At 43.1% G+C, this 115,343-nt stretch carries 112 protein-coding genes, 1 tRNA gene, 1 other RNA gene and 1 pseudogene (2 of these 115 running past the window's edge); 58 read left to right on the forward strand and 57 right to left on the reverse strand.

What is annotated here, in order from left to right; translation table 11 throughout:
* Window positions 1-1,220, reverse strand: the 5' portion of a protein-coding gene (locus CO230_RS04540) for an aminoacyl-histidine dipeptidase (RefSeq protein ID WP_122028890.1). It extends 223 nt beyond the left edge of the window; the window shows 1,220 of its 1,443 coding nt (coding positions 1-1,220); it begins with the start codon at window positions 1,218-1,220; its stop codon lies beyond the left edge, outside the window.
* A 20-nt stretch (window positions 1,221-1,240) separates the two neighbouring features.
* The gene (locus CO230_RS04545; protein WP_122027506.1) at window positions 1,241-1,741 is read right to left on the reverse strand and encodes a hypothetical protein; all 501 of its coding nucleotides are present in this window, start codon (window positions 1,739-1,741) and stop codon (window positions 1,241-1,243) included.
* 162 nt (window positions 1,742-1,903) lie between these two features.
* On the opposite strand from CO230_RS04545, the gene recR reads away from it, so the two are divergent.
* From recR to CO230_RS04560, 3 genes are read left to right on the forward strand one after another with little or no spacing between them, the layout of a single operon-like run.
* Window positions 1,904-2,515 (forward strand): recombination mediator RecR, encoded by a 612-nt coding sequence (recR, locus tag CO230_RS04550; protein ID WP_122027507.1) that lies wholly within the window; start codon window positions 1,904-1,906, stop codon window positions 2,513-2,515.
* A gap of 54 nt (window positions 2,516-2,569) precedes the next feature.
* Window positions 2,570-3,376 carry a glycosyltransferase family 2 protein gene (locus CO230_RS04555; protein WP_122027508.1) on the forward strand — a complete coding sequence of 269 codons (807 nt, stop codon included), beginning with the start codon at window positions 2,570-2,572 and terminating at the stop codon, window positions 3,374-3,376.
* Window positions 3,373-4,218, forward strand: coding sequence for a glycosyltransferase family 2 protein (locus tag CO230_RS04560; protein WP_122027509.1), 846 nt, complete (start codon window positions 3,373-3,375; stop codon window positions 4,216-4,218). Before CO230_RS04555 ends, CO230_RS04560 begins: the two co-directional genes overlap by 4 nt.
* 41 nt (window positions 4,219-4,259) lie before the next feature.
* Here CO230_RS04560 and secG read toward each other — a convergent pair whose 3' ends face one another.
* Window positions 4,260-4,601 (reverse strand): preprotein translocase subunit SecG, encoded by a 342-nt coding sequence (gene secG, locus CO230_RS04565; protein WP_122027510.1) that lies wholly within the window; start codon window positions 4,599-4,601, stop codon window positions 4,260-4,262.
* Window positions 4,602-4,769: 168 nt separating this feature from the next.
* Between secG and CO230_RS04570 the strand changes: the two genes are divergently transcribed.
* Entirely contained in the window at window positions 4,770-6,617 is a 1,848-nt protein-coding gene (locus CO230_RS04570; RefSeq protein ID WP_122027511.1) for a PAS domain-containing sensor histidine kinase, read from the forward strand.
* 14 nt (window positions 6,618-6,631) lie between these two features.
* A complete protein-coding gene (locus tag CO230_RS04575) occupies window positions 6,632-6,997 on the forward strand; it encodes a PleD family two-component system response regulator (RefSeq protein WP_122027512.1) in 366 nt (121 codons plus the stop codon).
* A 10-nt stretch (window positions 6,998-7,007) separates the two neighbouring features.
* Here CO230_RS04575 and CO230_RS04580 read toward each other — a convergent pair whose 3' ends face one another.
* The 3 genes from CO230_RS04580 to CO230_RS04590 form a co-directional block, all read right to left on the reverse strand.
* Window positions 7,008-7,262 (reverse strand): hypothetical protein, encoded by a 255-nt coding sequence (locus tag CO230_RS04580; protein ID WP_122027513.1) that lies wholly within the window; start codon window positions 7,260-7,262, stop codon window positions 7,008-7,010.
* Window positions 7,263-7,429: 167 nt separating this feature from the next.
* Window positions 7,430-9,475, reverse strand: coding sequence for a M16 family metallopeptidase (locus CO230_RS04585; RefSeq protein WP_122027514.1), 2,046 nt, complete (start codon window positions 9,473-9,475; stop codon window positions 7,430-7,432).
* Window positions 9,476-9,478: 3 nt separating this feature from the next.
* The gene (locus CO230_RS04590; RefSeq protein WP_122027515.1) at window positions 9,479-10,792 is read right to left on the reverse strand and encodes a M16 family metallopeptidase; all 1,314 of its coding nucleotides are present in this window, start codon (window positions 10,790-10,792) and stop codon (window positions 9,479-9,481) included.
* 358 nt (window positions 10,793-11,150) lie between these two features.
* On the opposite strand from CO230_RS04590, the gene CO230_RS04595 reads away from it, so the two are divergent.
* Both CO230_RS04595 and CO230_RS04600 read left to right on the forward strand, forming a co-directional pair.
* The gene (locus CO230_RS04595; protein WP_122027516.1) at window positions 11,151-11,585 is read left to right on the forward strand and encodes a cold shock domain-containing protein; all 435 of its coding nucleotides are present in this window, start codon (window positions 11,151-11,153) and stop codon (window positions 11,583-11,585) included.
* Window positions 11,586-11,719: 134 nt separating this feature from the next.
* Window positions 11,720-14,047: an ATP-dependent helicase gene (locus CO230_RS04600; protein WP_122027517.1), complete on the forward strand. Its 2,328-nt coding sequence runs from the start codon at window positions 11,720-11,722 to the stop codon at window positions 14,045-14,047.
* 33 nt (window positions 14,048-14,080) lie between these two features.
* On the opposite strand, the gene CO230_RS04605 is transcribed toward CO230_RS04600, so the two are convergent.
* The 3 genes from CO230_RS04605 to CO230_RS04615 are packed head-to-tail and all read right to left on the reverse strand — an operon-like array spanning window position 14,081 to window position 15,730.
* Window positions 14,081-14,464 (reverse strand): DUF3037 domain-containing protein, encoded by a 384-nt coding sequence (locus tag CO230_RS04605; protein ID WP_122027518.1) that lies wholly within the window; start codon window positions 14,462-14,464, stop codon window positions 14,081-14,083.
* Window positions 14,451-15,233 carry a HipA family kinase gene (locus tag CO230_RS04610; RefSeq protein WP_122027519.1) on the reverse strand — a complete coding sequence of 261 codons (783 nt, stop codon included), beginning with the start codon at window positions 15,231-15,233 and terminating at the stop codon, window positions 14,451-14,453. The genes CO230_RS04605 and CO230_RS04610 overlap by 14 nt, the downstream gene beginning before the upstream one ends.
* Before the next feature lie 23 nt (window positions 15,234-15,256).
* Entirely contained in the window at window positions 15,257-15,730 is a 474-nt protein-coding gene (locus tag CO230_RS04615) for a 23S rRNA (pseudouridine(1915)-N(3))-methyltransferase RlmH (RefSeq protein WP_122027520.1), read from the reverse strand.
* 31 nt (window positions 15,731-15,761) lie between these two features.
* On the opposite strand from CO230_RS04615, the gene CO230_RS04620 reads away from it, so the two are divergent.
* Window positions 15,762-16,754: a YihY/virulence factor BrkB family protein gene (locus tag CO230_RS04620; RefSeq protein ID WP_122027521.1), complete on the forward strand. Its 993-nt coding sequence runs from the start codon at window positions 15,762-15,764 to the stop codon at window positions 16,752-16,754.
* Here CO230_RS04620 and nhaA read toward each other — a convergent pair.
* Both nhaA and CO230_RS04630 read right to left on the reverse strand, forming a co-directional pair.
* Entirely contained in the window at window positions 16,751-17,923 is a 1,173-nt protein-coding gene (nhaA, locus tag CO230_RS04625; RefSeq protein WP_122027522.1) for a Na+/H+ antiporter NhaA, read from the reverse strand. The two genes, CO230_RS04620 and nhaA, sit on opposite strands and share 4 nt — an antisense overlap.
* An 8-nt stretch (window positions 17,924-17,931) precedes the next feature.
* The gene (locus CO230_RS04630; protein WP_122027523.1) at window positions 17,932-20,136 is read right to left on the reverse strand and encodes a RelA/SpoT family protein; all 2,205 of its coding nucleotides are present in this window, start codon (window positions 20,134-20,136) and stop codon (window positions 17,932-17,934) included.
* A 187-nt stretch (window positions 20,137-20,323) separates the two neighbouring features.
* On the opposite strand from CO230_RS04630, the gene dacB reads away from it, so the two are divergent.
* Window positions 20,324-21,694, forward strand: coding sequence for a D-alanyl-D-alanine carboxypeptidase/D-alanyl-D-alanine-endopeptidase (gene dacB / locus CO230_RS04635; RefSeq protein ID WP_122027524.1), 1,371 nt, complete (start codon window positions 20,324-20,326; stop codon window positions 21,692-21,694).
* Window positions 21,694-22,860, forward strand: a complete 1,167-nt coding sequence (locus CO230_RS04640) for a sensor histidine kinase (protein ID WP_122027525.1) — start codon at window positions 21,694-21,696, stop codon at window positions 22,858-22,860. Before dacB ends, CO230_RS04640 begins: the two co-directional genes overlap by 1 nt.
* A gap of 4 nt (window positions 22,861-22,864) precedes the next feature.
* Here the strand turns inward: CO230_RS04640 and CO230_RS04645 are convergent, their stop codons facing one another.
* A complete protein-coding gene (locus tag CO230_RS04645; RefSeq protein ID WP_122027526.1) occupies window positions 22,865-24,475 on the reverse strand; it encodes a M1 family metallopeptidase in 1,611 nt (536 codons plus the stop codon).
* 99 nt (window positions 24,476-24,574) lie between these two features.
* On the opposite strand from CO230_RS04645, the gene CO230_RS04650 reads away from it, so the two are divergent.
* From CO230_RS04650 to CO230_RS04665, 4 genes and pseudogenes are all read left to right on the forward strand, one after another.
* Complete coding sequence (locus CO230_RS04650; protein WP_122027527.1) at window positions 24,575-25,597, forward strand: glutaminyl-peptide cyclotransferase; 1,023 nt, start codon at window positions 24,575-24,577, stop codon at window positions 25,595-25,597.
* A gap of 4 nt (window positions 25,598-25,601) precedes the next feature.
* Window positions 25,602-26,363, forward strand: a complete 762-nt coding sequence (locus CO230_RS04655; RefSeq protein WP_122027528.1) for a hypothetical protein — start codon at window positions 25,602-25,604, stop codon at window positions 26,361-26,363.
* A gap of 59 nt (window positions 26,364-26,422) precedes the next feature.
* Window positions 26,423-27,036: pseudogene (locus CO230_RS04660) on the forward strand (deoxynucleoside kinase).
* 14 nt (window positions 27,037-27,050) lie between these two features.
* Entirely contained in the window at window positions 27,051-27,398 is a 348-nt protein-coding gene (locus tag CO230_RS04665) for an arsenate reductase family protein (RefSeq protein WP_122027529.1), read from the forward strand.
* Between the two features lies 1 nt (window position 27,399).
* On the opposite strand, the gene CO230_RS04670 is transcribed toward CO230_RS04665, so the two are convergent.
* The 3 genes from CO230_RS04670 to CO230_RS04680 form a co-directional block, all read right to left on the reverse strand.
* Window positions 27,400-28,296, reverse strand: coding sequence for a TIGR01777 family oxidoreductase (locus tag CO230_RS04670; protein ID WP_122027530.1), 897 nt, complete (start codon window positions 28,294-28,296; stop codon window positions 27,400-27,402).
* Between the two features lie 3 nt (window positions 28,297-28,299).
* Entirely contained in the window at window positions 28,300-28,608 is a 309-nt protein-coding gene (locus tag CO230_RS04675) for a DUF493 domain-containing protein (protein ID WP_185140503.1), read from the reverse strand.
* A 65-nt stretch (window positions 28,609-28,673) separates the two neighbouring features.
* Window positions 28,674-29,357 carry a DUF4197 family protein gene (locus tag CO230_RS04680; RefSeq protein ID WP_122027531.1) on the reverse strand — a complete coding sequence of 228 codons (684 nt, stop codon included), beginning with the start codon at window positions 29,355-29,357 and terminating at the stop codon, window positions 28,674-28,676.
* 185 nt (window positions 29,358-29,542) lie between these two features.
* Between CO230_RS04680 and CO230_RS04685 the strand changes: the two genes are divergently transcribed.
* The 8 genes from CO230_RS04685 (at window position 29,543) to CO230_RS04720 (ending at window position 42,163) form a co-directional block, all read left to right on the forward strand.
* Window positions 29,543-32,365: a SusC/RagA family TonB-linked outer membrane protein gene (locus CO230_RS04685; protein WP_122028892.1), complete on the forward strand. Its 2,823-nt coding sequence runs from the start codon at window positions 29,543-29,545 to the stop codon at window positions 32,363-32,365.
* A 10-nt stretch (window positions 32,366-32,375) separates the two neighbouring features.
* Window positions 32,376-33,854 carry a RagB/SusD family nutrient uptake outer membrane protein gene (locus CO230_RS04690; protein WP_122027532.1) on the forward strand — a complete coding sequence of 493 codons (1,479 nt, stop codon included), beginning with the start codon at window positions 32,376-32,378 and terminating at the stop codon, window positions 33,852-33,854.
* A gap of 11 nt (window positions 33,855-33,865) precedes the next feature.
* The gene (locus CO230_RS04695) at window positions 33,866-34,708 is read left to right on the forward strand and encodes a LamG domain-containing protein (RefSeq protein ID WP_122027533.1); all 843 of its coding nucleotides are present in this window, start codon (window positions 33,866-33,868) and stop codon (window positions 34,706-34,708) included.
* Window positions 34,709-36,100, forward strand: a complete 1,392-nt coding sequence (locus tag CO230_RS04700) for a glucoamylase family protein (protein ID WP_122027534.1) — start codon at window positions 34,709-34,711, stop codon at window positions 36,098-36,100. It begins immediately after the preceding gene.
* Between the two features lie 17 nt (window positions 36,101-36,117).
* The gene (locus tag CO230_RS04705; protein WP_122027535.1) at window positions 36,118-37,491 is read left to right on the forward strand and encodes a glucoamylase family protein; all 1,374 of its coding nucleotides are present in this window, start codon (window positions 36,118-36,120) and stop codon (window positions 37,489-37,491) included.
* Between the two features lies 1 nt (window position 37,492).
* Window positions 37,493-38,200 carry a prolyl oligopeptidase family serine peptidase gene (locus CO230_RS04710; RefSeq protein ID WP_122027536.1) on the forward strand — a complete coding sequence of 236 codons (708 nt, stop codon included), beginning with the start codon at window positions 37,493-37,495 and terminating at the stop codon, window positions 38,198-38,200.
* 12 nt (window positions 38,201-38,212) lie between these two features.
* A complete protein-coding gene (bglX, locus tag CO230_RS04715; protein ID WP_122027537.1) occupies window positions 38,213-40,540 on the forward strand; it encodes a beta-glucosidase BglX in 2,328 nt (775 codons plus the stop codon).
* 102 nt (window positions 40,541-40,642) lie between these two features.
* Window positions 40,643-42,163, forward strand: coding sequence for an FMN-binding glutamate synthase family protein (locus CO230_RS04720; RefSeq protein WP_122028893.1), 1,521 nt, complete (start codon window positions 40,643-40,645; stop codon window positions 42,161-42,163).
* Window positions 42,164-42,281: 118 nt separating this feature from the next.
* On the opposite strand, the gene rplI is transcribed toward CO230_RS04720, so the two are convergent.
* From rplI to CO230_RS04775, 11 genes are all read right to left on the reverse strand, one after another.
* Window positions 42,282-42,803 (reverse strand): 50S ribosomal protein L9, encoded by a 522-nt coding sequence (gene rplI / locus CO230_RS04725; protein WP_122027538.1) that lies wholly within the window; start codon window positions 42,801-42,803, stop codon window positions 42,282-42,284.
* Window positions 42,804-42,983: 180 nt separating this feature from the next.
* On the reverse strand, window positions 42,984-43,286 hold the full coding sequence (gene rpsR / locus CO230_RS04730) for a 30S ribosomal protein S18 (protein ID WP_122027539.1): 303 nt from the start codon (window positions 43,284-43,286) through the stop codon (window positions 42,984-42,986).
* A 29-nt stretch (window positions 43,287-43,315) separates the two neighbouring features.
* Window positions 43,316-43,657, reverse strand: a complete 342-nt coding sequence (gene rpsF / locus CO230_RS04735) for a 30S ribosomal protein S6 (protein ID WP_122027540.1) — start codon at window positions 43,655-43,657, stop codon at window positions 43,316-43,318.
* Window positions 43,658-43,878: 221 nt separating this feature from the next.
* On the reverse strand, window positions 43,879-44,841 hold the full coding sequence (locus CO230_RS04740; RefSeq protein ID WP_122027541.1) for an NAD-dependent epimerase/dehydratase family protein: 963 nt from the start codon (window positions 44,839-44,841) through the stop codon (window positions 43,879-43,881).
* Between the two features lie 110 nt (window positions 44,842-44,951).
* A complete protein-coding gene (locus CO230_RS04745; RefSeq protein WP_122027542.1) occupies window positions 44,952-46,379 on the reverse strand; it encodes an SDR family oxidoreductase in 1,428 nt (475 codons plus the stop codon).
* Window positions 46,376-46,885 carry an SRPBCC family protein gene (locus tag CO230_RS04750; RefSeq protein WP_122027543.1) on the reverse strand — a complete coding sequence of 170 codons (510 nt, stop codon included), beginning with the start codon at window positions 46,883-46,885 and terminating at the stop codon, window positions 46,376-46,378. Before CO230_RS04750 ends, CO230_RS04745 begins: the two co-directional genes overlap by 4 nt.
* Window positions 46,875-47,588: a lycopene cyclase domain-containing protein gene (locus CO230_RS04755; protein WP_122027544.1), complete on the reverse strand. Its 714-nt coding sequence runs from the start codon at window positions 47,586-47,588 to the stop codon at window positions 46,875-46,877. Before CO230_RS04755 ends, CO230_RS04750 begins: the two co-directional genes overlap by 11 nt.
* Window positions 47,589-47,591: 3 nt before the next feature.
* Window positions 47,592-48,065, reverse strand: a complete 474-nt coding sequence (locus CO230_RS04760) for a sterol desaturase family protein (RefSeq protein ID WP_122027545.1) — start codon at window positions 48,063-48,065, stop codon at window positions 47,592-47,594.
* A 3-nt stretch (window positions 48,066-48,068) separates the two neighbouring features.
* Window positions 48,069-48,530, reverse strand: coding sequence for a hypothetical protein (locus CO230_RS04765; RefSeq protein ID WP_162989979.1), 462 nt, complete (start codon window positions 48,528-48,530; stop codon window positions 48,069-48,071).
* Window positions 48,530-49,375, reverse strand: a complete 846-nt coding sequence (locus CO230_RS04770) for a phytoene/squalene synthase family protein (RefSeq protein ID WP_122027547.1) — start codon at window positions 49,373-49,375, stop codon at window positions 48,530-48,532. Before CO230_RS04770 ends, CO230_RS04765 begins: the two co-directional genes overlap by 1 nt.
* 13 nt (window positions 49,376-49,388) lie before the next feature.
* Complete coding sequence (locus CO230_RS04775) at window positions 49,389-50,855, reverse strand: phytoene desaturase family protein (RefSeq protein ID WP_122027548.1); 1,467 nt, start codon at window positions 50,853-50,855, stop codon at window positions 49,389-49,391.
* 227 nt (window positions 50,856-51,082) lie between these two features.
* Here CO230_RS04775 and CO230_RS04780 point away from each other — a divergent pair, with 227 nt between their 5' ends.
* Window positions 51,083-51,724, forward strand: coding sequence for a MarR family winged helix-turn-helix transcriptional regulator (locus CO230_RS04780; protein WP_122027549.1), 642 nt, complete (start codon window positions 51,083-51,085; stop codon window positions 51,722-51,724).
* Here CO230_RS04780 and CO230_RS04785 read toward each other — a convergent pair whose 3' ends face one another.
* The 5 genes from CO230_RS04785 to CO230_RS04805 all read right to left on the reverse strand — a co-directional run bounded on the left by CO230_RS04785 (window position 51,725) and on the right by CO230_RS04805 (window position 57,687).
* Complete coding sequence (locus tag CO230_RS04785) at window positions 51,725-52,576, reverse strand: diacylglycerol/lipid kinase family protein (protein WP_122027550.1); 852 nt, start codon at window positions 52,574-52,576, stop codon at window positions 51,725-51,727.
* 13 nt (window positions 52,577-52,589) lie between these two features.
* A complete protein-coding gene (locus CO230_RS04790; RefSeq protein ID WP_122027551.1) occupies window positions 52,590-53,396 on the reverse strand; it encodes a DUF3298 and DUF4163 domain-containing protein in 807 nt (268 codons plus the stop codon).
* A 77-nt stretch (window positions 53,397-53,473) separates the two neighbouring features.
* Window positions 53,474-55,408, reverse strand: coding sequence for a DNA topoisomerase (ATP-hydrolyzing) subunit B (gyrB, locus tag CO230_RS04795; protein ID WP_122027552.1), 1,935 nt, complete (start codon window positions 55,406-55,408; stop codon window positions 53,474-53,476).
* Between the two features lie 258 nt (window positions 55,409-55,666).
* Window positions 55,667-57,364, reverse strand: coding sequence for a lysine--tRNA ligase (lysS, locus tag CO230_RS04800; RefSeq protein WP_122027553.1), 1,698 nt, complete (start codon window positions 57,362-57,364; stop codon window positions 55,667-55,669).
* Between the two features lie 107 nt (window positions 57,365-57,471).
* Window positions 57,472-57,687: a hypothetical protein gene (locus CO230_RS04805; protein ID WP_122027554.1), complete on the reverse strand. Its 216-nt coding sequence runs from the start codon at window positions 57,685-57,687 to the stop codon at window positions 57,472-57,474.
* 247 nt (window positions 57,688-57,934) lie between these two features.
* Between CO230_RS04805 and CO230_RS04810 the strand changes: the two genes are divergently transcribed.
* The 8 genes from CO230_RS04810 to lipB are packed head-to-tail and all read left to right on the forward strand — an operon-like array spanning window position 57,935 to window position 65,104.
* Window positions 57,935-59,353 carry an anthranilate synthase component I family protein gene (locus CO230_RS04810; RefSeq protein ID WP_122027555.1) on the forward strand — a complete coding sequence of 473 codons (1,419 nt, stop codon included), beginning with the start codon at window positions 57,935-57,937 and terminating at the stop codon, window positions 59,351-59,353.
* A 31-nt stretch (window positions 59,354-59,384) separates the two neighbouring features.
* On the forward strand, window positions 59,385-59,951 hold the full coding sequence (locus tag CO230_RS04815; RefSeq protein ID WP_122027556.1) for an anthranilate synthase component II: 567 nt from the start codon (window positions 59,385-59,387) through the stop codon (window positions 59,949-59,951).
* Between the two features lie 13 nt (window positions 59,952-59,964).
* Complete coding sequence (gene trpD, locus CO230_RS04820) at window positions 59,965-60,951, forward strand: anthranilate phosphoribosyltransferase (protein WP_122027557.1); 987 nt, start codon at window positions 59,965-59,967, stop codon at window positions 60,949-60,951.
* Between the two features lie 8 nt (window positions 60,952-60,959).
* Complete coding sequence (trpC, locus tag CO230_RS04825; protein ID WP_122027558.1) at window positions 60,960-61,745, forward strand: indole-3-glycerol phosphate synthase TrpC; 786 nt, start codon at window positions 60,960-60,962, stop codon at window positions 61,743-61,745.
* Window positions 61,735-62,370: a phosphoribosylanthranilate isomerase gene (locus tag CO230_RS04830; RefSeq protein WP_122027559.1), complete on the forward strand. Its 636-nt coding sequence runs from the start codon at window positions 61,735-61,737 to the stop codon at window positions 62,368-62,370. Before trpC ends, CO230_RS04830 begins: the two co-directional genes overlap by 11 nt.
* Window positions 62,371-62,372: 2 nt before the next feature.
* Window positions 62,373-63,554 carry a tryptophan synthase subunit beta gene (gene trpB / locus CO230_RS04835; protein ID WP_122027560.1) on the forward strand — a complete coding sequence of 394 codons (1,182 nt, stop codon included), beginning with the start codon at window positions 62,373-62,375 and terminating at the stop codon, window positions 63,552-63,554.
* A gap of 10 nt (window positions 63,555-63,564) precedes the next feature.
* Complete coding sequence (gene trpA, locus CO230_RS04840) at window positions 63,565-64,311, forward strand: tryptophan synthase subunit alpha (RefSeq protein ID WP_122027561.1); 747 nt, start codon at window positions 63,565-63,567, stop codon at window positions 64,309-64,311.
* 49 nt (window positions 64,312-64,360) lie between these two features.
* A complete protein-coding gene (gene lipB / locus CO230_RS04845; RefSeq protein ID WP_122027562.1) occupies window positions 64,361-65,104 on the forward strand; it encodes a lipoyl(octanoyl) transferase LipB in 744 nt (247 codons plus the stop codon).
* Here lipB and CO230_RS04850 read toward each other — a convergent pair.
* On the reverse strand, window positions 65,080-65,373 hold the full coding sequence (locus tag CO230_RS04850) for a putative quinol monooxygenase (protein WP_122027563.1): 294 nt from the start codon (window positions 65,371-65,373) through the stop codon (window positions 65,080-65,082). The two genes, lipB and CO230_RS04850, sit on opposite strands and share 25 nt — an antisense overlap.
* 177 nt (window positions 65,374-65,550) lie before the next feature.
* On the opposite strand from CO230_RS04850, the gene CO230_RS04855 reads away from it, so the two are divergent.
* Both CO230_RS04855 and CO230_RS04860 read left to right on the forward strand, forming a co-directional pair.
* On the forward strand, window positions 65,551-66,879 hold the full coding sequence (locus CO230_RS04855) for a dihydrolipoamide acetyltransferase family protein (RefSeq protein ID WP_122027564.1): 1,329 nt from the start codon (window positions 65,551-65,553) through the stop codon (window positions 66,877-66,879).
* 82 nt (window positions 66,880-66,961) lie between these two features.
* Window positions 66,962-67,465, forward strand: a complete 504-nt coding sequence (locus tag CO230_RS04860; protein WP_122027565.1) for a GNAT family N-acetyltransferase — start codon at window positions 66,962-66,964, stop codon at window positions 67,463-67,465.
* A gap of 25 nt (window positions 67,466-67,490) precedes the next feature.
* Here CO230_RS04860 and CO230_RS04865 read toward each other — a convergent pair whose 3' ends face one another.
* Both CO230_RS04865 and CO230_RS04870 read right to left on the reverse strand, forming a co-directional pair.
* Window positions 67,491-67,940: a GAF domain-containing protein gene (locus tag CO230_RS04865; RefSeq protein WP_122027566.1), complete on the reverse strand. Its 450-nt coding sequence runs from the start codon at window positions 67,938-67,940 to the stop codon at window positions 67,491-67,493.
* 14 nt (window positions 67,941-67,954) lie between these two features.
* Window positions 67,955-69,382: a TonB-dependent receptor gene (locus CO230_RS04870; RefSeq protein ID WP_122028894.1), complete on the reverse strand. Its 1,428-nt coding sequence runs from the start codon at window positions 69,380-69,382 to the stop codon at window positions 67,955-67,957.
* Window positions 69,383-69,437: 55 nt separating this feature from the next.
* Between CO230_RS04870 and CO230_RS04875 the strand changes: the two genes are divergently transcribed.
* The 5 genes from CO230_RS04875 (at window position 69,438) to CO230_RS04895 (ending at window position 73,323) form a co-directional block, all read left to right on the forward strand.
* Window positions 69,438-70,202, forward strand: coding sequence for an MBL fold metallo-hydrolase (locus CO230_RS04875; protein ID WP_122027567.1), 765 nt, complete (start codon window positions 69,438-69,440; stop codon window positions 70,200-70,202).
* Window positions 70,203-70,291: 89 nt separating this feature from the next.
* Window positions 70,292-70,373, forward strand: a tRNA-Leu gene (locus tag CO230_RS04880).
* Between the two features lie 440 nt (window positions 70,374-70,813).
* Complete coding sequence (locus tag CO230_RS04885; RefSeq protein WP_122027568.1) at window positions 70,814-71,347, forward strand: YceI family protein; 534 nt, start codon at window positions 70,814-70,816, stop codon at window positions 71,345-71,347.
* A gap of 37 nt (window positions 71,348-71,384) precedes the next feature.
* Window positions 71,385-72,758 carry a hypothetical protein gene (locus CO230_RS04890; RefSeq protein WP_185140505.1) on the forward strand — a complete coding sequence of 458 codons (1,374 nt, stop codon included), beginning with the start codon at window positions 71,385-71,387 and terminating at the stop codon, window positions 72,756-72,758.
* Window positions 72,759-72,816: 58 nt separating this feature from the next.
* The gene (locus CO230_RS04895) at window positions 72,817-73,323 is read left to right on the forward strand and encodes a YceI family protein (RefSeq protein ID WP_122027570.1); all 507 of its coding nucleotides are present in this window, start codon (window positions 72,817-72,819) and stop codon (window positions 73,321-73,323) included.
* 96 nt (window positions 73,324-73,419) lie between these two features.
* Here CO230_RS04895 and queG read toward each other — a convergent pair whose 3' ends face one another.
* A complete protein-coding gene (gene queG, locus CO230_RS04900) occupies window positions 73,420-74,349 on the reverse strand; it encodes a tRNA epoxyqueuosine(34) reductase QueG (RefSeq protein WP_122027571.1) in 930 nt (309 codons plus the stop codon).
* Window positions 74,350-74,452: 103 nt separating this feature from the next.
* On the opposite strand from queG, the gene CO230_RS04905 reads away from it, so the two are divergent.
* From CO230_RS04905 to CO230_RS04925, 5 genes are all read left to right on the forward strand, one after another.
* The gene (locus CO230_RS04905) at window positions 74,453-74,743 is read left to right on the forward strand and encodes a rhodanese-like domain-containing protein (RefSeq protein WP_122027572.1); all 291 of its coding nucleotides are present in this window, start codon (window positions 74,453-74,455) and stop codon (window positions 74,741-74,743) included.
* Between the two features lie 215 nt (window positions 74,744-74,958).
* Window positions 74,959-75,522: a hypothetical protein gene (locus CO230_RS04910; RefSeq protein ID WP_122027573.1), complete on the forward strand. Its 564-nt coding sequence runs from the start codon at window positions 74,959-74,961 to the stop codon at window positions 75,520-75,522.
* A gap of 109 nt (window positions 75,523-75,631) precedes the next feature.
* On the forward strand, window positions 75,632-76,681 hold the full coding sequence (locus CO230_RS04915) for a glucokinase (protein WP_122027574.1): 1,050 nt from the start codon (window positions 75,632-75,634) through the stop codon (window positions 76,679-76,681).
* 117 nt (window positions 76,682-76,798) lie between these two features.
* Window positions 76,799-77,365 (forward strand): YceI family protein, encoded by a 567-nt coding sequence (locus CO230_RS04920; RefSeq protein WP_122027575.1) that lies wholly within the window; start codon window positions 76,799-76,801, stop codon window positions 77,363-77,365.
* A gap of 81 nt (window positions 77,366-77,446) precedes the next feature.
* Window positions 77,447-78,091, forward strand: a complete 645-nt coding sequence (locus CO230_RS04925; RefSeq protein WP_122028895.1) for an alpha/beta hydrolase — start codon at window positions 77,447-77,449, stop codon at window positions 78,089-78,091.
* Here the strand turns inward: CO230_RS04925 and CO230_RS12345 are convergent, their stop codons facing one another.
* Both CO230_RS12345 and CO230_RS12350 read right to left on the reverse strand, forming a co-directional pair.
* Window positions 78,092-78,802, reverse strand: a complete 711-nt coding sequence (locus CO230_RS12345; RefSeq protein ID WP_228438188.1) for a hypothetical protein — start codon at window positions 78,800-78,802, stop codon at window positions 78,092-78,094. It abuts the gene before it with no gap.
* A gap of 5 nt (window positions 78,803-78,807) precedes the next feature.
* A complete protein-coding gene (locus CO230_RS12350) occupies window positions 78,808-79,761 on the reverse strand; it encodes an ABC1 kinase family protein (RefSeq protein ID WP_228438189.1) in 954 nt (317 codons plus the stop codon).
* Between the two features lie 105 nt (window positions 79,762-79,866).
* Between CO230_RS12350 and CO230_RS04935 the strand changes: the two genes are divergently transcribed.
* Window positions 79,867-81,285: an L-serine ammonia-lyase gene (locus CO230_RS04935; protein ID WP_122027576.1), complete on the forward strand. Its 1,419-nt coding sequence runs from the start codon at window positions 79,867-79,869 to the stop codon at window positions 81,283-81,285.
* 3 nt (window positions 81,286-81,288) lie between these two features.
* Here CO230_RS04935 and CO230_RS04940 read toward each other — a convergent pair whose 3' ends face one another.
* Genes CO230_RS04940 through tsaE form a run of 4 tightly spaced genes read right to left on the reverse strand, consistent with a single transcriptional unit; the run spans window position 81,289 to window position 84,182 of the window.
* On the reverse strand, window positions 81,289-82,134 hold the full coding sequence (locus CO230_RS04940) for a prephenate dehydrogenase (protein WP_122027577.1): 846 nt from the start codon (window positions 82,132-82,134) through the stop codon (window positions 81,289-81,291).
* 17 nt (window positions 82,135-82,151) lie between these two features.
* On the reverse strand, window positions 82,152-82,520 hold the full coding sequence (locus CO230_RS04945; RefSeq protein ID WP_122027578.1) for a hypothetical protein: 369 nt from the start codon (window positions 82,518-82,520) through the stop codon (window positions 82,152-82,154).
* On the reverse strand, window positions 82,521-83,714 hold the full coding sequence (locus CO230_RS04950; protein WP_122027579.1) for an alanine dehydrogenase: 1,194 nt from the start codon (window positions 83,712-83,714) through the stop codon (window positions 82,521-82,523).
* Window positions 83,715-83,774: 60 nt separating this feature from the next.
* On the reverse strand, window positions 83,775-84,182 hold the full coding sequence (gene tsaE / locus CO230_RS04955) for a tRNA (adenosine(37)-N6)-threonylcarbamoyltransferase complex ATPase subunit type 1 TsaE (protein WP_122027580.1): 408 nt from the start codon (window positions 84,180-84,182) through the stop codon (window positions 83,775-83,777).
* 104 nt (window positions 84,183-84,286) lie between these two features.
* On the opposite strand from tsaE, the gene dnaG reads away from it, so the two are divergent.
* On the forward strand, window positions 84,287-86,209 hold the full coding sequence (dnaG, locus tag CO230_RS04960) for a DNA primase (RefSeq protein WP_122028896.1): 1,923 nt from the start codon (window positions 84,287-84,289) through the stop codon (window positions 86,207-86,209).
* Between the two features lie 70 nt (window positions 86,210-86,279).
* Entirely contained in the window at window positions 86,280-86,963 is a 684-nt protein-coding gene (gene clpP, locus CO230_RS04965) for an ATP-dependent Clp endopeptidase proteolytic subunit ClpP (RefSeq protein ID WP_122027581.1), read from the forward strand.
* A gap of 68 nt (window positions 86,964-87,031) precedes the next feature.
* Here the strand turns inward: clpP and tpiA are convergent, their stop codons facing one another.
* From tpiA to CO230_RS04985, 4 genes are read right to left on the reverse strand one after another with little or no spacing between them, the layout of a single operon-like run.
* Complete coding sequence (gene tpiA, locus CO230_RS04970) at window positions 87,032-87,793, reverse strand: triose-phosphate isomerase (protein WP_122027582.1); 762 nt, start codon at window positions 87,791-87,793, stop codon at window positions 87,032-87,034.
* 13 nt (window positions 87,794-87,806) lie between these two features.
* Window positions 87,807-88,157, reverse strand: coding sequence for a TerB family tellurite resistance protein (locus CO230_RS04975; RefSeq protein WP_122027583.1), 351 nt, complete (start codon window positions 88,155-88,157; stop codon window positions 87,807-87,809).
* A gap of 32 nt (window positions 88,158-88,189) precedes the next feature.
* The gene (locus CO230_RS04980; RefSeq protein ID WP_122027584.1) at window positions 88,190-89,275 is read right to left on the reverse strand and encodes a BT_3928 family protein; all 1,086 of its coding nucleotides are present in this window, start codon (window positions 89,273-89,275) and stop codon (window positions 88,190-88,192) included.
* Window positions 89,276-89,284: 9 nt separating this feature from the next.
* A complete protein-coding gene (locus tag CO230_RS04985; RefSeq protein ID WP_122027585.1) occupies window positions 89,285-89,851 on the reverse strand; it encodes a DUF1599 domain-containing protein in 567 nt (188 codons plus the stop codon).
* 91 nt (window positions 89,852-89,942) lie between these two features.
* Here CO230_RS04985 and folP point away from each other — a divergent pair, with 91 nt between their 5' ends.
* A complete protein-coding gene (gene folP, locus CO230_RS04990; protein WP_228438191.1) occupies window positions 89,943-90,797 on the forward strand; it encodes a dihydropteroate synthase in 855 nt (284 codons plus the stop codon).
* On the opposite strand, the gene CO230_RS04995 is transcribed toward folP, so the two are convergent.
* The 8 genes from CO230_RS04995 to CO230_RS05030 all read right to left on the reverse strand — a co-directional run bounded on the left by CO230_RS04995 (window position 90,794) and on the right by CO230_RS05030 (window position 103,487).
* Complete coding sequence (locus CO230_RS04995) at window positions 90,794-91,030, reverse strand: hypothetical protein (protein ID WP_122027586.1); 237 nt, start codon at window positions 91,028-91,030, stop codon at window positions 90,794-90,796. The genes folP and CO230_RS04995 overlap by 4 nt on opposite strands.
* Complete coding sequence (locus CO230_RS05000; protein WP_122028898.1) at window positions 91,030-93,456, reverse strand: DUF5686 family protein; 2,427 nt, start codon at window positions 93,454-93,456, stop codon at window positions 91,030-91,032. Before CO230_RS05000 ends, CO230_RS04995 begins: the two co-directional genes overlap by 1 nt.
* A 250-nt stretch (window positions 93,457-93,706) precedes the next feature.
* Window positions 93,707-95,797, reverse strand: a complete 2,091-nt coding sequence (recG, locus tag CO230_RS05005) for an ATP-dependent DNA helicase RecG (protein WP_122027587.1) — start codon at window positions 95,795-95,797, stop codon at window positions 93,707-93,709.
* A gap of 85 nt (window positions 95,798-95,882) precedes the next feature.
* Window positions 95,883-96,416 carry a thioredoxin family protein gene (locus CO230_RS05010; RefSeq protein ID WP_122027588.1) on the reverse strand — a complete coding sequence of 178 codons (534 nt, stop codon included), beginning with the start codon at window positions 96,414-96,416 and terminating at the stop codon, window positions 95,883-95,885.
* A gap of 37 nt (window positions 96,417-96,453) precedes the next feature.
* Window positions 96,454-97,965, reverse strand: coding sequence for a peptide MFS transporter (locus tag CO230_RS05015; RefSeq protein ID WP_122027589.1), 1,512 nt, complete (start codon window positions 97,963-97,965; stop codon window positions 96,454-96,456).
* A 78-nt stretch (window positions 97,966-98,043) separates the two neighbouring features.
* A complete protein-coding gene (locus CO230_RS05020) occupies window positions 98,044-99,549 on the reverse strand; it encodes a peptide MFS transporter (RefSeq protein ID WP_122027590.1) in 1,506 nt (501 codons plus the stop codon).
* A 126-nt stretch (window positions 99,550-99,675) separates the two neighbouring features.
* Window positions 99,676-101,340, reverse strand: coding sequence for a peptide MFS transporter (locus CO230_RS05025; protein ID WP_122027591.1), 1,665 nt, complete (start codon window positions 101,338-101,340; stop codon window positions 99,676-99,678).
* Window positions 101,341-101,360: 20 nt separating this feature from the next.
* Window positions 101,361-103,487, reverse strand: a complete 2,127-nt coding sequence (locus CO230_RS05030; protein ID WP_122028899.1) for a S9 family peptidase — start codon at window positions 103,485-103,487, stop codon at window positions 101,361-101,363.
* 146 nt (window positions 103,488-103,633) lie between these two features.
* Between CO230_RS05030 and CO230_RS05035 the strand changes: the two genes are divergently transcribed.
* Window positions 103,634-103,813, forward strand: coding sequence for a DUF6496 domain-containing protein (locus CO230_RS05035; RefSeq protein ID WP_122027592.1), 180 nt, complete (start codon window positions 103,634-103,636; stop codon window positions 103,811-103,813).
* 124 nt (window positions 103,814-103,937) lie between these two features.
* On the opposite strand, the gene CO230_RS05040 is transcribed toward CO230_RS05035, so the two are convergent.
* Window positions 103,938-104,447 (reverse strand): helix-turn-helix transcriptional regulator, encoded by a 510-nt coding sequence (locus CO230_RS05040; protein WP_122027593.1) that lies wholly within the window; start codon window positions 104,445-104,447, stop codon window positions 103,938-103,940.
* Between the two features lie 117 nt (window positions 104,448-104,564).
* Window positions 104,565-105,659: a TerC family protein gene (locus CO230_RS05045; protein WP_122027594.1), complete on the reverse strand. Its 1,095-nt coding sequence runs from the start codon at window positions 105,657-105,659 to the stop codon at window positions 104,565-104,567.
* A gap of 353 nt (window positions 105,660-106,012) precedes the next feature.
* Here CO230_RS05045 and CO230_RS05050 point away from each other — a divergent pair, with 353 nt between their 5' ends.
* The gene (locus CO230_RS05050) at window positions 106,013-107,119 is read left to right on the forward strand and encodes a M14 family zinc carboxypeptidase (protein WP_122027595.1); all 1,107 of its coding nucleotides are present in this window, start codon (window positions 106,013-106,015) and stop codon (window positions 107,117-107,119) included.
* Between the two features lie 44 nt (window positions 107,120-107,163).
* On the opposite strand, the gene CO230_RS05055 is transcribed toward CO230_RS05050, so the two are convergent.
* Complete coding sequence (locus CO230_RS05055; protein ID WP_122027596.1) at window positions 107,164-107,664, reverse strand: DUF4920 domain-containing protein; 501 nt, start codon at window positions 107,662-107,664, stop codon at window positions 107,164-107,166.
* A 162-nt stretch (window positions 107,665-107,826) separates the two neighbouring features.
* Between CO230_RS05055 and CO230_RS05060 the strand changes: the two genes are divergently transcribed.
* The 5 genes from CO230_RS05060 (at window position 107,827) to CO230_RS05080 (ending at window position 112,295) form a co-directional block, all read left to right on the forward strand.
* Window positions 107,827-109,242 (forward strand): APC family permease, encoded by a 1,416-nt coding sequence (locus CO230_RS05060; RefSeq protein ID WP_122027597.1) that lies wholly within the window; start codon window positions 107,827-107,829, stop codon window positions 109,240-109,242.
* Between the two features lie 72 nt (window positions 109,243-109,314).
* Window positions 109,315-109,545, forward strand: a complete 231-nt coding sequence (locus tag CO230_RS05065; RefSeq protein WP_122027598.1) for a DUF2007 domain-containing protein — start codon at window positions 109,315-109,317, stop codon at window positions 109,543-109,545.
* A gap of 216 nt (window positions 109,546-109,761) precedes the next feature.
* Entirely contained in the window at window positions 109,762-110,598 is an 837-nt protein-coding gene (locus tag CO230_RS05070) for a 1,4-dihydroxy-2-naphthoyl-CoA synthase (RefSeq protein ID WP_122027599.1), read from the forward strand.
* Window positions 110,599-110,671: 73 nt separating this feature from the next.
* A complete protein-coding gene (menA, locus tag CO230_RS05075; protein ID WP_122027600.1) occupies window positions 110,672-111,601 on the forward strand; it encodes a 1,4-dihydroxy-2-naphthoate octaprenyltransferase in 930 nt (309 codons plus the stop codon).
* Window positions 111,602-111,614: 13 nt separating this feature from the next.
* Window positions 111,615-112,295 (forward strand): metal-dependent hydrolase, encoded by a 681-nt coding sequence (locus CO230_RS05080; RefSeq protein WP_122027601.1) that lies wholly within the window; start codon window positions 111,615-111,617, stop codon window positions 112,293-112,295.
* Window positions 112,296-112,303: 8 nt separating this feature from the next.
* Here the strand turns inward: CO230_RS05080 and ffs are convergent.
* Window positions 112,304-112,401, reverse strand: an RNA gene (gene ffs, locus CO230_RS05085) — signal recognition particle sRNA small type.
* Window positions 112,402-112,474: 73 nt separating this feature from the next.
* Between ffs and CO230_RS05090 the strand changes: the two genes are divergently transcribed.
* The 4 genes in view from CO230_RS05090 to CO230_RS05105 are tightly spaced (at most 34 nt apart) and all read left to right on the forward strand, a layout consistent with a single transcriptional unit that may run on beyond the window.
* Window positions 112,475-113,053: a DUF4199 domain-containing protein gene (locus tag CO230_RS05090; RefSeq protein WP_122027602.1), complete on the forward strand. Its 579-nt coding sequence runs from the start codon at window positions 112,475-112,477 to the stop codon at window positions 113,051-113,053.
* Between the two features lie 30 nt (window positions 113,054-113,083).
* Entirely contained in the window at window positions 113,084-114,034 is a 951-nt protein-coding gene (locus CO230_RS05095) for a glycosyltransferase family 2 protein (RefSeq protein ID WP_122027603.1), read from the forward strand.
* 2 nt (window positions 114,035-114,036) lie between these two features.
* Window positions 114,037-114,738 carry a GIN domain-containing protein gene (locus tag CO230_RS05100; RefSeq protein WP_122027604.1) on the forward strand — a complete coding sequence of 234 codons (702 nt, stop codon included), beginning with the start codon at window positions 114,037-114,039 and terminating at the stop codon, window positions 114,736-114,738.
* 34 nt (window positions 114,739-114,772) lie between these two features.
* Window positions 114,773-115,343, forward strand: partial view of a phospho-sugar mutase gene (locus tag CO230_RS05105; protein ID WP_122027605.1) — the beginning only. Its footprint extends 1,148 nt past the window's final position; 571 of the gene's 1,719 nt are visible here — the first part of the coding sequence; its start codon is at window positions 114,773-114,775; the stop codon falls past the right edge of the window.

The raw sequence follows: 115,343 nt of genomic DNA on the forward strand, positions 1-115,343 counted from the left end.
TCCATCAGTTTTACAATTGCCGAGCCCGGTTTTGGTTTCCACCCAGGATAGGATCCACTGAACTTCACATTCATCCCAGCCAGTTCAAACACCGATTTCAGTTGCTCAGCAACCGCATATTTGGTAGATTCTACCGAGGAGCGTGACAGGTTAAGGATCTTAAGTTCGCCGTTTTTAAGTTCTACACGAGCGATGTTGTTAGAGGTTTCTACAAGGTCTGCCACATCAGGGCTCATTCGGTACACACCATTATGTGCGGCTTTCAGTGCAAGAATAATATTTCGGGAATCTTTTTCTGATAGGGCTTTCTCAACCGAAGTGCTGTGTTCGATATTGATGGAAATATTGGGTTCGACAGCGGAAAATTCTTCTAAAGTAGCGGCTTTCAACGCGACAGCCTGGTTGATGAACTCTTCTGCGTTACGAACGGAAACCACTGCGTTCGCTTCGCGCGGAATCGCATTCCGGAGGCCGCCGGCATCGATGGTAACAAGTTGAATGTTTTCATTTTCAATACCCGTGTACAGCAGTCGCCCGAGCAGCACGTTGGCGTTGCCAAGTCCTTTGTGGATATCCATGCCAGAGTGGCCGCCCTGTAATCCTTTTATTTCAATCTTTACGATTTGGCCATTTGCCTCTTGCAAAGGGTAAGATTGTGTAGCCGTAACATCTATGCCGCCTGCACAGCCGATATCGATTTCGTCATCTTCCTCCGTATCCAGATTCAATAGGATTTCGCCTTGCAGCAGACCTGGTTTCAGACCAAAGGCGCCAGTCATCCCTGTTTCTTCATCGATGGTGAAAAGTGCTTCAATACTGGGATGCGCGATGTCTGTACTTTCCAAAACTGCCATCATGGCTGCCACGCCCAGACCGTTATCCGCGCCCAGTGTGGTGCCTTTGGCTTTCACCCAGTCGCCGTCTACCTCCATTTCAATTCCTTGTGTGGCAAAGTCGAACTGTACATCAGCGTTTTTTTGGTGTACCATGTCGAGGTGCGATTGCAGTACGACGGTTTTTCGGTCCTCCATACCCGCAGTCGCAGGTTTTTTTATAAGCACGTTTCCGGTGTCATCTACGGAAGTTTCCAGCCCGAGGTTCTCACCAAAATTCTTAATGAAAGCAATCACCTGTTCCTCTTTTTTTGAAGGTCTTGGTACGGCATTCAGCGCTGCAAAATTTCTCCAGATGGGTTGTGGTTCTAGTCCTGAAATATTCATATCATTATATTGTTTTAATGTTAGCAGCCGCATTCGCCAAAGATCGGCGTAGTTACTTTTTCACCGCTGCTTTTGTTTTCTACGGTTAATTGGCCTTCAAATATCATCAATTCTTCTTGGGCACTCAGTTGTTTCCCACTCATAGTCACGCGATATTGGGCGTTTTCAATGGTCTTCTTGAAATTTGAGGGGTCGAAATCGCCTTCGTTCATGGGGATCTTCACCAGTTTCCCGTCCAGTTTAAGGTAAGCGCTGCTGCCGTAATCATCTGCGTAAATGAATTGCTGTCTTTCAAATTCCTGTTCGTCTTTCGCGAAGTAGCAAGAGCAACCTTCCACCTCGGGCGGAATGGCAAAGGTTTCTAAAAGTAGCGTGTCTTTGGTAAAATCGCTGGTTTGGATACTGTCCTGAAGCATTACCGATAAAGTGTCGGCAGGTATGCCGGAGATTTCATTAGATTCTTTGCTACAAGCCACAGATGCTGTCAATGATGCGATTATGAGGAATTTTAAGACTTTCATTGATGAAAATTTTAATAAAGATCCAAAGATAATAAATATTGGCGCTATGACGGTGGAGATGCAGGTTCACCTTTAGAAATCAATTGTTATTTAGCAGTTTCTTAACAGTTGTCGCTGCCTGATTGTTTGTACTTTGTATAATTAAAAAACTATTTTTGTGCGATGGATTATCCAAGTAAAGTATTAGCCAAAGCAGTTGAAGAAATTTCCGGACTTCCCGGTATTGGTAAAAAATCGGCACTGAGGTTGGCACTCCACCTGTTGAAGCAACCCGACAGCCAGGCCATTTCATTGGGAGACTCGCTCAAGAAACTGGTGATAGATATTAAATACTGCCGTAATTGCCATAACTTTTCAGATGCTGAGATCTGTGAAATCTGCGCAGATGAACGACGAAGCGACGATGTATTGTGCATCGTAGAAGACGTACGCGATGTGATGGCGATAGAAAATACGGGTAAATACCGGGGTAAATATTTGGTTTTGGGAGGTAAAATTTCGCCGATGGAAGGGGTAGGACCCAGCCAGCTAAATATTTCATCCATTGGGAAGAAACTTGAGAACGCCACGGTCAAAGAGCTTATATTCGCGCTCAGCGCTACGATGGAAGGTGATACCACGGCTTATTACATCTATAAAAAGTTTAAAAATTCGGGCGTGTCATTTTCCACCATTGCCCGCGGTATTTCAGTTGGGGATGAACTGGAGTATGCTGATGAGATCTCCCTCGGCCGCTCTATACAGAACCGCCTGCCGTACACAGAAAAAGACTAAGGATTATTCCCCGGAAATCGTTATTTTAGCCTTGCCAAAAATGGTTTTCTTACCGTGATTTCTGTTATCATCCCTGTTTACAACGCCGAAAAAACCCTTGAAAAAGCACTGCTGTCTGTAAAGAAACAGACGTGGGACGGTGTTTTTGAAGTCATTGTAGTTAATGATGGCTCTACAGACCAAAGCGCTGAGGTGATCGCGCGTTTCAGAGCACAGCATCCGAAGATGAACATTCGTGTAATCCATCAGGAAAATGGTGGTGCCTCCAAGGCTCGCAATGCAGGTTTACAAATGGCCAGTCACGATTTTATCGCGCTTTTGGACGCGGATGATGAATGGCTCCCAGAGAAAACGGAAAAACAGTTGAACTTGCTCCTTGATGCTCATTTGAATATTGATTTTCTGTCGTGTCTGCGCGTAGGAGACCGCATCCGTTTCCCCTATCGGGTGGGCAAACATCATCTGGCTGCTATGACGTTCCGGAAACTGATGTTGCGTAATGGCGCGCCTACGCCAACCGTGATCTTCCGGAAAGAGATCTTGCGGCATACCGGTTTTTTTGATCCCAACCAGCGTTACGCGGAAGACCTGAATTACTGGCTGCGGATATCACTTAATCACAAAATGTATATTCTTGATGACTCCTTGGTCATCACGGGGGCAGGTAAACGTTCATTTGGCGTATCGGGACTTTCAGCGAATCTGCGGGAAATGGAGCGTGGTTTCCAGAAAAATCTGCGGGGTATGCGGGATCTAGAAGCCATCAGCAACGTAGCGTTTTTATCGTACAGGCTGTTTTATAAATTAAAGTATCTGGTGAGATTGGCTCGTCACAATTTTTATAATCTGTTAGGGAAATGAAACTATCAGTCATCATGGTACATTATAATGTGGCGGATCTGCTGCGAAAATGTCTTATTTCAGCTGAAAAATATCTGAAAGGCATCACCCACGAAATCATCGTGATTGATAATGCTTCGCCGGATCATTCGTGGCAGATGCTTAGGGATGAATTCCCACAGGTGAAATTTATCGCCGCAGATGAAAATCGCGGTTTTGCGGTAGCCAATAATTCGGCCGCCAAAATTGCGGAGGGCGACTATCTGTTGCTGCTGAACCCTGATACAGAATTTGAAGGAGATGATATGCCCGAAATTTTAAATTTCGCGGATGCCCAGAAAGATTTGGGCTGCCTTGGCGTTAGGATGCACGATGCTTCAGGGCAGTTTCTGCCAGAAAGTAAACGGTCGGTGCCGGATATGTTCAATTCTTTCGAGAAGCTATTTACAGGCTTTCGCCGACAGCAAGCAAAATCCTATTACCGAAATGATGTCCCGGAACATGAAATTGCTGAAGTAGAGGTAATTACCGGTGCTTTTCTACTGATAAAACGCGAACTTTATCTTGAAGTTGATGGTTTGGATGAAAGTTACTTCATGTACGGTGAAGACATCGACCTTTGTTATACGCTGCTGAGGAAAAATTATAGCAACTGGTATTACGGTAAAGCCTCTATCCTTCATCATAAAGGCGAAAGTACCGTGAAAGACGCGGTGTATCTGCAGCGTTTTTATGGCGCGATGCAGATTTTCGTGGATAAATACTACAAGGAGACCAAACCGTTGCAGCACTGGCTTCTGTCGGTAGGTCTTCAGTTTCGCCATTATCTTGAGAAAAGGAAACTGCACAAAAAAGAGGCATAAACTTTATACCTCTTCAATTATTATATCTTTTAAATAATCTCTTATTTTGCGGCTGCTGCAGGCAGCGTAGCCGGATTATTGGTCCCCGGTGCGGTTTGCGGTGCAGATGTCTCCTTCTGTACAGGTGCTTTCGGTATCGCGATGGAAGGCTTTGCAGTAAGGATGACACTCAGTAGGATTAAGCCAACGATGCTTCCACCCAAGATCCATGTTGCTTTTTCCATAAAATCATTGGTACGCTGTACCCCGAACTGTGCGGAGGATGTACCGCCGAAAGTACCGGAAAGTCCGCCACCCTTAGGATTCTGTGCCATAATAATGATTATTAGCAGAACGCTAAGAATGATGATGAGGATCATGAATAATGTAAATATTGTGCCCATTCCGTTTTTTAGATTTTCGAACTGCAAATATAATTATTATTTTTAAAATTGCAGTTTATTTATGCAAAACTGCGGTCATTAATATAAATGACTGTAATCCGATGTTATACTTAGGCCGATGGGTATTAATTTTTGTTATTAAAGATAAAAAATGTTTTAATTTGCCTTATGAAAAATTTTCTCCTTAATCATGTGAGTTTTGATTCATTAACCACACTTTTCAGTCAGGCACCCGTAGCATTGGCCATGTTGATGGGAGAAGAACAAATCGTAGAAGTTGCCAACGAGCAGATCCTCGAACTTTGGGGCAAAGACCGTAGTGTAATTGGGCTGCCGATTATAGAAGCGCTCCCCGAAATTCGCGATCAGGGTTTTCCTAAAATCTTGAAAGATGTTTATCGAACCGGTATCCCTTTTAAGGGGAATGAAGTATTGGCCGTACTTATCAAAAATGGCATCCCTACGGACTGTTATTTCGATTTTGTGTATTCACCTATTTATAATGAAGGGGTAGTTACCGGAATCAGCGTGGTCGCAACAGAGGTGACGGATAAAGTACTCTCGGATAAAAAACTTCACGAAAGTGAACTCCGCTTCAAAGAATTGCTGCTGATTTCAGATTATTCTACCGCAATTTACCGTGGTCGCGATTTAATTATTGAATTCGCCAATGATAAAATGATTAAAACCTGGGGTAAAGATGCCTCCGTAATCGGTAAAAAACTTGAAGACGCCATCCCCGAACTTGCAGGGCAACCATTTGTGCAGATTCTACAGAGTATTTACGAAACCGGCGAAACCTATATCGCACAGGAGGACAGGGTAGATCTGGTGGTAGATGGCGTTCTACAGACCTTCTATTACAATTTTTCATACAAACCTCTTCACGATGCTAATGGTGAGATCTATGCCATCATGAATGTCGCTGTTAACGTAACAGAATTGGTAAATGCACGCCAGAAAGCCCAGTCTAATGAATATGAATACCGCACGCTCGCCGAAGCGATGTCACAAATGGTTTGGACAGCCAAGCCAGATGGCAAAATAGACTTCTGCAGCCGCAACATGAGCGACTTGTTTGGGTGCAAAGAAATGGAGATAGAGGATTTCGATTTTGGAAAATTCATACATCCTGATGATCGGGCAAAGCACCGCCTCCTCTGGCGCAATGCAGTCGCCACAAAAAAGAATTTTGAACTCGAATACAGGCTTTTCAGTAAAGCCGCCGGGCAATATATTTGGTACTTAAGCCGTGCTACGCCTGTTATTGATGATGAAGGTAACATCATAAAATGGATTGGCACCGCTACAGATATTAATGAATTTAAAAACCTCGTTTCACAGAAAGATACTTTTCTTGGTATTGCCAGCCATGAACTTAAAACACCGCTTACTTCCCTGAAACTTTATGCACAAGTCCTGGAAAGAATGCTGAAGAAAAGCGGTGATGAAAAAAATGCAGAATTCGCACATAAGATGGATATGCAGGTCGTAAAACTCACTTCCTTAATCGCTGACCTTTTGGATGTTACAAAAATAAATGCCGGTAAGATTCATCTGAATGAACACCTGTTCAATTTCGCAAAACTGGTGGAAGAAACGGTTGAAGAACAACAAATGTCCACTTCTCATAAAATTGAAGTCTACATGGAAAGCGAGGGTATGGTTTTTGCTGACAAAGAACGGATTGCCCAGGTCATGAGTAATTTAATCTCCAACGCAATCAAATATTCACCCGAGGCACAACGCATTGTGGTACAAACCAAAGCAGACGGCAATAACATCATATTCTGTGTGCAGGATTTTGGTATCGGTATGCCCGCAGAGAAGATCCATAAAGTCTTCGAGCAGTATTATCGTGTGAGTGGTGATGAGGAAAATACGTATCCGGGATTGGGCTTAGGACTGTACATTGCAGCACAGATTATAGAACGATCCAATGGTAAAATCTGGGTGGAAAGCGAGCTTGACAAAGGATCAGTTTTCTATTTTTCGCTGCCGCTGGCCCAACCTTAACTTATGATGCAAAGATGAATTCAAAGAAAATTGTAATTGTAGATGACGACACGGCGATCCTAGACTCGCTATCGGTAATGTTGGATTTTGAAGGGTTTGATGTAAACGCTTTCGAGCGTGGATCAGAGATATTTCAGTTCGTAGAATCTGTTTCCAAACCAGATCTCATTATGCTTGATATTTGGCTCTCCGGCGAAGATGGCCGTGATATCTGTAAGAAATTAAAAGAAAATGAGACCACTAAGAACATCCCAGTCGTGATGATGTCAGCCGCGCGTGGACTCGAAAATACGGCTTACCATTCTGGCGCAAGCGCGTTTATTGCAAAACCTTTTGAGATTGAGGAAGTAGTGGATAAACTGCACCAACTGACTTCCTGATTTCTGTCTATCAAACCCGAACTACATCGAAATTGAAAGATGTAGTAAAATTCATCTGGAAATTCGAGTTTAAACGGTATTTAAGTTTCTTGGAGATCTCAGTAAGTAGATTAAAATAATCTGTTTTTGCCAAATCATCTTCAAAAAGTTTCTGATTGTTCAGTTTAATCCCCGAATCATCGAACCTGATATATTCCAGACCATAATGCGCGTGAAGTTTCTCAAGAAATTTCAGATCCTCTAAAGAAAGTATATTTTCAGACATGGCTAATTGTTTTTAAGTTAGAATCTTAGCTTCAATTTTTATGCCTTTTTTAAGAAATGATAACACCTTTTTAAGATTTAAGCTATTCGTTCTCATGCACCATATAATCCATAAAAAAAAACGGCAGCCGATAAAAGCTGCCGTAATCATCTAATTCTTATCAATCATTATTTAAAATCTGTATCTTTTGCCTGATTTACCTGATAAGATGTTACGCTGAACTCTACCGGCATACCAGCCATGTTCTGCGCGATTTTATAAGGCATCAACACTCCCGATACTGTTTTGAAGTCAGAGAAGGTGGTAGGTACAGTCATTTCTCCCTGTGGGCCTTTCTGTACTCTGGTTTCTCCGATTTTCAACCCAGATTTTACGCTGTAGTAATAGGTAGTTGTACCATGCTTTACGGCGTAAGCATCCTCGTTATTCACTTTTTCGATACCGTTAAGCTTATAATCGGCGAATTTTGTAAACATCAGTTCAGGGAAGAGTTCGCCTGAGGCAGCAAACTCCTTCTTCATGTCGTCTGTTAAAGGCATTTTTTGTCCTTGTGCTTCCATATATCCGTCTTTGCCATCAAACGTAATCTTCTGAAGGGTATTTCCCATCATTTTAACCTCCATTTTCGTTTTCCCACCTTTTGCGCGCAACATATTCATTTGGATATCCATGCCCTGTACTTTAGCGGAAGCATCTGTAGTGATGGAGTTTACCTTTTGTACCGCAGCCAGGCCACCAATTGCGTTGATGTACTTATCAGCTACCGTTTGTAGCGTGATGCTGGGATCAAGTGTCTTTGTGGAGGGTTTGGCTGTTGGGTTGGCTTCAGCATCGTAATAATTCACGGGGTAGCCCAGTTTTTCCAGACTTTCGGTGATATCGGCGCCTTTACCGGCCACGAAGATGCGGCTTTGGTTTTGCAGGATGTTCTTTTTCGCTGCTTCAGATACGTCTGCGGCAGTTACTTTATCAATAGATTTCAGATAATTGGTGTAGAAATCCGCAGGTAAATTCTGCACTTTTTCATTTACTGCAAATCTTGCAATGGTGGCAGGGCTTTCAAGCGAGCGAATGAAGTCCCCTTTCAGTTTCGCTTTTGCGTTGGCTAACTCGTCAGGCTTTACGGTAGAAATCTCCCGCAGTTCGTTCATGAATTCTTTAACAGCTTTATCGGTGACTTCATTCCTTACGCTGGCATTTGCAGTAAATCCTGGGGTATATTTGCTGGCAGTGAGGGATGAATAGGCGCCATACGTGAAACCGTTTTTCTCGCGAAGGTTCATGAACAGTCTGGATTCGCCACCGCCACCAAGGATGTAATTAGCGATAATGGATGGAAAGTACTGCGGATCATTCATCTTTAAAGTATGGATGTTCCCTACCGAAACTACCGATTGTACCGCGTTGGGCACATCTACGACATTAATTTCTGTTCTTGCCAGATTGGTAGCCGGCTCCAAGGCTGCGAATTGTGTCCCGGATTTTTTCCAGTTTGCGAATGCCTTTTCAATCAGTCTTTTGGCATCATTGTACTTTACATCACCAACTACTACCAGATAGGCATTATCTGGCGCGTAGTATTTTCTGTACATGTCTTGTACATCAGTAAGTTGCACGTTTTGGATCGTGGCCTCGGTTTCAAATTCCCCACGCGAGGTGTTTTTACCATAAGTGAGCGCGTTAGACACCCGCATGGCGATAGCACTTGCATTCTTTTCATCTGCTTTAAGGCCTTCAATCATTCTTTCTTTAGAATTCTGGACTTCTGTTGCTGAGAATTTAGGGTTCACGATGGCATCAGCCATTAAACCAAGCACTTGCGGGAAATATTTTGAAAGTGTGTTGGCGTTGGCACCTGCTGAAGAAAAGGAGAGGTTTGCGCCCAGAAAATCAATTTTTTTATTGAACTGTTCTTTGCTCAGCGTGGTGGTTCCGTTTCCTAATTGGTCGGCCATAATTTGGCTTACTCCTGCAATTTTTCCTTCAAAGATGGGCGGGCGGTCCATCGAAAGGCTCATGTTCACGCGGGGTAATTTATTGTTTTCGACTACCATTACGGTAAGTCCGTTTTTCAGCGTGAAGGTTTTAGGCTTAGTGATGTTGATGGTAGGGGTAGGGCCGGGTTTGGGCATCTGGTCCTTATCGATGGTCTGTGCAGACAGCGTGCCTGAAATTAAAAATGCTGCCGCGATATATTTAAAGTGGTATTTCATGGATTATTTTTTTTCAGGTAGATAGTTAATGACTACTCTTTGGTTAGGGTTTAGGTATTTTTTAGCGGCGTTCATAAGGTCCTGACGAGAAACTGAACGGTAAATGTCAAGCTCTTTGTTGATTAGATTGGTGTCACCCAATAAAACGTGGCTGGTCGCCAGTGATGCTGCAATACCCTGTATGGAAGAGTTGGCGTTCACGAATTGATTTTCGTATTGATTCAGAAGTTTTTGATAATCTTCTTCTGAGATTAAAGTTGTTTGAAGTTTCTTAATTTCCGCATCTATGTCTTTCTGAAGCGTATCTTTTGTGGTGGCGCCCATCGGAATAGCGAAGAATGCAAAGATGCCGGCATCTTCGAGGCCCATGTTAAAGGCCTGTACCTGGAGTGCTTTTTTATCCTGATCTACTAATTTTTTATAAAGCACCGATGATTTTCCTTCACTTAGGTAAGAGGAAAGCATGTTAAGGGTATAAGCGTCTTTCTCTTTGTTTGATGGCGTTCTGTACGCGAAAACATATGCAGGAAGTTGGATGTTCTTATCCGTGGCGGTAACTTCTTTTTCTTTGGTAATCGGTTCGTCTTTCGGGAAGTTTTTCGGGTAAACGGTTCCTTTTGGGATGTCGCCATAGTACTCGTTGATCCATTTCTTCGTCTGTTCTGGGTTGATGTCGCCGGCTACCACCAATGTGGCGTTATTTGGTACGTAATATTTCTTGTAGAAATCCTGGAACTCTGAAAGTTGTGCAGCATTCAGATCTTCCATGGAGCCAATGGTCGACCAATGGTAAGGGTGTTTGGTAAAGAGATTGTTCTGTACTACTGTAAATAGGTTTCCGTACGGTTGATTGTCCATCCGAAGACGTTTCTCTTCTTTCACCACCTCGCGCTGGGTATCTACACCAATTTGGTTAATGGTGCCGCTTTTCAGTCTTTCGCTTTCCATCCACAGGCCAAGTTGCTCGTTGTTGGAGGGGAAGGTTTCATAATAATAGGTACGGTCGTTTGTGGTATTGGCGTTGTTTGTTCCGCCGTTGGCAGATACAATTTTAAACCAATCGCCACGCTTGATGTTCTTGGTTCCTTCAAACAGCAGGTGCTCAAAGAAATGTGCCATTCCCGTTCTGCCCACGGCCTCATCTTTTGCGCCTACATGGTACATCACACCGGTAGTCACCACGGGAGCAGAATTATCCTGATGCAGGATTACGTGCAACCCATTGGGGAGATCATATTCCTCAAATTTAATTTGCTGTGCGTACGCCGTAATCCCAAGGAATGCGGCTGCGGCAGCAGAAAGAAGTCTTTTTTTCATAAACTGTAAAATTTAGTTAATTGGTACCTGTTAACCCTCTAAAGTTACATTATTTTTTCACTTCTGCGTATAAATTAGTGTTTGATGTAAATTGATCTCAAATATCCAAGATTCTTCGTTTATAGCTAAAGATTTTACAATGGCTGCATCGTCATGCTTATTTCATTTAAAATGCGTATCTTTGCACTTGAACAAGGCAGTTCTGCGATTTTCATCCGTTATAGTACCGTATTCCTATCAGTTTTTTATCCGCAGCGCCTTTATGTTATTCCGAAATATCCACCGCGATACCTTCTGAAATCACCGCTTCACGGAAGCTGAATTTATAATCAAAAAATTTTTAATACTACAATATTATATGGCAGATTCTTTCTCGAAAAAAGAAAATTTAAAGAAAAAACAACAAAAACAAAAGGAGAAATCCCAAAAACGCGAAGAGCGTAAAAGCAACAACAATAAAGGCAAAGATCTTACGGAGATGTTCCTGTACGTAGATGCCAACGGTCAGTTGACTTCTACACCGCCAGACCAGCAAGAGCGCGAAGGGGTAAACCTGGATGATATACAGCTGGGCGCAGCGCCTATTGAGGCAGAGGAAACTGTAAAAACAGGTATCGTTACCTTCCTGAGTGATAAGGGATATGGTTTCATCACCGAAAACAATACCAAGGAAAATATCTTCTTCCACGAAAATAACTGTGCGCAGGAAGTGAAGAAAGGTAACAAAGTATCCTTTGAAAAAGAAAAATCACCAAAAGGATTTTCTGCAATTAACATCCAGCTTGTTAAATAAACTGCGGATCATCCTCAGCACGAAAAAAAGCTCCGCACGGAGCTTTCTGTATTTCAGCAAGTCAGCACATGATTTTATAGCTTTGACTTCGCTGGATATTTCACTAAATTTGTTGCCCAAAAATTTTTGCACAGATGGATTATTTGAAAGGATTAAATGAAGCACAATATCAGGCCGTTACCACACTTGAAGGGCCGCTGATGGTGCTTGCTGGCGCCGGATCCGGGAAAACCCGGGTGCTTACGATGCGTATTGCCCACCTGATTACCAACCTGGTAGATCCTTTCAACATTCTTGCCCTTACCTTCACCAATAAAGCGGCGAAGGAAATGAAGGAACGTATCGCTAAAGTAGTAGGGCAAAGTGAAGCCCGATCACTTTGGATGGGCACATTCCACTCGGTATTTGCCAGGATTCTCCGTAGTGAAGCTCATTATTTGGGGTTTCCCTCCAATTTCACGATTTACGATTCCCAGGACTCACTTAATGTGCTTAAAAAAGTCTTGAAAGACCAGAATATTGATGCCGACCTTTATAAACCCAAAAAAGTATTGGCTCGCATCTCTAATTATAAAAACAACCTCATTACGGTAAAAGCCTATTTCAACAATCCGGAGCTTATCGAAGGCGATGAGCGCGCGAACATGAAGCACATGGGCACCATTTACCAAAAATATGTAGAAACCTGCTTCCGAAACGGCGCGATGGATTTTGATGATCTGCTGCTGCGGACCAACGAATTGCTCACGCGTTTCCCGGAGGTCCTGGCAAAATACCAAGACCGTTTCCGGTACATATTGGTTGATGAGTATCAGGATACCAACCATTCGCAGTACCTTATTGTAAAAGCGCTTGCTTCAAAATTCGAGAATATCTGTGTGGTAGGCGACGACGCGCAATCTATCTATTCCTTCCGTGGCGCTAATATCTACAACATCCTTAACTTCAAAAAAGACTACCCGGATGCCGTAACGGTTTCGCTGGAGCAAAACTACCGTTCCACCCAAAACATTGTAAATGCAGCGAATGTTGTTATAGCCAAGAACGTTCAGCAGTTTAAGAAAAACGTTTTCAGTGATAATGAAGAAGGCGAAAAGATAAAAGTTTACCGTTCACTTTCTGATGCTGATGAGGCTAATTTCGTAGCGTCCAACATCTGGGAGCTTCACAATTCACAACAGCGCAGGTTTACAGATTTTGCCATACTGTACCGAACCAACTCACAAACGCGTGCGTTTGAGGATGCTTTAAGAAGAAAAAACATCCCATACCGTGTATATGGCGGCCTGTCCTTCTATCAAAGGAAAGAGGTAAAAGACCTACTGGCTTACCTGCGGCTTCTGATTAATGAAAACGACAGCGAGGCACTAACCAGGATTATTAACTATCCGGCACGCGGCATTGGCGAAACCACGCAGAATAAACTCATTGTTTTTGCGGACCGAAAAAATGTTCCGGTGACCGAAGTGCTTAATAATTTAGGGCATTATGCACCAGAACTTGGCCTGAATAATGGGATACTGACCAAACTTTCAGATTTTTGGGCGATGATTAAAGCTTTTCAGGTCATGCTGAAAACCGAAAACGCCTATCATGTAGCCATGGAAGTGGCCAAACGCAGCGGACTTATTAAATTTCTGAAAGATGACCAAACACCTGAAGGAATTTCGCGCGTAGAAAACGTGCAGGAATTGATGAACTCCATGCAGGGATACATCGAGGAGCAGCAGCAGTTGGAAGACGGCGATCCATCATTATCAGGGTTTTTGGAGAATATCGCGCTCTCGGCCGATACCCAGAACGATAAAAAAGAGGAAGGCGACCAGGTGTCGCTGATGACCATCCACCTTTCAAAAGGACTTGAATTTCCTGTGGTACATTTGGTTGGTTTAGAGGAAAATCTTTTTCCAAGTTTTATGAGTACTTCCACCCGCGAGGAAATAGAGGAAGAGCGGCGGCTGTTTTACGTTGCCCTTACCCGCGCCGAAAAGCAGGCGTACTTCACTTATGCGGTACAGCGTTTCCAATGGGGGAAAATTACCGATGCCGAACCTTCGCGCTTTCTGAGTGAAGTGGACCAGGAATATCTGGAGTTTATAAATCCGGCCGTGGAAAGCCGTTTTGTCAATCATTCGGGGCTAAAGTCAAATATTTTTGATGATGGACCGGCTGAACCTAGATCTTTCCGCAAGAAAGATGATAAAAAGACCATCCAGCGCAGTGAACCACAACCCATCGCGCAAAACCTGAAACCCGTGGCTACCGCAAGGATCATCAACCCAAGTGGCGCTTCCTCAGAAAATATTGAAGTAGGCGACCAGGTCCGTCACGACCGTTTTGGGGTAGGTGAAGTGTTGTTTTTAGACGGTACCGATCCGCAGAACATTAAGGCAAAAGTGAAATTCCAGCATGAAGGGGAAAAGAATTTAATTTTAAAGTTTGCGAAGCTGACGAAGATTTAATAGTGGCAATGCGAAGCTGCACGACCAAAGCTTTTACCTCACCAATTCATCAAACAACCGCTCGAATGTTTGATCCAAATCCGTTGTTTTCCCCGGGTGTGGGCGCGAGGTCTGGATCACCGAGCTGCGCACTGCGGTAAGCCACCGGAATCTCTCGGGAATATCGAAACCAGCGATTTCGCCGCCTGTCTTATCACCGTTCGCCACCTGACGGAAATGATCAAGGTTTTTCTGTACCTCCTCATAATCGAGTTTTGAATGCATGAGTTGAAATTTCTTTGGGCACAGATGAAATTCAGCACGGATGTATTTTGCTTTTTTTGAAAACATTACCAGCCCGATGTTAAAAAACTCTTCACGCTCTACCTTCGGTACAAGGCGGATCACAGCGTATTCGTAAATTTTAGGCTCTTGCATTTTTTGCTTCGTTTACAAAGTTAGAGGAGTTTGCCAGGCGTGTCATCAGGAAGTTGAAATAAATATCCTTTATTTCTTCGGGGGAATCTTCAGTATCGTCCCATTCGAGCCATTCTGACGGGATGAGGTCTACAATCTCGCGCAGATTGTGTTCATTCAGAACCGATTTTGCGAACGTATCGGCCTCATCAAGCGCAGCAGCCTGCGACAGCAATACATGGTCTTTAATGTAACTGAAGGGGCTTAACGCGTGTCTTTCGAAATTCATCCACGAATGATGGAAGTAGAAGGATGCGCCATTATCAATCACCCAAAGCTCCTTGTGCCACATTAGCAGGTTCGTGTTTTTATGTGTACGGTCGATGTTCGTGATAAACGCATCAAGCCATACGATTTTTGAAGCCAGTAAGGGATCAATTTTTACCGAAGAATCGTAAGCGATTGCGCCTGAGAGAAAATGCAGCGCCAAATTCAGTCCTTCGGAGAATTTCAGCAGATCCTGAATTTCTTCGTCTGCTTCGGTCCTGCCGAAATCCACATCAAGATGGGCAAATACCAGCTCCGGAATTTGAAGTCCGAGAAGTTCTGCGATTTTGCCGCCTAAAAGTTCAGAGATCAACATTTTTACGCCATGGCCGGCACCGCGGAATTTCAGGACGTATTTAAAATCGTCATCCGCCTCAGCAAGCGCAGGCAGCGAGCCGCCCTCGCGAAGTGGCAGTATGTAGCGCATCACAGTTACGGTACGCAAAGATAAATCGTGGCTCATGAAACAAATCTACTCATTAAAAATTAATCGTTGTGGTAAGGTTTTCCCTGCAAGATTTGGTCGGCACGGTAAAGTTGCTCTACAATGAAAAGGCGGATCATCTGATGCGTGAAAGTCATTTTCGACAGCGAGATTTTCTCGTTCGCACGCTGATGGATTTCTTCAGAAAAACCGTATGCGCCACCGATGAATAGAGAGACTTTCTTGATAGAAGAATTCATCCATCCATCAATCTTTGCGGCAAATTCGCGGCTGGTAAACTGCTTGCCTTTTTCATCGAGCAGGATAACAAGATCCGTACTTTCGGTATGTTGAAGAAAGAGTTTTGCCTCTTCTTTTTTCAGCAGTTCGGGTGACAGGCTTCTGGCGTTTTTGACATCAGGTATCTGGATGAAGTCGAAGTTCCAGTGCTTGGGCAAGCGGTTTTGGTAGTAGTGCACAAGTGCGGTGATTTCTTTGTCATCGGTTTTGCCGATACACACTAAATTGATTCTCATTTCTTACCTTTGGGCCTGCAAATATAGATTAATGGGCATTAAAACTCCTAAATTCCTGCTGAAAATCCATGCGTATCTGGATGACTTACACATCCCTTTTTTGGGCATTTCGTTGTGGAAAATGTTTGAAATTTATGGGCAGGGAGTTTTCAAGATGCAGATCGGGCGCAGCGCGGCGAGTATTTCGTGGAGTTTTTTTCTGAGTCTTTTCCCCTTCATTCTGTTTCTTCTTTCTTTACTGCCGTATTTGCCACATTACGATAAGCTGCAGTTTTATATTTTTGAGGTGCTGATGTACAATATCTTTCCGGCACATATTCAGCAGGATATTACTTCATATATTCAGGGATACATCATCCCGAACATGAAGAACATTAGCAACCTGACGATTATTTTCGCGATGGTTTTCGCGGTGAACGGTACGCATTCGCTCATCAATGGTTTTAACCTAAACACCAATCTGCAAAGAGGTGTAGTGAAGGAATATCTGGTGGCGTTTGCGATTACCATTGCTTTTGTGATACTTATTATTGCCTCGCTGCTGGGCGTGTATTACAGTGAGGTGGTGCTGAAGCTCTTCACCCCAGAAATCAACATCTCGTGGTTTGTGAAGAACATGAGCAGGATTATCGGTTTTATTTCGTTTCCGGTATTTTATCTTATTTTGCTGGCGCTATTCTATTGGGTGGGCTGTCTTAAGATTACCTCTTTCAAACAGGCATTGCCAGGTGCCATACTCACCACGGTACTTTTTGTGGTTCTTACTTATATCTTCGCCATCTATGTGCGCGATTTTGCCCGCTATAACGTACTGTATGGCTCTATCGGGACCATCATTCTGGTAATGGTATGGGTGAATATTAACATCATTCTTATCCTTTTGGGTAATGAACTGAATATTGCCATTAAAAAGGTTCGTGTTGAGAAAATGATCGCGGATGAAATGATCGGTGCCACTCAGAATTTCGCTACCGAATTACCCGGCTTGGATGATCCCGATGAGGCGCATACCATCAAAGCCTAAATATCTTCTTTGTTTTTCTTCCCAAGGATTCTGAGGATTATATATCCGCTGAAACCTGCGATCAGGGAGGCGACGAGGATGGCAAATTTTGCCTCATCCTGTATTTCCGCATGACCTTTGAACGAAAGTAACGCGATGAAGATGGACATCGTGAAGCCAATACCCGCCAGCAACGCTGTACCGATCATCTGTGGCCAAGTGCTTCGGATAGGTAAACTGCTTATTTTTAATTTTATGGAAAGCCATGAAAAGAAGCTGATCCCAACCATCTTTCCTACCACAAGCCCAAAGATGATGCCGTAACCCAAACTGCTGAAAAGTCCTTCTAACATACCGGCTTTGAAGGTGATATTCGTGTTGGCTAGCGCAAACAAAGGCATAATAAGGAAGTTAACAGGCAGGTGTAATTTTTGTTCGAGTTTTTCAAGTGGGGAAATCTCGGTTACTGAAACATTTGTAGGAATGGTAAAGGCCAGCAGCACCCCCGCAATCGTCGCATGAATGCCCGAATGATGCATGAAATACCAAAGCAACAAGCCCGGAATGATATACAAAATGTGTCGCGTAACTTTTAGATAATTCAGAAGGATAAGCACCAGTACCATTACAGCACTCAGCCCCAAATATTCATAATGCAGTTGATCCGTATAGAAAAGGGCGATGACCACAATTGCCCCCAGATCATCTACAATAGCCAATGCTGCCAGGAATATCTTAAGTGAAACCGGCACTCTTTTGCCAAGCAGCGAGAGGATCGCAAGCGAGAAGGCAATATCGGTGGCCATTGGGATGGCCCAGCCTTTTGCATAAGGTGTGCCTTGATTGAATAAAGAATAAATCACCGCAGGAACTACCATCCCGCCTAACGCCGCCACAATGGGCAAGGAGGCATTCTTAAAACTCGAAAGTTCCCCTTCCACAATTTCGCGCTTGATCTCGAGGCCGACCAGTAAAAAGAAAATCGCCATCAAACCATCGTTAATCCAAATGCTGAGCGCATAATTCAGTCCGAAAGTGTTGGTGCCGACAGAAGTATCCAGAAGGTGTTGGAAAGATGTAGCCCACGGCGAATTTGCAATGAGCAATGATGTGATCACGCAAATGATCAGTAAAATACCGGAGGACTGCGAGCTGTGCAGGAATTTCTTGAAATAATTGGTAATCAGCATATTGTATATTAAAGTCGTTTTACGCGCGAAACGCCGTTGATGTTTTTCAGTTGTTTGAAGGTTTCCTCAAGCTGGCTCTTGTTGCGCACTTCCATATTGATGTTGCCGATAAAGATCCCGTTGTTAGATTCTATCGACATGCTCTTCATATCCATGTTCATGGAGTTGCTGATGACCGCCGTGATGTCATTAATCATGCCCATACGGTCAAGTCCTTCGATTTCGATCTTTATCCTGTTTTTGAAGCTTTCTTCATTCACCCATTTAGCAGGCAGCACCCTGTAATCGTACTGCGCGCGAAGGTTGATGGCGTTCGGGCAATTATCGTTATGCACTTTTATACCATCAGAAATAGTAATGAAACCAAAGATTCGGTCGCCAGGGATCACGGTGCAGCATTTCGAGAAGGTATAGTTCATCTTTTCTTCATCCTTCCCAAAAACGATCAAATCAAGATTGGTGTCCGGCAGGCCGTGGAGGACCTCGTTCTTGGAAGGTGACTTGCGAAAGCGCTGAATGAAGTTGCTGAGTAAGCCTTTCCCTTCGGTATATTTCTTAATATCGCTGATGTCTAAACTGCCGTTCTGGAAACTCAGGAAAAGGTCCTGCGAGGTTTTCAGGTTGAAGAATTTCTGCATTTTATTAATCTCCTCATCGTTGAAATTAAGTTTTGCATGGCGCATTTTCCTCTGAAGAATTTCTTTACCCTCTTCAGCGAGCGTGTTTTTTTCAGAATTTAAGATAGCTTTAATCTTCGATTTGGCCTTGGAGGTAACTACAAACTCCAGCCAGTCGGCTTTTGGCTTTTGGTTTTGCGAAGAAAGGATGTCCACCTGGTCCCCATTCTGCAAAACGTAAGAAATAGGCACCAGTTTACCGTTCACCTTTGCGCCGAGACATTTCGTCCCAAGATCTGAGTGTACGGAAAAGGCAAAATCCAGCGCGGTAGAACCAATGGGTAAGATCTTGATCTCACCTTTTGGCGTAAACACAAATACTTCTTTGGAGTATAGGTTCAGCTTGATGTTATCCAGCAGTTCGGTGGTGGTCAGTGATTGTTGATTTTCTAGGACTTCACGTATTTCTGTTACCCATTTCTCGAAGTTTTTTTCGTCAGAATTCTGCCGGAAACCTTCTTTGTATTTATAATGCGCAGCGACGCCCTTTTCAGCAATATCATCCATCCTTTCTGAACGAATCTGTACTTCAATCCATTTCTTATCAGGGCCCAAAACGGTCAGGTGAAGACTTTCGTAACCTGTAGATCGCGGCCTCGAGATCCAGTCGCGCATCCGCTGCGGATTGCTGTGATAGAGGTCTGTAACGATAGAATAGATTTTCCAGGCCAGGAATTTTTCGTTCTTGGCATCAGAACGGTAAATGATCCGGATCGCGTAATTGTCGTAAACCTCATCGAAGGTAACACCCTGTTTGAGCATTTTCCGATAAATCGACGAGATCGCCTTCGCCCGCCCTTTGATGGAGAAGTTAAGTCCTTCCGCACTCAGTTGTTCAGATACTTCTTTTTTAAACTCTTCGATGTAACGTTCGCGGCTTTCCTTAGCAAGCTCTAGTTTTCTCGAAATGTCGTAATAAACTTCCGCATTATTGAACTTCAGCGAAAGGTCTTCCAACTCAGATTTAATGTTATACAGTCCCAAACGGTGCGCGAGTGGTGCGTAAATATATACCGTTTCTGAGGCAATTTTTTTCTGTTTATCCGGCGACATGCTTTCCAGTGTGCGCATGTTGTGCAAACGGTCGGCGATCTTAATCAAAATCACCCGGAAATCTTCGGATAATGTCAGCAGCAGTTTACGGTAATTTTCAGACTGTATCGAGATGTTCTGGTGGTTCATCACCGATATTTTCGTGAGCCCGTTTACGATGTTGGCAATCTTCTCGCCGAACCGTTTCCGCAAGTCCTCATAAGTATAATCTGAGTCTTCTACCACGTCGTGTAACAGCGCGCACGCGATGGATGTGGCACCAAGACCGATTTCGTTGGCGACTATTTTTGCCACTTCAATCGGGTGATAAATATAAGGCTCACCTGTCTTTCGCCGTTGGTCTTTGTGGGCATCAAGGGCGATATCGAACGCCTTGCGGATCAGTTTGTTCTGTTCTTCATCAAGTGTTCGGTAGGTGTTGGAAATGAGGTCTTTATAGCGAGCGAGTATTTCCTTATTTTCCTGTTCTAGATCGTAAACCATGTAAGAAATTGCTTTGATGTAACGAAAATATGTAAAAATAGAGATTTTTTCAGGGATTTGACTTAAAAATCAATGCCAAACCCAAATTAAACAATAGGTATGATGGATTTTTGTTGACGCAAGTATATTGGCGCTTTACTGCTGAACCCAAAATTTTTAAATCATTATATTTGAAAATAAAAAATACATGAACCGACTGATTTTTATTTTCCTACTGCTGACGCAGGTTTTATCTGCACAACAGATCACCGAGAAATTAGCGCAGGCAACCCAAAATCTTCTAAAGACATCCGCCGCTTATTCCGCGAACATTTCTGTTTATGTAGCAGATGCAGAAGGGAGGCTCGTGTACGAATATAATGGCAATCAAGGACTTTCATCGGCATCTACACAGAAGATCTTTACGGCTGGGGCAGCATTGGAAACCCTGGGCGCAGATTATAGATATACCACAACGGTATCTTATGACGGTAAGATCTCGGGTGGAAGTTTAAACGGCAATCTTCTTATCACCTCGAATGGTGACTCTACACTGGGCAGCTGGCGCTACGATGGCTACAAGCCCGAAGATTTCAAAAAGAAACTTTTGGCGGCATTGCAACAGCACGGAATTAAAAAAATTACCGGTAATTTAATCATTGATGATACGTATTTCGATTTCCAGACGGTGCCCGGCGGCTGGCCCTGGAACGACCTCGGCAACTATTATGGCGCTGGCGTCTGGGGCGTAAACTGGCGCGAAAACCAATTTGATCTTCAGATGAACGGTAGAGATATGAAGTCGGTAAACATTGATCTACCACATGTAAATTGGGTGTCTGACCTTAAAACCGGCGGGACTTCCGACCAAAGCTTGGTCTTTACGGCGCCTTTTTCTAATGTAGCCTATATCAACGGCACGCTGCCAAATAAAAACATGACCGTTTCGGGTGCGACACCCAATCCGCCACTTTCGCTGGGAACGGAAATCCAGAAATGGCTTCAACAGTCGGATATTGAATTTAATGGAGAAATTACCACCGGCAACCTTCAACGCATTGCTGGACAAACGGTTCACACATCAGGCGGTCCTAAAATCCTCGAATATCAATCGCCCACTTTAGATAAGATCATCTACTGGTTTATGCGTAAAAGCGTGAATCTATACGGCGAAACTTTAATTAAAACTTTAGGGAAAGAAAAGATGAACGACGGTAGTTTTGCCGCGGGGATTACCTATCTTAAAGACTTCTGGAAAGGTAAAGGCATACATCCCGCGATGATAAACTTCGCGGATGGGAGCGGACTGTCACCCCAAAACTATGTATCGGCAAAGGCTGAAGTGCAGGCGTTATTGTGGAGCAGCAAACAGCGTTGGTTTACAATTTTTCATGATGGCTTCCCCACCCAAGGCAACGGCATGAAAATGAAAAGCGGGACCATGAAAAATACGAAATCCTTTGCAGGTTACCATACCACCAAGGACGGTAATAAATACGTGTATGCGGTGATTCTGAATAATTATCAGGGCGCGGACATCACCGAGGCCTTATATCGAATCCTAAATATTCTGAAGTAATGAAGCGCCGGAGTTTTCTGTCAAAGATCAATAACTGGGTGATTTATATTCTGCTTACCTTGGCCATAACAGCAGTCGTAGTCGCCTCAGTGGTGTTGATCGACTATTTGCGGCGCGAGGAAATTAAGCGTATCGAACTTTTTGCGACCGCGATGAAATATCAGCAGGAAGAGATCATTGAAGATCCTATGACGCTTGACCTGCTGCTTCAGATCAGTAAAACTAACAACACGATCCCGGTAATCGTCACCGATAAGAACAAAAACCCCATAGGGACAGATTTTCAGAAAAATATCCCCGAACACGTACAAAAAGATCCCCAAAAAATGCGCGATCTGCTGGTGAAAATGGAGAGATCCTACCAACCGATTGAACTGCAGATGCCCAACGGGAACAACCAGTATGTTTTCTATATGAACTCTACTTTGCTGAACAACCTGCGGTATTCACCTTACATCTTGGGGCTTTTGGTTTTTGCTTACATTTGGTTCTCCTTCTGGTTTTTGCGCACGATAAAGAAGACTGATGAAGGCTATGTTTGGGCTGGCTTGGCAAAAGAAACCGCACACCAGATCGGCACGCCGCTTTCCTCGATGATTGGGTGGATTGAGATTCTTCGCATGGAAAACGAAAACAGCGAAGGCGTGCGCGAAATTGAAAAAGACATCAACCGCCTGAAAACCATCTCCGAAAGGTTCTCCAAAATTGGCTCGGTACCCGAACTGAACGATCTGAATATCAATGAAACCTTACAGCAGAATTATGATTATCTGAAATCCCGGATCTCCACCAAAGTACGCTTTACCCTGGTGTTGCCGCACGAAGAAATCCTGATTCCGCATAACCGTATCTTGCTGAGCTGGGTGATTGAAAATATCGTAAAGAATGCCGTAGATGCCATGCGCGGCGAAGGCCGCCTCGAAATCTGCATGTACGAAAAAAACCGCTCTATCTTTATTGATTTTAAAGACAGCGGAGCAGGAATGACGGGCTACCAGGCCAGCAACGCTTTCAAGGCGGGTTATTCTACAAAAAAACGTGGCTGGGGCTTAGGCCTCTCACTGGCCAAAAGGGTGATTAAGGAATATCACCGCGGCGATATCCGCATCGCACACACCGAAGTAGGGAAGGGCACTACTTTTAGAATCAGCATCAAGAATACCTGAGAAACTATTTGACGGACTGATATTTCACATAATAATTATCATCAAATTGTACAGGTTGCAAATTCATTAGTCTTACTGTTTGCCATTTGTCTGTCGGGGTAATCATTTGAAAGTCATTGATTTTCAATGGAATATGCAGGTTCTCTACTGCGTTAGTGTAGCGGAAGTTCAGTTCATTCCCGCGTTGCGAGTATTCTAAAACAGGGACTTTTGTCGTTCTTAAATATTGATTGAATATACTGGACAGATCAATCCCCGAGTGTCTGGAGAAGTAATTTTCAATCTGCTGCGTGGTAACCGTTTGATGGTAAAACTCTTTGCCCAAACCTCTTAGTATCTGCCGGAATTTGTCATCATTCCCAATAATCTGGCGGATCGTATGCAACATATTGGCGCCTTTATAGTACATATCGCCACTGCCCTCGTTTCTTACGCCGTATGTGCCGATAATCGGGATGTCGTTGGCAATATTACGGCGGATGCCCTGTACATACTTCTCTGCGGAAGCTTTATCCATATATTTTTCGGTGAAAAGCGTTTCGGAATAGCTGGTGAATCCTTCATGGATCCACATATCAGCTTGGTCTTTGGCGGTGATGCTGTTGGCAAACCATTCGTGCCCGGTTTCGTGGATGATGATGAAATCCCAGTTCAGGCCCACGCCGGTGCCGGAAAGATCGCGGCCTAGATAGCCGTTTTCATAGCCGTTGCCGTAAGCGACATTGCTCTGATGCTCCATACCCAGATAAGGCGTTTCGACCAGTTTATAAGAATCTTCATAAAAAGGATATGGGCCAAACCAGTACTCGAATGCCTGCATCATCGGTTTTACTTGCTTAAACTGTTTTCTTGCCTTGTCTAGATTGTAGTCCAGTACCCAATAATCAAGGTCGAGTTTGCCTTTTTCACCGTCATAAATATCTTTAAAATTGACATATTTACCAACGCTCGGCACGATGGAATAAGCATTAATCGGGTTTTTAACTTCCCAGACAAAGATGTTCTTATCGTTCTCAGTGGTTTTTGAGATCAGACGGCCATTTCCGACGCCAGTAAGGTCTTTGGGTGTGATGATCTTCATCACGATGCCCTCATCAGGTTCATCACTCCAGAGGTCTTTAATAGGAAGCCACACCGAGGCGCCAATGCCTTCCTGGGCCACACTTACAAAGGGATTTCCGTTCGCGTCCTTGGCAAAAACCCAGCCGCCATCCCACGGGGCGTTTTTTGCGATCACCGGCTGTCCCCAATAATCTATCGTAAAAGTGTGTGTTTCGCCTTTTTTATAGCTTTTCTTGGTTTCAATAAAGATGAAATCCCCTTCGCGGCGTGCGCTGAGTTTGCTATCATCAGAAATGAGTCGGTACGCCATAGGTTGCTGCAGATCTATCTGAAATACGGGGTTCTGTACCTCTTGGGTAATTTCAAAAGTGATTTTATTGCTGCCCGAAACAGATTTTTCATTAAAATTAGGCTCAACAGAAAGCTCGTACTTCTTAACATCCCAAAAGTTGCGGAAATGCGTATCCGAGCCTTTCAGCGTGTCCTGTTTAGTGAAGTTCTGGGCCGGTAAAAGTCCGGACAATAAGATAATAAGCAGCGTGGTTTTTCTCATCTGAAATGATTTAAGTCAAAGATAATCAATTTTTGTTGCCATAACATAACCGTTCTTAATCATAAAAAAAATCAGTATTTTTGAAGAAATTTATCATCAATGAATATCAGAATACTGCTTGTCTGTTTGGTTTTTACGCTTTTTATATCATGTAACAAAGACAAGGAAATCCTCAACAGTCTCAACGATTATAACCTTTCCATGGAAAGTAGCGGGTACCGTTTCGGTGACAGACTGAATTTGCCTAAGGAAGTGACAGATCAAGCGGAGAGCATTTCGATAAGTTTCGGTGATAAAGAAACCAGCAATTTGGTTGTTGATCCGCAGTTTTTTACCCTTGGTGATAACGCTGTGACATTCATCATCAAACTGAAAAATGGCGAAATCCTGAATCAGGATGCCACGATAAATGTTTTTGCAAAGAATCCTGAGGCCAATATCGCATATGAGATCATCAATGAATATCCGCATGACCCGGAAAATTTCGTGCAGGGATTTCTGACCGAAGGAAATACAATTTATGAATCCGACGGGCAGCAAGGCTCATCCAGAATCCTGAAATATACTCTCGGAAGTACCGAGCCGATAGCACAAACACCACAACCGGCCGAAATATTCTCTGAAGGCGCAACGATTATTGGTGATAAAATTTACCAACTCACCTGGCATCATAAAAAAGGCTATATCTATAACAAAAGCGACCTAAGCTTAATTGGCGAATTTGCGTACCCAAATGTAGTGGGTGAAGGCTGGGGCCTAACATACGACGGCAAGAATCTGATACTGTCTGACGGTACCAAGAATATCTACTTCCTTGATCCGGCCAATCCTTCAAATGTGGTGCGATACATATCCGTGGCCGGCCACGCCGAAGCTTATGACCGACTGAACGAACTGGAGTATCACAAGGGTTTTATCTACGCCAACGTGTGGCAGAAACCTATGATCCTGAAGATCAATCCGGCTAACGGCGAAGTGGTAGGAAAGTTTGACTTTACGGAGATCGCGAGAAAACATACCACCAACGAAGACGATGTACTGAATGGCATTGCCTTTAAAGGCGACAATATGCTGATTACCGGGAAGTACTGGGACAAAATCTATGAAGTGGTGATTAAATAATCCCATGAGACCACTGTTTTATATTCTGTTGTTGTGTAGTGCTCTGCTCGGTGCGCAGCAAAAAACGCCGCCGCCTTTACCACTGGTGGGCATGCAGGATTTCTTTGCTGATGACTATGGCAATTTCTATATTTACAAACCGCAGGATTTCAGTTTTACCAAATACGACGCTGCGGGACGTGTGCTTGCCAAGCAGATGTTCGCGCTTCCGTTTCGCATACAATCGGTACAAAATCCACTGAGTATTCCGGCTTTTTCGGAAAACGCTCAGGAACTCCGCTTTTACGACCATCATCTCAATCTCGTTCAAACCATTAGTTTCCGGCAGAAGTTTGGTTTTATAAAGATGGCGTATGCCGAAGATCTGCAACAAATCTGGCTGATGGATGAAGGCTCGAAACAACTGCTGCAGTATAATTATCGCGATGATAAAGTGGTTTCTTCACTACCGTTTTTTGCTGTTGCCAGCCCAGTGCTGGACCTGGTTGTGCATGATGGCCTGGCTTATATTTTAACGCAATCGGGACTTACGGTCCTCAACATGAAAACCAGCTATGTGACGGCTTACCCTTTGGCGCAGCCACGAAAACTCATGCGGGAAAACTCCAGCATCCTCATTTTTGAGAAAAACGCGGTCTGGCAAGTGGGAGCCGCAGGTTTAGCGCTTCTCTACCAAGGTGCTGAAGACGCGATTGTGGATAAAAATTCAGATTCTTATTTTGAAATCAGGGGGAACAAACTATATCTTTACCCCATCAAATCATAACACTGTGGCAGGCATTACTGCAGCGGCGTCTTATGAGTCAATCCTTAATTTTTTTCAACATGCATATTGCAGTAACAGGAAATATTGGTGCCGGAAAAACCACCCTTACCACCATGCTGGCTAAACATTACAAATGGCACGCACAATTCGAAGATGTAGACCATAACCCATATCTGGAAGATTTTTATGCGGATATGAATAAATGGAGTTTTGCGTTGCAGATCTATTTTTGGGCAGCCGTTTCCGTCAGGTAAAAGAAATTCGCGACAGCGGCCAGAACATTGTACAAGACCGTACCATCTATGAAGATGCCCATATCTTTGCCGAAAACCTGAATGATATGCAACTGATGAGCGACCGCGATTTCAGTAATTACTCCTCGCTTTTCGAGTTGATGAAGAATTTTGTTTCGGCACCCGATTTGCTGATCTATTTGAAATCTGATGTTCCGAACCTAGTGAAGAAGATTTACAAGCGCGGGCGGGATTATGAAGCCTCGATTTCCATAGATTACCTCTCGAAACTTAACCAGAAGTATGAAAAATGGATCTCTGGCTATAAGGAAGGAAAACTGCTCATCATTGAAGTTGATGATCTGGATTTTGTGGAGCGGCCCGAAGATTTCGGCCTCATCCTTGAAAAAATAGAAACCGAACTGCACGGTTTGTTCTAAAAAAAAGTTGAGCGATGATAAAAGTTCTATACCACGGCTCTTGCTCGAAATCCAAAGCCATTCTAGAGCATCTCGATGAAAACAATGTCGCCTTCGAGATCATTGATTTTATTGAGCAACCTTTGTCGCCAATGGAAATCAGGACTTTGCTTAAGAAATTGAATGCAGGTGTGCAGGAGTTGATTCGTAAGAATGATAAGCTCTACAAAGAAAAATTCGCTGCAAAACAACATTCCGATGAGGAATGGATTAACGTTCTGTCCGAAAATCCATCGCTGATTCAGCGGCCAATCCTTATTAAAGGTCCCATTGCGATGATTGGCCGACCAGTGGAAAACGTACGGTTTTTTATTGATAAATAAATTAGTGGACCAGCTCTTGTAACGCCTCCGAAAGTTTAGTGTATTTAAAACGAAAGCCCAGCGTCTTTATCTTATCATTAGAGGCGCGTGTACCTTCCAAAATAATGCCGCTCATTTCTCCCAGCGCCATTTTCATGATAAATGCAGGTATTTTTACCGGTAAAAAAGTTTTACCCGAAGTTTTTGCTAAAGATTTCATGAAAACTTTGTTGGTCACCACATCATCAGCTACCGCATTTATTTTCCCCTCCACCGAAACATTTTCCAAAGCATAAACATACATGCGAGCCAAGTCTTCAGCATGGATCCAGTTCATCCATTGTTTACCCGTGCCCAGCGCGGAAGCCACATGGTAATCGGTTGTTTTTTTTAACAAAGGGAAAGCGCCGCCATCTTTTGCCAACACCATGGCTGTCCGTACGCAAACTACCCGTCTTGCAATATCCTCAAAATCTTCCGCGGCAGACTCCCACGCAACACACAACTGCGAAAGGAAGTCATGTTTTAGGATGGGAGATTTTTCCGTTAGGATTTGATCGCTGGTTACTGTGCCGTAATAATTAATACCTGATGATGAGATGAAAGACTGCAAGTGCACATTCTTCTCCAGACAATATTTTTTAAGCAACGCGGCAGATCGTACACGACTTTCGTAAAGTTCTTTCCTGTAACTGCCAGTCCATGGTTTACTGATGTTGGCGCCGGCGAGGTGTATGATGGCATCCAGGTTTTCAAAAGCGGCTTCATCAATGTAATCCTCAGCGATGTTCCAGTGGAAGTTTTCGGGATTTGGTGTTTTTTTGCGCGTCAGCAGGCGTACAGTATGTTTCTTTTCCTTCAGGATTTTGATGAGGTATCTGCCCACCAGTCCGGTGCCGCCTGTGATGAGAATGTTCATACCTTAAAGCATCATTACGCCGGGGATTTTACCGACTTCCCTATAAATATTAATAACCTGCTCCGCATCAAGCACAAACGCGCTGATGCTGATAGAGGTGTATTTTCCGTTTTTGCTTTCACGGGTGTTCAGCGTAAATTTAATACCGTCGAACACACGGTAAATCTCCGTATGACGTGATTCTTGATTGGTAATAATGAATTTAAAAAGGTAATCTTCCGGGAAATCATGGGTAGCCTCCAGCTTTTCTTTTAGTGAAGCGTAGAAGTCATCTGGGTTTGTCTGTTCCTGGTTATCTATGATATTAATCATGTTTTCATTTAAATTTTATAAAAAAATTCCGGATTTACCGGAACTTCAAAATTAAGCAATAATTTCTATCTGACACTGTTCAGAGAATTCATAATCGTGGCAGAATTCTGCTGCTCATGGCTTTCAATAATGTTGAATAAGCCGTTCACCATCTGTTGCGATGCCAACCTGCTAAGGCCACTGGTGAGGGTAGAACTTGAATTTTGGCTGCCAAACAGCCCGCCCAATACATTAGTACCAGCCAATGCGGAGTTTATGGAACTTATAAGTCCGAATTCATTCAGTTTGGCATCCACTTTTGGCGCAATGGCTGCTATAAGCTGCTCGGAAGTCCTTTCACGCAGGATTTGTGTGGCGGCACCGCTGCCTCCCTGTACAATTCTTGCGGCATCCTCTGCGGTGAGGCTATTCACGGCGTTTACCAGAATTGGTCTTGATGTTTCTACGGTAAATGCTGCGGCGCGTGCAATATATTCCCTTTCTTTTTGTACCAGTGATGAGAGCCCAATTCGTTCGAGTGTGTTGTTTAGATCACGCAGTTGCTGTGGAAGCGCTGCATCAATAAGCTGGTTAGAGAGGAAACTGTTTTTATCGCTAAAAATATTTAGCCCTTTGGTAATACCGCCCAGAAGAATCTGCTTAAGAACTGCCAAGCCTACACTGGAAGTGGCTATGGCCAGACAAGACTGGGTAGTGGTTCCTAAAGTGGCCACGGCCATGGTTGCGACCAAAATTGTGTGTTTTTTCATGTTGATTATTAAGGTTAAAAACTCCTTTTTCAAATACTGAGCCAAAGGGAAAATATTGAAATATAGGGTTATACATAATATTTTTAAAAATAGAAAATATTTCCAAAATTAATTTCTAACTTTGAGTAAATATAATGAGAAAGGCACTTGCCGGCTCATGCTTTTATAAAAACAAAAACTACTATATGAAACACAGTATTTTAAGGGTCCCCTGCATGGTTGCAGTATTTTATTTCGGGATGAATGTAAATGCACAACAAACACCGCGGGACACCGCCAGCCGTGAGCAGCAAATTGAAGAGGTGGTAGTCATAGGGTATGGTACAGCCAAGAAGCGTGATCTTACCGGTTCTATCGTGAAGGTTTCGGGTGCTGAAATAAATGATAAGCCGGCATCCAATCCCGTGAACTCTTTGCAAGGGAAAGTGGCAGGTCTTTCCATTGTGAACTCTGGGCAGCCCGGCTCTCAGGCGGACGTGAGAATCCGTGGGACTGTAACTATCAATGCAACACAGCCAGCATATATTGTAGATGGGGTGTTTGCTAATAATATCGACTTCCTGAACCCTGCGGATATTGAATCTATGGAAGTGCTTAAGGATGCCTCTTCACTGGCGATCTTCGGTAACAGAGGTGCGAACGGAGCCATTATCGTGACGACAAAAAGAGGCCGAAGCGGGCGTACTACTGTTAATTTGACATCTTCTATCGGTGTGAAATCCTTCGACAACCGCCCTGATATCACCAATGGTGATGAGTTCCGCCTACTGTATAATGAAGATTTGGTAAACCAAGGGCTTCAACCGTATGACTTCAGCCTTTTTAACGCAAACACCAATTGGATTGATGAGATTGCGCAAAAGGGCGGTATCATCAACCAGCATAACGTAACCGTATCGAATGGTAGTGATAAGAACAGGATGAGCTTCTCCTTCGGGTACCATGATGAAGAAGGGTCTATAAAGTACGAAAAGTACAGCCGTATGACCTTTAAATTTAATGATGACCTAAAAATCAGCGACAGGTTGCGGATGGGCTTTGGTCTTACAGGATCATACGCTAAGTTGCCACAGGTTCGCAGTTTTGGTTCCGCGCTTAACGCGACACCGGTAGTTTCAGCTCTTAATATGACGCCGGGTGATTATTATGGCTATTACAACTCGCTGCCACAGCAATTGGGTGCCGCACAGATCGCCAACCCACTGGCTGATATTGAAGGCCACCGCTATACCCAACTTAATAAAGATATACAGTTCAACCCGAATGCCTATGTGGAGTTTGATATTTTAGATAACCTGACTTTCCGGTCCAATTATTTTGTGAATTACCGCAACTCATTTGGTCGCGGATATCAGCCGGTATTTGATATTTATATCCCAGAAACCAATAGTGTAGCGCCATTCTCTGGCAGACAGCTTACTTCTATAAACCAGTTTGAGAACAAAAACTTCCTTTTCCAGCAAAACCAGTTATTGACGTATAAGAACCGTTTCGGTAACCATGATCTCACCGCTTTATTAGGTTTCGAGACTATTGCTGAAGAATATACAGGTATGAGCGGTAGCGTAAGAGGAAGCCTATCAAGTCCGCTGGGGCAAATCCCTAACAACCCGCGTTTTTGGTATTTGAATACAGACTTTGGTGATACAGCGACAAGAACAGCCAACAGCTCTCAGGTGAAAAGACGCCAGGCATCGTACTTCGGGCGGGTTCTTTATAATTACAGCAATAAATATATGCTGAACGCTTCTTACAGATACGATGGTTCTTCTGTACTGGCGCCGGATAACAGGTTCGATTCTTTCTGGTCAGTAGGAGCCGCGTATGAAATCTCCCGTGAGAATTTCATGGAGGATGTAACGTTTATTAATTATCTTAAACTGAAAGGTTCTTACGGAGATTTGGGTAACCAAAATGTGCCATATAATTACTTCGGGTATTCCGTATTTGTACCGGGAGGCACAGGGGTATTTAACGGGAATCTGTATCCTGCCTTTGTGCCAGAATATGAAGAAACCACAGACCTGCGCTGGGAACATCTAAAATCTTATGAATTTGGCTTTGAGTCTCAGTTATTCAGCAAGAAGTTGTCTTTGGAGGCAGTTTACTATAACAGAAAAACTGAGGATTTACTCAACGTAGTAAACTCCAATCCACGTATCTTTATGAATGCCGGTAACATCGAAGCTAAAGGTTTCGAATTCTCTGCCGGTTGGAAGGATTCCGTTAACGAAAACTTTAACTGGTATCTCAACGCAAACCTTACCACTACCAAAACCAATGTAATCTCTACACTGAACGAGAATGACCGCTTATTCTACGGACCGTCTATCTATCAGCCAGGTTCACCAATGGGCGCGTTTTATGGGTATATAGTTGAAGGCCTTTATCAATCTTATGCTGATATACTTTCAAGCCCTGCATCAACCATTGGGGATGTTGCCCCGGGGGATTTCAAGTATCGTGATGTGAACGGTGATGGCAGAATTACCCCTGATGACAGAACGGTCATTGGTGATCCAACACCAGATTTTACGTATGGTTTCACATTGGGTGCAGATTATAAAGGATTCTTTATTGATGCAGATTTTTACGGAGTATATGGTAATGAAGTATTCCGTGGTTGGGGTAACGGTAACTCATTTGCGCCATTCAATTACCGAAGCGAAAGGCTTGAGCGCTGGACTGGACCCGGGACATCCAACTGGGAGCCACGCAGCTACACCGCTACAGGCTACAACCGCGAAAACTCTACATATATGATCGAAGACGGAAGTTTCTTCCGGATCAGGAATGTGCAGGTAGGTTATAACTTTAACAAGAGCCTGATTAGTGGGCTAAGTTTGGAGGCGCTTAAAGTTTATGTAAACGTACAGAACTTAAAGACCTGGGACCACGTTAACGGATTTACGCCAGAATCAGGAGGTAGCGCCACATCATTCGGTGTAAATGGCGGTGGTTATCCAAACCCGCGAATCGCAACTTTTGGCATCAACGCAACTTTTTAAATAATACAACATGAAAATAATATCAGCAAAAAATCTAATCCTTTTAGGTGCACTTTCCGTTGCAAGTTTTTCGTTTCAGAGCTGCGCAGAAGACTGGCTCGATCTAAGGCCGGAAGGACGCCCTACCATAGGCGAAGTGCCAGTGGGCGGATATGAGGCCAGTGCATTCGGACTTTATGCGAGTTTACGTACCGAAAGTGGTATGAGCGATTTTACATATCTGTGGACACACAGCATCCGGGCAGATGATAATGAGAAAGGCAGTAGCCCAGGCGATGCCGCGACTGATGGGAACGTATTTAATAACTTCGCGTACGTGGCCACCAATGGCCATATCAGAAACGCTTGGAACGGACCTTACAAGATAATCTTCGCTGCCAATGAACTTATTAATACCGCGACAGAGTCGGGCAGCACAGTGGAGGGGACATTGGTGAACATCGCGGAAGCGAGAGCCATACGTGCATACTGCTACTTCCAGTTACGCAGAGATTTTGGCGAAGTACCGATCAACCTAAAATCTATTGACGTCCCGGCAGATGAGATCGCACCTAAAAACAGCATCGCTGAGGTGGATGCGCAAATCATCAGCGACCTCATGGCAGCGCGTGACGTGCTACCGGTACAGTGGGCAAGTGCCTACCGTGGCAGAGCGACCAAAGGCATGGCTAACAGCCTGTTGGCTAAAATGTACCTGCTGCAGCGCAACTGGGCAAAAGCATTAGAGCACTCCATGGATGTAATAAACTCCGGTGCCTATATGCTGAACCCATCTTACGATGCAGAGTTCACCAAAGCAGGTAACAATTCTTCCGAATCTATCTTTGAAGTTCAGAAAACCTATGATTTCGCTACTAAATATTCCAACAATTATTACGAAAGTCAGGGTGTTAGAGGCTCCGGAGTCTGGGATTTAGGCTGGGGTTTTAATGTTCCTTCGGAAGGCTTGGTTGCTGCTTATGAGACAGGCGATCTACGTAAGAAAACCACCATTCTACAGTCCGGTGGTCCGGATATCTATAATACAGCGAATTTAGTATTACCTGCTGCGCCACCTTTGGTACAGCAATATTGGAATGGTAAAGCTTATACTTTACCATCTGAAAGACAACAATATGCCGAGAACAAAAACCATTGGGAAAACATCAAGCTCATCCGTTACGCTGATGTATTGCTGATGGCTGCCGAAGCCGCTAATGAACTGGGGCAGATTGGTACAGCAACTACCTACGTCAACATGATCCGTACCAGAGCTGGCTTACCCGCAACCACCGCTACAAGCCAGGCGGCCATGCGCGAGGCCATCAAGCATGAAAGACGAATTGAGTTCGCTATGGAGTCCGAAAGATTCTACGATCTTGTACGCTGGGGCGACGCACCAACCGTATTGGCACCTTATGGCTATACCGATAGGAACAGGTATTTCCCAATCCCACAGGATGCGATTGATAAGTCCCAGGGAGTTTTAGTTCAAAATCCTAATTATTAATTTTTTTACCAATGAAAAATAAAATCAAACATATTTTTGGCATCATGGCCCTGGCATTCATCGGTTTTTCGTGCCAAGATCTGGACCGTCCGGAGCTAGGCGATTATCCGAAAGATGCCTCTGAACCGGGTGGCCCACTGAAATTTTACGCCGCCTTCGACGGTACTTCCGAAAATGTTTTAATGAATGCTGTTGACAGTGTGCGCGCGAAATTCCCGTCTAATAATCCATTGAAATCCATCGATGGTATTAAAGGAAAAGCTGTCCAGGGCGAGAGGTATAAATATATCAAATACTCCAGCGCGAACGATTTTGCACAATCAGCAGGTAGCTTCACCGTATCAGTCTGGGCCCAGAAATCTCAGATGCAAACAAATCATATCTTCAGTATGCCTGCTGCGCAGGGTTATCACTGGTCGGGTGGTTCAATGTTTTTGTTGACCGAAGGATCTGTGGCATCACCAACGGTTAAGTTTTTCGTGAAAGACAAAACCGGAGAAAAATGGTTCGAATGGTTGAACGCAAACAGCCCAACAGGCATCTATAACGGGCAATGGCACCACTTAGCATTTGTTTATGACGGCAAAACCTCTACCATGACGATGTATGTGGATGGGCAGGCGCATCCGTTCAAGCCCGTTTGGACCAACCATGGGAATATCGTTCTTGAACCTTCTAAAATCACCGGTTTAAAAATTGGTGCAGGACCGCAGGAATTTACTGCACAAGAGATTAGTAATAATGGTGATGACTGGCTGAAGAATTCTTTTGTCGGGGGGATAGACCAGTTCCGTATGTATTCTACGGCACTTTCACAAGCCGAGATCCAAACTTTATTCAATCAAAAAAGATAAATGAAATCTAATTTCAGAAACTTTTTATTTGCAACTGCCATACTTTTCAGTTATGGCAGTTGTTCTAATGGGCGGGACCCCGAACCAGTCGTAGGACCACCAGCGCCGCCACCAGCAACAACGGTGTACACAGATGCACAAATCATAGAAATGGTTCAGAAAGATGCACTGAAGTATTTCTGGGATTATGCCGAAAGTAACTCGAAACTTGCAAGGGAGCGTTATCATACCGATAATCCGGGAATGGATGCGGGAGTAGTTTCTACCGGAGGTTCTGGCTTTGGCCTGATGACAATACTTGTTGGTATTAAAAACGGTTATGTTCCGAGAGCTGAAGCGGTTTCCAGACTTGGTACCGCACTCAGTTTCTTAGAAGATGCCGGCCGTTTTCATGGTGCCTGGCCTCACTGGCTGAATGGCGCTACCGGGAAAGTGATCCCATTCAGCACCAAAGATAATGGTGCCGACCTGGTTGAAACTGCTTTCCTCGTCCAAGGATTACTCTGTGTACGCGAATATTTTAAAAATTCAACCGATACTGCCGAAAAAGCGTTGAGCGACAAAGCAGATGCCCTGTGGAAAGGCGTAGAATGGACATGGTTTACCCAAGGCGAAAATGTGCTGTATTGGCATTGGTCTCCTAATTATGATTTCCAAATGAATCATCAATTGAGAGGTTTTGACGAAACACTTATCACGTATGTGTTGGCGGCGGCTTCACCTACCTATCCTATTTCAAAAGAGGTCTATCAGGGTGGTTGGGCCCGGAATGGCGCAATAAAAAGTTCCGCATCACAGTACAACATTCCGTTAGTCGTAACTCATAATGTACAAAACTCAACCGTAGGACCGATGTTCTGGTCACATTATTCGTTTCTTGGGCTTGATCCGCAAGGGCTGTCTGATGAATATGTAAATTATGGGCAAGCTGCGGTAAACCATGCAAAGATCATGCATCAGTACAGCGTGAACAATCCTAAGAACTGGAGGGGTTATTCCGCGAAAAACTGGGGCCTGACGGCAAGTTACACCAGAAACGGAGACGGGACTACCGGATATGCCGCGCACCAGCCAAACAATGATTTGGGTGTAGTTTCACCTACAGCGGCCATTTCAAGTTTTCCCTATACACCTGATGAAAGTATGGATTACCTGCGTTTCCTCTACAATGAGAATTATTCAAGATACATCGGGGTCGCGGGGCCATATGATGCCTATTCCGTGCATTATAACTGGGTGACGCCACGCTATCTGGCCATCGACCAGGGACCAATGGCACCTATGATTGAGAATCATCGCTCATCATTTCTATGGAACCTGTTTATGAATGCGCCCGAAGTGCGTCAAGGATTGCTTAAGTTGGGGTTCCATTCTACAAAATATGGGTTTTAACCAATAAAAATTTATTAATGATCAAGAAATTTGCATATATAATTTTTACAGCGGCACTGGCGTTTTCGTGCAATACGCTTCCTATAGACTCCACGACCGCGCAAGTGCCTGTAAAAATGACCGATGAACAACTGATGGACCGTGTGCAGCGCGATGCACTTAAATATTTCTGGGATTTTGCCGAACCCAACTCTCTAATGGGCCGCGAACGTTATCATGAAGACGGTATCTATCCTCAGAATGATGCTCATGTGGTTACTACCGGCGGTTCCGGTTTTGGACTGATGACTATTTTGGTAGGTGTGGAAAGGGGATTTATCCCGCGTGATGAAGCGGTGAAACGCTTAACACATATCGCAGATTTTCTGGCTAAAGCAGACCGTCATCATGGTGTTTGGCCACACTGGCTCGATGGTAAAACCGGGAAAACAGTTTCTTTTGGCAAGAAAGACAATGGTGGCGATATCGTAGAAACAGCTTTTCTGATAGAAGGCATCATTACCGTTCGAGAATATTTTAAAAACGGAAACACCGCAGAAAAAGCACTCGCTGCCAAGATGGATGAACTGTGGAAAGGGGTAGAATGGAGCTGGTATACCAAAGGCGGCGAAAAAGTACTCTATTGGCACTGGTCACCAATCAATGGTTGGGAAATGAACCACAAATTGCAGGGCTATGATGAAACGCTTGTTACCTACATCTTAGCGGCTTCGTCCCCAACTTACCCGATTGATGCCGAAACTTTCTACCAAGGTTGGACGCGTAACGGGACTTATCTAACCGATCGGAAAACGTACGGCCTGCCTCTTTATGTGAAGCATAATGGCGCAGAAGAATATGGCGGCCCGATGTTCTGGGCACATTATTCCTACCTGGGGCTTGATCCTACTGGCCTTTCTGATCGCTTGGTAAAAAACTATTTCGATCTCAACCGAAATCATGCCCTTATCCAATACAATTACAGTATAGAAAATCCTAAGAATTATAAAGGATACGGCAGCAATTACTGGGGACTTACCGCGAGTTATACACGTAATGAAAATGGAAGCGTAGGTTACCGGGCGCACAATCCGAAAGAAGATAACGGTGTGGTAACGCCTACAGCGGCGCTCAGCAGTTTTCCTTATACCCCGAAAGAATCCATGGGTGTTCTTCGTTTTCTGTATGAAGAAAAGCCCCAATTCATTGGTTCTGCCGGGCCATACGATGCGACTTCCGTGCATTATGACAATTGGTTTACGCCAAGATATTTAGCGATCGACCAAGGTACAATCGCCCCGATGATCGAGAATTACCGGACCGGCCTTTTATGGAAACTCTTCATGAATGCGCCTGAAATTAAAGCCGGACTAAAGAAATTAGATTTTAAATCTACCAAATACAAGTTCTGACATGAATGTTTTATTGAAATCGCTGTTTTTTATTGCCTTTTTTTCAGTAAGTCTTACAGCACAGGAAATCAAGGCCAAATTTCAGAAAGAGGTAAAGAAAGTTCAACAAATAACTTACCTGCTGGATTATCCTCAGAACACCAACGCAAAAGTGCCGCTCATCGTCTTCCTGCACGGCTCTGGGGAACGTGGCACCGACCTGGAAATGGTAAAGGCGCACAGCCCGTTTACTTATAAGAACCTAATTAAGGAACCCGTGGCGATCTTGGCGCCCCAATGCCCGCCCAATGTTTGGTGGGATACCGAGGCCGTATACCACCTCATCAAAGAAATTCAGCAGAAATATAAAATCGATGAATCGCGCATTATACTCACCGGTCTTTCCATGGGCGGTTGGGGCACGCTGAAATTAGCGATGGAGCATCCGGATCTCTTTTCAGCCGTGGTGCCCGTCTGTCCGCCGGTTGATCGTTTATTCAAAGTACGCGCGGCTCAGTACAGTAATTTGCCGATGAAAATCTTTCATGGCGGTAATGATGATATTGTTTCACCCATGAACGCTATTGAAATCTATCAGGCAATCCGTAAAACAAATAAACAGGTAGAACTCGTCATTTTCCCGGACGATAACCACAACTCCTGGGATTCCACCTACTCCAATCCGAAATTATATGAATGGATGCTGGCCCAGAATAAGAATAAAAATTAAAGTTAGAAGAATATGAAGAAACTTGTATTAGTCGCAGCATTAGGGCTGGCTCCCTATTTTTTTGCGCAGGAAATGGTCAACAAGCCCGTTCAGGCTTATCAGACCGAACAGTACAAATCGAAGAAAAAAGCTTTTGTAGAATCACTGTTGGCAAAAATGACGGTTGACGAAAAAATTGGTCAGCTTAATTTACCAAGTGCCGGGGATTTCACTACCGGGCAGGCACAAAGCTCCAACATAGGTAAAAAAATAGAAGATGGCCTGGTAGGCGGACTCTTTAACATTAAAGGTGCCGATAAAATACGTGCGGTACAGAAAGTAGCTATAGAAAAAAGCCGCCTGAAAATCCCTTTGATCTTCGGGATGGATGTTATTCATGGGTATGAGACTACGTTCCCCATTCCGCTCGGTCTCGCAGCTTCCTGGGATATGAATCTGATACAGCAATCTGCACGCGTAGCAGCAAATGAAGCTTCTGCCGACGGTATTTCCTGGACATTCTCGCCGATGACGGATATTTCTCGCGAGCCACGTTGGGGCCGTATTTCTGAAGGTTCAGGCGAGGATCCTTATCTGGGCAGTGAAATCGCCAAGGCCATGGTATACGGGTATCAGGGCAAGGATCTATCACTTAGCAATACCATTATGGCTTGTGTGAAACATTTTGCGCTTTACGGTGCAGGTGAGGCTGGTATGGACTATAATACGGTAGACATGAGCCGCGTACGCATGTTTAATGAATTTTTCCCTCCATATAAAGCAGCTGTGGACGCCGGGGTAGGCTCGGTAATGGCATCATTCAATGAAGTGGATGGTATGCCGGCGACCGGAAACCGTTGGCTTCAGACCGAAGTTTTGCGTAACCAGTGGGGATTTGATGGTTTCGTGGTGACAGATTATACCGGCATCAACGAAATGGTAGATCATGGTGTTGGCGATTTGCAGCAAGTTTCAGCGCTAGCGCTTAAAGCAGGTATTGATATGGACATGGTAGGTGAGGGGTTCCTAACCACTCTAAAGAAATCTTTACAGGAAGGCAAAGTAACCCAAGCAGAAATTGACTTAGCCACAAGACGTGTGCTGGAAGCCAAGTATGACCTGGGACTCTTCACCGATCCTTACCGTTATGGTGATGCGAAATTGGCAAAAAAAGAAGTCTATAGCCAGAAAAACCGTGATATTGCACGCAACGTAGCCGCACAATCCATGGTTCTTATGAAAAATGAGAACAACGTATTGCCATTAAAAGCAAATGGCACTGTAGCTGTTATTGGCCCATTGGTTAACAATAAACAAAATATGACAGGCACCTGGAGTGTGGCTGCACAACATGCCAATTCTGTCACTTTAATGAAAGGCCTGCAAGATAATTTCGGTAAAAATGTAAAATTTATCTCCGCTAAAGGTGCAAACATCGACTATGATGAAAAGCTCGAAAACATCTACGCTGCCCACGGGAAAATTACAGACCGCGATAACCGCCCAAAAGAAGTGTTGCTGAAAGAAGCTGTAGATGTGGCAAACAAGGCCGATGTAATTATATTGGCAATCGGTGAGTCTGCCGAGATGAGTGGCGAGTCATCCTCAAGAACCGAAATTACCATCCCGCAATCACAGATAGACCTGCTGCACGAACTTAAAAAAACCGGTAAGCCAATCGCGATGGTATTGTTCACTGGGCGCCCGCTTGCACTTACCAATGTGAAAGATCTACCCGATGCCATCCTGAATGTTTGGTTTGCCGGTTCAGAAGCCGGTAACGCCATCGCAGACGTACTTTACGGTAAAGTGAATCCATCAGGCAAATTACCCGTTACGTTCCCAAGAAGTCTGGGCCAGGTCCCTATTTATTATAACCATAAGAACACCGGCCGTCCACTAAGTCAGGAAAAGGTTGATAAATGCGAGTATGAACGTTTCCGCGCCAATTATATGGATGAGTGCAACACGCCGCTTTACCCATTTGGTTACGGGCTAAGCTATACGCAGTTTGCGTATTCGGATATGAATGTTACCAATACCAACCCGAAAGGCAACCAAACCATCCAGGCAAGTATTAACCTTCGGAACACTGGTAATTATGATGGTGCAGAAGTGGTGCAGCTATACATCCGTGATATCGTGGGCAGCAATACACGTCCGGTAAAAGAGTTGAAAGGTTTCCAGAAAGTCTTTCTAAAAAAAGGTGAAAGCAAGAGAGTGACCTTCACCATAACACCGGAGGACCTGAAGTTTTATAATCATGAACTTAAATACGACTGGGAGCCCGGCGAGTTTGAAATCATGATCGGTACCAACTCTGCGGAGGTACAGAAAACCAAAATAAACTGGTCTAAATAATGCTTAATAAAAACCGCTTTCTGTAAAACGAAAGCGGTTTTTTTTGCCGGTTTATTATTGGTAAATTTGTGGTCATTTTATCTTAAAAAAAACAAATCTGTAATGAGAGACAAATTCATCAAATGGGGCATCATTTTGCTGGTGGCGGTCTGGGCCATTGCATTGCTCATTAAAGCACATTATTGGATCCCCATCCTTCTTACCTGCATATATGCGTTAGGTATCTACAACAGTTTCCAGACGAAACATGCCATTCTTCGTAACTTCCCGGTTTTAGGCTATTTCCGGTATTTCTTCGAAGGTATTTCACCCGAGATGCAGCAGTATTTCATCGAACGCGAGACGGATGGGAAGCCATTTCCGCGTAACGAACGTTCTGCCGCTTACCGCCGTGCCAAAAACATCAGCGATACCGTGCCTTTCGGTACGCAGCGCGAGATCAACCACCGCAAATATGAAGGCATCAAACATTCTATCTATGCAAAGTCTCCCAATGAAGAATTGCCGCGCGTTTGGGTAGGTGGCGAGCAGTGTACACAGAAATATCATGCCTCATTGTTCAATATTTCAGCGATGAGTTTTGGTTCATTAAGCGACCGCGCACAGATCTCACTGAACCGGGGCGCAAAAAAAGGCCAGTTCTTTCATAATACAGGTGAGGGTGGTATTTCCCCTTATCATTTGGAAGGTGGCGACCTTTGCTGGCAAATCGGTACAGGTTATTTCGGTTGCCGTGATGATGACGGACGCTTTTCCCCTGAAATCTTTAAGAAAAATGTAGCGTTGGATAGTGTGAAAATGATTGAGATAAAGATTTCCCAAGGTGCTAAACCAGGGCATGGCGGTGTATTGCCAGGCAGTAAGAACACGCCAGAGATTGCAGCGATTCGCCACGTGAGACCTGGTATGACGATCATTTCGCCACCCTCACACTCAGCGTTCTCGGATGCGGCCGGTTTGCTGAGATTTATCCAGCAACTGCGTGAGCTTTCGGGTGGTAAGCCTGTAGGCTTCAAACTGTGCATTGGTGATACCAAAGAGTTCGAAGATATCTGTGTACAGATGAATGTCTTGAAGATCTATCCGGACTTTATTACGGTAGATGGTGCAGAGGGCGGTACCGGTGCGGCGCCACCAGAATTTTCTGATGGAGTAGGGATGCCATTGGAGCCTGCACTTATTTTTGTGAACAGAACCCTCAAAAACTTTAATCTGCGCGATAAAATGCGCATTATTGCAAGCGGAAAAGTACTTACATCACTCGATATCCTGCGCGCTATAGCAATGGGCGCGGATATGTGTAACAATGCCCGCGGTTTCATGTTTGCACTTGGCTGTATACAGGCTTTGCGTTGTAATAACAACAATTGCCCTACCGGTGTGGCCACACAGGATAAAATGCTGATTAAAGGACTGGATGTGACTGATAAAAGCGAACGTGTATATCATTTCCATAAAAACACGCTGAGGACGTGCAATGAACTGATTGCGGCTGCGGGAAGAAGTTCTTATGAAGAAGTAGATGCCAGCATGTTTATGCGTGGTGATGAGTTCGACCATCTTTCGGATGTCTATTTCCCGGATATCTTAGGAAACGTGAAGGAGAGGCAACGCAAGTACTAAGCCCTTCTTTACACTTAGGAAACTGAAACAACTACTGTTTCAGTTTTTTTATGGGTTATAGGCACAAAAAAAGTCCGGTAAATATTTACCGGACTTTCTTTGTATATGGAAGATGGTCTTAAGCTTCTTCAGCTGGAGTTTCCTCTTCTTTCTTAGGCGCTGGAGCGGCTTTTGGAGCAGCAGGCGCTGGTGGAGCGTCAGATACGATTTCAAACTCGAAAGCGTGCTCTACATTACGGTGAAGACGGATGTTCGCTTCTACCTTACCAGTTCTCTTGATCGTGTTTCCTGGGATTTTGATGTATTTCTTATCAACGCTTACCCCTGCTTTAGAAAGTTCTTCAGAAAGGTCAGCATTGTTGATAGAACCGAAAAGTCTGTCACCTGAACCTACTTTAGCAGCGATGGTGATGCTTGTTTTCTTCAGTTGCTCTACAATCGCGTTAGCTTTTGCAACCAATGCAGCTTCTTCTTCTTTTCTTGCTTCAAGAGTAGCTTCCAGAGCAGCTTTGTTTTTTGGTGTTGCCAATACTGCAAGTCCTTGTGGTAAAAGGAAGTTTCTTGCGTAACCTGGCTTTACGCTTACGGTATCAAACTCAAGTCCTAAGTTTTCTACGTCTTTTTTTAAGATAATGTCCATTGTTGTTGTCTTGTTTAGATTTTAGAGGTTAGAAGCTAGAGCTTAGAAATTAAAAATAAGAAATGAATCGTAGATCTAATGGCTAATATCTAAAGTCTAATATCTAAAACAGTTAGAATTAATTATTATTCAGCAACAAAAAGCCAAAAGCTAGAAACTAATGGCTAATTGCAGTTTTGTTTATTTTAATAAGTCAGCTACGTAAGGCATCATTGCAAGGTGTCTTGCTCTTTTGATGGCTGCGGATACTTTTCTTTGGTATTTCAAAGAAGTTCCGGTGTATCTTCTTGGTAAGATTTTACCCTGCTCGTTTACGAACTGTAATAAGAAGTCTGCATCTTTATAATCTACATGCTTGATTCCGTACTTTTTGAATCGGCAGTATTTTTTTTCAGATTTTGTATTGATGTCAAGCGGTGTAAGGAATTTTACTTCAGATTCTCCACCTGCTGAGGCTTGTTTAGCCATATCGTCTATTGCCATTGTGTAATTTTTTTGTGTGGGTTAATAAATTAAGCTTTCGCAGATTTGTTTTTAGCTCTTCTCGTTACAGCGTACTCTACCGCATGCTTATCGAGCTTTGTTGTAAGAAAACGGATAACTCTTTCGTCACGTTTGAAAGCAAGCTCTAAATCTGCAACCACAGTTCCTTCACCTTTGAACTCAATCAGCGTGTAGAAACCATTCTTCTTAAGCTGGATTGGGTAAGCGAGTTTCTTCAGTCCCCAGTTTTCCTTGGCAACGATCTCGCAATTGTGTGAAGTCAATAGATCTTCGAATTTTTGTACTGCTTCCTCCACCTGAGTATCAGACAGAACGGGAGTTAAAATGAAAACAGTTTCGTAATTGTTCATAATGTTAAATAATTGGTTAAATATTTCGAGGTGCAAAAGTAGCGATTATTTTTGGAAGTCGCAATCTTTCAGTATAATAATGATGAAGGATTTGGGATGTGTTTGGAATGAAAGCCAATAAAACTGCTTTAATATAAAAAACACGGTGAAGCAGGGAAGATTGTTAAAATAAAAACGCGGGTCTTAAAACCCACGTTCTTATATATTGAAATCTTTTGCGGTTACTTCTTCAGTTTGATTCTAAGGTTTTTCAGCATGTCCTTTGTCATCGCTGTAATGTCGAAATCATAGGTTAACCCCCAGTCTTTCTTAGCGATGCTGTCGTCAATCGATGCCGGCCAGGAGTCCGCGATAGCCTGTCGGAAATCAGGTTCGTAATCAATCGTGAAATCGCTCATTTCTTTTTTGATTTCTGCCGCTAACTGTGCAGGCGTAAAGGACAAGCCTCCCAGATTATACGACGTACGTACCGAGAGCTGTTCTTTGGGCGCTTCCATCAATTTCAGTGTCGCATTTATCGCATCATCCATATACAGCATTGGCATAGCGGTGTTTTCCGAGATAAAGCTGGTATATCTGCCACGTTCCACAGCCTCGTAGAAGATTTCTACCGCATAATCTGTAGTGCCACCGCCCGCAGGCGTTTTCCACGAAATAAGCCCTGGATAACGGATGCTGCGCACGTCAACACCAAATTTATCGTAGTAGTACTCACACCATTTTTCGCCGGCCATTTTCGAGATTCCGTACACGGTGGTAGGATTCAGTACTACCTCCTGTCCCACATTTTCTTTCGGGATGCCTTTGCCAAATACCGCGATGGAGCTGGGCCAGAAGATTTTTTTCAACAGGCCTTCCTTTGCCATTTCGCAAAAGTTAAGCAACGGCTCAATATTCAGTTTCCAGGCGAACAGCGGTTGTTTTTCAGAGGTCCCGGAGAGCAAGGAAGCGAGGTGGTACACAGTGGTAATTTCATAATCTTTCACAACCTGACGTACCAGTTGGGTGTTGGTGACATCCATTCTTTCATAAAATCCTGCTGAAGTAATGTTTTTGTCCCAACGGTCAAGTCCCGAAGCTATTACGTTTTCAGCGCCGTGCAGCGCTACTAATCTGTTGGTAAGTTCGGTGCCGATTTGCCCCAGGGCACCGGTGATAAGAATTTTTTCCGTGTAGGATTCCATGCTTTTATTTAGATTTAAGCAAATTTAACAAATTAGCGCGTATAAGAAAGAACTACCCCCGTTTTTTACAGACTTTCACGAGTGGCGACGCATTGAAAGAACTGGGGGAATCATTTTCCGGCAAGTTTCTTCAGCATCCCGTTAAATATGAGTCCATGAAAAGGCAGTACGGAATACCAATAGAGCCGCCCCGAAAGTCCCAAAGGACGAAAAGTAGCTTCCTGATGAAGGATGCCGTCTTTGATTTTAAACTCCAGCCAGGCTTCACCCGGAACTTTCATTTCGGCAAAAAGCAGCAGCCTTTTTTCGCCTTTGTCGGCATACAATACGCGCCAGAAATCTACGGAATCACCAGCCTCCAGATGGTTGAGGTTGCGGCGCCCCCGGCGTATGCCCACGCCACCGAAGAGACGGTCGAGGAAACCGCGCATCCGCCACAGAAAATCTGCGTAATACCAGCCGGTTTTACCGCCAATACTGAAGATTCTTTCCGTGGCTGCCGCTTCATCGTTCACTTTCATCTGCCGAATGTCTTTAAAACAACCTTTCGACGGAACTTCCAGATACTGCCATACATTTCTGGCATGAAAAGGTCCTGAAAAAGAGTCGTACCAACTTGAAAGTACATCGTTTTGTTTAATTTTATCAAAAGCCATGGCGATGGCTTCCTTGTAAGAGAATAGCTGTATGCCAAGTTGTTCGGCCAGGTGGTTCTCCTTGGCGATGACGTCCACCTTCATGCTGTCAACCAGGTTTTTTGCGAGCGGATAACTGGTGCTGGTCAAGAAATACAACCAATAGGATGAAAAACGTGGCGTCATAACCGGCACCAGGTAAATGCGGCGTTTCAGGTGACGGGCTTCCGCGTACTGCAAAAGCATTTCGCGGTAAGACAGGATATCGGTACCCGCAATATCGTAGTTTTTATTAAACGTAAATGTTTTCCCCAAAACGCCCACCAGAAACTGTATGACATTCCGGATGGCAATTGGCTGGCAACGGGTTCGCAGCCATTTAGGCGCAATCATAACGGGTAGTTTTTCTACAAGATCGCGGATGATTTCAAATGAAGCGCTGCCAGAGCCTACAATGATGCCTGCCCGAAGGCTTGTGAGTGCATATTTTTCGCTTTGCAAAGCTTCTTCTACCTGTTTGCGCGACTGTAAATGTTTAGAAAGCCGTTCGGTATTGATGATGCCTGTGAGGAAAATGACTTGGCGTACATTCGTTTTTTCGAGGGCTTTTTTAAAGTTTAGGGCCGATAAAGTCTCTTTCTTACTGAAATCCCCGTCATCTGAAGACATAGAGTGGATCAGGTAATACGCGACATCTATTTCTTCCGGAATGTTCTGAAGCGTATGCTCATCCAAAAAATCATTCTCGATGATTGTTAACAGATGCTGCTGATTTTTGAAGAGTTTTGTGCTGAACCTGTTGCGGTCGCGCACCGAGCAGATGACTTCGTGGCCTTCTTCCAGTAGCTGTATCAATAATCTTTTGCCAATGTAGCCTGTGGCGCCGGTGAGAAAAATCTTCATGCCGTAAAAATCTTTGATAATATCTTGTAGCGACTTTCAAAAATGAATTTCACACGGTTTTTAACGGCTGCGCCAGCCAATAAATCGCCCAACAGTCCCATGGGGAGCTTATAATTGACGATGTCGGTCATTTTAACGGAACTATCTGAAAGTTCCTCGAAATGATGTTCATGATGCCACATGGCATAAGGCCCAAACCGCTGTTCGTCCACAAAAAAGGCATGTCTTCGGTTGTTGTGCGACTGGGGAGCCTTAAGGTGTGTGATTTCTGTAATCCAGTTGTTTTTAATGAAGGGCATAATACCGATCTTATATGTAATGATCTGGCCAGCATAGGTTTCGGTTACCGGTTTATTGGTAATGCTGAAGTTCATCTCTGCCGGTGTAATACGGTCGAGGTTTTGTGGGACAGTGAAAAAGTCCCAAGCTTCTTCCATGGAAATAGGCAAAACCTGCGCTGATGTGAGGGTGTATATCCCCGACTGTTTTATAATGTTACATTCCATGGTTTGTTGGGGTATCCCATTTCTTTTTAAGGTATTCGAAAAGCAACACAATGCTGTATAGCAATGTATAGCAATAGAAACTGTCTTCAAGCGGCATGGTGCCTACCCGGATTCCTAATATTTCCTGAGGATCGTAAAACACCACAGGATTTTCGGAGTAATTTCCAGTCAATGCATTATTAACGAAGTAAAAAGGAAGATAAATGATGATGAAACTAAGGTAGAAGCGTTGCGCGTCCTTCCAGCGGTAAATCAGTTGGCCAAGCATCAATACTGCGAACAGGCCGAAGCTGCAGAGTGTGTAGATCTTATCGGTATTCATTACCGCTACAAGTGCAGAAACTATGAATAAAATAAGCGAGATCCCGAAGGTTATTTTCTCGTTTAAAATAATTTTAGGGTAAAAATATTCCAGCGCGTAATGTATGAACACGCTTGCATAAGGGATCAACAGAAAGAAAAGCCATTCTTCCAATGGTAGGTTAAAGATTCTGAAACCTATTAGATATTGGTCATTAAACCCCCAAACATCATTTACGGTGAAGTAAATATCCCAGGCGATAAAGAATAATCCTACCAGAAGTATCGAAGAGAAATATGCTTTCCAGTATTGTATGAAATGCATCCTTTTCCGTTCAAAACTGAAGATGAATGGTATCGAAAAACTTAAAACATCAAGTAAAAGATAGTAGTATGACTCCAAGATTTATTTTTTTACGGTAGATAGACGTGCTTCACGAAAATATTTAAACGGAACGAACAGCATCCCGAAACATTCGCCATCCTCTTTGTCCAGATGTTTATGATGGATTTTATGCGCTTTCCGCAACCCTCGGAAATACCAATTATTGGTCTTATCAAACCATTTGAAACGGCGGTGGATCAGCACATCATGTACCAGGAAGTAGCAGATGCCGTATATCAAGATGCCCAATCCTACGAAGAACATCCAGTTCACTTCTCCACGGCTCCCAAAATAGAACAGCAGGATACTCGGAATAGCAAAAATCACAAAGAAAAAATCATTCTTTTCAAAGACATGCGGATAGCCCGGCTGATGGTGGTCTTCATGAAAATACCAGCCCAAACCGTGCATGATATATTTGTGTGTGAGCCACGTAATCCCTTCCATTCCTACAAATACCCCAAGGGTGATGAGGATGAAACCAAGTGTTTCCATAGTTTAAATCTTAAAATGGTTTTTAATTCTTTTTATCAGCTCCTGGTCGGTAGATTTCTTATATTCAGCCAACATAAAGGCTTTATCGCTTTTCAAGTCTTTATTATAACCTAAAAATCCGGGCGCGCGCTCCTGTGTCATAAATCTCAGGAAGCGTATTTCAAGATTCGCAGGCTCCTTTTTGGCAGCGTTGTCTAGTGCGGTCCGTCCTTTTTTGAAGTATGAAAATTGACGCATCGGATTGCTGCTGTGTTTTGCGAGCATAAAGTTCCCCATGGCGTAAAAGGCTTCATGGATGGGTTTCTTGGTAGCTTCAAAAGCTTTTTTCGACTTATCCACTAAGCTTGCTGCTGCAGTTTCAGAGTCGGCACCTTCCTGCATTAAAGCCCGGTAGGTGCTCACATCTTGTGCATTAACAAATAAATATAAAATTACAGCAAATAGGGTAAAGGTCTTTTGTCTCATTATACCAGATTTAGGTTTTTATTCAGCATCATTTCCCCGAAAAGATAAATATTGCGGGCATTTGATACACTGATTCTTTTGTGAAGCAGCGCTTCAGGTTTAGTCCGGCGGATTTTTTTAAACAAATTGATATAATATTTATAGGCCATAAAAACCGCGATTCGGCTCGAGATCGGCAGCATTTTTATGCCTTTAAAGGCGTGCTCGAAGTCTGCCGCGATGTCTTCTTCAATGGCTTTCTTATCTGCCAGGCTGAACTTTCGGAAATCTACATTCGGGAAGTAGGTGCGGTTCAGGTCATTGAAATCAGCGCTGATATCGCGCAGGAAGTTGATCTTCTGAAAAGCTGCGCCCAAACTTTGTGCATAAGGTTTCATCTTTTCATATTCTTCATCATTTCCGTTCACGAAGACCTTTAAACACATCAGTCCCACTACTTCCGCAGAACCATAGATGTACTCGTTATACTTGTCATCATTTAAGTCTTTTATTTCACCCAAATCCATCTTCATGGAATGGAGGAAAGCGTCAACCAAATGTTGCGGAATATTTTTTTCGCGCTGGGTAAGGCAAAATGAATGTAGGATCGGATTTAGCGAAATGCCGTTTTCCAGGGCACTACGGTAATTCTGCTCAAACTCTTCCATAAGTTTGGCTTTATTGTAGTTATGGAACGTATCTACAATTTCATCAGCAAAACGTACAAAACCATAAATGTTGTAAATATGTTGCCGTATTTCGGGCTTAAAAAGCGTGGACGCGCGCGAAAAAGAGGTGCTGTATTTTTCGGTGACCATTTTCGAGGAATGTCCACATACTTTATCAAAAATTTCCAGGTTATTCATCACTTATATGTTTTTAAATTTGCTTGAACCGGCGGAGGATATACTCGCTTACCACCTTGCCTGATATCAGCGCAGGTGGTACACCGGGACCGGGTACAGTAAGCTGGCCGGTGTAGAAAAGGTTTTTTATTTTCTTATTATCTATCTGTGGACGGAGCACCGAAGTCTGCATCAAAGTGTTCGCGAGTCCGTATGCGTTGCCGCGGCAAGAATTGTACCTTTCTTTAAAATCTGATACGCCAAAACTTTTTTTGAATAAAACAGCGTTACGAAGGTTCTCGCCAGTGTTTTTCTCGATCCTGCTCATGATGAGTTCGAAATATCTTTCATGGATTTCCTCGGAATCCTGTAAATCCACAGCGACCGGAATCAAAAAGAAGCCTATTTCCTTGCCTTGCGGGCATAATGTATCGTCGGTTTTGCTGGAGAAATTCGCGTAGAAAAGAGGCTTTCTCGGAAGTGATTTTGTATCATAGATCTCTTCCGCGTGCTTACTGAAATCTGTATCAAAAAATAGATTATGATGCTGAAGTTGTGGTACAGGCCGGTCGAACGCCACATAATATAGAAAAGAGGATGGTGCAAATGTTTTCTTTTGCCAGTAATCTTCAGTATGGTTTCTTTTATTGGCTTCAAGCAGCGTTTCTGTGTGCGCATAATCGGCCCCGGAGATGACGATATCCGCATCGAAAACGCTGGTTTCGGTCACCACTTTATTGGCCAAACCATCAGCCGTAGTAATCTCTTTCACGTTTTGGTTGACCAACATTTCAACACCTAATTCTTTAGCCAGTGCGGCCATGCCTTTTGCTACCGCATTGAAGCCGCCTTTCGGATACCAAGTGCCCAACCCGAAATCCGCATGGTTCATGAAGTTATAAAATGCTGGCGTGTCGCTGGGTTTGGCTCCGAGAAATAGCACCGGAAACTCCAGAATGCTGCGAAGTTTCGGGTTTTTGATCTTTCTTCTTACAGTTTCCGAAATGTTCTGTACGAAAAGTGGCAGCCGTAGTGCGGTTTGCGGACTTACCAGTTCAAGAAGGGATTTACCGGGATTATACACCAAATCTTGCATCGCGATTTCGTAGTTTGCCTTTGCCTTGCGCATAAAGGTCTGTAGATGTCGGCCACTTCCGGGTTCCACCTGTTCAAAGGTTTTAATAATGTCTTCAGGATTGTCCGCGATATCCAGGTAATCATCTTTGCCAAAATATACCCGGTAGGCGGGCGAGAGTTTTTCAAGTGTATAATAGTCGGAGACTTTTTTACCAAAATCACCGAAAAAGCGTTCGAAGATATCCGGCATCCAATACCAGCTTGGCCCCATATCGAATCTAAAGCCATCAATTTCCAGCATAGAGGCGCGGCCGCCAATCTGCTCATTTTTTTCGAGTATGGTCACCTCATAACCTGCTTTGGCCATATAGCAGGCGGAAGCTAATGACGAAAACCCGGAACCGATAATAATTACCTTCTTCATAAATTGGTTTGTTAGAACAAAACTATACTTTTATATTCAAATAAGAAAATAATTTTACTAATTTTGTCTTAGGAATTATAATGTAGTGCCACAAAGTCTCTACAGCGCTTACTGATGCAATTTTTAATCATATTCCCGGTGGCGGCAGTTTGCTTATCTTTGTGGTTTAAAATAAAGATTTTATTACCGGCAAAATACCGTAATAAATGTCCTGAAAAATAAATAGAATGGAGTTAAATTTAATCATTGATATTTTAAAGGAACTCGACGGCCTTCAAAGCAAAAATCCTACCACGCAGATTACGCTGGAGGATTTTCGTTTGCACCTGAATGAAAAAGCCTACGAAAGAGAGAATCCACGAAATTTAACTGAAAAATTCAACCTCGAAGTATTTGATCTTGAAAATGAAATCGCTAAACAGGTGATAATGCTTGGGCGATATTCTAAGCAACTGATAAAGAAGTCGTTAGATAAATATCCTGATCTGGTGAACGAGGATTTCACCTATCTATACAGGATGATGGATTATCCCTCGCTGACAAAAATGCAGCTGATTGAAAAAAACGCACACGAAAAACAAACCGGTATCGAAATCATTAAACGACTGGTAAAAAACGGCTTGTTACAGGAAAGAAAGGATGAGAACGACCGCCGCAGCACCCGGATTTCTGTAACGGAAAAAGGTAAGAAAGTCTTTAAAAAGTCTATGCAAGATATTACGGTTGTCTCCAAAATCATGTGTGGGCAGCTGAATACAGATGAAAAAGAAAACCTGCTGAAGTTTTTGAAGAAGTTAAATACCTTCCACGATACCATTTACAACAACTACCGCCATGAAGGCATTGATGAGATCGAAAAGCTGATTTGATCAGGTGAGGATATTCAGGCTTTTAGGAGCAACCACAATTTTTACGGGCGATTCAATTTCATGAAATTCGCCATCAAGGTGCCAGTTGCGTGTATTGACGTCGAATTCGATCTCCGAAACAGGCAGATACTTCACAAAGTCATCATCGCGAAGCCTTTTTGTAAACATCCGGAAGGCAAATAGCAAGGAATAACGCAAGGGGAATTTTTTCACCAGAACCACATCCACAAGTCCGTCACTTTTACTCGCTTTTGGGGCGATATACGCATTGTTACCGAACTGGCGGGTGTTGGCGATGTTCAGCATCAGGTAGCGGCCATTGTACTGTTGGTAAGCTTGGGTAATGAACCTTACCTCGATAGGCTGATAATTAAAGAAAGTCTGCACCGAAACACGGATGTAATTTTTGAACCCACGGCTGGTTTTTTCGAATTCTTTCACGACTTTTCCGTCAAAGCCGGTACCCGATACGTTGATTGATAGCCGGCCATTAACCGAAAAAGTGTCGATTTTTTTAACATTCCTCGTCCTGATTTTGGCTAAAAGTTCCTTAAGGTTTTTGGTGAATTTAGTTTCATTAGAGAAACCGTTCCCCGAACCGGCAGGGAATATGGCCAGTATTTTATCTGTATGAATGATCTTCTGCGCTACAGTAGAAATGGTGCCATCACCGCCAACCGCCACAAAAATATCCGTACTTTCCATTTGTTGCGCTATATATTGGTACGTGCCGGCGACCGAGTCTGAGATGTAATATCTGGCCGTAGGAACGCTCCTTAATAGCGCATTCAGGAACGGAATGTAGTTTTTACCGGCAGAAAACGGATTGATGATGAAGGCGACTTTCTCCATAGAATCGGGGCGATTACTGAATTTTTAACCGAGATTTAAACGTATCGTTCAGAAATGGTTTGATATCAGCAAACGGTACTTTTATGAGGATGGGGCCGGCTGCATACGCCGCAATCTCATATTGATTGTAGAGGAAATACAGGTGTTGGTCATCAAAGTAAAAATTATTGTTCAGCGGGATGTCTTTTACCAGTAACATCTGTGCTTGTTCGGTATCCAGGTCGTTTTTTAGAAAATTATCCATCAGAATACGGCTCCAGATCTGCGGGTCTTGTGCTTTTAGTATGTCTTTAAGCTGAAGCGTTTTTAGGTTTTCAGTATCAAAAACTTTATAAATTTCATTGTAATAGCCGTGGGCGCCGCCGGTATAGCCATCAGCAGTGTATTGTACAGTAAGGAAATCATTTTTGTCTGAAAAGACTTTCATGGCGCTATGCTGTCCCCAGATCTGTTTGAATTCCGGTGACCAGTCACTTAGCAACTCTTTGATTTCTTGGTAGAAAGCTTCTTTTTTTGTATGGAGTCCTTTTTGGAGCTCCTGTTTGCTGTAATTATCAAGCTTGATGTTCAGTGGTGCATACAGGCTGTCCTGAAGCGTTTTATCTGATATATTCTCGAAAACTAAAACTTTCGCATGAAATTCCCCGGTCAAGACATCGGTGATTTTAGCAGAATCTTCTACTTTAATGGAGTCGGAAACTGAAATCTTATGTATGACTTCTGTTGTAGGCGTATTTACCTTGGGGGTAATTTCAGGGTTTTTTTTACTGCAACTAAAGAGCAATACAGGGATAGTGGAAATAAGAACCGGTGTTTTCATAACAAATTTATTTGTGTACCGACTGCAAAAAACCGTCCAGTCAGACGGTTTTTCATATAAATCGGTTGATATTTCAATTAAACATCAATTTTGGCGTACACCGCGTTTTTCTCAATAAATTCACGGCGTGGTGGTACTTCATCGCCCATCAACATAGAGAATACATTGTCGGCATCTGCCAAACTATCAATGCCTACCTGTTTTAGGATTCGGTTTTCGGGGTTTAGGGTAGTTTCCCAAAGTTGTTCCGGGTTCATTTCCCCAAGACCTTTATAGCGCTGTACTTCCACGCCTTTACCATCAGGTGACAGTTCCAAGGTGAATTCTTCCCGTTCTTTTTCATTATAGGCATAGATTTTCTTATTGCCTTTTTTAAGAAGATAAAGTGGTGGTTGCGCGATGTAGACGTAACCATTTTCAATCAGTTCCTTCATATAACGGAAGAAGAAGGTAAGGATCAGCGTAGAGATGTGAGAACCGTCAATATCCGCATCGGTCATAATAACGATCTTGTGATAGCGCAGTTTGTTGATGTTCAGCGCTTTGCTGTCTTCCTCAGTCCCTACCGAAACACCCAAAGCGGTATAGATGTTTTTTATCTCATCATTATCATACACTTTGTGAAGCATGGATTTTTCTACGTTCAGGATCTTACCTCTTAATGGAAGAATCGCTTGGAAATGACGGTCACGGCCTTGTTTTGCCGTACCACCCGCAGAGTCACCCTCTACGAGGAAGAGTTCTGAGATTGATGGGTCTTTTGAAGAACAGTCGGAGAGTTTACCCGGCAGTCCGCTGCCACCCATAGGGGACTTGCGCTGTACCAATTCGCGCGCTTTTTTGGCGGCCTGACGTGCTTTTGCTGCTAAAACTACTTTCTGAACGATAAGCTTTGCCTCATTCGGGTTTTCTTCCAGGAAGTTGGTAAGCATTTCGCCCACAATCTTGTCCACCGCGCCGGAAACTTCGGAGTTACCGAGTTTGGTCTTGGTTTGTCCTTCGAACTGAGGCTCCATCACCTTAACTGAGATTACGGCGGTTAGTCCCTCGCGGAAGTCGTCGCCGGTTACCTCTACTTTTTCTTTAGCCGGAAGCCCCAACTCGTCCGCGAATTTTTTAAGCGTTCTCGTCAGTGCACGGCGGAAACCTGCTAGGTGAGTACCACCTTCATGGGTATTGATATTGTTAACGTAAGAGTGCAGATTTTCGTTATAAGAAGTGTTGTAACGCATCGCTACTTCTACAGGGATGTCATCTTTATTACCTTCCATAAAGATCACGTTCTGCATGATGCTTTCGCGGTTACCATCGATATATTCTACAAACTCCTTCAGTCCTCCTTCGGAATGGAAGGTTTCGGATTTGAAAGAGCCGTCCTCTTCTTTCTGTCTTTCGTCGGTAAGCGTTATCGTAATTCCTTTGTTAAGGTAAGACAGTTCACGAAGTCTGCTTGCGAGTGTGTCGTAATTGTAGACAAGTTCGGTAAAAATGGTATCATCGGGCTGGAAGAACTGCATGGTTCCTCTTTTATCACTGTTACCGATTTGTTGTACATCCGCCTGTGCCTTACCGCGCGAATATGTTTGCTGGTATATATGGCCGTCACGATATACCGTCGTCACCATCTCGGTAGAAAGCGCGTTAACGCAGGATACTCCCACACCGTGCAGACCACCCGAAACTTTGTAAGAATCTTTGTCAAATTTACCACCCGCACCAATCTTGGTCATTACAACTTCAAGGGCTGATTTCTGCTCTTTTTCGTGGAAATCTACCGGAATACCCCGGCCATTATCGGTAACTTCAATCCCGTTATTTTCCTTGATGGTTACGGTAATGGTGTCGCAGTAGCCGGCCAGCGCCTCATCGATAGAGTTGTCTACCACTTCGTACACCAAATGGTGCAAACCACGAAGGCCTACGTCGCCAATGTACATGGATGGGCGCATACGAACATGCTCCATCCCCTCCAGCGCCTGAATACTGCTTGCTGTATATTGTTTTTGACTCATAATGTTTTATTACCAGCGGTTGAGGGCTGGTTTTAATATAAATTCGGTTAAAATTTTATTGCTGTTTTCAAGTCCTTCGACTGTCTGATAAAAGACCAACAAATATACATAAAATATCCCGGATTTGAAAGCGTTATTGCTTGTGTCATGATGTGTTTTGATTAGAGATATACAACCATTGACTTGCTGAATTGATTAATTTTCAAGCAACAAAAAAATCCTCTGATCTTACACAGAGGATTAAATGATATTTGATGATTAAACAAGCTTCATCAGGATCTTGTCTTCGGTTTTTTCTACTTTAACCAGATCGAATTTAGTGAGATTCTTGGTGGCTTTATCCCATTTCTTGCCAGAGAGTTGGCTTCTGTTTTTCACTTCCGACAGTTCCAGGGGATCGGGTTGGGATCTCAGGATTTCGATGATCGCTTTTTCATCCTCACCGAGTTCAATTTGCGGAACAGCTTTCTCAGGCTTCATCTGAGGGAAAAATAGCACTTCCTGGATGGATGGGTTGTTGGTAAGGAACATGATTAGCCGGTCCATGCCGATGCCCAAGCCTGATGTTGGCGGCATCCCATATTCTAGGGCCCGCAGGAAATCATGGTCAATGAACATGGCCTCATCATCACCTCTTTCACTTAGGGCCATTTGCGCTTCAAAACGTTCGCGCTGGTCGATCGGGTCATTAAGCTCAGAATAGGCGTTGGCGATTTCCTTTCCACAAACCATCAGTTCGAAACGTTCGGTAAGGCCCTCTTTTCTGCGGTGTTTTTTAGTTAGAGGCGACATTTCAATCGGGTAATCGGTGATAAAGGTCGGCTGAATGAAATTTCCTTCACATTTCTCCCCAAAAATCTCATCAATGAGTTTTCCTTTGCCCATGGTTTCATCAACGTCGATACCAATGGATTTAGCAAAATCATAAAGTTCTTTTTCAGATTTTCCGGTAATGTCGAAACCGGTAAACTTCTGGATGGCTTCAGTCATCGAAATTCTTGGATAAGGCGCTTTCCAACTGATGGTGTGCTCGCCAAAGGTGGATTCGGCGGTGCCATTTACCTGAATGGCGCAGAATTCAAGGAGTTTTTCAGTGAAATCCATCATCCAGTTGTAGTCTTTGTAGGCTACATAGATTTCCATAGCGGTGAATTCCGGATTGTGGGTTCTGTCCATCCCTTCATTACGGAAGTTCTTAGAGAATTCATATACCCCATCGAAACCACCAACGATGAGTCTTTTCAGGTAAAGTTCATTTGCGATTCTCAGATATAAAGGAATATCGAGGGCGTTATGATGTGTAATGAAAGGTTTTGCTGCTGCGCCACCGGGGATGGATTGGAGGATGGGCGTTTCTACCTCGAAATATCCAGCGTCATTGAAAAAGGTACGCATGGCGTTGAAAAGTCTTGTTCTTTTAACAAAAACCTCCTTTACCTGCGGGTTTACCGTAAGGTCCACATAACGTTGACGATAGCGGAGTTCGGGATCATTGAAAGCGTCGTACACCACGCCGTTTTCATCCGTCCTGGGTTGGGGAAGTGGGCGCAAAGATTTCGTCAGAATCTTGAAATTCTCAACTTTTACAGTCATTTCACCAACCAGGGTGGTGAAAAGTTCGCCTTCGATACCGATGATGTCCCCAATATCCAAAAGGTGTTTATACACTTCGTTATACAGGGTTTTATCTTCACCGGTACAGATTTCATCACGGTTGAAATATACCTGAATTCTGCCTTCAGAATCCTGAAGCTCTGCAAAACTGGCTTTTCCCTGGATGCGGCGGCTCATCAGGCGGCCGGCAATCTGCACTTTTTTACCTTCCGAAAATGCTTCGCGGATGGTTTTGGTGGTGTGCGATATTTTATACTCTTCAGCAGGAAACGCGTCAATCCCCATTTTGGTAAGGGTGGCGAGTTTTTCTCTCCTGATTAATTCCTGTTCTGATAACTGCATGCTTTGTTGCTTTTTAAGGCTGCAAATTTAGCGAATTTCCGGCAATTTCCGGTCGCTTTCTACAGGAAACATCCGCTGCTGAAGAGTATAGATAGGTTTGGCTGAAATTACTGTGCCTGACCTGCCTGCGGTGCAGGCTCAATCACTACAGAATCTGGTGCCAGCGGAGAGCCGTCGCCATAAGCTTTGGTAGCGGTATCTTGCTGTACGGTGCTTACTTCAGGTTCCTGTAGCATGGTGTTGCTTTCGGTTTCGGTTTCTTTTTTCGAGCAGCTTGCCAATATCAAACCGCTTACGAATACTGTTGCAATAAAATTTTTCATTGTTTAATTAATTTCAACAAAAATATAGATTAATATTTAATTGATTTTTATAATAACGCTTGCAGATTGAAAAACTTTACTATATTTGCCTTAGTGAAAACGACAATGCATACAAACTGGTGGTGGCTTCAATACTTTCAAAGTCTTGAATGCACTGCTGTTGTGTAAAAATATTTCCTTGTGGAATCATCATTCTAAGACTTTGACTTGTGTTGAAGTCTTTTTTTTGTTTTAAACTTATCTATTTATGAAATTTAAGCAGCATATTACACTTAGAACGGTGGTGAAAACCACTTTGAGTGACCTTTTTACACCGATAGGCATTTACTTGCGTCTTCGCGACCAGTTCCGCGACACCATTCTTCTGGAAAGCGCTGGCAACCAAAGTGCTGATAATAATTTTTCATTCATCGCAGTTAATGCAGTGGCTGGGATAGAAATAAGAAATCAGGAGGAGGCTGAAATCAAATTTCCGCTCTCTGCCGCTGAAAAAATCAGTATTTCGGATATAAAAGTCACAGATTTGCTTCATGCTTTTTGCCAGAGTTTTGTATGCGAAACGCAAACAAACGCGCTCGCAAATGTTGCACAGGGACTGTATGGATATACTTCCTATGATGCGGTTCCGTTCTTTGAAAATATTAGGTTTAAGGGAAATCAGGAGGCGCATGCGATTCCGCTGTTGCGTTACAGGCTTTATCAGTATGTTATCGCCATCAATCATCATAACGATGAGATGTATTTGATTGAAAATAAAATTGATGGTCTGAAGTCTGAAATTTCGGTGATAGAAAACCTCATTCAGCAGAAAAACGCGCCCGTTTTCCCATTTGTAAAAGTAGGCGCAGAAACATCAAACCTGACGGACGAAGCGTATAAAAATTCGGTGGAGTTGGCCAGAAAGCACTGTTTCCGTGGTGATGTTTTTCAGTTGGTGCTCAGCAGAAGATTCGAGCAGCGTTTCACGGGGGATGAATTTAATGTGTATCGTGCCCTGCGAAACATCAATCCTTCACCCTATCTTTTTTACTTTGATTACGGGGATTACAAACTCATCGGCTCGAGTCCGGAAAGCCAACTGGTCATTAAAGATGGCAAGGCGGTGATACATCCGATAGCCGGAACTTTCAAGCGCAGCGGAGATTTAAAGCAGGATTTACAGTTAGCCGAAGAGCTAAAGAATGATCCCAAGGAAAATGCCGAACACACCATGCTGGTAGATCTTGCCAGAAATGATTTAAGCATTCTTGGTAAAAATACACAGGTAACAAAACTGAAAGAGATACAGTTTTTCTCGCACGTCATCCACATGGTCTCTGAAGTTTCCGCGGAAGTGCCCGAAGGTCAGAATCCTTTTGAAATGATGTCAACCACTTTCCCACAAGGCACCCTGAGTGGGGCACCGAAGTACCGTGCGATGCAGTTAATTGATGCGTATGAAAGAACCTCGCGCAATTTCTATGGGGGTTCGATAGGTTTTGTAGGTTTTAACGGGGATTGTAACCAGGCGATTATGATCCGTACTTTCCTTAGTAAAAATAATACGCTTTTCTACCAGGCGGGCGCTGGCATCGTGGCAAAATCTTCCGCTGAAAACGAACTCCAGGAAGTGAACAATAAACTTGGTGCTTTGAAGAAGGCTATTATTAAAGCAGAAAAACTTTAAATCAAAACCCCACATACTAATATATAAGAAAATGAAGATACTGGTACTCGATAATTACGACAGCTTCACCTACAATCTGGTGCAGATGATAGAGCAGATTACGGCAGAAAAAGTAGCGGTGTTCCGTAATGATGAGATTTCGCTGGCCGATATCGCTGCCTATGACAAGATCATCCTTTCCCCCGGACCGGGCATCCCTTCGGAAGCGGGCTTACTGTTGGAAGTCATTAAAGCGTATGCGCCCCAAAAGTCACTTTTAGGTGTTTGCCTTGGTCAGCAGGCGATCGCAGAAGCATTTGGCGGCAGTTTGATTAATCTTTCAGAGATTTATCATGGCGTAGCCACCTCCGCAAAAAAAATAACTGAACATCATATTCTAGATGGTCTTCCTGAAACTATAGAAGTAGGCAGGTACCATTCCTGGGCGGTTAACACCGAAGGTTTTCCTGAAGAGCTGGTGGTAACCAGTGTGGATGAAAACGGCATCATCATGAGTTTGAAACACAAAACCTACGATGTACACGCAGTTCAATATCACCCCGAAAGCATCTTGACGCCTTATGGAAGAGCGATTCTAAGGAATTTTTTAAATAATTAAACCGCCACAAGCAATGAAGCAGATCTTACAATATCTTTTTAATCATCATACCCTCTCGAAGGCCGAAGCCAAAGCGATTCTTACTGAAATTGCCCAGAACAAGTTTAATGATAATGAGGTAACCGCCTTTGTAACCGTATTCCTCATGCGCAGCATTACTTTAGCGGAACTCGAAGGGTTTCGTGAAGCTTTGCTGAATCTTGCGGTCACTGTAGATTTGGGCACCCACGATCTGGTAGATATTGTAGGCACAGGTGGCGACGGTAAAAATACATTTAATATTTCTACGCTGTCCGCATTCATTGTCTCTGGCGCTGGGCAAACAGTAGGCAAGCATGGGAATTACGGGGTTTCCGCCATTTCGGGCTCATCCAATGTGCTCGAGGAACTCGGCTATCAGTTTAAAGCTGATGCGGCAGGCCTGCAGCGAGATCTCGAACGTGGGAATATCTGTTTTCTGCATGCGCCACTATTTCATCCGGCTTTACGTTCGGTGGCGCCCCTGCGGAAAGGATTGGGTTTACGAACGTTTTTCAATGTCTTAGGCCCATTGGTGAATCCCGCAAAACCCAATTTCTCGATGATTGGTGTATATAACCTCGAAATCGCACGGATCTACCAATATCTTTTACAGAAAAAAGACCCGGATTTTTTGCTTGTACATGGGCTTGATGGGTATGATGAAATTTCCCTTACTGGCGATACCAAAATCTTCAGCAAATCCGGGGAACATATTTACTCTGCCCAGCAACTTGGCTTTCAGAGTATTCAAGCGGAAGAACTTTCCGGTGGAAATTCAAAGAAAGAAGCCGCGGAAGTTTTTATGAAAATTCTATTGGGAGAAGGCACGGCCGCACAACGGGCTGTGGTGCTTGCCAACGCTGCAATGGCGCTGAAGACCACCGGAAAATTTGGATCCTATGAGGAATGTTTAGCTATGGCGAAAGAAAGCCTTGATAGTGGTAACGCCCTTAAAAGCCTGAAAAACATCATTAAATAAACATCATCATGAGTATTTTAGATACAATCATCACACATAAGCACCAAGAGGTCGCCACAGCTAAAAAGCTATTGCCTATCAACGAACTGAAAGAACTTGCTAATTATTCACGGAAAACTTTTTCACTCAAGGACCGTTTAGCGCTATCGCCCGGCATTATTGCGGAATACAAAAAAAAATCACCCAGTAAAGGCATCATTAACGGTACAGCCAGCGTGCAGGAAACAGTGACCGATTACGAAAAATATGGTGCGTCTGCGGTTTCGGTGCTGACGGATCACGAGTTCTTCGGAGGGCAAATTGCCGATCTTAAAATGGCGCGGCAAACGGTACAGATCCCTATCTTACGCAAAGATTTTATGATAGACGAGTACCAGTTTCATGAAGCCAAAGCGCACGGCGCCGATGTAATTCTGTTAATTGCTGCATGCCTGTCACCAGCGCAGGTAGATGAGTTTACAGCACTTTCGCACGAACTGGGTCTGGAAGTGTTACTCGAAATCCATATCGAAGAAGAACTGAAACATTACCATGATAAAGTAGATTTTGTCGGAATCAATAACCGAAACCTCAAAGATTTCGTTGTAGATCTGCAGCATTCGGTAAATCTTAAAAACCTTTTGCCATCCGGCGCTATAGCCATTGCAGAAAGCGGCATCTATAGCATCGATGATTATTTATTCTTAGAACAGCACGGGTTTCAGGGATTTCTAATGGGCGAATATTTCATGAAAAATGCAGATCCTGGCCTCGTTTTCCAGCAGTTTATTCAAAACGTCTCTCATGAAAATTAAAGTTTGCGGAGTCACCAATTGCAACGATATCCATGCGCTAACAGCGATGAATATTGATTTTATGGGTTTTATCTTTTACGAGAAATCTCCCAGATATGCGCTTCAACACTTGAGTCTGAATAGCATCAAAGCAATCACTACAACGAAAAAAGTAGGCGTTTTTGTCAATGAAAAAACCGAAAATATTGTGCAGATCGTACAAGAAGCCTCATTGGATATGATACAACTTCATGGGGATGAAAATGATGTCCAAATACAGCAACTCAGCAAGACTTTTGAAGGCAAAATAGACCTCATCAAAGCAGTGAGGATCGGCAAACAAACCACCGCCGTGCTACAGCACCAGATCAATAGTTTACCCGAAGGCATCAGTGCTATATTGTTTGATACGGATTCGGAAAATTACGGCGGAACCGGCAAGGCCTTCAGTTGGCAGATTTTAGATCAACTCGAAATAACCAAACCCTATTTTCTAAGCGGTGGCATTTCCCTTGAAAATCATAAGTATTACAAATGTCTTGTAAATCAGCCTTTTGCTTTGGATGTCAACTCGAAATTTGAACTCTCTCCAGGAAAAAAAAATCTTTCTGCCCTTGAAATTTTAATCGAAAACTTAAATAAATAAAGATGAAAAAATATAAAAACCCCGATGAAAACGGCTATTATGGTGAGTTTGGTGGCGCCTTCGTGCCCGAAATGCTGTACCCGAACGTCGAACAATTAGCAAATGAATATCTGGGCATCATTGAATCTGAAGATTTTCAGGCAGAATTCCAGGACTTGCTGATGAATTATGTGGGCCGTGCCACACCTTTATATCATGCGAAAAACCTTAGCGAAATCTATCAGACACAGATTTACCTTAAACGCGAAGACCTCAACCATACCGGAGCGCACAAGATCAACAACGCGCTGGGGCAGGCCCTACTGTCAAAACGCCTGGGTAAAAACCGCATTATCGCAGAAACGGGCGCCGGCCAACATGGCGTTGCTACGGCCACCGCGTGTGCACTGCTTGGGTTGGAGTGTGTGGTGTATATGGGCGAAGTAGATATTGCACGCCAAGCCCCCAATGTAGCACGAATGAAGATGTTGGGTGCTACTGTAATCCCTGCGACTTCTGGTTCGCGTACCCTGAAAGATGCGGTAAACGAAGCGCTGCGCGATTGGATCAATAATCCACAAACTACGCATTACATCATTGGCAGTGTGGTGGGGCCACATCCTTTCCCGGATTTGGTAGCGCGGTTCCAAAGCGTCATTTCCAAAGAAATTAAAACACAGCTAAAAGAAAAAACCGGCCGTGAGAATCCAGATTATGTATTGGCGTGTGTGGGTGGCGGAAGCAACGCGGCGGGTGCGTTTTACCACTTTGTGGAAGAACCTCGGGTGAAACTCATCGCAGCGGAAGCTGGGGGATTCGGTGTGGATTCCGGTAAGTCGGCGGCAACAACTTTTTTGGGCACTCTGGGCGTACTGCATGGCAGCAAAAGCCTGGTGATGCAGACAGATGACGGGCAGGTGATTGAGCCACATTCAATCTCGGCAGGTCTTGATTATCCGGGCATTGGGCCTTTCCATGCACATCTTTTTCAGGAACAACGGGCTGAGTTTTTAAGCATCAATGATGATGAAGCACTCGAAGCAGCGTTTGAACTGACACGTACTGAAGGAATAATTCCCGCGCTCGAAAGTTCCCATGCGCTGGCTATCCTCAGAAAGAAGAAATTTTCTGTGGAAGAGGTGGTAGTAATTTGCCTTAGCGGACGAGGTGACAAAGACATGGAGACTTACCTTAAACATCTTTAGAATCATAGACATGAATGCTATAAAAAAATCTCTAAATATTTATTTTACCGCAGGAATCCCTGCGCTGGATGATACATCCAAAGTCTTGAAGATCATACAAAATGCCGGGGCGAATTATGTAGAAATTGGGATGCCATACTCCGATCCGGTAGCAGATGGCCCGGTGATACAGCATGCGCACGATCGGGCGCTGCAAAATGGCATGACGATACAACTCCTGTTAAATCAACTTAAAACCATAAAAGACGAGATACGGATACCGGTTATTCTGATGGGTTATATAAACCCTGTATTAAGGTTTGGCTTCGAGGATTTCTGTCGAGAGTGTGCTGCCGCAGGCGTTTCCGGTATCATCATTCCTGATCTTCCACCGATTGAATTTGAGAGGAATTATGGTAAGATACTCCGCAGTTATGGGCTAGATTTTATCTTTCTTATCACACCCGAGACCTCTGATGAACGGATCTATTATCTGGATTCTTTGAGTTCAGGCTTTCTATACGCTGTCTCCAGCTCTTCCACCACAGGAAATGATGCAAAACCGGTAGATAATGAAGCTTATCTGCACCGGCTTGGCCAGTTAAGATTAAAAAATCCGGTGATGGTAGGTTTTGGTATTAAGGATAAAACAGATTTCGAGAAGGTGACGGCACATACAGACGGCGGAATCATTGGTTCTGCCTTCGTAAAGATTTTGATGAACAGCGAAGATTGGGAGCAGGAAGGATATAGTTTTATTCAAAGCATAATAAATTAAATTGTATTTTTGAGCCAGTTTTTTATTTTCAGAACCTTCAGCATTTACAATGACAAAAGTACAGAACAGGACTTTGCAGTTTCAGGATTTGGGACTTATGGAATATGAACGGGCGTTCGAGTATCAGGATCAGCTGATGCAACACATTATTTCCATTAAACTTGAAAACCGTGCCCGCCCCGATGAAGAACACCAGGAAACACCCAATTACTTTCTTTTTGTGGAGCATCCGCATGTTTATACGCTCGGCAAATCTGGCCATGAAGAAAATATGTTGGCAAATTCGGCCAAACTACAGGAAATTAATGCCACTTTCGTGAAAACCAACCGTGGTGGAGATATCACTTACCACGGCTTTGGCCAGTTGATTGGCTATCCGGTGCTGGATCTGGATAATTTCAAATCAGATATTTACCTGTACATGCGAAATCTGGAAGAAGTCATCATCCGTGTCATCGCCGAATACGGCTTGAAAGGCGAACGCAGCGAAGGCCAAACAGGAGTGTGGCTGGATGTGGGGATGCCCTATACCAGAAAAATATGCGCGATGGGCGTTAAAACCTCGAAATGGGTAACCATGCACGGCTTCGGACTCAATGTAAATACCGATTTGCGTTATTTTGAATATATCATTCCGTGTGGGATTAAGGATAAATCTGTCACTTCTCTACAACGCGAATTAGGCCGTACGTTCAGCGAAGAAGATCTTACCGTGCTGAAGGATAAAATAAAAAAACACTTCATGGAAGTGTTTGAGGCCGTGATTGTTCAGAAAAGTTTGGCGCCTTTATAGACTTCGGTTTCACTTTCCAGTAGCGGCGCGGCATTCTTCCGGAAATCAGCCAGATGTTCGGTAGCGGTATGGCGGTAGTGTGACTCGTCATTTTCCCAAAGTTCGATAAGGAAAAATACACCTTTGTTGTCTTGGTCTTCAATAAGGTCGTATTGCAGGCAACCAGCTTCTTTTCGGGTTTCGGTGACGAGTTTGTTCAGCAGTTCAGCGGCTTCCATCAGGTGAGTTTCCCGAAAATGAAAGAGCGCAACGATATACAGTTTTTTCATACTTCAAATGTAATAAAAACTTGACGCAAAGGAATGGGTTTTTGAAAGTATTTGGCGTGTTGCCAAACATTATTCATTAAAGATGCACATTACAGAAACGCTAAAAAATTGGCTTAAAAATTCGCATTTCGCTAATCCGTAAAAAATTTTATCTTTGTAAAAATCCAAAAACAAAAAATGGCAGAATATAAATTACTACTTCCGTCAATGGGAGAGGGAGTGATGGAAGCTACGGTTATCAACTGGCTGGTAAACGAAGGAGATATCGTAAAGGAAGATGATTCCGTAGTAGAAATTGCAACCGACAAGGTAGACTCTGATGTTCCGACACCGGTTTCGGGTAAAATCATACAAATCCTGAAACAGAAAGATGAGGTAGCAAAGATTGGTGAAGCCATAGCCATCCTGGAAGTGGATGGGGACAACAGCGCACCGGTTGAAAGCCAGTCTCAGGAGCCAAAGTCTGCCGATGAAGTACAAACCGACCTACCGCAACTTACAGAAGCAGAAATTAAGGAGCTCGACAAAACCCAGCAGAGATTTGATGTAGCCACACTTTCCGGCGATATCTACCTTTCACCTTTGGTAAAAAGCATCGTGCAGCAGGAAAATATTTCGGAAACCGAACTTACATCAATTAAAGGAAGCGGCCTTGAAGGTCGCATCACCAAAGAAGATATTCTGGCATTCGTCGCCAACCGCGGCCAAGCCATGACGCCGACTGAAACTACATCTGCAGCCCCGGTACAGCCACAAACAGCTCCGGCACCAGTTGCAGCGCCAGTACAGGTTTCGCAGGGAGATGAAATCATCCAGATGGATCGTGTACGCAAGATTATTGCAGATGCCATGGTAAACTCCAAGCGTATTTCGCCACACGTAACCTCATTCATCGAATCTGATGTAACGAATGTGGTAAGGTGGCGCGCTAAGCATAAAGCCATTTTCGAGAAAAGAGAAGGCGAGAAACTTACCTTCATGCCCATATTTGTGCGTGCGGTGGTAAAAGCCATCCAGGATTTCCCATTGATAAATGTATCAGTAGATGGTGATAAGATCATTAAAAAGAAAAATATCAATATCGGGATGGCCACTGCGCTGCCGGATGGTAATTTAATTGTTCCGGTAATTAAGAATGCCGATCAACTTTCGCTTTCCGGTTTGGCAAAGGCCATCAACGACCTTGCATATCGTGCAAGAAACAAAAAACTGAGACCTGAAGACACTCAGGGTGCCACTTATACCATTTCCAATGTTGGGAGTTTCGGTAATTTAATGGGGACACCCATTATTCCACAGCCACAGGTGGCCATCCTTGCCATTGGCGCAATCGTGAAGAAGCCTGCGGTACTGGAGACTAAGGACGGTGATGTCATTGCTGTACGCCAGATGATGTTTATGTCGCATTCTTACGATCACCGGGTAGTAGATGGTTCGTTGGGAGGCATGTTTCTGAAGCATGTGCACGATTACCTGCAAAACTGGGATCTTGATACCGAGATCTGATCTCTAAAATGAACCTCCAGACTAGACCGGGGGTTCTTTTTTTTTAGATTGTTTTCTCTAAATTTGAATAAAAAAAAGAGGGATGAATCTCAGAATTAGAAAAGCACTGCCAGAGGACAGCACATTGATTTATGATTTAATAAGGAAATTAGCTGCTTATGAAAAATTATCCGATGCGGTTACGACGTCCGTGGAGGAGCTTCAGAAGAACATTTTCGATAGAAATTTCGCTAAAGTGCTGATTGCGGAAGAACATGGGCAGCCGGTAGGTTTCGCGCTGTATTTCTATAATTTTTCAACGTTTGTGGGTAAACCTGGCATTTATCTCGAAGACCTCTTCATTGAGCCTGAACATCGTGGCAAAGGCTATGGCAAAGCATTGCTGCGCGAGTTGGCGACCATCGCAAAAACAGAAAACTGTGGACGCATGGAATGGTCGGTACTTGATTGGAATACGCCTTCCATCGAATTTTATAAGAAACTGGGCGCCAAACCAATGGAAGAATGGACGGTCTTTAGATTAGACCAAGACGCGGTCGCAGCGTTGGCCAACGAAAAGATAGATATAAAAAGTGCGGAATCATAATCCGCACTTTTAGTTTTTTATCTGTTTAATAGATTTTCGCGATTTCATCGCATAGCCATTCGAGCATCTCGCGGTCCTCCTCCGTGAATGGGTCCAAGGTATGGGAATCAATATCAATTTGGCCAATATTTTCACCATTTTTGATGATTGGTACTACGATCTCGGCTTTGGTATCAATAGAGCAGCTTAGGTAATTGTCCTGCTCATGAACGTCGGGCACCACGAATGTTTCGTTGGAAACGGCTACCTGTCCACAGATCCCTTTCCCGAAAGGGATGATGGTGTGGTCGGTTTCCGCGCCTACATAGGGACCGAGAACCAGTTCGTCTTTAGCTCCGTTTTTGAAGTAAAATCCTGTCCAGTTAAAATACGGAATTTCCTGATCCAGCAACTGGCAGATTTTCTGTAGTTTATCGTTAATATCGCTTGTGGGACTCTCTAGGATTACAGAAAGTCGTTTTTTAATTTCAGACATGTTTTTATGTTTTTTCAGGAAAATTCCTTTAGTTTAAGTTCTTCTTTATAACCGAACATTCCGCGTTCTATGATCATGTCGGCCACACCTTCCGGCACCTGGTTTTCCCAGCCCGACTCGTGATTGGCGATTTTCTGCAGAATATCACGCGAGTAAATTTCAGAGTGGTTGGGGTTGTAGTCTTTAATGTCTACAATCCGGCGGTTATGTTTAAAGTATTTATATAATTCTTTAAGATTATCGCTTACTTTCAGGTTATTTGATGTCAGCAGTTCATGGGTTTCCGGATCTTTGTACGGGTACAGATACACGGTCATGTCCTGTCGGAAGAATTTCCCGAACGCTTCCAAGATACCGCCCGAGAGGCTTTTGTAATATTTTTCATCAAACACGTCCAACAGATTGTTCACACCCATCGCGACACCTATTTTGCCTTGGGTATAGCCCGCGAAATAATCAATAAGACGATAATATTCCGAGAAGTTTGAAATGATGACAGTATAGCCGAGTTTTGCCAGCACATCTACACGGTCGAGGAAGTCCCGTTCATCAATATCTCCCGCGGCGCGCAGGTTTGAGATGGTGATTTCGAAAAGTACCACTGTATCCTCTACACTGCAGCAAGTGTCTTTCATGAACATTTCAAGGCCACGCTCAAACATATCGATGTTGACAAGCGTTACCGGCCGGAAACTCCCCCTTACCGCAAAGATGTTTTTCTTATAAAGTACATCCGCAGGCAGCATGTTATTACCTTCAGGATTGAAGATTACCGCGTCCGTTAGTCCGCTTTTTACCAGTTGAAGGCTCATCAAACGGTTATCTACATACGAGAAAGCAGGTCCGCTGAAGTCGATCATATCAATCTCGATATTATCGGTAGAGATGTCATCGTACAGCGATTCTATCAACCGGCGTGGATTGTCGGCATAGTTGTAAGCGCCATAAATAAGGTTTACGCCAAGGCTTCCGAGGGTTTCCTGCTGTAAAGTCGCATCATTTTCATTGAATTTTACGTGGAAAACAATTTCGCTGTAATCCTCAGTTTCCTCTAACTGGAAGCGCAATCCTACCCAGCCATGGCCTTTCATGGTCTTATTGAAGTTGATGGTGGTTACGGTATTGGCATAGGAGAAGAATTTACGCCCCGGATTGTTCTCGCGCGAAAGACGTTCCTCGATTAGGGCGACCTCATAACGCAGCATTTTTCGCAACCGGTTTTGGGTGACGTATCGGTTTTTTGGTTCTTTACCGTAAATGGCATCACTGAAATCTTTGTCGTATGCCGACATGGCTTTTGCGATGGTACGTGAAGCACCACCGGCACGGAAAAAATGACGTACAGTCTCTTGCCCTGCACCAATCTCAGCAAAAGTACCGTAAATATCAGAGTCTAAATTAATGGCTAAAGCTTTCTGCTTTGGTGTTAATTTTTGATTAATCACGTGCAAATCTTATTTTGTCGTAAATTTACTGAAATAATACCAACCTCAAAATATGACGTTGAAATTTTTAGGAACAGGTACCTCACAGGGAGTACCGGTTATAGGCTGTACATGTAATGTATGTACATCAGGTGATTCGCGGGACCGCCGCTTCCGATCTTCCGCGCTGGTTACCACTGATAACGGCCATAAAATATTGATTGACTGTGGCCCCGACTTTCGGATGCAAATGCTGGAAAATAACGAAAGACAGATAGATGCGGTGCTTCTTACCCATGAACACAATGATCATGTAATTGGTCTGGATGATCTTCGGCCACTGATTTTCAAGAATAAAAGCGATATGCCTATTTATTGTGCGGAAAGAGTAGGAGATGAACTTCGGACGCGTTTTTCCTATGGTTTTGCGGATGAGAAGTACCCCGGCGCGCCATCATTCGAACTTCATCAGATCTCCGCGGAGTTTATGTTGTTTGATGCAGCCATTACGCCGGTTGAGGTATTGCATCACCGACTACCGGTTTTTGGTTTTAAATTTAAAAATTCCGCTTATATAACAGATGCGAGCTTCATTAGTGAAAATGAGAAAGAAAAATTGATGGGGTTGGACTATCTAATCCTTAACTGCATCCGGAAGGAACATCCTCATCCGGCACATTTTATTTTGCCTGATGTGCTTGCCTTATATGAGGAACTGAAACCAAAAATGCTTTACCTCACGCATATTTCGCATCATTTCGGTTTACATCAGGATGCTTATGACGAACTTCCTGAGGGTGTTGCGCTGGCATATGACGGCCTTGAAATAGTATTTTAATTGCTTGCGTAATAATGTATTATAGATAAACTGTAAAAATTATTTCTGAGATTTTAAAAAATATTCTATATTTGCACACCCAATTACAGGCCCAGTTGGCGGAATTGGTAGACGCGCTAGACTCAAACTCTAGTACCGCAAGGTGTGCCGGTTCGATTCCGGCACTGGGTACAAAACTCTGGATTTTCCAGAGGTTTTTTTTTATTCCAATATTTTTCAGTTTATAATGCAGTAGATATCATTGTGATAAATAAGCCATAATTCAATATATTAATATTACCAGGCTGATTTTTGTCATATCCATATTAATATACACCTATTTTCGACATTTATTGCTTTTTTGATATGATTTCTATCAATATTTTTTCAATCATCATTTTTGCTTCTTTTCACATTACTAAAAGATTTTCTGAATTATTACAGCAAATTTAAATTTCGCTCATAAAAAATGTTGAATGGATAATCTATATGTTGTTTTGTTGTCGTGTATTTAAAATATGTTTTAAATAAGATAAATATCATGCACTGAATTTATGTTTTGATTGTGATATTCACAAAAAACGATATGCCTTTGTATCATCAAAAAAGAAAAATATTAAAAATTCAGAATAATGAAAAACTTAGCAAACTTCAAGATCCTCGTTTTAGCTTTCGGACTTTTCTCTGGTGTGGTTGCCGGACAAAAAATAAGCAGCAAAAATGTAAAAACAGTCGTTACCGGTACTTCTACAATGCATGATTGGAGTATGACTTCAAACACTGGCTCATTTACGGCCAACGTTTCCGGAAACGCTCTTACAGATGTTCAATATACCTTAGGCGCAAAGTCCCTGAAATCAGGTAAAGGCGCGATGGACTCTAACGCTTACAAAGCACTGGAAGCTGATAAATTCCCCAATATTACTTTCACAGCCACTTCTGTAAACATCGGTAAAGGAACCATGACCGGCAAACTGAAAGTGACAGATGTTACCAAAACAGTAAGTTTCCCGGTAACTGTTGCAAAAAGCGCAAACGGATACACCATCACCGGTACAGAAACCATTAAACTGACTGATTACGGCGTTACCCCACCTTCATTTATGATGAACACAGTGAAAACAGGTAACGATATTAAAATAACAGTATCTGTAAACGCCAACTAAAAACTATTAAATAAGGAACAATTAAAATTTTAAAAATATGAAAACGATGTTAATGAGAGCTTCCATGCTCGCCGTAATCTTCGCAGGAGCCGGCCTCTTAAACGCTCAGGACACTACCACTTCAATGCGCGATTATTTAGCGCCTGAAAAATCTGCCCGAAATATTTTTGAGGATCCTAAAGGAGCATCTCCGGAGTTTGATGGCGTGAAGGTGTCGATAGGTGGTGATTTCGCATTACAGTTTCAGGCAATCGACCATGAAACGCCAACAGATCTTGGAAATTATACAACGATCACAACAAGCACTGGCCCAGGACCTGTAACGAATACAGCGGTAACAAGACCGAACGCACTTGTGGTAATGGGTAACGATTTCAACTTACCAACAGCCAACTTAGACGTGAACGCTTACCTTGCAAAAGGGGTTAAAATGCACCTTAGAACTTATCTTTCTGCACGTCACCACAACGAAGCTTGGGTAAAAGGTGGATACATTCAGGTTGATGACCTAGATTTCATCTCTGAAGGTTTTGCATCAAACATCATGAAGTATGCGAGAGTGAAAGTGGGTATGGATGAGATCAACTACGGTGACGCTCACTTCAGAAGAACTGATAATGCTGAAGCCATCAACAACCCATTCGTAGGAAACTACATCATGGACAGCTTTACTACTGAAGCTTTTGGTGAAGTTTACGGTTTCTATAACAACTTTACAGCAATGCTTGGTGTATCTAACGGTAAACTTAACCAGACACCAGTTAAAGGTACAAACTATAACTCACCATCTGTTTACGCAAAAGTAGCTTGGGACAAGCAAATCAGCGAAGATTTAAGAGTGAGGTTATCAGGGTCTTTCATCCAGACAAATGGTTTGTCATCAGGTGGAAACCTATTTAGCGGTGACAGAGCAGGTTCAAGATACTATTACGTACTTCTTACACAAGCGGACGCGATGGGAACAGCAAACTACGCTACAGGACGCTTCAACCCAGGTTTCAAAAAAGTGAAAGCGGTACAGGTAAACCCATTCATCAAATACAATGGACTTGAGTTCTTCGGATTGTATGAATATGTATCTGGTAACAAAGCTGCAGGTCTTACTGAAAGAGCTACAGACGGAGATTATACCCAACTTGGAGCAGAATTGCTTTACAGATTCGGTAACAAAGAGCAGTTTTACTTAGGTGGTAGATACAACACTGTAAGCGGCCAGGATGATGAAGTATCAAACGAAAGAAAAATCGAAAGATTTAACGTAGGCGGCGGCTGGTTCATGACCAAAAACGTACTTGCAAAAGTGGAATACGTATCCCAGAACTATAACAACGACCCAGTGTGGGGAGCAACAAGCGCACTACGCGGTGGCAAATTTAACGGAATCATGTTCGAAGCGACCATCGGTTTCTAATTTTTAATATTTTTTTTGGAAGGGGTTTTTACGAACCCCTTTTTTTTATCTTAGCATTATGAAAACTTACAGAATATCCTTAATCCTTCTTTTGCTGCCGCTTCTTATGTTCAGCCAAAAGAACAGCGTAGTGATTAATGGTTGGACGAATGTGGGAACCTTTAAATGCACTAACACCAATTTTCAGAAATCGCAGACCATCTATTCTTTCACCGGAAATAGATTACCCAATATTCCGCTTGAAGTGGTGGATTTTGATTGTAAGAACAGAATCATGACTTCGGACTTCCGTAAGACACTGAATCACGAAAAATATCCGGTACTTACCATTAAGTTCCTGAACTTCAAAAAAGTAAGTGCAACCCGTTTTTCAGCAGTTGTAGAGGTGAAAATGATGACGGTAACCCAAAATTACACTATTGAGTTCAGCGAATACCGTGACAGCCTTGTAGGTAATAAACGTCTGAAGTTCTCGGATTTTAACATCATACCACCGAAAAAAATGGGCGGTATGGTATATGTGAAAGATGAGATCGACCTGTTTTTCAGTTTGGCTATCAAATAAAAATAAGCAATTAGCACCAGCAATAACCGTTAATCCCAATGAATTAATGATTGATACAAACTCCCTCACAAGGGAGTTTTTTTTCGTACAAAAAGTTTATTGGGTAAGGAACGCGATATTCCGCTTCAAACCTGCGAATTTGGTACGCTTAACAGGCGATTTCCTGAAGATTTCAGAGAAAACTTCCTGTGTGAGCGCCTGCCAGTCTTCTCTTCCGAAAGATGCAATAAATGCCTTAGGTTTAAACCTTTCCTGCTGATGTGGTTTTGCAAAACGATTCCACGGGCAAACATCCTGGCAGATATCACAACCGAACATCCAGTCCTCCATTTTATTTTTAAAATGTTCGGGTAATTCATTTTTAAGTTCGATGGTGGCATAGGAAATACATTTGCTGCCGTCCACAATCCTCTCGGCTACTATTGCTTGGGTAGGGCAGGCTTCAATACATCTTCTGCACGATCCACAATGGTCGGTGGTCGCATGGTCTGTAGCCAAGTCCAGATCGCAGATGATTTCCGCCAGAAAATAAAACGAGCCATGCTGCTTGGTAAGTAAATTAGCATTTTTACCTACCCAGCCGATGCCACTTTTTCGCGCCCAACTTCTTTCAAGGATCGGTGCCGAATCGGTAAAGACCCGACAGTCAAAATCGCCGATCTCCACTTTTAGGGCAGCCACCAAATCGCGCAGAAGTTCCTTTATCACCTCATGATAATCTTCACCGTAGGCGTATTTGGATATTTTCAGGTCGCTAAAAGGGGTAAGATCCTGTTCCGGATAGTAATTATATGACAAAGAAATCACTGTACGCGCACCATCCACCAGCTTTCGGGGATCAAGGCGCTTGTCGAAATGGTTTTCCATATAAGACATCTCGCCATGTCGGGCGTTTTTCAGCCATGCTTCCAGAGCAGGCGCGTCTTCTTCCAGAAATCCTGCGCGTGAAATTCCACAGCTTTGGAAGCCAAATTCCTTCGCTTTGGCTTTTATAAGTGCAGCATATTTTTCTGTATTCCCTTTCATAATAATGCTGCAAAACTAACATTATTTCTTAACTTTGTTATAGGCTTTTAAAGGACTTTACAGCCTTTTTTATCTTAAAATTAAACACTTAAAAATATCAGTTATGTCATTAGTAGAAGTATTGCAATTGGGGGATTATCATTTAATCGATGTTCGTGAAGCCATGGAACTGGAGATGGATGGGCACCTGGAGGAAGCACAAAATATTCCCTTGGGCGAATTAGAGGAAAGAAAGCAGGAGATCATTAACCTTAGCGGTACCAAAATTTTCTTTTGCCGCAGTGGCAACCGCAGTGGTAAGGCTGTAGATTATTTCAAGGAACAAGGCATGACCGATGTGTATAATGGTGGTGGCTATGCCGAAATGAAAGAGCTATTAGATAGTATAAAATAACAGAATTGAAAATTTGTCCGGCCTGGTGCCGGTTTTTTTTGGTTTTTGCCAAAAAGACAGCCACAAAAATGTAAATGATTGTTTAATTTTTGTTCAAATATAATAAGTTGATTATCAATACTATACAATATATTTAATGTGCGACACATGGTATCTGTACTTTTTTTGGCACGATTTTGACAAGTAACTTTTCGTAAAATTTAAAATTTAAAGTTATGAAATCAATGAAGAAAACAATCCTCGCTTTAGGATTAATGACAGCAGGTTTAGTAAGTGCACAAAGCGCAGATATGAGAAATATGCTGAAAGTTGGGGTAAATGGTGGTGTTGCGGTTCCTGCTGAGAATGCAGGTGGTAATATCGGGGTAGATGTAGCTTATCAGAATCTGGTGACGCCAGGCTTCGGTTTAGGTATCGCCACCGGTTACAGCCACTTTTTCGGTAGAGAAAATGGTGCGATTGATAACAATGATTTTGGTGTAGTACCGGTAGCAGCGCTTATCCGTGTATATCCTAAGCAAACCGGCTTCTATCTTGGGACCGACTTAGGTTACGGTTTCATCGTAGGTGATGATCAGGTAGCATCAAACAGTACAGTAGCAAGACCTGATGGTGGTTTCTACATCAAACCTGAAATCGGTTACCACAACCGCGACTGGAATTTCTCTCTTCAGTATCAGAAAACCTTTACTGGCAGCAAAGGCGAGATTGGTGACCAAGACTACAATGCCGGCGCACTGGGTGTAGGTATTGGGTACAACATCCCTTTAGGTAAATAATACAGCAATGTATATGGTAAGCCTTCTTAAAATCATTTAAGAAGGTTTTTATTTTTTTGTCCGACAGATTTATAAACAATTATTATCTTTGGTTTCATAACATTATAAAATGAACACGAACAATAAATTTATGCTTTACCTGCCCGCTATCTCAGCGGAAAGCAACAACAATATTTCGATAATTTCGGCCGACGTCCGAAAAGATGCGACCTATTTTGCTCATTATATCACCCGAGATAAAAGGTTGGTGCCACAGATCGAAAAAACATATGCCACGGTTGAATATGCTTCTTTCATAGACATTGCGCAGAAATTTATAACAGAATTTCAACTCAACCATGCCTCAAAATTTGTTGTGGCTGTGCCCGGACCCGTGATTTCTGGAAAAAGTGAGCCGTTGCGCTTGCCTTGGAAACTTGATGCTGAAGAAATAAAACAACAGACAGGCATCTCTCAGGTATATTTGATCAATGACCTTGAAGCTTCTGCTTATGGCTTAGGGAATGATGACGAAAAATGCTTCCAGACCATACACCACTCTGAAAATGTAGTCCCAGGGAACATTGCGGTATTGGCGCCCGGTGCTGGTTTAGGAGAAGCAGGTTTGTACTGGGATGGCAAATTCATGCGTCCGTTCGCGACGGAAGGCGGTCACAGCGAATTTTCGCCACGTACCAATGATGAGGTAGAGTTTTACCAATTTTTGCAGAAAATCTACGGAATTGTCACTTGGGAATCGGTGCTTTCTACCGAAGGTTTGTTTAATATTTACCGTTACGTGCGCGATGTGAAACAGCAGCAACAGCCAGAATGGCTAACCCGCGAGATTGAAAATAACAACTTTACCGATGCCATCATCAAAGGCGCACTCGAAAGCCGCGACCGTATCTGTAATGTGACCATTGATACTTTCATGCTTTTTCTGGCACGCGAAGCGAACAATTTGGTATTGAAACTAAAAGCGACCGGCGGATTATATCTCAGCGGAGAAATCCCGGTGATGTTACAGAAATATCTGAATAAGGATGACTTCTATAAAAACTTCATCGTAAGCGATAAAATGGAATCGCTGCTGCGCGACATCCCAATTTATCTGGTGAGGGATACCAAAACCATCATTCAGGGAGCGGCATTGTACGCGGCGTTTTCCGGTGAATAAAAATTACGACTTCGGCCCAGCCGAAGTTTTTTTTGCGTTTGTAGTACCATTTTTAGGCGTTTTTAGGTATTATTGAAGCAAAACTTTATTTTTGGCACTTCATTTTAAATAATATATATGAAAAAGTTACTGTTGATGGCCGTTTTAACGGGCGGATTAGCATTTGGACAAAGTAAAAAAGTAGTGGCTTCAGATGTACACTGGTGGGGTTACAAAATCGCGAAATCCGCTGCATCCTCACACGATGGCACTGTAAATGTAAAATCCGGAAACATCATCATGAAGGGCAATCAGGTGGCTGGGGGAACTTTCGTGCTGGATATGACGAGCATTAACGCGACTGATTTAACGGGCGAATCCCAGACTAAACTGAATAATCACCTTAAAAACGGAGATTTCTTTGAAGTAGATAAATTTCCCACAGCGGCTTATACCATTGCTTCGGTAAGGAAAAACAACCATAAAGTTTATAACTATATCATCCACGGGGACCTCACGGTGAAGGGTAAGACACATCCTGTTTCATTTCCTGCCAAAATTTCATACAGCAAGGGCGTGGTAAGCATCGTTTCGGATAAATTTGCCTTCGATCGACAGAAATTTGATGTGGCTTACAAAGCCGCGATGAAGGATGTTTTGGTGAAAGATGAGGTGGATATGCTTGTAAAAGTTACCGCCAAATAGTAAAAATATCTTCAAAAGTTCAGGGCAGTTCTTACTGCTCTTTTTTATTTTTGTATAAAGTTTTATATGATTTCTGAAAAAATGAAGTTGTACGTCATCAGTGGGCTTGGTGCTGATTTCAAAGTACTGTCAAAACTCACGTTCCCTGAAAACCTTGAAGTGGTTTTTCTCGACTGGCTCATCCCTATACGTAACGAAAGTTTTACGGGCTATGTCACAAGAATGTCCGACAGAATTGATGAGACAAAGCCATTTTGCCTGCTCGGATATTCATTTGGCGGCATCATGGTACAGGAAATTGATAAGATAAAACCCGCGGAAAAAGTGGTTATCCTTGGCAGCATAAAATCTGACCGAGAAAAATCACGCTTTATTAAAATGGGGGAAGTCACCCATATTCCTAAATATCTGCCGGAAAACATTTTCACCACGAAGTCGGCCTTGGCTTACGCTTTTGTGAGAAAGTTTTTTGATCCTAAAAATCCTAAATTGATGGAATATTTTACCGTTCGCGATCCCTATTACCTGAAATGGTGCATTGAGAAAATCAGCAACTGGAAGTCCGAGGAAAACCCAAAGGTGATACAGGTTTTGGCAGACCGTGATATTGTTTTCCCTATTAAATATTCAAAACCGGATTATGTGATACAGAACGCGACACATCTTTTCCCTGCCACTAAACCCAGGGAAGTTTCAGAGATTCTAAAAGAGATTTTCGGTTCCTAACTATCGGTGTTTTTTAAGATTCTCATCACCGAACAGCATTTTCATCACCAACCATACGCCGAAAACTGCCGCAGCACAGAAAAATATCATGGCTAATCCTGGATAGCCAAGCACCATGAAAGTGGTTGGTACTTTCATCAGAAGTGCAGCCCCGATAATCAAAGCCGCAATTATCAACCCAATGGAGATTCGGTTGGCGACTTTTTGAAAGCCGTCCGTCAGGCGCTTTTCATCGATCGCATCAATTTTAATCTCAAATTCATTGTTCGCAAGTCTTTCCGTAATGGTGTTGAGGCGTTCGGGCAGTTTTTCAGCAAGTTTTTTAGCTTCAATTAACTGCGCGAAAAACTGATCTGGCTTCAGGTCCTCAATCATTTTCTTTTGCATCAGTTTTTCGAGATTTGTTTCTATGGCTTCCTGCAAATCGTAATCGGGTGCCAGCACCGCGACAATCTGGTCCATATTCATCAGTATTTTCCCGAAGATATTCAGTTCTACCGAAAGGCGGATGCCGTTTTCAGCCGCAATCCTGTTCATCTGAATCAGCATGCGGCCAGTCTGCATATTTTCTGCGTTCTTGTTCTGGGATTCCTGTACCAGCCGGTTTATTTCCTTCTGGAAAGTCTGCACATCAGCTTCTTTATCATAGTTGCTGATGTGCAGCAAAGCATTGGCGGTATCGTTGCCATTATATTTGCTGATGGCAATCATCAGTTTTAATAGTTGATCCCGAAGTTCGGGCCGAACTTAGCCACCATCCCAAGATCCATCAAAGCGATTTTGTGATCTTTCGTAAGGTGTACATTCCCGGGATGTGGATCTGCGTGCGCGAAACCATCGATGATGATTTGTTTCATGTATGCCGCGACCAACTCGTCAACAAGCGCGTTATAATTATGCTCTGTTCGTGAAAGCGGGGTGACGGCGGTTATTTTTCTGCCCTCCACAAAATCCATTGTCAAAATCTTTGAAGTAGAATATCCTGCCACAGGCTGTGGTACAAATATTTTTCTGTAATTGGTTAGATTTTGGCCAAGTGTCTGCAGGTTTTCTGCCTCTTTTACATAATCAAGTTCATTCAGTAGGATGAATCTTAGCTCCTCTAGTACCTGATCTGCTGCGTATTTCTTTGCTGTTTTGTTGTTTTTAACAGCAAAATCGGTAATTTCCTTTAAAGTATCAAGGTCTTCAAGGAATTTTTTTCTGATGCCTGGTCGCTGTACTTTTACCGCAACTTGCCTGCCTGAGCGTAATACGGCACGGTGTACCTGCCCAATGGACGCACTTGCCAACGGTTGTACATCAAAGGATTGAAACGCCTTTGACATTCTCTGGCCTGTTTCTTCTTCAACAATTTTTTCCACCTCAGCGTAGGGGATTTCCTCTACGTCATCCTGTAATCTTTCCAGAGCTTTCATGTATGATTCGGGCATCAGATCTGGGCGGGTGGATAATAATTGCCCCAATTTCACATAGGTTGGCCCCATTTTTTTCAGGTCTTCCGCAAGTTCTTCAGGGTTGTCGTAGGTATGGTGTTCTGGCGCATTGTCATCTTTGGTTTCATTAAATGCGTTTTCGGCAGCTGACCGAAAGATATCGCTGTTCCAGTATTTATAAATGAAAGATATAAATTTTGAATAATTACTTAATTTTTCAGGAATTGTCGCCATAAAGGTTTTTTTTGCTAGTTCCCTTACAAAAAGCGTGCATTCCTTAATAGGGTTGGCAGCGTACATTTATTTGGTTAAATTTGTAATGATTAAAGAATATGAAAAATGCAGTCAATCAGTGTATTTGAAATTATAAAAGTAGGCATTGGCCCCTCCAGTTCACATACCATGGGACCATGGAATGCCGCGGAAAGTTTTCTAAATAAAATCCGGAAAGAGCATCGGCTGCAAGACGTGAAGGAAATTTTCCTGGAGTTTTTCGGCTCATTAGCTAAAACCGGCATCGGGCACGGAACCGATATTGCAGGTATGCTTGGGCTTTCAGGCGAAAATTTTAAGACCATCGATACCACTAAGATTGATGAGAAAGTGGCTCATATAAAATCAACAGGTTTACTGAATCTGGGCGGTGAGACTACAGTACCGTTTATCTATGGACACCATTTGATACTCAATAAACAAAAAACACTCGAGTTTCACCCGAACGGTATGATTTTCCGAGCCGTTTTTGAGGATGGGACTGAATTGATGCAGGACTATTACTCAATAGGTGGTGGGTTTATTGCGACACAGAACGAAAATTCCTACGAAAAGCATTGCGTGCGGACACTTTACCCCTGTCATCATGGTGCTGATGTACTTCGGAATACCGAAAAACTAGGGCTCAGTAGAATCTCGGATCTTATTTTCCTTAATGAAGAATCGTGGCGCAGCCGAGAAGAAACCGAGAAAGAAGCACTTTATATCTGGCAGCAGATTAAGGAATGTATATACAAAGGCGTCAACAAAGAAGGCGTACTGCCGGGTGGGCTTAATGTCACGCGGCGTGCAGCAGGTCTTAACCGAAAATTGCTCGGTGAAAAAGTATATCGCAATATGGATGAATGGTTCCGGTTGGTTGTAGAAACTGAAGAATCTTTTGTGAACATCAATAAATGGGTGTCTTGTTTTGCCTTAGCAGTAAATGAAGAAAATGCAAGTTTCGGGAGAATCATCACGGCTCCAACAAACGGAGCGAGTGGGGTGATACCGGCGGTGCTGATGTACGCGCAGGCTTTTACCTCTTTTACTAAAGAAGACGACATCGTTCGCTTTTTGTTGGTTGCAGGCGAAATAGGAACTTTGTTCAAAAAAAACGCGACCATCTCAGCCGCAATGGGCGGTTGCCAAGCAGAAGTAGGTGTATCATCGGCCATGGCCGCGGCCGGCCTTACTGAAATAATGGGCGGCACACCGGGTCAGGTACTCATGGCTGCTGAAATTGCGATGGAACATCATTTGGGTATGACGTGCGATCCGATTGCCGGTTTGGTACAGATCCCATGTATCGAAAGAAACTCAATGGGTGCCATTAAAGCCATCACCGCTGCAAACATCGCTATTGAATCAGATCCTGCCAAAGCCCGTGTTTCGTTAGATCAGGTAATACAGTCGATGTGGGATACCGCACAAAGCATGAGCGATCGGTTTAAGGAAACTTCAGAAGGCGGTCTGGCAATTGCGGTAAATGTCGCGGAGTGTTAGAAGTTATTTCGAGAGAATACCACGGATTTTGTTTGCATTTTTAATCAACTTTTCAAGGGAAGATTCATCGGCATTTTCGAGCGCATCCTTAAAGTGATTAAGTTGAAGTATGTGCTCTTTAAGAACATCCAGCACATTTTCCCGGTTATGCATAAAGATAGGCAGCCACATTTCAGGATGCGATTTTGCCAAACGCACCGTACTCGAAAAGCCAGAACTTGCCAACTGGAAAATGGTTTCTTCCTCACGTTCCTTTGCCAGTACGGTATTGGCCAGCGCGTAAGAGGTAATGTGTGAAATATGCGAGATGTACGCCGTATGCAGGTCGTGATCTTTGGCACTCATACGGATCAGGTGTAAGCCTAATGTTTCCGCTATATTATGTACGGTAAACACAGCGTCTTCCGCGGATTGCTCGGCGTCACAGATTACCGCGGCACGTCCGGTAAAACTTTCTGCCAGCGCGGCTTCCGGTCCGGCATTTTCAGTACCCCACATCGGGTGAAACGCTACATAACGGTGTCTGTTCGGGTGGTTTTTTACGGCTTCTATAATGCTGTATTTAGTGGAACCTACATCCAAGACTGTCTGTTTCGGGTTTATAAGACGGAGGATTTCTGGCAGAACCTTTATCGTGGCGTCAACCGGAATGGAGATAATTACAACATCACATTTTGAAATCGCTTCATCAATGTTCAGTCCTTCATCAATGATGCCTAAATCAATGGCTTTTGTTACGTGGTCGCTGTTAGTATCTACGCCGTACACATACGAGACAAGTCCTTTTTCCTTTAATTTAAGCGCTATTGATCCGCCAATGAGGCCAACGCCAACCACCGCGATTTTCATGGTCTTATTATAAGCATCTACAGTTTTTGAAGCGTGATAAAAGTCGTGGTTTCTGCACATTTCTCGAAGGAAATCTCATAGCGAGGCTTTTTTTTCGGATAGTGTAACACATAGGCCGGGCATGGTTTTTTCTGTGCCTGGCTTTTACTGAAATCTACCTCGCCTTTGGTCATGATACTGTCCCGTAGAAAACGCTCATCAATGCTCAGCGCTTTCATTTCGGCAGCGAATTCAGGCTGATAGACCATTTCTTTTGAAAGAGATTCGGCTATTACCCGGGAGTTTGGCAAATAACCGCTGCAACTTGCGCCTTTTTTGTTCAGAATAAAGAATACAAGCAACAAGCCTGGAATTAGGCCAAGCATAAAGAATTTTAGTTTCCTCATTTAAAAGATCAATAGGTTGATATCGTGGTAGTTCAGGTCGAAACGGTCACAAATCATTTTGTTGGTGTGCCGGCCTTTGTACATGTACAGTGATTGTTTCATCTCATTTTTGCGAACGAGCATATTTTCGAAACCGCCTTCTTCATCATAATTCAAAAGATAACTGAGGAAGAAATTAGACACCGCTTTGGTAGTGGTTCTCGGCATTTTAGATGTGAGATTCGGTAAACCACAATGGATGACACCGTGTTTGATGATGTAAGGATTTTCCATATCCGTAAGTTCGGATGTTTCGATGACTTTACCATTGTCGATGGTAACATCAATGATGACACTGCCTTTTTTCATATTCACCACCATTTCTTCGGTAACAATCGGGGAAAGACTGAGTTTTGAGAGCGCGCCTATCACTACATCGGCTCTCTTAAGGCTTTTGCCCAATTCTTTTGGATCAATGATGGAAGTTGGTACGCGCCCATCCACCATCATGTGAAGCCGGCGCAGTTTGCTGAGGGAGTTATCGAACACTTTTACACTTGCGCCTAAACCTAATGCCGCTTTGGTAGCAAATTCACCAACAATTCCTGCCCCCAGGATGACTACTTCAGTCGGTCGCACTCCGGTAATGCCACCCAGCATCAATCCGTTTGAAAGTGCAAGCAGCTCCGCCGCATAAAGCACAGAGATATTACCCGCAATCTCGCCGATGAGGCGTACCAGCGAAAGCTGTTTATATTCATCCACGATAAACTCGAATGCGATGGCATTAACCTTTTTTTCGCCCAGTTTTTTGAAGTATTCTTTATCGCGAAGGTTGATCTGTAGGGCAGAAATAAGGTATGAGCATGGTTTCAGGAAATCAATTTCATCAGCAGTCGGCGGATTGATTTTTAGGACCAGGTCCTGGCTGAAGGCCTCGCGCGGGTCCTGCGTCATCTTTGCGCCGGCTTCTGCATATTGCAGGTCGGTAAAGAAAGAGCCGGTTCCGGCCCCGCTTTCTACAATGATCTCGTGGCCCTGTTGTACCAGCACCTGTACAGCGTCGGGCGTCAGGCAGGTTCTTCGTTCGTTCAGGCAGGTTTCTTTCGGTACGCCGATACTGAACTGTTTCCCTTTTTTAATCACTTCCAGTTTTTCTTCCTTCGGCATCAGTTCTTGCTCGGAGAAAGGCGTGAAAACGTGTGTACTACTCATTACATTAATAGATAAATGAAGTCACAAAGATACAAGGATTTCAGAACTATTACCTATTATTTAGCTGAAACAGATTTTGCGGCCTTCAGGGGTGGTTTCGATGCGCATTTCGTGGTAAGGCTGCCCCGCGAGTTCTTCTTCGTACACCTCTGGCCACTCGATGATGCAAAGGTAGGCACGATCCAGGTATTCATCCATCCCGATGTCATATACCTCACCAATGTTTTTTATCCGGTAAAGATCGAAGTGGAAGATGTCTCCTTTTGGTGTATGATATTCATTTACAATGGCATATGTGGGGGAAGAGACTTCATCGTTGCTGCCAAGTGCCTTCAGAAGATATTTACTGAACGTAGTTTTGCCCGCGCCCAGGTTTCCTTTTAAAAGCAGGATGTTATGCTTAAGTTCCGGTAAAATTTCTTGCACAACCTGTTCCCAGTCTTCTATTTTATTGAGTTTAAATTCCATTGTAACTGTTTAATGATTGCAAAATTACTTTATTTTAAAATTTTCCGTCTTGTTTGATGTTATAATTGGGGAATCCCAGGCAGCTTTTTTTGTATTTTTACCGCATGATTTCTAAAGCGACCATTGATAAGATATTTTCTACCATACGTGTAGAAGAGATTATCGGCGAATATGTACAGTTGAAAAGGGCGGGCTCTAACCTGAAGGGGCTGAGCCCTTTTCATGAAGAGAAAAGCCCGAGTTTCATCGTGTCGCCCAGCAAACAGATTTGGAAGGATTTTTCCAGCGGAAAAGGTGGTACAGCCATTTCCTTCCTCATGGAAATCGAAGGCTTCACCTATCCCGAAGCCCTGCGGCATGCAGCGAAAAAATACGGTATAGAAATAGAAGAGGACCGCCGCGAGATCTCAGAAGCCGAAAAACAGTCACAAACCGAAAAAGAACTGCTGTATAAAATTCATGAAGTAGCCAACCAGTTCTTTCAAGACCAAATTCAGACAGAAGAAGGACGGAATGTGGGCTATGCCTACTTCAGGGAGCGCGAACTGCGCGCTGACATCATCGAAAAATTTCAGTTAGGATACGCCCCCGAACAGAAGGATGCTTTTACGCAGTACGCACTGGAAAAAGGCTATACCAAAGACCTTCTGGAAAAAGCAGGTCTGGCCATCTTCCCGGAGAACAGCCCGAATGGGGTAGATCGTTTTCGTGACCGGGTGATCTTCCCCATCCACAGTTTTTCTGGGCGCGTGCTTGGTTTCGGTGGCAGGATATTAAAAAACAATATAAAAACTGCCAAATACCTCAACTCCCCCGAAACAGAAATCTACCACAAATCTAATGTGCTGTATGGCCTTAATCATAGCAAACAGGCCATTTCGAGGCATAACCTGTGTTTGTTGGTAGAAGGTTATATGGATGTCATTGCCTTACACCAGGCGGGTATTGAGAATGTAGTGAGCAGCTCCGGCACGGCACTTACGGTAGAGCAGATTAAACTGATCAAAAGACTTACTGAAAACGTAACCATCCTTTTCGATGGCGATTCTGCAGGTATCAAAGCCAGTTTCCGCAGTATTGATATGCTGCTTTCCGAAGGGATGAACATCCGTGTTTTGCTGTTTCCGGATGGTGACGACCCCGATTCTTTTTCAAGAAAGCATCCGCAGGAAAAGGTAGAGCGCTTCATCCGCGAAGCAGCCACGGATTTCATTGATTTCAAAGCAGAAATCCTGCTGAAAGAAGCGGCAGGCGATCCCATCAAAAAAGCGGAAGCCATCCGCGACATTATAAAATCGGTTGGTTTTGTGCAAAACGCGCTAAAACAGGAAGTGTATGTGAAAGAAGTAGCGGGGAAATTCGCGCTTTCGGAGCAGTCGCTTTTCAATGAGCTTCACCTTCAACAACAACTCCAAAAACAGCATACCACGCCGGCTCCCAAGCCCTCAACTTCACCCGTGAAGCTGGTAAAGGTGGATGAACAACCTACGGAAAGTATCAGTCCGCTTTATGTACTTGAAGAAAAACTGGTGGAACTGATGCTGAAATATGGCGACCGACTTGTGGAGCGTACAGATGATGACCAACAAAGCTATCAGATCAGTGTTATTGAAGAAATCATCGGGCATCTGGAAGAAGATGAATGCGAAATACAGTCACCGCTGAACGAGAAAATTATTGCAGAGATAAAAGACGGGATCCGCTCGAATCAACTTCGGTCAGGCAAGTTCTTCCTGAGTTTAATGGATGAGGAAATTTCGGGCAGAATTGCCACGGCTTTGGTAGAGCCTTATGAAAACAGCGACTGGAGTAAGCACCAGATTTTTTTCAGTAAAGAGGAAGATTTGGTACCCAAGATTGTAAGCGATGTCATATACCGTCATAAACGGGAGTATATCGTAAAACTTATTCATGACCTGAAGCATTCACTCAGTAATGATGATGACAGCGAGGAAGTCTATAAAAAAATCATCACACTGAATCAACTCCGGAAAACACTGGATGAAAAACTCTTCCGTATTTTATGACACTTTGGCGGAAAATACAGTATGGAATATTGTTTGCCTAACAGGGATATCAACTGATAAATACATTATAATGGACATAAAAAAAGATTTCAGGGATTTCTCTGTAAAACATTTAGGTAACAGCGGTCTTGCCACAGATCAATATATGGGGATGTTTGGGCCTACTAACCTTACCCCTTACATCATGGAAGAACGCCGTATGAACGTTGCACAGATGGACGTTTTCTCGCGTCTGATGATGGACCGTATTATCTTTCTTGGGACCGGGATTGATGATCAGGTAGCCAATATCGTCACTGCACAGCTGCTTTTCCTTGAAAGTTCGGATGCGTCAAAAGATATCCAGATTTACATTAATTCGCCAGGTGGCAGCGTCTATGCCGGGCTCGGAATTTATGACACGATGCAAATCATCAAACCTGATGTATCCACCATCTGTACCGGTATGGCAGCTTCTATGGGAGCGGTGCTTCTTGTTGCAGGTGAAAAAGGAAAACGTTCCGCGCTTAAACACTCTAGGGTGATGATTCATCAGCCTTCTGGTGGTGCACAGGGCGTAGCTTCTGATATGGAGATCAACCTGCGCGAGATGCTTAAACTAAAGAAAGAACTCTACGATATCATTTCTGAACATTCGGGGCAAACCTACGATTGGGTAGAAAAAGCCTCAGACCGCGATTATTGGATGACATCCTCTGAAGCGAAAGATTTCGGTATGGTGGATGAGGTGCTCGAAAGAAAACCTGCACAATAGAATAGTACATTTCGTAAAAAAAGGCTGTCTCATTTCTGGGACAGCCTTATTATTTGGATTAATGAGTTTTATGCATTGAAACCTTCAATGATTTTTGAAAAATCATCAATCTTCAAGGCAGCGCCACCAATCAGGCCGCCGTCAATATCAGGCTGCGAGAAGATTTCTTTAGCGTTATCGGGCTTTACAGAGCCACCATAAAGGATAGAGACCTCATCAGCCACCTCTTGGCCGTATTTAGCGGCAATCAATTGGCGGATATGTGCATGAATTTCCTGCGCCTGCTGCGGACTTGCCGTTTCACCGGTACCGATGGCCCAAACAGGTTCATAGGCGATCACTACTTTTTTGATCTCATCAGCCGAAAGCGTGAAAAGTGCCGTTTCTGTCTGGTTTTTTACCACTTCTAGGTGTTGGCCAGATTTTCGTTGCTCCAGTGTTTCGCCGTTACAGTAGATAGGTGTAAGGCCTTTGTCTAAAGCCAGTTTCACTTTTTTGTTACAGTGCGAATCGGTTTCGCCATGATATTGTCGACGCTCGGAGTGTCCGATGATCGCGCCAGTAACATCAATAGACTCCAGCATATCCGCAGAGATTTCGCCGGTGTAAGCGCCACCTTCGAATTCGCTCATATCCTGTGCGAAAATCCCGATTTCATCGTTTTCATAAAGGTCTTTCGCCATCATCAGGTAAAGCGCGGGTGGTGCGATCCAGATTTCGCAGTTGGTGTCGTTATTTTTTTTGTACTGCAGTAGCTGAAACATCAATTGTTGGGCTTCAATGACGTTTTTGTTCATCTTCCAGTTTCCTGCAACGATCTTTTTTCTCATGACGGAAGTTTTTTTAGTTCAGTTTCCAGATATTTTTTAACAAAGTATAATACTCGTGTTCAGTATCATCTACAGTTTCATCTGCTTTTATGAGCGATTTGGCAAACTCGATGAAAGATTTTCTTTCATCCTCGGTAGAATCATCTAAAAAACAGTTGGCATGGAACTCAAAATGTGATTTCCAGTCTTTAGGGTGTAAAGTGGCGATAATATCAAGTTCATTATCAAGATCAATGTTGAACGGGAACTCTTCGGCAAGGAACTGCTGAAATTTAATACCTTCCTCAGCAGAAAACTCGCCGTCAACGGAAGAAAGGATCATAAGTAAGTGATAGCCTGCAATTGATTTATTCGATTTTTGCATTTTTTTAATGAATTATTTGTAATTAAGTTATTTCATTTATTTATATAATCTTTGGCGGACATTTTATCGGTTACGATACCGTTTTTAATCACCAATACAAAAGGGTTGCTTCTTGCGATGGTTTTGATTGCGGTGGCATCCATCAGCGCATTCGGGATGGTTTTGAAAGTATCGGGAGCGGTAGAAATCCCCACCAGATAAGCATTTTTAGATGCCAGCACTTTCTTTTCAGCCATTGCAATTACGGTACCATCCGCTTTCTTGGGGGCATAAGAAAAAATAAGGACCGCATGGGGAGCCTGTAGGATTTTTTGTGTAAGATCTTGCCCATCAATGGTTTCTGGTTTGAATTTCGTGATTTCTGATGTGTAGCCTTCTTTCACCATTTTAGAGGTGGTTTTACTTTCTTCGATTGTCCAAGGTGTGCCGTTTTGCCAGTATTTTTTATCTGCCACGTATTCGTCTTGGTTAACTTCTACCATGGCGCCGGTTTGTTTATTTACGAGTGAATAAAAGGTTTTGTATTCCGATGGGTTTTTTTTGGTTTTTGCAATCTCTGCGTTTAAGTCGGTCCCGATTTTATAATCGCGGAAATCTATCAAAGGTTCATGCGAAATCCCATAAACAATGATGAATCCCATAGTCGCTGTTAAAATTGCAAGTGCTGTATACTCCCAGTTTTTCTTAGGCTGCAAACGGCTGAAATGTTTTTTACACACGAACCATAAGATGAGCAGCGCGCCCAAAAGTGCTATATCTTTAAAAAAGCTTTGCCAAGGTGTAAATTTAATTGCGTCGCCAAAGCATCCACAATCTGTCACTTTATTAAAATAGGCGGAATAAAACGTGAGGAATGCAAAAAATACACACAACGCGATGAGGGAGATTAATGTAAACTTCAGCCTGATCTTCAGCAGCAGCATAAAGCCTAAAAGTAACTCGAGCACCACCACGATGATCGCGATTGGCAAAGCAAAACGCTCAAAATAAGGCATATTGAAGACATCCGGTGAAAAATATTCTTCAAGCTTAAAGGAGAAACCTACCACATCCACGGCTTTTACAAAACCCGATGCGATGAATATAAGTGCGGTAATAATGCGGAGAATCTGTATCATACGCTTCTTTTAAACAAGTTTCCCGAGATTTTCAGTACCACATTCCTGAAGTTTTATAAGACAGAACACGGCATAGTTCAGCATATCAAAATAATTGGCATCAATTCCTTCAGAGACCAATGTTTCGCCGGCATTGTCTTCTATCTGCTTTGTTCTTAGCACTTTCTGGAAAATAAGATCGGTGATGGAAGTGATTCGCATTTCGCGCCAGGCTTCACCGTAATCATGGTTCTTCCTCATCATCAGTTCTTTTGCTTCAGCGGTGAAATGGTCATAAAGGGCTAACATTTCATCACGGTCCTGCTGTAGGTCATCAGCGCAGCCTTTATGGAGCTGTATCAGGCCAATGATGGCATAATTCACGATGGCGATGAAATTCTCCTGTTCCGATTCACCCACTTTTGAGAGACCAGTTGTCTGAAAATTCCGCAGGCTTTTTACCTTTATATATATCTGATCTGTTAATGACGGAGTCCTGAGTACACGGAAGGAAGGTCCATAATCGGTAAGTTTCTTCCGGAAGAGGTCGCGGCACAAGGCCATCACCTCATCAAACTGTTGCGCTGTTTTCTGCATAAGTATCAAATCTCATCAAAGATAAGCATTTTAGCCTTTCTTAAAAGTGCGGGCGCGCATGAATTCGGTTTGTTTATCTAAATTTGCAGCTATGAATGCCTCATTTCACTTGCCTGTTTCGGCTGGCTTTTCCATGAATTGCCACGGGAAACTTTTTGATTTATCTGAACCTAAAGTCATGGGTATCCTGAATCTTACGCCAGATTCTTTTTCTGATGGCGGTAGGTTCATGAATGTTAAAGACGCCTTGCAACACGCAGAAAGAATGATCGAAGAGGGCGCCGACATCATTGACATCGGTGCACAATCCACACGGCCGGGCGCCAAAAAACTTTCTGCCGCGGATGAAATTGAACGTCTAGGGAATATCATCGCCGAAATCAAGGCCCATTTTCCGCAGGTGCTGGTTTCGCTGGATACTTTTTATGCGGACGTGGTGAAGCTTGGTTTCGATCAGGGCTTAGATCTTATCAATGATATTTCCGGTGGAATGTTTGATGATAAAATGATTGAAACCGCCGCAGAAACACGCCTCCCGTATATTTTGATGCATGTGAATCCTACATATCAAACCATGCATGTTGCAGATATTGATGCTGATATTATACTTACTATTAACCAGTATTTTTCCGAAAAAGTACAGCAGTTGAGAGCAGCCGGCGTGAAAGACATTATCCTTGATCCGGGTTTTGGTTTTGGTAAAACGGTACAGCAGCAATTTCAGATGACAGAGGAACTCGGTTTTATTGGGTTTGGTGCGTTACCGATGCTCGTGGGTATTTCGCGCAAATCTTTCATTTACAAATCAATGGGTAAATCTCCACTGGAAATCAGTAAAGAAACCCAGGCACTTCACATGAAAATGTTGTTACAAAACGCAAAAATACTGCGCGTACACGATGTGGCTGAAACCAGGCAAACGATTAGCCGTTTTCTGAAAAACTAATTCAGTTGCGAGAGTTTATCGGCGTATTCCTTAGCGAACTGCTGGCGGTCCTCATTTAATCTTTCAATCGTAGAGGGCAAGATATAGTTGAACAACAGTTTTTCATCGTCATCCAAAAAGATGATTTCCTTTTCTTCACCATCAATCATCTGCGCGAAGACTTCCCACATAGAAGTGTCTTTCATTTTCAATAAATTGAAGAACTGCGAAGCTTTAATCTGAATATTTTTCATTAGAATCCTAAGATGTTTAACTTTAACTGGATGGCGAAGTTTTCTTTAAAGACAGGCGTGGCATAATAACCCACACGATAGAAGAAGCCCAGATTGAAGGGCGTGCCAAGAAAATGATTGGTCTCTAAACCAACTTCCTGATACAGACGGTCGAGTTTTTCAAATGTAAAACAATGTGTTTCAGGTTCGTTCATGTTCCCGATGATGCCGCGATATACGACATCAAAACTTGAAACACTTTTGCCGAACGTACGGAAATAAAGAGGCAAGCGGTGGGTGAGGTAATAACCTGCAAAACGGTCGTTATAGTATTTACCACTTTCCATGGTGGCAAACCCGAGGAAAGAAGTGAGGTTCAGATTAAGTTTTGTGTTGCCGCTGCCGTGGCCATTCATCGCAAAATGATGCCAGATTGGCGCCTCACCAGAAAGTAATCCGCCATATACCCTAAGTCCTGTTACACCTGCTTTGGTAGTGAAGACATGCTGTGCGAGCGCATCAAAACGGCTGTAGTTCAGCTCGCCGCCAAGGGTCTGCAAGCCTTGTTCATAATTGAGGTAAAATTCAGGATAATTCTGTTCGTAAGTAAATTTTCCTGAAGGCGTCATGATGTTTTTTGACTTTGGCGAGTATTTCAACGTGGCTCTTACCGCGAAATTATCAAATTCACCGCTCTGTCCCTGATAGTTATAATCGAAAAGTGCTTCTTCGGTGTCTTTCTTGGCAGAGATTCTTAAGGTCAGCGCATTTGTGAGGTCATTTTCATAAGACAGTTTGAAGCCTTTATAGGCATAAAACCGGTCGTTGTTAATATCAATCCCCGAGTTCATATATTTCATTCTGAAAGTCCAGAGATCTTCATTAAAGCGGCCCGCAGCGATTACATCGTTATAATATTCGGCCCTGAAAACCGAGTTTTTCTCGAGTGTGGTCCTAAGGTCAATACCTGCTCCATACTTCCAGCCACGGTCTTTAAAGCCATAAGCGATATAGGCATCTGGTGAGAAATAAGGATTGAAACGTTCGTTCAGCTTTGCGCCGACTCCAATTCTGGCGCCTTCGTAAAGATTGTATCTAAAGAGTTGTGCGATGTCGAAATCTACAATTCCGACTCTGAATTTGCCTCTTAGCAACCCGGTAAATCCGTTTATTCTTTGGTCTAGCTTGTATTTTTTTCCTACACTGTCGATTTTTTGATAGGTGAGTTGTTCTCTTGCCGTAAGAGCATCGGTGCGGAAAAGTTCGAGAGATTTGCCATCGCTGTTTTTAACCGACATCGTATAACCGCTGAATTCTTTCTTATCTTCAGCGATCGGGGTTTTGAAGTCGAAATAATCGGCGGTCATAAACACGTAGTTCCCGAATTTTCGATTGGTGGCCAAAGAGTCTTTTTTCTTATTGGAAGTACCGAAGTTGGTGCTGCCCATTTTAATTTTCAGGTTTTCTTTGTTCAGGAACCATTTGTTATTTACAGGAACCCAAATGCTGGTAATGCTGCCCTCACTCTTTTTATGACTGTTACTTTCTATTTTTTTAAGTGCGTAGGATTCAGCGTCTACATACAGATATCCGTTGTATTTACGCCGGTTTACAGCTTGTTTATTACCTACTTGCCGAAAACGGATGACATAGTTTTTACGGCCTTCAATAGCTATACTGTCTGTCAGGAAAAAACGATACAGCGGACGGTTTTCTTTGCGGATTTCCCTTGGGATACGGTTTCGGTTGCTGCGTAACGTCATCATCTCATATAACGGTTGCTGTAGGCCGGCCACACGGTTATCGAGGATGTTTATTTTTTCACCATATTTTTTAGAATAAAGAAATTCTGAGGCGCGTTCCCATAAAAATAATTTACTTTCGGCCATCAGTTTCATTATATTCTCGCTTTCGACGGAGTCTTTTTTCTTTGAAGCTGTTTGTGCGGCAGCGGGTAACTGGCGCAACGAGTCTAATCTCTTTTCTAGGAAAACGTTATAGGCTCTAATACTGTCTTCATCAATATCGAGCGATATTTTCTCGTATGATTTAAAGGAATACGAATCGAGGCTTTGCGGGGCATTTTCCTCGAAACGGTCATTTACTTTCTGTAGGATCTCCAGTGCCCGCGGATCGCTTTCATCGTTGATAACCACGCCCTGTATCGACTGTATTTTGGGGTCTGTTTTGGTAAGCACTACTTCCATCACCTGATCTACCACCGCTTCATCATCATAGAAGCCGGAGGCTTTTACTTCCACTTTCTTACATTTTGTCCGGAAGTTCAGGATGCCCTGCGCGTTGGTTTTCCCCAGTTGTTTACTGCTACACCAAACACTGGCACCTTCGATGGGCTTTGCATCACCGGCTTGTATGACCTTCAGGCGCGATTGGGCCGGAAGCGAAATAGAAATGGCAGAAACCAGCAGAAATAAAAGTTTATTCATGGGACAAAAATATTTAAAATTATAAGAAAAGTGCTGCGATGCCATCGTTTTCCTCAAATGATATACACTGTGCAAAGCATCATTACAAAATACGTTGAAGACAGTTGACAGAAACTGAAACTTCGTTAACGAAAGTAATGCCAAAGTCTTTGTAAACTTTGTCGTTAACTATTGATAAAAGGGTTTGACAGGACAGTAATTGTAGGCGAATGACTTAAAATATATTTGAAAGCAAAAATTAATCATAAAATCATGAGATACGCGCCCATTTGTTTTTGCCTTTATAGAACTGAACATAATACTTCCTAAGACCTGCATTTTCCGGTTGCTGAAGGTGAGGATCTCTTGCCAACAGCTCATCTACGGCCAGTTTCGATACTTTTATCACTTTACCGTCTGCTACCAGATCCAGTTTTTTGAAGTCGATTACGCCGCTCTGCTGCGTCCCGAGGATATCTCCGGGCCCACGCAGTTGCATGTCCACCTCAGATATTTTAAAGCCGTCGTTGGTTTGTACCATGGTTTTAATACGGGTACGGCTTTCTGAACTCAGTTTATCCGAGGTCATTAAGATACAATAGCTTTGTTCCGCACCGCGGCCTACCCGCCCACGCAGTTGGTGGAGTTGTGAAAGGCCAAATCTTTCAGCGCTCTCAATAATCATTACAGAAGCGTTCGGTACGTTCACCCCAACCTCAATCACTGTAGTAGCCACCATGATTTCTGCTTTACCAGAAGCAAAATACTGCATGGCGGCATCTTTTTCTGCGGGTTTCATGCGCCCGTGCAACATGGTCACATTTTTACCTTCAAAAAAATCGCTGATGTGACCGAAGTTTTCCATTAAATTTTTATAATCCAAAGTTTCGGACTCTTCAATTAACGGATAGACGAAATAGACCTGCCTGCCTTTTTCAATTTCTTCCTTTGCAAACCTAAAGACCGATAAACGGTCCTTTTCCCGGCGATGGGCGGTGATGATCGGTTTTCGGCCTACCGGCATTTCATCAATCACCGACACCTCCAGGTCGCTGTAAAAGCTCATAGCTAACGTGCGGGGGATTGGTGTGGCGGTCATAACCAGGATATGGGGTGGTATTTTATTTTTGGCCCATAGTTTTGCGCGCTGCGCTACGCCAAAACGGTGTTGCTCATCAATGACTGCCAGGCCTAATTTACGAAACTGCACTACATTTTCGAGCACCGCATGGGTGCCCACTAGCATATGAAGTTCGCCTGATAAAAGTTCTTCATGAATGATTTTTCGGTCTGATGCTTTCGTAGAGCCAGTAAGCAGCTTTACATTTACACCGGTACCCGCTACCAGTTCCTGTACCGAATTATAATGCTGCTGCGCAAGAATTTCGGTAGGTGCCATCATACAGCTTTGGTAACCGTTATCCATAGCGATCAGCATCGTGAGCAGCGCGACCATGGTCTTACCAGAACCTACATCGCCCTGTAGCAGTCTGTTCATCTGTACCGGTTTTTTCATATCGGTACGGATTTCCTTTAACACGCGTTTTTGTGCGTTCGTAAGATCAAAAGGCAGGATATCATTGTAGAAATGCTTAAAATTTTCGCCAATGATGGGGAATGGGTTTCCCGGGACCGACGTTTTTTGGTGTTGTTTTTTAAGTCCGTACCCTAACTGAAAAAAAAATGCTTCTTCAAATTTCAGGCGTCGGTTAGCGTGTTCGGCGTGCTGCACATCTGCAGGGAAGTGGATGTGATAATATGCTTGCAAACGGCCGATGAGCTTTAGTTTCTTAAGTAACGTAGCCGGCAGGTTCTCGTCGATTATTGCAGGTAAACTGCGCAGGATTTCAGCGATGACAGATTGAAATAACTTATTGGTTATGCCTCTTTTGGCCAATTTTTCACTACCAGGGTAGATGGGCAACAGGGAGCCAGATATGGCTTTTTTTTCATCGGTTTCTATCTCAGGATGTGCCATGGAGAAAGAGCCATTGAAGAGATTGGCTTTTCCGAAGATAAAGATCTCGCGGTTGAGCGGAATTTGTTCTTTCATCCACTTTGAATAACGAAACCAAACAAGCTCCATACTGCCGGATTGGTCGCGGAACTTGGCGGTCAAACGTTTCTGTGCGTTACCGTATGCGATTTCCTGCAGTTCGGTGACTTTTCCTTTCAGTTGGATTTCGTTTTCAGGCTCTGCCGTGAGGTCTTTAATGGCGTAAACTTTACTTTTATCAATATACCGCAGCGGGTAGAAGGTGAGTAAATCTTCCACCGTAGAAATTCCCAGTACATTGCGGATGAGCTTGGCCCGCTCAGGACCAATTCCTTTTATGTATTCGATGGAAGTTTCTACTGTCAATTTTTTTAGATAAAGAATATCTGCGAATTTCGGTAAAATAAAAACGACTTCCAAAATTTGTCGGGAGCCGTTTTTTATGCCTTAATCAGTCTTTGATACTTGATTTGAATTTCCGCTGGTAATTTTCCCACTGCTCGCGGGTGGTAATTTTCCTGTACTGATCCTGTGCGATGAAGGGTATGTAAGGCTCGAGTTCTTTGGCGGTAAGTGCACCCTGAAGTATTGTTATGGGCATGGTTTGTTCATCTAGAAATACGATGGTAGGTACGGCGTTTACGTTCATGAATTTGGTGAATTCGTGCATAGGATTTCTGAGTTTGCCGTTTATGTGTGCAGGATTGGAAAATGTGCGTCCGAAAAGCGTAAAACTGTCTTTACCTTCTGCATTGAATTTTACTGGGTAATAATATTCATTCAGATATTGGCTGATCACCGGATGATTATAGGTGTTTTTCTCCATTATTTTGCATGGGCCACACCAGTCAGCATAAAAATCGATTAGGATTTTTTTAGGATTTTTCTCCTGGGCAGTTATAGCTTCCTGTAGTGTCATCCATTTCACTTGGGCACTGGCAGAAATAAATAATAAGAGTATGAATAAAGAGACTGTTTTTTTCATTAGTAGTTGGATGTCAATAATATCAACAGGTTAAAGATCAGCGCACTTCCTGCATAAGTTTTTTAACCATAGGGGAGATTAAGATTAAAATAACTCCCGCGACTACGGCATATAAACCAAGTTGTTTATAACCTTCGGTGTACGCTAACAAAGCATCCATATTTGAAGAGCCACTTTTGGCAGTTGCCATATTCGCCCCAATGATGCCTGCCACATACTGCCCATATGCAGAAGCCAAGAACCACATCCCCATCATCATTCCTTGCAGTTTTTCGGTAGAAAGTTTCGTCATGATGGACAGACCGATCGGGGAAAGGCAAAGCTCACCAAACGTGATGACCAATAAGGCGATCGTGAATATATTTAATGACGTCACACCCTGCAAATCGGCAAAGAACCGCGTGGCGAAAAGCACATAATAACCTAATCCAAGGAAAATAAAGCCAAGTCCGAACTTGATCAGCGTGTTAGGTTCCAGTTTTCTTTTACTAAGCCAAATCCATAATAAACCGACAAGTGGAGCCAGGAAGATGATGAAAAATGCGCCGCCAGAGTTGTTCACGCCATTTGGATCAAGGCCCAGAAGATCTTTATTGAGGTTATTTGCGGCAAATATGCTTAATGAACCACCCGACTGTTCATAAATTCCCCAGAAAAGGATAGAGAATATGATGAATACAAGTGCTGCCCAAAGTTTGTTTCTTTCAGAAGAATTTACTTTCGACATTTCGTAGAAAAGATAAATTAAAGTCAAAGGTCCGACAGTCCACATGAAATAATCGGTGTATTGCGGTACCGAGACCATTTGCATAATCATAGGGATGAACAGTAAAGAAAGTACATAAACACTCATCACTTTCCATTTTTCCATCGGCACGATGGTGCCATTTGGCAAAACTTTTTGGGGCATCAGACCAATCGGGCCGAGACTTCGCTGTGTAAATATAAAATTGATGAGGCTGATTACCATTACGATAGCCGCAAGGCCAAAAGCTACGTTCCATCTTTTATCTTCAGGTATCAGTTGAGAAAGCATTTCCCCTTTACCGATGGCGATACAGATATAACCACCAAGCAGCGCCCCAAGATTGATGCCCGCGTAAAACAGTGAAAAACCCGCATCACGGCGAGAATCGTCTCCACGGTAAAGTTTACCGACCATTGTGGAAATGTTTGGTTTAAAGAAACCGGTACCAACTACTGTAAAAGAAATTCCCAGGAAAAAGAAATCATGCGGATTCATGGCCAGGATCAAACTTCCTGCAATCATTAGCAAACCGCCCCAAAAGAGTGATTTCCGGAAACCAAGGATTTTATCAGCGAAAAGTCCGCCCACAAAGGTAAAAGCATACACGAAAGCCTGTGTGGCGCCATATTGCAAATTGGCTTTTTCGTCATCGAATCTCAATTCAGAAATCATAAAGAATACCAGCATCCCGCGCATTCCGTAGAAGCAGAATCGTTCCCACATTTCGGAAAAGAATAGTGACCAGATCTGTTTGGGATATTTTCCTTTAAAGTTCTGAATTTGTTCGAGCGTGAAATCCATTGATTGAAATTTTTAACGAAAATAGAAAAAACCACCGGATATTCGGTGGTTTTAAAGTTTTAAAAGTTATTTGATGGCTTAATTAACGCCATGCATCTTCTTCTCTAACCAGCGGCTCATCACGAAAAGAATTACTGCCGCAGCACCGCACATCACGATGAATACGAGGAAGAAATCGAACAGGTTAGCGATTTCAAAACCTAGGAAACTGGTAGTAGCAGCGGCCTGTCCCGCTTCTCCGCTTCCGGGGATCAGCGCAGAAAGCGTACCGGCAAACTTATTCGCAGCGGCATTGGCAAGGAACCAGGTCCCCATCAGCAATGATGAGAAACGTAGCGGCGAAAGTTTAGAAACCATGGAAAGTCCTATCGGTGAAAGACAAAGTTCCCCCATGGTGTGGATGACATACAGGGCAATCAGCCAGAACATGGATACTTTATCCATCATTCCCAGTCCGTAAACTGCAATCGCAATCACTACATATCCTAATGAAACTAAAGCAAGACCAAGCGCCATTTTCTTTGGTGAAGAAGGCTCTAACCCGCGGTTTCCTAATTTTAACCAAAGTGAGGAGAAGAGTGGTGCCAATAAGATGATTGCCAGTGGATTAACAGATTGGAAGTAACTTGCAGGCATTTCCCACCCGAACAGATTTCTGTCGGTTTGTCTGTCTGCGAAGATGGTAAGGGAAGCCCCAGCCTGCTCGAACGCGCCCCAGAAAAAGATGACGAAGAATGCAAGGATGAAGATCACCATAATTCTGTCGCGCTCTTCTTTTGTTAAAGATTTATCCGTCAGTACAATTAGTGGCATCACGACCATGGCACCATAGATAAGGTACCCGATGATATCAAGATCACTTTGGAACATGGTCTTGAAATTCATGAAGAAGAAGATCAAACCAATCGCGCCAACGACCATCCCGAATTGTGCAATCCCAAATTTAGCTGTAGGCATCCCTACCGGCTTGCTGTCTGCATCCACCAAGAGTTTGTTTTTTTGTACGATAAAGGTCACTAATCCGACCAGCATACCAATTCCGGCGGCTAAGAAACCCCATTTGAAATCTACTTTTTCAGCTAATGTTCCGCAGATGAGCGGCGCAAAGAAAGCCCCAAGATTAATCCCCATGTAGAATATCGTAAAGGCCGAGTCTACACGGCGGTCGCCCTGTGGGTATAATTGGCCTACCATTGTAGAAATATTCGGTTTAAAGAACCCGTTACCGATGATAAGCATGGTAAGCCCGATCCACATCAGCGTAATGGCCGAAGCTCCGGTGGTAGACGCACTGAAAAACATAATGAACTGCCCCAACGCCATTAAGATCCCACCAATTTCAATACTTCTGCGGTTACCTAGAAAACGGTCGGACAGGTAACCACCCAGTAAAGGGGTAAGATAAACAAGACCGGTATAACTTCCGTAAATCTGCGAGGCTTCGGCATCGCCCATCAAAAGCATTTTTGTCATGTAAAGCACGAAGATCGCTCGCATACCGTAGTAGGAAAAACGCTCCCACATTTCGGTCATAAACAAAAGATAGAGTCCTTTCGGGTGCCCTTTTTGCACTGCTGTGTCCATAATATTTTCTGTTGTTAATAATTGTTAAGAGACAAATATAGTTTTTTTTCCTTTTGGTGGCTGAAAATTTATATTTTTAAAACAAAAGTGCCGGTAATACCGGCACTTTATCAATTTCAAAGGCATTTAGTTCACCCCTTTTTCTTTCATGATTTTATTTAATCTTTTAAGAATGGAAAGACCGAGAAGTGTAGCCAATAACAACAACCCGAAATTCACGATGAAGAAATTGGCTTTGTTTTCGTAATCATACCAGAAACTGGCCAATACGCCCGAAAGTTTGTTGCCAATCGAGGTTGAGAGGAAGAATCCGCCCATCATCAGCGCTGTAATCCTCGGTGGTGAAAGCTTTGACACTAATGAAAGTCCCATCGGTGAAAGACAAAGCTCCCCAATCGTAATCACGCCATAGGCAGCTACCAACCACAGTGCTGATACTTTGACGGCTCCGTTGTCGCCTGCGTACACGGCACCTACCATCACAATGCACGAAAGGGCAGAGATAAACAAGCCAAGTACGATTTTGCTAGGTGTGGTAGGTTCTTTACCAATGCGGCGCAGGTACATGAAGAAGCCCACTACCACCGGCGTCAATACGATTACCCAAAAAGGATTCACAGACTGGAAGAGTTCGGTATTATAGAGAAAGACTTTTCCTTCGGGGTTCTTCTCCATTTCAGCTTTATGTTCCGGCAGGTCATTTCGGAAATAGATGTCTTTGCCCTGTTCCTTTACCGGTGCGCCTGCTTCATCCTTCTGTGCCTGATACTGATTATCGTACACATTTACCTCTCGGGTGGTGTAGTCTTTTGTTTCTACTAGATAAATGGCTTCCAGAGGCTTTTCTAAAGCAGCCGGTACACTACGGTCGGTGTAATAATTAGCCCAACGGGTTAAGGCCGTCCCGTTTTGCTTGAATACAGCCCAGAACATCAAACTTACCGCAAAGATGGCCAACAATGCGCCGATAGGACGCTTGTCTTCGGAATTGGCTTTTACATAAAGCATCACGTAGAAATATACTACCGGTAAACATGCGAAAATGAACGCATCGGTAGAATCGCTGCCGAAGATATTACCCGGGATCACCCAACCGATAATACCCGCTATAATCGCAGGTAAAAATACCTTGACAAGTACATCTGAGATCTTGGTATCGCCTTCCTGTGAAGGTTTTATAACGTTGGCTTTCAAGATATGTTTTCTACCAAGAGAGAAGATCAGCAAGCCTAGGAACATCCCGACACCCGCGGTGATAAATGCCTCGCCCCAGCCAAATTTATTACGCATAAACGCGGCAATGATATTACAAACAAAAGCACCGATATTAATACCCATATAAAAGATATTATAACCAGCATCTTTATTGGCACGGTAAGGCTCTTCTTCGTACAAGTTACCCAAAAGTGTAGAAATGCTTGGCTTAAAGAATCCGTTTCCTAAGATAATAAGCCCCATAGAGGCGTAGAACATTGGGATATCAGAGAACACCCCAAGGCCAATGTACCCCAGGCCCATAAGAGCGCCACCGATATAGATGGCCTTCATATAACCTAGAACCCGGTCTGCAAGGAAGCCGCCGAGAAAAGGTGTGAGGTAAGTAAGTGCGATGAATGTCCCGAAAATATCATCGGCATTTTTATCATTGAATGCCAGTCCGCCCGTTTCTTTCGGGTCGATCATGTAAAGAACAAAAATTCCGAGGATGAGGTAATAGCCAAAACGCTCCCACATTTCCGTGAAAAACAGATAGGGTAAGCCTTTTGGATGCTTGCTTTTGCTTGTCGCCATTTTTTATTTTTAAAGTTATATTATAGGTTTTCGAGTAAAAATTCGGTCATTTTCTGGTAAAGTTGCGGACGGGTTTGGCCACCATAGATACCGTGGTTTTTGTCCGGATACGCCATGAATTCGAACTGTTTTTTCTGCTGAACCAACGCTTCAGCAAACTCCATTGAGTTCTGGAAATGCACGTTGTCATCTGCAGTGCCATGGATCAGCAGGAATTTGCCTTTCAATAAATTAGCATATTCGGTAGGTGAGTTTTCATCATAACCTTTAGGGTTTTCCTGTGGGGTTCTCAGGAATCTTTCGGTGTACACCGTATCATAGTACCTCCAGTTAGTCACCGGTGCTACGGCAATACCTGTTTTGAAGACATCAGCACCTTTTGTCAGCGCCAAACTCGCCATGTAACCACCGAAACTCCAGCCGAAAATACCGATTCGGGACTTGTCAATATAGCTTTGGTTTCCGAACCATTTGGCTGCCGCGATCTGATCCTCGATTTCATATTTACCGAGATTCATGTAGGTGGATTTCTTAAATTTAGTTCCTTTATAGCCGGTTCCGCGTCCATCTACGCAAGCCACAATATATCCCTGCTGTACTAAATGATTGAACCATAATGCGTTGCCCGAATCCCACGAATTGGATACGCTTTGTGAGCCCGGCCCAGAATATTGGAACATAAACAAAGGATATTTTTTATTAGGGTCGAAATCTTTAGGCTTCATCACCCAAGCGTTCATTTGGTCGCCCACTTCATTCGGGATGGTGAAATATTCCTTGGCTACCCAGTTATCTGCCTGAAGTTTTGCCAACATTTCGTTATTGTTCTGTAATTCTTTTACGGTTTTGCCATTGCCATCTTTCAGGATATACGTGTGCGGACGGTTGGCGGTAGAAGAAGTTTCGATGAAATAATTAAAATTTCCACTGAAATTAGCATTGTTATTCCCTTCTGCATTAGAAAGCAGGGTAGATTTTCCGGTGCTGATGTTAATCTTGGAAACTACTTTGTTGATGCTGCCTTTTTCGGTGGTTTGCACGTACACTTCCTTTGTTTTCGGGTTATAGCCGTAATAATTGGTGACTTCCCAGTTGCCTTTGGTGATTTGCTTTTTCAGCTTTCCGTTCTCATCATATAAATAAAGGTGTCTGTTCCCATCACGTTCAGAGCCCCAGATGAATGAATTATCATCTAAAAATTCTAGGGTAACATTATCAGTATCAACCCATTTTTCATCAGTTTCCGTGAAGAGTTTTCTGATGTTGCCTGTCTTGGTATTTACTTTCAGTATGTCTGAAGCATTTTGTGTTCTATCAGAAGTGATTAAAATGATTTCATCTGCTTTGGCCGTTTTATAGACATTCGGGATGTAATAATTCTTAAAGCCCGAAAGGTTAAGCGCTATGGTTTTGCCAGAATCCAAACGGAAAAGCTGCGCGGATACGACTGAGTTTTTTTCGCCGGCTTTCGGATATTTGAAACGCATCTCCGAAGGATAGAGCTTTTTGCCGTAAATAGGTATTAAAACCTCCGGAACGTCGGTTTCATCAGACTTTACAAAGACAATAGCATCAGAGTTTTTAGTCCATTCATATAAACGTGCGTGCCCGAATTCTTCCTCATACACCCAATCGGCCAAGCCATTCAGGATGTGGTTTTTCTTACCATCAATCGTTATCTGAACGATTTTTCCGGTATCGATATCCTGATAATAGAGGTTATTGTCGGCCACGAAGGCTACTTTGGTACCGTCTGGTGAAAAAGTAGGTTCTTGCACGAATCTACCTTCGTTCAGGTTGACCGTTTTACCGGTTTTAAGGTCTTTTACCTCATATTTACCAAAAAAAGAATGTCTGTAAACAGGTTCACTTTCCTTCAGCAACAAGATTTTTGATTCATCATCATTAAACAGGTAAGATTCATACCTTCCATCTACGATGTTTCCCTCTTTTTGCGAAGTTTTGTAAGAATATTTCGCGATTCCGCCCGGTTCGATCACGGCATAATTCAGTCCGTTCTTAAGGGAGGCGATTCCGCTGATTCCTTTACCGCGATAGTATCCGGAATATATTTTGTCGAGGGTGATTTCCTGAGCAAAAGCCGCTACAGAAGCCATTACCGAGATGGTTAAAAAGATTTTTTTCATGGATAAAATTTGATAAAGACCAAAGATAATAATTTTATTAAAACGGCGGCAGAAAGTGATGTAAAGCATCATGCTTTGGCCATAAAATTGATGATTCCTTCAGTGTTTAAAACCCATTTCTATAAAAAACCGAAAATTGTTAAAATATGGCAGCCAAGAAATATTCCGACAAAGCCTCCGAAAAAATCGGAGAAGTGATGCACGAGTTCAAAGAAGGTAAATTAAAGACTTCTGCAGGAAAAAAAGTTACTGATCGAAAACAGGCAGTAGCGATTGGGATTTCAGAAGCCCAACAGGAGGGACTTAAAACTCCCCGAAAGAAATAAGATTGTAGCCGTTGGTATTGACCAGCGGTTTTTTTATTAAGTACGTGCCTAAATAAGGCTCTATAAAATTTAGTATGAATATTTATAAATAGAAAGAAACAGTTTTTTTGTGAGAAGCAAAATTTTATGGTTCAAAACTTTCAAATTTACCATTATCATAAAACCAAACGATTTTCTTAATGATAGGTAATTGATTTTCAGTTGTTTGTGTAACTGGTTTTAATTCCTGATTTCCTAATCGCTGAGAATCGCTTAAAATTTCTTTAACTGAACGCTGTGCAGGAATATCGGATTCTCGAGGGCTTACAGTTTCGCTTAATTGTTCATCTGATGTCTTACCGAAATTTTCGTCAGTGATGATTGAAAATAAATCGGGGACAGGAACGGATTGTGTTTTTGCCGGAATTTTTTCCTCTGGCTTCTGTAGCATTTCGCCTTCACCAGTAATTACCCAGTCCCAAGTAAGTTCTGGAAATCTGTTCTTAATCTTGATAAGAAAGTCTAGGGAAGGTTTATTTCTTCCGGAAGTGATATGTGAGATGTTAGATCGCTGTACTTCTATTTCATCAGCAAATTCTGAGGGTGTAAGTTTAGAGTAAGCGATGATTTCGGCAATTCGTTCATTCAAATTCATAATTACAAATGTAAAAAATAAATTTAAACTTGTAAATACAAATGTAAACCAAATGTTTTTACAAAAGTAAACCAGCGTTGTAGACGCTGGTTTATAATAAGTTACCGTAGTTTATTGTTATGAACGGTGTGCGTGCTCGTCTTTCTCAGGATCGAATTTCAGCTTACGTTCTTTCTTCTTTGCAGGAAATAATAGTGACAGCAAGATGCTGGCGCCAAGGATCCCGACGATTACAATCAAAGAGTGGCTGGTGGTAAAACCCCATACTTGGAGGTAAGAATGTAATAACATCTTGAGTCCGATAAAGGTGAGCAATACAGCCAAACCAATCTTTAGGAAACGGAATTTATCAATAATACCCGCCAGCAGGAAGAACATCGAACGCAAACCGATAATCGCAAAGATATTTGAGAAGAATACAATATAAGGGTCCTTGGTAACCGAGAATATCGCTGGGATGCTATCTACGGCGAAAATAAGATCGGTAGCTTCAATGATCAAAAGTACGAGGAATAGGGGAGTGATCTTCTTTACACCATCTATGGTAACAAAGAATTTATTACCTACGAAATGATCGTGTACCTTAAAAAACCGTTTTGCGAACTTTACTACAGGGTGATTCTGAGGGTCGATTTTCTCATCATCTTGCTTATCAAAGAACATTTTTATCCCGGTAAATACCAGAAACGCCCCGAACACATACATGATCCAACTGAATTTTTCTATCAGTGCGGCACCTACAAATATAAAGATGAAACGCATGACGATCGCACCTAAAATTCCCCAGAACAGGACGCGGTGATAATTTCGTGGCGCGACACCAAAGGCGGTAAATACCAAAACCATGACGAAGATGTTGTCAACCGACAAGGCATATTCTACAACGTATCCGGTAAGATACTCAAGGCCCAGATTTTGATTATACAGTTGTATGCTAAGTTCCAGATCGTTAGGGATTACTTTCACCGGATGATGATGCGAGGTGATCACGCTCTGGAGTTTTTCCATACTGTCAATGCCGTGGAGTAGGTGACCGTATGTAAGGAGTACAAAATAGAAGCACATGGAGAGTGCGACTACGAAAAAACTCATAAGTCCGGCTTGTTTCATAGAAACGGTATCGGATTTCTTCTTAAGCAGACCTAAGTCCAGGGCAAGGATGAAGGCAATAAATATCAAGAAGCCTCCCATAAAGATTGTTTCGTTGTTCATATAAAAATTAAATAACGACAAATATAAACTTTTTAAAGTTTTTTACGCTTGTTTACATCTGTAACGCCAAACAATCATCAAATAATATTGCAATCCTTGCAGGTTTAACCAAACTTTCAATATTTCAGGTTTTCCACAACATTTAATACTTAAAGTCTATCTTAAGTAAAATATTATATGAAAATTATAAAATACTCAAATTCAATAATTTATAAAATTGAATTACGAATAATGCAATCCACATTTTTATCCACAGACAAGATGACATATTGTCTTGTTTAATAAGTTTACAAAAGTAAACAAGTGTAAACTGCTCTCATTTTTATATATTTGAAATCTGTAAATTATCATCTATGCCATCAATTTTGCCTTATTCGAAAAACCCAACGTTCGCTACACGCTATATTCGTCCCGAAAAATTATTTTTATTCTTAGAAGAGAATTACAGCGATCAGATTACCGTTATTGGTCATTCAGTTTTGGGACAACCTATTTACAGGATGAGGTTAGGCAATGGTAAATTGAAAGTATTGGCCTGGTCGCAAATGCACGGTAATGAATCTACCGGAACATTGGCCATGCTAGATCTGTTACATTCATTGAAGGAAAATCCTGGATTGCAGAATGAATTGTTTAAAACGCTTACACTTGATTTCATCTGGATGTTGAATCCGGACGGATCCGCAAAATGGACGCGCAGAAACGCGCTGGATATTGATATGAACAGGGATTTTTTGAAAGTCTCAAGTAAAGAATTTGCGATCCTGAAGGAAACAGCGACTTCGGGATCTTATGATTATGCCTTAAATCTCCACGATCAGCGTACGATTTTCACCACCGATGGGGAGTATCCGGCAACGCTGTCCTTTTTGGCGCCAAGTGTGAATGTGGAGCGCGAGATCACAGAAGTTCGGAAGAAATGCATGGCCGTAATCTCAAGGATTTACAAATCGTTGCAGGATGACCTTCCGAAACAGGTTGCCAGGTATTCTGATGAATTTTATCCCACCTCTACCGGCGACAATTTCAGTAAAATGGGTTTGCCTACTATCCTTTTTGAAGGTGGGTATTATCAGGAGGATTATTATCGAGTACATACCCGAAAATATTTTACCCAAGCCCTATTCGAAGCGCTAAAAGCCATTTCAGAACTTAAAGGTAGTACAGATGGTTGGGAAGCCTACCTGGAGATACCATTAAATAAAGAAACCCATTACGACCTTATTTACCGTAATGTAAAATTGAGTCTGGAATATGAGTGTATCTTGGATATTGCGGTACAATACCGTGAAATGATACAGGAAAATGAAGACGAAATATCTTTTGTACCTGTTGTGATGGAAGTAGGCGATGTAGGTAACAAAAAAGGTTGGAAAGAAATCGACTGTACCGGAAAGAAATTTATTTCCGCAAGAAAATTCCCGAAACTCGACGAACCGGTTGACTTTAGGATAGAATAAAAAAAAGCTACGCTTCTGCGTAGCTCTGTATCTGGTATAGGTATTTATTTTACGATCTTAATCCCATTAGCCACAAAACGGATTTCTTCCTTTGGGCTGGTGATCGCATCAATTTCTACCTGGGTTTTCTTGGCATCTTCAGCATAATGTTTCTGTTCATCTACAGAGATGACTTTGGTTTCTGCGCTACCTTCAAGGATGACATTTTTACCCTTCAGCGCTGTAGGAACGAAAAAGGCGTAATCCTTCATCTTTACGAAGAATTTTTCGTCGTTTTCAGTTTCGATGGTGAGCCAACATCCTTTTTTATCGCAAACATCAGTTACTTTTCCCTTTACAGCCACATTTTCTGTTTTTTTGGTTTTTTGTAACAATTTTCCAAGGCGTTTTGGCGTTACCGCGGTTTTGTCCGCATGAGGTGATAGGATATTTCCGTAGGTATCGCCGATGGCAGCATTTCCTTCTGGTGGTCCGACTTTTTTGGTTTCCTGCCCGAAAGCAACTAAAGAAAACATTAGTGAAAAAACAAAGAGTGCCTTTTTCATAAAAATTAATTTTCACAAAAATATAAAATTATCATACATAGTTCATAAAAGTAATACATATTTTCTGTTCTATATGCAGAAAATTGAATTGAAAATGTTATTCATTGTATAAAAATAATATATTTGATTCCTAAAAAATTACAGTGACAGTAAAAATAATTTATGCAGAAAAAACTCAAACTGTGGGATGCCACAATGCTGGTGATGGGATCTATGATTGGTAGTGGCATCTTTATCGTAAGCTCCGATATGATGCGGAACTTAGGCTCTGGCTATTGGTTAATTGCGGTTTGGGTAATTACAGCGGTGATGACAGTGGCTGCTGCAATTTCTTATGGTGAATTGTCTGCCATGTTCCCGAAAGCTGGCGGACAATACACTTACCTGACAGAAATTTTTGGCAAGATGACAGGTTTCCTTTATGGTTGGGGCCTGTTCACCGTTATACAAACCGGTACAATTGCGGCGGTGGCGATGGCATTCGGGAAGTTTACCGCTTATCTGATCCCTGCTCTTAACGATTCGGCACCCATATTCCAAAGTGGTAGTTTCCGCATTACGTGGGTACAGATTCTGGCGATTGTCATCATTCTGCTGCTTACTTATATCAATACCAAAGGCGTAAAGAACGGAAAACTGCTGCAGAATATATTCACCGCTTCTAAGGTATTGGCATTGTTGGGCATTATCGCGTTTGGTTTTTTACTGGTGAAAGAATCGTATTGGGTAGGTAATATGGGTTTCGGCTGGGATGCTTTTCAGGATTTTGGCCGAGAGGTAGGTAACGATTTGCTGCCCACAGGTTGGTCACCTATCAGCGGTATCACGCTGCTGGGTGGCATTGCGGCAGCTATGGTAGGCGCTGTTTTCAGTTCTGTAGCTTGGGAGAATGTGACGTTTGTGTCGGGAGAGGTTGAGGATCCAAAGAAGAACATCGTGCGTGCTATGGTGCTGGGTACTTCCGTAGTGATGATCCTTTATCTATTGGTGAATTTGGTTTACTTAAACACGCTGGGGCGTGATGCTATCGCATTTGCAGACAAAAACCGCCCTGCAGTCGCCGTCTCAGAGGTTATCTTAGGTAACGTGGGAACCGTCGTGATGGCAGTTTTAGTCATGGTCTCTACGTTTGGCTGTATCAATGGTTTGGTATTAGCTGGCGCGCGTGTTTTTCAAACGATGGCAAAAGACGGACTTTTCTTTAAAGCTGCCATACAGAATAACCGCCACGATGTGCCTGAAAAATCATTATGGATGCAGGGTTTGTGGGCATGTGCGCTTGCATTGAGTGGCCAGTACGGCGACCTGCTTGATATGATTTCGTTCGTCATCGTACTTTTCTATATGATTACTGTCTTCGGGGTGATCTATCTTAGGGTCAAGAAACCTGCCATAGAGCGTCCTTACCGTGCCTGGCTTTATCCGCTAACGCCACTGGTATATCTTTTCATCGGGACAGCCTTCTGTGTACTGCTCATTTGGTTTAAACCTCAATATACATGGCCCGGATTCCTACTTATTTTGTTGGGTTTGCCCGTATATTGGTTTATCAACAAAAATAAAACGGATACGCAATAAATTCAATATTAAACAGAACATCTTTATCAATTTACGGCACGGCCTTAGCTTCATTGCCAGAAATAATCAACAATGTCTGAACTCGTCCCCATCCTGCAATCCGTGTATCTGTATGAAATAGAACTCGCAAAGTCGAAATTGGCTTCCCGCGAGATCCCCAGCTATATCAGGAATGAATATGTAAACCAGGTCGCCGTATTCCCCGTATCGCAGCATTATATTCTTGTCGTTAATGCGAATGATGTTTTTGCCGCACAAACGGTTTTAGAAGAAACATTCGAACAGGAAGACGATGGCATCTAATCGAATTGATGTTATTTAACTCATCATGCTGCACTGTAATTTCCGTGAAGTAATGTACAGTTGTGTTATCATCCTTTATTAATAAAATCAGCCTGGCTTCAAACTGGAAAATGCATTTTGTGTAGATTCTATTCCTCAAAAAACTAAAAAAAGCCCGCCTTTTTCCTTTTGTCTCCCCTCATAAAATCCCTATCTTTGGTCAAAATTTTTTAAGCTATGACCGAGTGGAAAACTGTAAAAGAATACCAAGATATTACTTATAAAAAATGTGGTGCTGTGGCACGTATCGCTTTCAACCGCCCCGAAGTGCGCAACGCATTCCGGCCGAAGACAACCTCTGAACTTTATGATGCCTTTTATCACGTATCCGAAGATCCATCGGTAGGCGTAGTACTCCTTACAGGTGAGGGCCCGAGTCCGAAAGATGGCGGCCATGCCTTCTGCAGCGGTGGCGATCAAAAGGCACGTGGCGAACAAGGCTATGTGGGCGAAGATGGCAGACACCGTTTGAACATCCTGGAAGTTCAGCGGCTGATCCGTTTTATGCCGAAAGTGGTCATCGCGGTTGTAAATGGCTGGGCTGTAGGCGGGGGACACTCCTTACACGTGGTCTGTGACCTTACCTTGGCGAGCGAAGAACATGCTATCTTTAAACAAACCGATGCCGATGTCACCAGTTTCGATGGTGGGTACGGTTCTGCTTATTTGGCAAAGATGGTCGGACAGAAAAAAGCGCGCGAGATATTCTTTTTAGGCCGAAATTACTCCGCGAAGGAAGCTGCGGATATGGGCATGGTGAACGCTGTAATCCCACATGCCGAGCTTGAAGATACCGCATACGAATGGGCGCAGGAAATCTTAGCGAAATCCCCGATGTCTATCCGAATGCTGAAATTCGCCATGAACCTCACCGATGACGGTATGGTAGGGCAGCAGGTATTCGCGGGCGAAGCGACACGACTGGCGTACATGACCGATGAAGCCAAAGAAGGCCGAAACGCCTTCCTGGAGAAACGGAAGCCAAACTTTGGGGACAACAAATGGATTTCTTAGAAATCGCACTATTATATGAAGTACGATGTATCAACTATAAAATACTAAGTACAAAGTACATTTTACAAAAACAATGACAGATTGGATTAAAGCCGCACGCTTGCGCACATTACCGCTTTCCATCAGTGGGATTATCATGGGTTCGTTTATCGCAAGATGGAGAATCATGCAGGATGGCGGCAGTTGGGACTGGCGAATCTTTGCGTTGGCACTGCTTGTAACGTTACTGTATCAGGTGTTGTCTAATTTTGCGAATGATTACGGTGATGGAATTAAAGGTACCGACAAACTCAGGATAAATGAGGCAGAACAGCGTGCGGTAGCTTCAGGCAAAATTACAGCAAAGCAAATGCGAAATGCCATGGTTTTGTTTGCACTTCTGTCGTTAATAGCTACGGTAACCTTATTATATCTCGCCTTTTTCAAGGAAGGCCTGATGCAGGAGTTTTACATTTTTGTGGGGCTTGGCATTGCCTGTATTTTGGCGGCAATCGGTTATACGGTTGGTAAAAAGCCATACGGATATATGGGCTTGGGCGATATTTTCGTCTTTGCATTTTTTGGCCTGGTTTCGGTGTGCGGAAGCTATTTTCTGTTCACCAAAACATTTCATTGGGATATGCTTCTGCCAGCCACAGCCATTGGTATGATGAGTGCGGCAGTGCTGAATCTCAACAACATGCGCGATATTGAAAGTGATGCGCTTAGTGGGAAGAAAACACTCGCGTTGCGGATGGGTTTCCGTTACGCAATGGTGTACGAAATCGTTTTGCTACAGCTTCCGCTGATCCTGATGCTTGTTTTCATGATGATGAATGGCCTGCACGAACAGGGTAACTACTATGCCTTTATTTTCTTCATCCTTGTTTTTCCCATGACTGCGCTCAGAAGAAAGATCATGACAACCCGCGAGCCTCGTGAGCTGGATCCGTATCTAAAACAGGTTGGGATCTTCACATTGGTGATGAGTTTGCTGGTAGCGTTCGGACTTAATTATTTTTAAAAAAACATCAAAAATGAAAATACAATATCTTGGGCAGAACTGCTTTCTGCTTACCTACAAGGGTAAAAACATCCTTACTGACCCATTCTACTACCATGGCAAAGCCGAATCTGGCTTTGATATACTTGCGCAACAGATTGATTATGTTTTGATTACCCACGCGCACGGGGATCACACAGCGGATGTTGCGGATGTGCTGCAGCATTATCCGGAAGCACAACTTATTGGTCAGCCAGAAATCTGTGGATATTTCGGTCACCCGCATGCGGTTGATCTAAATATAGGCGGTTCCACCAAAATAGAGGACCTTGAAATTTCGATGGTCTCTGCCAGTCATACCAGTTCGTTCCCCGACGGAACTTATGGCGGTGAACCCAGTGGTTATATGTTCAGTTTCCCTGAGAAAAACATCTATTTTGCAGGTGATACAGGCGTAATGGCAGATATGGCCATATTTCCACAACTTTATGGCGCGATAGACTTGGCTATTCTTCCCGTAGGTGGTCATTACACGATGTGCGCTAAAAATGCAAGTTTCGCGGCGTCTGAATTACTGAAAACAAATAAAGTGATTGGCTGCCATTTCGATACCTTCGCACCGATTGAGATTAACCATGAAACTGCAAAAAAGCATTTTGAAGAAAAAGGAGTGGAGTTGATATTACCTAAGTTGGGAGAAACCTTTAAATTTTAGGCATAAAAAAATGGCAAGCGATCTACATCACACCGCTACAACCGTTTACCTTTGCTGCGTTCCCACCCTGGAGGATTCACAGGAGCTGGTTGTGTAGGACTTGCCGGTGCAAAGATAGGGCTTTAAATTAAATTTCAAAATTTACAAATAAAAAAAATATAGTTATTAAAATATTTAGCATGGTAAAAAGTGTATATGGTGTTGGTTTTCTGCTGTTTGTAGCCACGATGGTAATTTTCTTTGCCATGTATTTTTTCGGGATGAATACCGAATATTTCAACAATTCTTTGCTTATCAATGCATTTTTATTGCCTGCGGTGTATTTGGCAGGGGCGTATTATTCGGTGCATATAGAAAAGAAAAAAGGCTTTCCCATGGGTTTTCGCGAGGTGTTCGGGCGGGCATTCAAACCGATGTTTTTCGGTGGGCTGCTTTCGGTGCTCGCGATGTTTTTATTTCTGAATTTTGCAGATCCTGCCGCTAAGGATTTACTTAATTATCAATACATTGAAAGACAGAAGACCGAGCTTAACAAGGAATATGTAAAAGCCAAAACCGGCCTTGCGGATAAAGAGGCACAGGCTGAGCTGGAGCGTAAATATCAGGAAAGGCTGCAAAGTTTTTCCCCGGAAATGATCAAAGGGAAAGATATGTTTACCCTCCGCCAGTTTTTCTATTACTTTGCCGCGATTTTGGTTTTCTATGTGATCCTCTCGGTGTTTTTTGGCAGTTTTTTCCGTAATAAACCTACTGTATAACTCATTAACTAATATAATTTTAAAATATTCATGAATTTATCGATCATCATACCGCTGCTTAATGAAGAAGATTCGCTGGAGGAATTGTTTTCCAGGATAGATCAGGTGTGCCGTTTTGCCAACCTCAGCTATGAAGTTTGGTTCGTAGATGACGGCAGTATAGATCTTTCCTGGAGCATCATCGAAAACCTGAAAGTGCAGCATCCGCAGATTCATGGCATCAAATTCTCGCGTAATTACGGCAAATCGCAGGCTTTACATGCCGCTTTCGAGCGTGCGCAGGGCGAAGTCATCATCACTATGGACGCGGATTTGCAAGATTTTCCTGAGGAAATTCCTGAACTTTATAAAATGGTAAAAGAGGAGGATTACGACATCGTGTCTGGCTGGAAGAAAAAACGTTTCGATAACGTGATGACTAAAAATTTGCCATCCAAGCTCTTCAATGCCGCTGCGCGTAAGGTCTCCGGCGTATATCTGCACGACTTTAACTGTGGGCTGAAGGCGTATAAAAAGCAAGTCGTAAAATCTATTGATGTTTACGGCGATATGCACCGTTATATCCCGGTCCTTGCTGCCAATGCAGGTTTCAGGAAGATTACCGAGAAAGAGGTGCAGCATCAGGCAAGGCCTTATGGAACGTCAAAATTTGGGACCGAAAGATTCGTGCGCGGCTTCCTTGATCTCATTACACTTTGGTTTGTGAGCCGTTTCGGTGGCCGGCCGATGCATTTTTTCGGTGCTGTGGGGACGTTGATGTTCATCATAGGGTTTCTGTCGGCATTTTGGTTAGGACTTTCAAAACTGATAGATGTTTCCCGTGGTATCTATGGTCATCTGCTCACCAATAATGCCTGGTTTTTTATTGCTTTAACGATGATGATCCTCGGAACATTGCTCTTTATTGCCGGCTTTTTAGGAGAAATGATTATCCGCAGTAACCGTACCCACAAAAATTATAATATTGAAGAAGTGATTTAGTGATGAAGCAGCTGTTATCTGTGTTATTGGCATGTACACTCCTGGCATGTGGTAAAATGAAACCCGAAGGCGAAATTGAAAGTAAAGACTTCCGTGTGGAAGATTTTGTCAATTTGGATCTGAAAGGGAAGTTCCGGCTTTTTTATGTGAAAAGCGACAGTAGCTTTGTGAATGTAGAAACGTACCCGAACATCCTCAATAATTTGAATATCAATGTAAAAGATCAGACGTTAAGCATCGCGGAGCGGCGTGAGACTCGCGGAACTGATTTTTATAACGTTACCGTGTATTCTAAATATGATCTTCAGCAGGTTTCTGTAGCAGACTCCGTAGAAATTAATATTTCAAGTGAAATAAATACCGATAATTTTCGGCTGAATTTAAAAAATAACAGTAAATTTATTGGGTCGGTTAAGTCGCGCCGCGCGGAAGTGGATATGAGTGATAAAAGCCTCGCGAATTTCTTGGGCAGCACTGAAAATGCAGTACTGAAAATAGCAGATTCAGCCAGCCTTCTTTCACCTTATTGGTTGCTCGGCAATTTGACCATCGACTCAAAAAACGGTAATTACGCAGAAGTTAACGTAAGAGATTCATTGAAAGGAACCGTTAAGAACACCGCTAAGATGATTTATTACAACGATCCGATACGTGCCTTCAAAATCGACCCAACCGCGCAGGTACAGCACAGAAAATTACAGTGACAGCAACTCATTAAAGTTATTAAACATTACAGATATGACAACCTTAGAAAAAGCACAGCTTTGGCTTAGCGAAACCTTCGATCAGGACACCAGAACGACCATTGAACATTGGATTAAAACCAACTCTGAAGATCTGGAAGATTCCTTTTACCGCGAACTGGAGTTCGGTACCGGCGGTATGCGCGGCATTATGGGCGTGGGCACCAACCGTCTTAACAAATATACCCTTGGCCAGGCCACACAAGGTCTTGCGAACTATCTACATACCCAGTTCCCCGGCGAGGAAATAAAAGTGGCAATCGCTTATGACGTCCGCAACAACTCAAAAGAATTCGGTAAAATGTGTGCCGATGTGCTTACGGCCAATGGCATCAAAGTTTTGCTTTTCAAGGAACACCGCCCGACACCCGAATTATCGTTTACCGTTCGCGATAAAAAATGTAACGCTGGGATCGTACTCACAGCTTCCCACAACCCACCGGAGTATAACGGCTATAAAGTATATTGGAATGACGGGGCGCAGATTGTACCCCCACATGATGATGCCATTATACGCGAGGTATATTCTGTAAAGTTTGAAGACATTAAATTTGAAGGGAATGATA

This window comes from Chryseobacterium sp. 6424 (genome assembly GCF_003692615.1).
Lineage (GTDB): Bacteria > Bacteroidota > Bacteroidia > Flavobacteriales > Weeksellaceae > Kaistella.

Coding starts and splice junctions, on each gene's coding strand:
- CO230_RS04545 (WP_122027506.1), bottom strand. CDS start 1,741: ATGAAAGTCTTAAAATTCCTCATAATCGCATCATTGACAGCATCTGTG.
- recR (WP_122027507.1), top strand. CDS start 1,904: ATGGATTATCCAAGTAAAGTATTAGCCAAAGCAGTTGAAGAAATTTCC.
- CO230_RS04560 (WP_122027509.1), top strand. CDS start 3,373: ATGAAACTATCAGTCATCATGGTACATTATAATGTGGCGGATCTGCTG.
- secG (WP_122027510.1), bottom strand. CDS start 4,601: ATGGGCACAATATTTACATTATTCATGATCCTCATCATCATTCTTAGC.
- CO230_RS04570 (WP_122027511.1), top strand. CDS start 4,770: ATGAAAAATTTTCTCCTTAATCATGTGAGTTTTGATTCATTAACCACA.
- CO230_RS04575 (WP_122027512.1), top strand. CDS start 6,632: ATGAATTCAAAGAAAATTGTAATTGTAGATGACGACACGGCGATCCTA.
- CO230_RS04580 (WP_122027513.1), bottom strand. CDS start 7,262: ATGTCTGAAAATATACTTTCTTTAGAGGATCTGAAATTTCTTGAGAAA.
- CO230_RS04585 (WP_122027514.1), bottom strand. CDS start 9,475: ATGAAATACCACTTTAAATATATCGCGGCAGCATTTTTAATTTCAGGC.
- CO230_RS04590 (WP_122027515.1), bottom strand. CDS start 10,792: ATGAAAAAAAGACTTCTTTCTGCTGCCGCAGCCGCATTCCTTGGGATT.
- CO230_RS04595 (WP_122027516.1), top strand. CDS start 11,151: ATGGCAGATTCTTTCTCGAAAAAAGAAAATTTAAAGAAAAAACAACAA.
- CO230_RS04600 (WP_122027517.1), top strand. CDS start 11,720: ATGGATTATTTGAAAGGATTAAATGAAGCACAATATCAGGCCGTTACC.
- CO230_RS04605 (WP_122027518.1), bottom strand. CDS start 14,464: ATGCAAGAGCCTAAAATTTACGAATACGCTGTGATCCGCCTTGTACCG.
- CO230_RS04610 (WP_122027519.1), bottom strand. CDS start 15,233: ATGAGCCACGATTTATCTTTGCGTACCGTAACTGTGATGCGCTACATA.
- CO230_RS04615 (WP_122027520.1), bottom strand. CDS start 15,730: ATGAGAATCAATTTAGTGTGTATCGGCAAAACCGATGACAAAGAAATC.
- CO230_RS04620 (WP_122027521.1), top strand. CDS start 15,762: ATGGGCATTAAAACTCCTAAATTCCTGCTGAAAATCCATGCGTATCTG.
- nhaA (WP_122027522.1), bottom strand. CDS start 17,923: ATGCTGATTACCAATTATTTCAAGAAATTCCTGCACAGCTCGCAGTCC.
- CO230_RS04630 (WP_122027523.1), bottom strand. CDS start 20,136: ATGGTTTACGATCTAGAACAGGAAAATAAGGAAATACTCGCTCGCTAT.
- dacB (WP_122027524.1), top strand. CDS start 20,324: ATGAACCGACTGATTTTTATTTTCCTACTGCTGACGCAGGTTTTATCT.
- CO230_RS04640 (WP_122027525.1), top strand. CDS start 21,694: ATGAAGCGCCGGAGTTTTCTGTCAAAGATCAATAACTGGGTGATTTAT.
- CO230_RS04645 (WP_122027526.1), bottom strand. CDS start 24,475: ATGAGAAAAACCACGCTGCTTATTATCTTATTGTCCGGACTTTTACCG.
- CO230_RS04650 (WP_122027527.1), top strand. CDS start 24,575: ATGAATATCAGAATACTGCTTGTCTGTTTGGTTTTTACGCTTTTTATA.
- CO230_RS04655 (WP_122027528.1), top strand. CDS start 25,602: ATGAGACCACTGTTTTATATTCTGTTGTTGTGTAGTGCTCTGCTCGGT.
- CO230_RS04665 (WP_122027529.1), top strand. CDS start 27,051: ATGATAAAAGTTCTATACCACGGCTCTTGCTCGAAATCCAAAGCCATT.
- CO230_RS04670 (WP_122027530.1), bottom strand. CDS start 28,296: ATGAACATTCTCATCACAGGCGGCACCGGACTGGTGGGCAGATACCTC.
- CO230_RS04675 (WP_185140503.1), bottom strand. CDS start 28,608: ATGATTAATATCATAGATAACCAGGAACAGACAAACCCAGATGACTTC.
- CO230_RS04680 (WP_122027531.1), bottom strand. CDS start 29,357: ATGAAAAAACACACAATTTTGGTCGCAACCATGGCCGTGGCCACTTTA.
- CO230_RS04685 (WP_122028892.1), top strand. CDS start 29,543: ATGAAACACAGTATTTTAAGGGTCCCCTGCATGGTTGCAGTATTTTAT.
- CO230_RS04690 (WP_122027532.1), top strand. CDS start 32,376: ATGAAAATAATATCAGCAAAAAATCTAATCCTTTTAGGTGCACTTTCC.
- CO230_RS04695 (WP_122027533.1), top strand. CDS start 33,866: ATGAAAAATAAAATCAAACATATTTTTGGCATCATGGCCCTGGCATTC.
- CO230_RS04700 (WP_122027534.1), top strand. CDS start 34,709: ATGAAATCTAATTTCAGAAACTTTTTATTTGCAACTGCCATACTTTTC.
- CO230_RS04705 (WP_122027535.1), top strand. CDS start 36,118: ATGATCAAGAAATTTGCATATATAATTTTTACAGCGGCACTGGCGTTT.
- CO230_RS04710 (WP_122027536.1), top strand. CDS start 37,493: ATGAATGTTTTATTGAAATCGCTGTTTTTTATTGCCTTTTTTTCAGTA.
- bglX (WP_122027537.1), top strand. CDS start 38,213: ATGAAGAAACTTGTATTAGTCGCAGCATTAGGGCTGGCTCCCTATTTT.
- CO230_RS04720 (WP_122028893.1), top strand. CDS start 40,643: ATGAGAGACAAATTCATCAAATGGGGCATCATTTTGCTGGTGGCGGTC.
- rplI (WP_122027538.1), bottom strand. CDS start 42,803: ATGGACATTATCTTAAAAAAAGACGTAGAAAACTTAGGACTTGAGTTT.
- rpsR (WP_122027539.1), bottom strand. CDS start 43,286: ATGGCAATAGACGATATGGCTAAACAAGCCTCAGCAGGTGGAGAATCT.
- rpsF (WP_122027540.1), bottom strand. CDS start 43,657: ATGAACAATTACGAAACTGTTTTCATTTTAACTCCCGTTCTGTCTGAT.
- CO230_RS04740 (WP_122027541.1), bottom strand. CDS start 44,841: ATGGAATCCTACACGGAAAAAATTCTTATCACCGGTGCCCTGGGGCAA.
- CO230_RS04745 (WP_122027542.1), bottom strand. CDS start 46,379: ATGAAGATTTTTCTCACCGGCGCCACAGGCTACATTGGCAAAAGATTA.
- CO230_RS04750 (WP_122027543.1), bottom strand. CDS start 46,885: ATGGAATGTAACATTATAAAACAGTCGGGGATATACACCCTCACATCA.
- CO230_RS04760 (WP_122027545.1), bottom strand. CDS start 48,065: ATGGAAACACTTGGTTTCATCCTCATCACCCTTGGGGTATTTGTAGGA.
- CO230_RS04765 (WP_162989979.1), bottom strand. CDS start 48,530: ATGAGACAAAAGACCTTTACCCTATTTGCTGTAATTTTATATTTATTT.
- CO230_RS04770 (WP_122027547.1), bottom strand. CDS start 49,375: ATGAATAACCTGGAAATTTTTGATAAAGTATGTGGACATTCCTCGAAA.
- CO230_RS04775 (WP_122027548.1), bottom strand. CDS start 50,855: ATGAAGAAGGTAATTATTATCGGTTCCGGGTTTTCGTCATTAGCTTCC.
- CO230_RS04780 (WP_122027549.1), top strand. CDS start 51,083: ATGGAGTTAAATTTAATCATTGATATTTTAAAGGAACTCGACGGCCTT.
- CO230_RS04785 (WP_122027550.1), bottom strand. CDS start 52,576: ATGGAGAAAGTCGCCTTCATCATCAATCCGTTTTCTGCCGGTAAAAAC.
- CO230_RS04790 (WP_122027551.1), bottom strand. CDS start 53,396: ATGAAAACACCGGTTCTTATTTCCACTATCCCTGTATTGCTCTTTAGT.
- gyrB (WP_122027552.1), bottom strand. CDS start 55,408: ATGAGTCAAAAACAATATACAGCAAGCAGTATTCAGGCGCTGGAGGGG.
- lysS (WP_122027553.1), bottom strand. CDS start 57,364: ATGCAGTTATCAGAACAGGAATTAATCAGGAGAGAAAAACTCGCCACC.
- CO230_RS04805 (WP_122027554.1), bottom strand. CDS start 57,687: ATGAAAAATTTTATTGCAACAGTATTCGTAAGCGGTTTGATATTGGCA.
- CO230_RS04810 (WP_122027555.1), top strand. CDS start 57,935: ATGAAATTTAAGCAGCATATTACACTTAGAACGGTGGTGAAAACCACT.
- CO230_RS04815 (WP_122027556.1), top strand. CDS start 59,385: ATGAAGATACTGGTACTCGATAATTACGACAGCTTCACCTACAATCTG.
- trpD (WP_122027557.1), top strand. CDS start 59,965: ATGAAGCAGATCTTACAATATCTTTTTAATCATCATACCCTCTCGAAG.
- trpC (WP_122027558.1), top strand. CDS start 60,960: ATGAGTATTTTAGATACAATCATCACACATAAGCACCAAGAGGTCGCC.
- CO230_RS04830 (WP_122027559.1), top strand. CDS start 61,735: ATGAAAATTAAAGTTTGCGGAGTCACCAATTGCAACGATATCCATGCG.
- trpB (WP_122027560.1), top strand. CDS start 62,373: ATGAAAAAATATAAAAACCCCGATGAAAACGGCTATTATGGTGAGTTT.
- trpA (WP_122027561.1), top strand. CDS start 63,565: ATGAATGCTATAAAAAAATCTCTAAATATTTATTTTACCGCAGGAATC.
- lipB (WP_122027562.1), top strand. CDS start 64,361: ATGACAAAAGTACAGAACAGGACTTTGCAGTTTCAGGATTTGGGACTT.
- CO230_RS04850 (WP_122027563.1), bottom strand. CDS start 65,373: ATGAAAAAACTGTATATCGTTGCGCTCTTTCATTTTCGGGAAACTCAC.
- CO230_RS04855 (WP_122027564.1), top strand. CDS start 65,551: ATGGCAGAATATAAATTACTACTTCCGTCAATGGGAGAGGGAGTGATG.
- CO230_RS04860 (WP_122027565.1), top strand. CDS start 66,962: ATGAATCTCAGAATTAGAAAAGCACTGCCAGAGGACAGCACATTGATT.
- CO230_RS04865 (WP_122027566.1), bottom strand. CDS start 67,940: ATGTCTGAAATTAAAAAACGACTTTCTGTAATCCTAGAGAGTCCCACA.
- CO230_RS04875 (WP_122027567.1), top strand. CDS start 69,438: ATGACGTTGAAATTTTTAGGAACAGGTACCTCACAGGGAGTACCGGTT.
- CO230_RS04885 (WP_122027568.1), top strand. CDS start 70,814: ATGAAAAACTTAGCAAACTTCAAGATCCTCGTTTTAGCTTTCGGACTT.
- CO230_RS04890 (WP_185140505.1), top strand. CDS start 71,385: ATGAAAACGATGTTAATGAGAGCTTCCATGCTCGCCGTAATCTTCGCA.
- CO230_RS04895 (WP_122027570.1), top strand. CDS start 72,817: ATGAAAACTTACAGAATATCCTTAATCCTTCTTTTGCTGCCGCTTCTT.
- queG (WP_122027571.1), bottom strand. CDS start 74,349: ATGAAAGGGAATACAGAAAAATATGCTGCACTTATAAAAGCCAAAGCG.
- CO230_RS04905 (WP_122027572.1), top strand. CDS start 74,453: ATGTCATTAGTAGAAGTATTGCAATTGGGGGATTATCATTTAATCGAT.
- CO230_RS04910 (WP_122027573.1), top strand. CDS start 74,959: ATGAAATCAATGAAGAAAACAATCCTCGCTTTAGGATTAATGACAGCA.
- CO230_RS04915 (WP_122027574.1), top strand. CDS start 75,632: ATGAACACGAACAATAAATTTATGCTTTACCTGCCCGCTATCTCAGCG.
- CO230_RS04920 (WP_122027575.1), top strand. CDS start 76,799: ATGAAAAAGTTACTGTTGATGGCCGTTTTAACGGGCGGATTAGCATTT.
- CO230_RS04925 (WP_122028895.1), top strand. CDS start 77,447: ATGAAGTTGTACGTCATCAGTGGGCTTGGTGCTGATTTCAAAGTACTG.
- CO230_RS12345 (WP_228438188.1), bottom strand. CDS start 78,802: ATGATTGCCATCAGCAAATATAATGGCAACGATACCGCCAATGCTTTG.
- CO230_RS12350 (WP_228438189.1), bottom strand. CDS start 79,761: ATGGCGACAATTCCTGAAAAATTAAGTAATTATTCAAAATTTATATCT.
- CO230_RS04935 (WP_122027576.1), top strand. CDS start 79,867: ATGCAGTCAATCAGTGTATTTGAAATTATAAAAGTAGGCATTGGCCCC.
- CO230_RS04940 (WP_122027577.1), bottom strand. CDS start 82,134: ATGAAAATCGCGGTGGTTGGCGTTGGCCTCATTGGCGGATCAATAGCG.
- CO230_RS04945 (WP_122027578.1), bottom strand. CDS start 82,520: ATGAGGAAACTAAAATTCTTTATGCTTGGCCTAATTCCAGGCTTGTTG.
- CO230_RS04950 (WP_122027579.1), bottom strand. CDS start 83,714: ATGAGTAGTACACACGTTTTCACGCCTTTCTCCGAGCAAGAACTGATG.
- tsaE (WP_122027580.1), bottom strand. CDS start 84,182: ATGGAATTTAAACTCAATAAAATAGAAGACTGGGAACAGGTTGTGCAA.
- dnaG (WP_122028896.1), top strand. CDS start 84,287: ATGATTTCTAAAGCGACCATTGATAAGATATTTTCTACCATACGTGTA.
- clpP (WP_122027581.1), top strand. CDS start 86,280: ATGGACATAAAAAAAGATTTCAGGGATTTCTCTGTAAAACATTTAGGT.
- tpiA (WP_122027582.1), bottom strand. CDS start 87,793: ATGAGAAAAAAGATCGTTGCAGGAAACTGGAAGATGAACAAAAACGTC.
- CO230_RS04975 (WP_122027583.1), bottom strand. CDS start 88,157: ATGCAAAAATCGAATAAATCAATTGCAGGCTATCACTTACTTATGATC.
- CO230_RS04980 (WP_122027584.1), bottom strand. CDS start 89,275: ATGATACAGATTCTCCGCATTATTACCGCACTTATATTCATCGCATCG.
- CO230_RS04985 (WP_122027585.1), bottom strand. CDS start 89,851: ATGCAGAAAACAGCGCAACAGTTTGATGAGGTGATGGCCTTGTGCCGC.
- folP (WP_228438191.1), top strand. CDS start 89,943: ATGAATGCCTCATTTCACTTGCCTGTTTCGGCTGGCTTTTCCATGAAT.
- CO230_RS04995 (WP_122027586.1), bottom strand. CDS start 91,030: ATGAAAAATATTCAGATTAAAGCTTCGCAGTTCTTCAATTTATTGAAA.
- CO230_RS05000 (WP_122028898.1), bottom strand. CDS start 93,456: ATGAATAAACTTTTATTTCTGCTGGTTTCTGCCATTTCTATTTCGCTT.
- CO230_RS05010 (WP_122027588.1), bottom strand. CDS start 96,416: ATGAAAAAAACAGTCTCTTTATTCATACTCTTATTATTTATTTCTGCC.
- CO230_RS05015 (WP_122027589.1), bottom strand. CDS start 97,965: ATGGATTTCACGCTCGAACAAATTCAGAACTTTAAAGGAAAATATCCC.
- CO230_RS05020 (WP_122027590.1), bottom strand. CDS start 99,549: ATGGACACAGCAGTGCAAAAAGGGCACCCGAAAGGACTCTATCTTTTG.
- CO230_RS05025 (WP_122027591.1), bottom strand. CDS start 101,340: ATGGCGACAAGCAAAAGCAAGCATCCAAAAGGCTTACCCTATCTGTTT.
- CO230_RS05030 (WP_122028899.1), bottom strand. CDS start 103,487: ATGAAAAAAATCTTTTTAACCATCTCGGTAATGGCTTCTGTAGCGGCT.
- CO230_RS05035 (WP_122027592.1), top strand. CDS start 103,634: ATGGCAGCCAAGAAATATTCCGACAAAGCCTCCGAAAAAATCGGAGAA.
- CO230_RS05040 (WP_122027593.1), bottom strand. CDS start 104,447: ATGAATTTGAATGAACGAATTGCCGAAATCATCGCTTACTCTAAACTT.
- CO230_RS05045 (WP_122027594.1), bottom strand. CDS start 105,659: ATGAACAACGAAACAATCTTTATGGGAGGCTTCTTGATATTTATTGCC.
- CO230_RS05050 (WP_122027595.1), top strand. CDS start 106,013: ATGCCATCAATTTTGCCTTATTCGAAAAACCCAACGTTCGCTACACGC.
- CO230_RS05055 (WP_122027596.1), bottom strand. CDS start 107,664: ATGAAAAAGGCACTCTTTGTTTTTTCACTAATGTTTTCTTTAGTTGCT.
- CO230_RS05060 (WP_122027597.1), top strand. CDS start 107,827: ATGCAGAAAAAACTCAAACTGTGGGATGCCACAATGCTGGTGATGGGA.
- CO230_RS05065 (WP_122027598.1), top strand. CDS start 109,315: ATGTCTGAACTCGTCCCCATCCTGCAATCCGTGTATCTGTATGAAATA.
- CO230_RS05070 (WP_122027599.1), top strand. CDS start 109,762: ATGACCGAGTGGAAAACTGTAAAAGAATACCAAGATATTACTTATAAA.
- menA (WP_122027600.1), top strand. CDS start 110,672: ATGACAGATTGGATTAAAGCCGCACGCTTGCGCACATTACCGCTTTCC.
- CO230_RS05080 (WP_122027601.1), top strand. CDS start 111,615: ATGAAAATACAATATCTTGGGCAGAACTGCTTTCTGCTTACCTACAAG.
- CO230_RS05090 (WP_122027602.1), top strand. CDS start 112,475: ATGGTAAAAAGTGTATATGGTGTTGGTTTTCTGCTGTTTGTAGCCACG.
- CO230_RS05095 (WP_122027603.1), top strand. CDS start 113,084: ATGAATTTATCGATCATCATACCGCTGCTTAATGAAGAAGATTCGCTG.
- CO230_RS05100 (WP_122027604.1), top strand. CDS start 114,037: ATGAAGCAGCTGTTATCTGTGTTATTGGCATGTACACTCCTGGCATGT.